Origin of the sequence: Cyanobium gracile PCC 6307, from assembly GCF_000316515.1 — a bacterium.
GTDB classification, from domain to species: domain Bacteria; phylum Cyanobacteriota; class Cyanobacteriia; order PCC-6307; family Cyanobiaceae; genus Cyanobium; species Cyanobium gracile.
The window spans coordinates 3,072,688-3,181,350 of sequence record NC_019675.1 but is presented as its reverse complement, the minus strand read 5'-3'; the positions used below and the strand labels follow the sequence as shown (position 1 = coordinate 3,181,350).

General features: G+C 71.2%; 115 protein-coding genes and 1 tRNA gene (2 of these 116 cut by a window edge). 58 read left to right on the top strand and 58 right to left on the bottom strand.

The features are described 5' to 3' along the window. Together CYAGR_RS15435 and CYAGR_RS15430 are read left to right on the top strand one after the other, a co-directional pair. A protein-coding gene (locus CYAGR_RS15435) for an ABC transporter substrate-binding protein (protein WP_015110776.1) crosses the window boundary here: on the top strand, positions 1–662 show its final stretch. It extends 964 nt beyond the left edge of the window; the window shows 662 of its 1,626 coding nt (coding positions 965–1,626); its start codon lies beyond the left edge, outside the window; its stop codon occupies positions 660–662. Then, positions 659–1,678, top strand: a complete 1,020-nt coding sequence (locus CYAGR_RS15430; RefSeq protein ID WP_015110775.1) for an ABC transporter permease — start codon at positions 659–661, stop codon at positions 1,676–1,678. Before CYAGR_RS15435 ends, CYAGR_RS15430 begins: the two co-directional genes overlap by 4 nt. A gap of 28 nt (positions 1,679–1,706) precedes the next feature. Here the strand turns inward: CYAGR_RS15430 and CYAGR_RS15425 are convergent, their stop codons facing one another. Beyond that, on the bottom strand, positions 1,707–3,287 hold the full coding sequence (locus CYAGR_RS15425; protein ID WP_015110774.1) for an alpha/beta hydrolase: 1,581 nt from the start codon (positions 3,285–3,287) through the stop codon (positions 1,707–1,709). Between CYAGR_RS15425 and CYAGR_RS15420 the strand changes: the two genes are divergently transcribed. After that, positions 3,275–4,498, top strand: a complete 1,224-nt coding sequence (locus CYAGR_RS15420; protein WP_245552548.1) for an MFS transporter — start codon at positions 3,275–3,277, stop codon at positions 4,496–4,498. The genes CYAGR_RS15425 and CYAGR_RS15420 overlap by 13 nt on opposite strands. On the opposite strand, the gene CYAGR_RS15415 is transcribed toward CYAGR_RS15420, so the two are convergent. The 6 genes from CYAGR_RS15415 to ychF all read right to left on the bottom strand — a co-directional run bounded on the left by CYAGR_RS15415 (position 4,472) and on the right by ychF (position 11,351). Beyond that, on the bottom strand, positions 4,472–4,705 hold the full coding sequence (locus CYAGR_RS15415) for a hypothetical protein (protein ID WP_015110772.1): 234 nt from the start codon (positions 4,703–4,705) through the stop codon (positions 4,472–4,474). The two genes, CYAGR_RS15420 and CYAGR_RS15415, sit on opposite strands and share 27 nt — an antisense overlap. A 34-nt stretch (positions 4,706–4,739) precedes the next feature. After that, entirely contained in the window at positions 4,740–5,948 is a 1,209-nt protein-coding gene (locus CYAGR_RS15410; protein WP_015110771.1) for a lipocalin-like domain-containing protein, read from the bottom strand. Beyond that, a complete protein-coding gene (locus CYAGR_RS15405) occupies positions 5,945–8,557 on the bottom strand; it encodes an ABC transporter permease (protein ID WP_245552547.1) in 2,613 nt (870 codons plus the stop codon). Before CYAGR_RS15405 ends, CYAGR_RS15410 begins: the two co-directional genes overlap by 4 nt. Before the next feature lie 20 nt (positions 8,558–8,577). Then, on the bottom strand, positions 8,578–9,297 hold the full coding sequence (locus CYAGR_RS15400) for an ABC transporter ATP-binding protein (protein WP_015110769.1): 720 nt from the start codon (positions 9,295–9,297) through the stop codon (positions 8,578–8,580). 62 nt (positions 9,298–9,359) lie between these two features. Continuing rightward, positions 9,360–10,250 carry an NAD(P)-dependent oxidoreductase gene (locus CYAGR_RS15395; protein WP_015110768.1) on the bottom strand — a complete coding sequence of 297 codons (891 nt, stop codon included), beginning with the start codon at positions 10,248–10,250 and terminating at the stop codon, positions 9,360–9,362. A 9-nt stretch (positions 10,251–10,259) separates the two neighbouring features. Then, a complete protein-coding gene (gene ychF, locus CYAGR_RS15390) occupies positions 10,260–11,351 on the bottom strand; it encodes a redox-regulated ATPase YchF (RefSeq protein WP_043327419.1) in 1,092 nt (363 codons plus the stop codon). A 223-nt stretch (positions 11,352–11,574) separates the two neighbouring features. Between ychF and CYAGR_RS15385 the strand changes: the two genes are divergently transcribed. Next, the gene (locus CYAGR_RS15385) at positions 11,575–12,633 is read left to right on the top strand and encodes an efflux RND transporter periplasmic adaptor subunit (RefSeq protein ID WP_015110766.1); all 1,059 of its coding nucleotides are present in this window, start codon (positions 11,575–11,577) and stop codon (positions 12,631–12,633) included. On the opposite strand, the gene wecB is transcribed toward CYAGR_RS15385, so the two are convergent. Further along, a complete protein-coding gene (wecB, locus tag CYAGR_RS15380; protein WP_015110765.1) occupies positions 12,630–13,793 on the bottom strand; it encodes a non-hydrolyzing UDP-N-acetylglucosamine 2-epimerase in 1,164 nt (387 codons plus the stop codon). The genes CYAGR_RS15385 and wecB overlap by 4 nt on opposite strands. Before the next feature lie 242 nt (positions 13,794–14,035). Between wecB and CYAGR_RS15375 the strand changes: the two genes are divergently transcribed. Continuing rightward, positions 14,036–15,121 carry a type IV pilus twitching motility protein PilT gene (locus tag CYAGR_RS15375; RefSeq protein WP_051017153.1) on the top strand — a complete coding sequence of 362 codons (1,086 nt, stop codon included), beginning with the start codon at positions 14,036–14,038 and terminating at the stop codon, positions 15,119–15,121. Positions 15,122–15,160: 39 nt separating this feature from the next. Here the strand turns inward: CYAGR_RS15375 and CYAGR_RS15370 are convergent, their stop codons facing one another. Continuing rightward, positions 15,161–15,358 (bottom strand): hypothetical protein, encoded by a 198-nt coding sequence (locus CYAGR_RS15370; protein ID WP_015110763.1) that lies wholly within the window; start codon positions 15,356–15,358, stop codon positions 15,161–15,163. Positions 15,359–15,397: 39 nt separating this feature from the next. Then, positions 15,398–16,453 carry a tRNA (adenosine(37)-N6)-threonylcarbamoyltransferase complex transferase subunit TsaD gene (tsaD, locus tag CYAGR_RS15365; RefSeq protein WP_015110762.1) on the bottom strand — a complete coding sequence of 352 codons (1,056 nt, stop codon included), beginning with the start codon at positions 16,451–16,453 and terminating at the stop codon, positions 15,398–15,400. Positions 16,454–16,526: 73 nt separating this feature from the next. Here tsaD and CYAGR_RS15360 point away from each other — a divergent pair, with 73 nt between their 5' ends. Continuing rightward, positions 16,527–17,036: a Photosystem I reaction centre subunit III gene (locus tag CYAGR_RS15360; RefSeq protein WP_015110761.1), complete on the top strand. Its 510-nt coding sequence runs from the start codon at positions 16,527–16,529 to the stop codon at positions 17,034–17,036. An 11-nt stretch (positions 17,037–17,047) separates the two neighbouring features. Continuing rightward, positions 17,048–17,164, top strand: a complete 117-nt coding sequence (gene psaJ, locus CYAGR_RS15355) for a photosystem I reaction center subunit IX (RefSeq protein ID WP_015110760.1) — start codon at positions 17,048–17,050, stop codon at positions 17,162–17,164. A gap of 70 nt (positions 17,165–17,234) precedes the next feature. Here psaJ and gmk read toward each other — a convergent pair whose 3' ends face one another. Continuing rightward, complete coding sequence (gmk, locus tag CYAGR_RS15350; protein WP_015110759.1) at positions 17,235–17,810, bottom strand: guanylate kinase; 576 nt, start codon at positions 17,808–17,810, stop codon at positions 17,235–17,237. Between the two features lie 61 nt (positions 17,811–17,871). On the opposite strand from gmk, the gene CYAGR_RS15345 reads away from it, so the two are divergent. Next, a complete protein-coding gene (locus CYAGR_RS15345) occupies positions 17,872–19,575 on the top strand; it encodes an Rqc2 family fibronectin-binding protein (RefSeq protein ID WP_015110758.1) in 1,704 nt (567 codons plus the stop codon). Next, positions 19,572–20,342, top strand: a complete 771-nt coding sequence (gene tatC, locus CYAGR_RS15340; RefSeq protein ID WP_015110757.1) for a twin-arginine translocase subunit TatC — start codon at positions 19,572–19,574, stop codon at positions 20,340–20,342. The genes CYAGR_RS15345 and tatC overlap by 4 nt, the downstream gene beginning before the upstream one ends. Before the next feature lie 22 nt (positions 20,343–20,364). Here tatC and CYAGR_RS15335 read toward each other — a convergent pair whose 3' ends face one another. After that, entirely contained in the window at positions 20,365–20,694 is a 330-nt protein-coding gene (locus tag CYAGR_RS15335) for a DUF3067 family protein (RefSeq protein ID WP_245552546.1), read from the bottom strand. A 126-nt stretch (positions 20,695–20,820) separates the two neighbouring features. Here CYAGR_RS15335 and petC point away from each other — a divergent pair, with 126 nt between their 5' ends. From petC to CYAGR_RS15300, 7 genes are all read left to right on the top strand, one after another. Further along, on the top strand, positions 20,821–21,381 hold the full coding sequence (gene petC / locus CYAGR_RS15330; RefSeq protein WP_015110755.1) for a cytochrome b6-f complex iron-sulfur subunit: 561 nt from the start codon (positions 20,821–20,823) through the stop codon (positions 21,379–21,381). A 52-nt stretch (positions 21,382–21,433) separates the two neighbouring features. After that, positions 21,434–22,375 (top strand): cytochrome f, encoded by a 942-nt coding sequence (gene petA / locus CYAGR_RS15325; protein WP_015110754.1) that lies wholly within the window; start codon positions 21,434–21,436, stop codon positions 22,373–22,375. After that, the gene (gene lgt / locus CYAGR_RS15320) at positions 22,372–23,232 is read left to right on the top strand and encodes a prolipoprotein diacylglyceryl transferase (RefSeq protein WP_043325983.1); all 861 of its coding nucleotides are present in this window, start codon (positions 22,372–22,374) and stop codon (positions 23,230–23,232) included. The genes petA and lgt overlap by 4 nt, the downstream gene beginning before the upstream one ends. Beyond that, positions 23,229–23,993: a precorrin-4 C(11)-methyltransferase gene (gene cobM / locus CYAGR_RS15315; RefSeq protein WP_015110752.1), complete on the top strand. Its 765-nt coding sequence runs from the start codon at positions 23,229–23,231 to the stop codon at positions 23,991–23,993. Before lgt ends, cobM begins: the two co-directional genes overlap by 4 nt. Then, entirely contained in the window at positions 23,990–24,571 is a 582-nt protein-coding gene (locus CYAGR_RS15310) for an alpha-ketoglutarate-dependent dioxygenase AlkB family protein (protein ID WP_015110751.1), read from the top strand. Before cobM ends, CYAGR_RS15310 begins: the two co-directional genes overlap by 4 nt. An 80-nt stretch (positions 24,572–24,651) precedes the next feature. Continuing rightward, on the top strand, positions 24,652–25,305 hold the full coding sequence (locus CYAGR_RS19440) for a hypothetical protein (protein WP_015110750.1): 654 nt from the start codon (positions 24,652–24,654) through the stop codon (positions 25,303–25,305). A 120-nt stretch (positions 25,306–25,425) separates the two neighbouring features. After that, a tRNA-Val gene (locus tag CYAGR_RS15300) sits at positions 25,426–25,497 on the top strand. Here the strand turns inward: CYAGR_RS15300 and CYAGR_RS19315 are convergent. After that, the gene (locus CYAGR_RS19315; RefSeq protein ID WP_245552545.1) at positions 25,471–25,797 is read right to left on the bottom strand and encodes a hypothetical protein; all 327 of its coding nucleotides are present in this window, start codon (positions 25,795–25,797) and stop codon (positions 25,471–25,473) included. The genes CYAGR_RS15300 and CYAGR_RS19315 overlap by 27 nt on opposite strands. Between CYAGR_RS19315 and CYAGR_RS19655 the strand changes: the two genes are divergently transcribed. Further along, positions 25,678–26,325, top strand: coding sequence for a helix-turn-helix domain-containing protein (locus tag CYAGR_RS19655; RefSeq protein WP_425386799.1), 648 nt, complete (start codon positions 25,678–25,680; stop codon positions 26,323–26,325). The genes CYAGR_RS19315 and CYAGR_RS19655 overlap by 120 nt on opposite strands. Before the next feature lie 66 nt (positions 26,326–26,391). Here CYAGR_RS19655 and CYAGR_RS15290 read toward each other — a convergent pair whose 3' ends face one another. Further along, complete coding sequence (locus CYAGR_RS15290) at positions 26,392–28,059, bottom strand: Ppx/GppA phosphatase family protein (RefSeq protein ID WP_015110749.1); 1,668 nt, start codon at positions 28,057–28,059, stop codon at positions 26,392–26,394. Between the two features lie 130 nt (positions 28,060–28,189). On the opposite strand from CYAGR_RS15290, the gene CYAGR_RS15285 reads away from it, so the two are divergent. Together CYAGR_RS15285 and CYAGR_RS15280 are read left to right on the top strand one after the other, a co-directional pair. Next, a complete protein-coding gene (locus tag CYAGR_RS15285) occupies positions 28,190–29,083 on the top strand; it encodes a 4-hydroxybenzoate polyprenyltransferase (protein WP_015110748.1) in 894 nt (297 codons plus the stop codon). A 6-nt stretch (positions 29,084–29,089) separates the two neighbouring features. Next, a complete protein-coding gene (locus tag CYAGR_RS15280) occupies positions 29,090–30,049 on the top strand; it encodes a S66 peptidase family protein (RefSeq protein ID WP_015110747.1) in 960 nt (319 codons plus the stop codon). Here the strand turns inward: CYAGR_RS15280 and CYAGR_RS15275 are convergent. Both CYAGR_RS15275 and ispD read right to left on the bottom strand, forming a co-directional pair. After that, positions 30,036–31,100 carry a CpcT/CpeT family chromophore lyase gene (locus CYAGR_RS15275; protein WP_015110746.1) on the bottom strand — a complete coding sequence of 355 codons (1,065 nt, stop codon included), beginning with the start codon at positions 31,098–31,100 and terminating at the stop codon, positions 30,036–30,038. The genes CYAGR_RS15280 and CYAGR_RS15275 overlap by 14 nt on opposite strands. 8 nt (positions 31,101–31,108) lie before the next feature. Continuing rightward, positions 31,109–31,816 carry a 2-C-methyl-D-erythritol 4-phosphate cytidylyltransferase gene (ispD, locus tag CYAGR_RS15270; RefSeq protein WP_015110745.1) on the bottom strand — a complete coding sequence of 236 codons (708 nt, stop codon included), beginning with the start codon at positions 31,814–31,816 and terminating at the stop codon, positions 31,109–31,111. A 79-nt stretch (positions 31,817–31,895) separates the two neighbouring features. Between ispD and CYAGR_RS15265 the strand changes: the two genes are divergently transcribed. The 5 genes from CYAGR_RS15265 (at position 31,896) to CYAGR_RS15245 (ending at position 37,509) form a co-directional block, all read left to right on the top strand. Further along, a complete protein-coding gene (locus CYAGR_RS15265) occupies positions 31,896–32,738 on the top strand; it encodes a glycosyltransferase family 9 protein (protein WP_015110744.1) in 843 nt (280 codons plus the stop codon). A 9-nt stretch (positions 32,739–32,747) separates the two neighbouring features. After that, positions 32,748–33,872 carry a potassium channel family protein gene (locus CYAGR_RS15260; RefSeq protein ID WP_015110743.1) on the top strand — a complete coding sequence of 375 codons (1,125 nt, stop codon included), beginning with the start codon at positions 32,748–32,750 and terminating at the stop codon, positions 33,870–33,872. 40 nt (positions 33,873–33,912) lie between these two features. After that, entirely contained in the window at positions 33,913–34,665 is a 753-nt protein-coding gene (gene fabG / locus CYAGR_RS15255; RefSeq protein ID WP_015110742.1) for a 3-oxoacyl-[acyl-carrier-protein] reductase, read from the top strand. A 91-nt stretch (positions 34,666–34,756) separates the two neighbouring features. Then, positions 34,757–35,971 carry a hypothetical protein gene (locus CYAGR_RS15250; RefSeq protein WP_043325979.1) on the top strand — a complete coding sequence of 405 codons (1,215 nt, stop codon included), beginning with the start codon at positions 34,757–34,759 and terminating at the stop codon, positions 35,969–35,971. A 536-nt stretch (positions 35,972–36,507) separates the two neighbouring features. Further along, positions 36,508–37,509 (top strand): NAD-dependent epimerase/dehydratase family protein, encoded by a 1,002-nt coding sequence (locus CYAGR_RS15245; RefSeq protein ID WP_216593354.1) that lies wholly within the window; start codon positions 36,508–36,510, stop codon positions 37,507–37,509. A gap of 122 nt (positions 37,510–37,631) precedes the next feature. Here CYAGR_RS15245 and CYAGR_RS15240 read toward each other — a convergent pair whose 3' ends face one another. Then, a complete protein-coding gene (locus CYAGR_RS15240) occupies positions 37,632–38,276 on the bottom strand; it encodes an IS3 family transposase (protein ID WP_083891361.1) in 645 nt (214 codons plus the stop codon). A gap of 249 nt (positions 38,277–38,525) precedes the next feature. Continuing rightward, complete coding sequence (locus CYAGR_RS15235; protein WP_015109616.1) at positions 38,526–38,855, bottom strand: transposase; 330 nt, start codon at positions 38,853–38,855, stop codon at positions 38,526–38,528. A 25-nt stretch (positions 38,856–38,880) separates the two neighbouring features. On the opposite strand from CYAGR_RS15235, the gene CYAGR_RS15230 reads away from it, so the two are divergent. From CYAGR_RS15230 to CYAGR_RS15215, 4 genes are read left to right on the top strand one after another with little or no spacing between them, the layout of a single operon-like run. Beyond that, a complete protein-coding gene (locus CYAGR_RS15230; RefSeq protein WP_051017152.1) occupies positions 38,881–40,044 on the top strand; it encodes a DegT/DnrJ/EryC1/StrS family aminotransferase in 1,164 nt (387 codons plus the stop codon). 6 nt (positions 40,045–40,050) lie between these two features. Continuing rightward, a complete protein-coding gene (locus CYAGR_RS15225) occupies positions 40,051–41,040 on the top strand; it encodes a glycosyltransferase (RefSeq protein WP_015110737.1) in 990 nt (329 codons plus the stop codon). Beyond that, the gene (locus CYAGR_RS15220; RefSeq protein ID WP_015110736.1) at positions 41,040–41,477 is read left to right on the top strand and encodes a GtrA family protein; all 438 of its coding nucleotides are present in this window, start codon (positions 41,040–41,042) and stop codon (positions 41,475–41,477) included. The genes CYAGR_RS15225 and CYAGR_RS15220 overlap by 1 nt, the downstream gene beginning before the upstream one ends. Positions 41,478–41,489: 12 nt before the next feature. Then, positions 41,490–42,218, top strand: coding sequence for a class I SAM-dependent methyltransferase (locus CYAGR_RS15215; RefSeq protein WP_015110735.1), 729 nt, complete (start codon positions 41,490–41,492; stop codon positions 42,216–42,218). A 56-nt stretch (positions 42,219–42,274) separates the two neighbouring features. On the opposite strand, the gene CYAGR_RS15210 is transcribed toward CYAGR_RS15215, so the two are convergent. After that, positions 42,275–42,523: a hypothetical protein gene (locus tag CYAGR_RS15210; protein WP_043325977.1), complete on the bottom strand. Its 249-nt coding sequence runs from the start codon at positions 42,521–42,523 to the stop codon at positions 42,275–42,277. Positions 42,524–42,661: 138 nt separating this feature from the next. Here CYAGR_RS15210 and groL (CYAGR_RS15205) point away from each other — a divergent pair, with 138 nt between their 5' ends. Next, on the top strand, positions 42,662–44,329 hold the full coding sequence (gene groL / locus CYAGR_RS15205) for a chaperonin GroEL (RefSeq protein ID WP_015110733.1): 1,668 nt from the start codon (positions 42,662–42,664) through the stop codon (positions 44,327–44,329). Positions 44,330–44,365: 36 nt separating this feature from the next. On the opposite strand, the gene CYAGR_RS15200 is transcribed toward groL (CYAGR_RS15205), so the two are convergent. The 7 genes from CYAGR_RS15200 to CYAGR_RS15170 are packed head-to-tail and all read right to left on the bottom strand — an operon-like array spanning position 44,366 to position 50,006. After that, positions 44,366–45,070: an N-acetylmannosamine-6-phosphate 2-epimerase gene (locus tag CYAGR_RS15200; RefSeq protein WP_015110732.1), complete on the bottom strand. Its 705-nt coding sequence runs from the start codon at positions 45,068–45,070 to the stop codon at positions 44,366–44,368. Between the two features lie 11 nt (positions 45,071–45,081). Then, complete coding sequence (locus CYAGR_RS15195; RefSeq protein WP_015110731.1) at positions 45,082–45,615, bottom strand: hypothetical protein; 534 nt, start codon at positions 45,613–45,615, stop codon at positions 45,082–45,084. A gap of 11 nt (positions 45,616–45,626) precedes the next feature. Further along, a complete protein-coding gene (locus CYAGR_RS15190; protein WP_015110730.1) occupies positions 45,627–46,490 on the bottom strand; it encodes an ABC transporter permease in 864 nt (287 codons plus the stop codon). Positions 46,491–46,509: 19 nt separating this feature from the next. Then, positions 46,510–47,532, bottom strand: coding sequence for an ABC transporter ATP-binding protein (locus tag CYAGR_RS15185; RefSeq protein WP_015110729.1), 1,023 nt, complete (start codon positions 47,530–47,532; stop codon positions 46,510–46,512). Between the two features lie 38 nt (positions 47,533–47,570). Continuing rightward, positions 47,571–48,566 (bottom strand): heme o synthase, encoded by a 996-nt coding sequence (locus tag CYAGR_RS15180; RefSeq protein ID WP_015110728.1) that lies wholly within the window; start codon positions 48,564–48,566, stop codon positions 47,571–47,573. Beyond that, positions 48,559–49,524, bottom strand: coding sequence for a COX15/CtaA family protein (locus CYAGR_RS15175; RefSeq protein WP_015110727.1), 966 nt, complete (start codon positions 49,522–49,524; stop codon positions 48,559–48,561). The genes CYAGR_RS15180 and CYAGR_RS15175 overlap by 8 nt, the downstream gene beginning before the upstream one ends. 53 nt (positions 49,525–49,577) lie before the next feature. Then, the gene (locus tag CYAGR_RS15170) at positions 49,578–50,006 is read right to left on the bottom strand and encodes a hypothetical protein (protein ID WP_015110726.1); all 429 of its coding nucleotides are present in this window, start codon (positions 50,004–50,006) and stop codon (positions 49,578–49,580) included. Between the two features lie 527 nt (positions 50,007–50,533). Here CYAGR_RS15170 and CYAGR_RS15165 point away from each other — a divergent pair. From CYAGR_RS15165 to CYAGR_RS15150, 4 genes are all read left to right on the top strand, one after another. Continuing rightward, the gene (locus CYAGR_RS15165) at positions 50,534–51,427 is read left to right on the top strand and encodes a cytochrome c oxidase subunit II (RefSeq protein ID WP_015110725.1); all 894 of its coding nucleotides are present in this window, start codon (positions 50,534–50,536) and stop codon (positions 51,425–51,427) included. Between the two features lie 44 nt (positions 51,428–51,471). After that, a complete protein-coding gene (gene ctaD / locus CYAGR_RS15160) occupies positions 51,472–53,139 on the top strand; it encodes a cytochrome c oxidase subunit I (RefSeq protein WP_015110724.1) in 1,668 nt (555 codons plus the stop codon). 48 nt (positions 53,140–53,187) lie between these two features. After that, positions 53,188–53,802 carry a cytochrome c oxidase subunit 3 gene (locus CYAGR_RS15155; RefSeq protein WP_015110723.1) on the top strand — a complete coding sequence of 205 codons (615 nt, stop codon included), beginning with the start codon at positions 53,188–53,190 and terminating at the stop codon, positions 53,800–53,802. Between the two features lie 121 nt (positions 53,803–53,923). Beyond that, a complete protein-coding gene (locus tag CYAGR_RS15150; protein ID WP_043327406.1) occupies positions 53,924–54,301 on the top strand; it encodes an AbrB family transcriptional regulator in 378 nt (125 codons plus the stop codon). 43 nt (positions 54,302–54,344) lie between these two features. On the opposite strand, the gene CYAGR_RS15145 is transcribed toward CYAGR_RS15150, so the two are convergent. Both CYAGR_RS15145 and CYAGR_RS15140 read right to left on the bottom strand, forming a co-directional pair. Further along, positions 54,345–55,025, bottom strand: a complete 681-nt coding sequence (locus tag CYAGR_RS15145) for an HdeD family acid-resistance protein (protein ID WP_015110721.1) — start codon at positions 55,023–55,025, stop codon at positions 54,345–54,347. Positions 55,026–55,035: 10 nt separating this feature from the next. Next, a complete protein-coding gene (locus CYAGR_RS15140) occupies positions 55,036–55,674 on the bottom strand; it encodes a riboflavin synthase (RefSeq protein ID WP_015110720.1) in 639 nt (212 codons plus the stop codon). Between the two features lie 69 nt (positions 55,675–55,743). Here CYAGR_RS15140 and CYAGR_RS15135 point away from each other — a divergent pair, with 69 nt between their 5' ends. Next, on the top strand, positions 55,744–56,295 hold the full coding sequence (locus CYAGR_RS15135; RefSeq protein WP_015110719.1) for a bifunctional nuclease family protein: 552 nt from the start codon (positions 55,744–55,746) through the stop codon (positions 56,293–56,295). Positions 56,296–56,311: 16 nt separating this feature from the next. Beyond that, the gene (locus CYAGR_RS15130) at positions 56,312–57,460 is read left to right on the top strand and encodes an aldo/keto reductase (protein WP_043327403.1); all 1,149 of its coding nucleotides are present in this window, start codon (positions 56,312–56,314) and stop codon (positions 57,458–57,460) included. Positions 57,461–57,487: 27 nt separating this feature from the next. Here the strand turns inward: CYAGR_RS15130 and CYAGR_RS15125 are convergent, their stop codons facing one another. The 5 genes from CYAGR_RS15125 to topA are packed head-to-tail and all read right to left on the bottom strand — an operon-like array spanning position 57,488 to position 63,642. Continuing rightward, on the bottom strand, positions 57,488–58,510 hold the full coding sequence (locus tag CYAGR_RS15125; RefSeq protein ID WP_015110717.1) for a type 2 periplasmic-binding domain-containing protein: 1,023 nt from the start codon (positions 58,508–58,510) through the stop codon (positions 57,488–57,490). Then, the gene (locus CYAGR_RS15120) at positions 58,511–59,656 is read right to left on the bottom strand and encodes a NaMN--DMB phosphoribosyltransferase (protein ID WP_015110716.1); all 1,146 of its coding nucleotides are present in this window, start codon (positions 59,654–59,656) and stop codon (positions 58,511–58,513) included. Continuing rightward, on the bottom strand, positions 59,653–60,309 hold the full coding sequence (locus CYAGR_RS15115; protein WP_015110715.1) for a DUF2232 domain-containing protein: 657 nt from the start codon (positions 60,307–60,309) through the stop codon (positions 59,653–59,655). Before CYAGR_RS15115 ends, CYAGR_RS15120 begins: the two co-directional genes overlap by 4 nt. A gap of 4 nt (positions 60,310–60,313) precedes the next feature. Then, on the bottom strand, positions 60,314–60,838 hold the full coding sequence (locus CYAGR_RS15110) for a hypothetical protein (protein WP_015110714.1): 525 nt from the start codon (positions 60,836–60,838) through the stop codon (positions 60,314–60,316). After that, positions 60,838–63,642, bottom strand: coding sequence for a type I DNA topoisomerase (gene topA, locus CYAGR_RS15105; RefSeq protein ID WP_015110713.1), 2,805 nt, complete (start codon positions 63,640–63,642; stop codon positions 60,838–60,840). The genes CYAGR_RS15110 and topA overlap by 1 nt, the downstream gene beginning before the upstream one ends. A 196-nt stretch (positions 63,643–63,838) precedes the next feature. Here topA and CYAGR_RS15100 point away from each other — a divergent pair, with 196 nt between their 5' ends. Both CYAGR_RS15100 and CYAGR_RS15095 read left to right on the top strand, forming a co-directional pair. Next, positions 63,839–65,380, top strand: coding sequence for an NAD(P)H-quinone oxidoreductase subunit N (locus CYAGR_RS15100; protein WP_156818651.1), 1,542 nt, complete (start codon positions 63,839–63,841; stop codon positions 65,378–65,380). A gap of 31 nt (positions 65,381–65,411) precedes the next feature. Continuing rightward, a complete protein-coding gene (locus tag CYAGR_RS15095; protein WP_015110711.1) occupies positions 65,412–66,095 on the top strand; it encodes an ABC transporter ATP-binding protein in 684 nt (227 codons plus the stop codon). A 7-nt stretch (positions 66,096–66,102) separates the two neighbouring features. Here the strand turns inward: CYAGR_RS15095 and CYAGR_RS15090 are convergent, their stop codons facing one another. The 6 genes from CYAGR_RS15090 to CYAGR_RS15065 all read right to left on the bottom strand — a co-directional run bounded on the left by CYAGR_RS15090 (position 66,103) and on the right by CYAGR_RS15065 (position 71,773). After that, positions 66,103–67,362, bottom strand: a complete 1,260-nt coding sequence (locus CYAGR_RS15090) for a M23 family metallopeptidase (RefSeq protein ID WP_015110710.1) — start codon at positions 67,360–67,362, stop codon at positions 66,103–66,105. Positions 67,363–67,440: 78 nt separating this feature from the next. Then, a complete protein-coding gene (locus CYAGR_RS15085; protein ID WP_015110709.1) occupies positions 67,441–68,256 on the bottom strand; it encodes a biotin--[acetyl-CoA-carboxylase] ligase in 816 nt (271 codons plus the stop codon). Further along, positions 68,253–69,464 carry an aminotransferase class I/II-fold pyridoxal phosphate-dependent enzyme gene (locus CYAGR_RS15080; RefSeq protein WP_015110708.1) on the bottom strand — a complete coding sequence of 404 codons (1,212 nt, stop codon included), beginning with the start codon at positions 69,462–69,464 and terminating at the stop codon, positions 68,253–68,255. Before CYAGR_RS15080 ends, CYAGR_RS15085 begins: the two co-directional genes overlap by 4 nt. Further along, the gene (locus CYAGR_RS15075; RefSeq protein ID WP_015110707.1) at positions 69,451–69,801 is read right to left on the bottom strand and encodes a thioredoxin family protein; all 351 of its coding nucleotides are present in this window, start codon (positions 69,799–69,801) and stop codon (positions 69,451–69,453) included. The genes CYAGR_RS15080 and CYAGR_RS15075 overlap by 14 nt, the downstream gene beginning before the upstream one ends. Positions 69,802–69,836: 35 nt before the next feature. Then, complete coding sequence (locus CYAGR_RS15070) at positions 69,837–70,610, bottom strand: PspA/IM30 family protein (RefSeq protein WP_015110706.1); 774 nt, start codon at positions 70,608–70,610, stop codon at positions 69,837–69,839. A 101-nt stretch (positions 70,611–70,711) separates the two neighbouring features. After that, positions 70,712–71,773 carry a lipase family protein gene (locus CYAGR_RS15065; protein ID WP_015110705.1) on the bottom strand — a complete coding sequence of 354 codons (1,062 nt, stop codon included), beginning with the start codon at positions 71,771–71,773 and terminating at the stop codon, positions 70,712–70,714. A gap of 129 nt (positions 71,774–71,902) precedes the next feature. On the opposite strand from CYAGR_RS15065, the gene CYAGR_RS15060 reads away from it, so the two are divergent. Next, on the top strand, positions 71,903–72,490 hold the full coding sequence (locus CYAGR_RS15060; RefSeq protein WP_015110704.1) for a DciA family protein: 588 nt from the start codon (positions 71,903–71,905) through the stop codon (positions 72,488–72,490). A gap of 48 nt (positions 72,491–72,538) precedes the next feature. Here the strand turns inward: CYAGR_RS15060 and CYAGR_RS15055 are convergent, their stop codons facing one another. Beyond that, complete coding sequence (locus CYAGR_RS15055) at positions 72,539–73,060, bottom strand: WbuC family cupin fold metalloprotein (protein WP_015110703.1); 522 nt, start codon at positions 73,058–73,060, stop codon at positions 72,539–72,541. Positions 73,061–73,161: 101 nt separating this feature from the next. Between CYAGR_RS15055 and CYAGR_RS15050 the strand changes: the two genes are divergently transcribed. Next, positions 73,162–74,319, top strand: coding sequence for a hypothetical protein (locus CYAGR_RS15050; protein WP_015110702.1), 1,158 nt, complete (start codon positions 73,162–73,164; stop codon positions 74,317–74,319). A 45-nt stretch (positions 74,320–74,364) separates the two neighbouring features. On the opposite strand, the gene CYAGR_RS18585 is transcribed toward CYAGR_RS15050, so the two are convergent. Continuing rightward, positions 74,365–74,478, bottom strand: a complete 114-nt coding sequence (locus tag CYAGR_RS18585; protein ID WP_156818490.1) for a twin-arginine translocation signal domain-containing protein — start codon at positions 74,476–74,478, stop codon at positions 74,365–74,367. A gap of 98 nt (positions 74,479–74,576) precedes the next feature. On the opposite strand from CYAGR_RS18585, the gene CYAGR_RS15045 reads away from it, so the two are divergent. From CYAGR_RS15045 to CYAGR_RS15035, 3 genes are read left to right on the top strand one after another with little or no spacing between them, the layout of a single operon-like run. Continuing rightward, positions 74,577–75,569 carry an SDR family NAD(P)-dependent oxidoreductase gene (locus CYAGR_RS15045; RefSeq protein WP_015110701.1) on the top strand — a complete coding sequence of 331 codons (993 nt, stop codon included), beginning with the start codon at positions 74,577–74,579 and terminating at the stop codon, positions 75,567–75,569. After that, a complete protein-coding gene (locus CYAGR_RS15040; RefSeq protein WP_015110700.1) occupies positions 75,566–76,180 on the top strand; it encodes an alpha/beta fold hydrolase in 615 nt (204 codons plus the stop codon). Before CYAGR_RS15045 ends, CYAGR_RS15040 begins: the two co-directional genes overlap by 4 nt. Continuing rightward, a complete protein-coding gene (locus CYAGR_RS15035; protein ID WP_015110699.1) occupies positions 76,177–76,554 on the top strand; it encodes a cupin domain-containing protein in 378 nt (125 codons plus the stop codon). The genes CYAGR_RS15040 and CYAGR_RS15035 overlap by 4 nt, the downstream gene beginning before the upstream one ends. Here the strand turns inward: CYAGR_RS15035 and CYAGR_RS15030 are convergent. Together CYAGR_RS15030 and CYAGR_RS15025 are read right to left on the bottom strand one after the other, a co-directional pair. Then, positions 76,549–77,154, bottom strand: coding sequence for a pyridoxamine 5'-phosphate oxidase family protein (locus tag CYAGR_RS15030; protein WP_015110698.1), 606 nt, complete (start codon positions 77,152–77,154; stop codon positions 76,549–76,551). The genes CYAGR_RS15035 and CYAGR_RS15030 overlap by 6 nt on opposite strands. A 15-nt stretch (positions 77,155–77,169) precedes the next feature. Then, a complete protein-coding gene (locus CYAGR_RS15025) occupies positions 77,170–77,775 on the bottom strand; it encodes a glutathione S-transferase family protein (RefSeq protein WP_015110697.1) in 606 nt (201 codons plus the stop codon). Between the two features lie 120 nt (positions 77,776–77,895). On the opposite strand from CYAGR_RS15025, the gene CYAGR_RS15020 reads away from it, so the two are divergent. The 11 genes from CYAGR_RS15020 to CYAGR_RS14970 all read left to right on the top strand — a co-directional run bounded on the left by CYAGR_RS15020 (position 77,896) and on the right by CYAGR_RS14970 (position 88,270). Next, the gene (locus CYAGR_RS15020; RefSeq protein ID WP_015110696.1) at positions 77,896–78,510 is read left to right on the top strand and encodes a TetR/AcrR family transcriptional regulator; all 615 of its coding nucleotides are present in this window, start codon (positions 77,896–77,898) and stop codon (positions 78,508–78,510) included. A gap of 52 nt (positions 78,511–78,562) precedes the next feature. Beyond that, a complete protein-coding gene (locus CYAGR_RS15015; protein WP_015110695.1) occupies positions 78,563–78,979 on the top strand; it encodes a hypothetical protein in 417 nt (138 codons plus the stop codon). A gap of 104 nt (positions 78,980–79,083) precedes the next feature. After that, the gene (gene kdpA, locus CYAGR_RS15010; RefSeq protein WP_015110694.1) at positions 79,084–80,754 is read left to right on the top strand and encodes a potassium-transporting ATPase subunit KdpA; all 1,671 of its coding nucleotides are present in this window, start codon (positions 79,084–79,086) and stop codon (positions 80,752–80,754) included. A gap of 11 nt (positions 80,755–80,765) precedes the next feature. Further along, entirely contained in the window at positions 80,766–82,865 is a 2,100-nt protein-coding gene (gene kdpB / locus CYAGR_RS15005; RefSeq protein WP_015110693.1) for a potassium-transporting ATPase subunit KdpB, read from the top strand. 91 nt (positions 82,866–82,956) lie between these two features. Beyond that, the gene (locus CYAGR_RS15000; protein WP_015110692.1) at positions 82,957–83,145 is read left to right on the top strand and encodes a potassium-transporting ATPase subunit F; all 189 of its coding nucleotides are present in this window, start codon (positions 82,957–82,959) and stop codon (positions 83,143–83,145) included. Then, positions 83,145–83,717 carry a K(+)-transporting ATPase subunit C gene (kdpC, locus tag CYAGR_RS14995; protein WP_015110691.1) on the top strand — a complete coding sequence of 191 codons (573 nt, stop codon included), beginning with the start codon at positions 83,145–83,147 and terminating at the stop codon, positions 83,715–83,717. Before CYAGR_RS15000 ends, kdpC begins: the two co-directional genes overlap by 1 nt. After that, on the top strand, positions 83,714–84,808 hold the full coding sequence (locus CYAGR_RS14990; RefSeq protein WP_015110690.1) for an osmosensitive K+ channel His kinase sensor: 1,095 nt from the start codon (positions 83,714–83,716) through the stop codon (positions 84,806–84,808). Before kdpC ends, CYAGR_RS14990 begins: the two co-directional genes overlap by 4 nt. After that, positions 84,805–85,842: a sensor histidine kinase gene (locus CYAGR_RS14985; protein ID WP_015110689.1), complete on the top strand. Its 1,038-nt coding sequence runs from the start codon at positions 84,805–84,807 to the stop codon at positions 85,840–85,842. Before CYAGR_RS14990 ends, CYAGR_RS14985 begins: the two co-directional genes overlap by 4 nt. After that, a complete protein-coding gene (locus tag CYAGR_RS14980) occupies positions 85,842–86,468 on the top strand; it encodes a response regulator transcription factor (protein WP_015110688.1) in 627 nt (208 codons plus the stop codon). The genes CYAGR_RS14985 and CYAGR_RS14980 overlap by 1 nt, the downstream gene beginning before the upstream one ends. A 100-nt stretch (positions 86,469–86,568) precedes the next feature. After that, entirely contained in the window at positions 86,569–87,342 is a 774-nt protein-coding gene (locus CYAGR_RS14975; protein ID WP_015110687.1) for a DUF7544 domain-containing protein, read from the top strand. Positions 87,343–87,541: 199 nt separating this feature from the next. After that, positions 87,542–88,270 carry a class I SAM-dependent methyltransferase gene (locus CYAGR_RS14970; protein WP_015110686.1) on the top strand — a complete coding sequence of 243 codons (729 nt, stop codon included), beginning with the start codon at positions 87,542–87,544 and terminating at the stop codon, positions 88,268–88,270. A 48-nt stretch (positions 88,271–88,318) separates the two neighbouring features. Here the strand turns inward: CYAGR_RS14970 and ald are convergent, their stop codons facing one another. From ald to CYAGR_RS14945, 5 genes are all read right to left on the bottom strand, one after another. Beyond that, entirely contained in the window at positions 88,319–89,467 is a 1,149-nt protein-coding gene (ald, locus tag CYAGR_RS14965; protein ID WP_245552542.1) for an alanine dehydrogenase, read from the bottom strand. 43 nt (positions 89,468–89,510) lie between these two features. After that, a complete protein-coding gene (locus CYAGR_RS14960) occupies positions 89,511–91,223 on the bottom strand; it encodes an NAD+ synthase (RefSeq protein WP_015110684.1) in 1,713 nt (570 codons plus the stop codon). Continuing rightward, the gene (locus CYAGR_RS14955) at positions 91,223–91,819 is read right to left on the bottom strand and encodes a nicotinate-nucleotide adenylyltransferase (RefSeq protein ID WP_015110683.1); all 597 of its coding nucleotides are present in this window, start codon (positions 91,817–91,819) and stop codon (positions 91,223–91,225) included. The genes CYAGR_RS14960 and CYAGR_RS14955 overlap by 1 nt, the downstream gene beginning before the upstream one ends. Further along, entirely contained in the window at positions 91,816–93,066 is a 1,251-nt protein-coding gene (locus CYAGR_RS14950) for a DUF697 domain-containing protein (RefSeq protein ID WP_015110682.1), read from the bottom strand. Before CYAGR_RS14950 ends, CYAGR_RS14955 begins: the two co-directional genes overlap by 4 nt. A gap of 85 nt (positions 93,067–93,151) precedes the next feature. Then, positions 93,152–94,165 carry a CNNM domain-containing protein gene (locus CYAGR_RS14945; RefSeq protein WP_015110681.1) on the bottom strand — a complete coding sequence of 338 codons (1,014 nt, stop codon included), beginning with the start codon at positions 94,163–94,165 and terminating at the stop codon, positions 93,152–93,154. A 103-nt stretch (positions 94,166–94,268) separates the two neighbouring features. On the opposite strand from CYAGR_RS14945, the gene CYAGR_RS14940 reads away from it, so the two are divergent. Beyond that, on the top strand, positions 94,269–95,600 hold the full coding sequence (locus CYAGR_RS14940; RefSeq protein WP_015110680.1) for an aminopeptidase P N-terminal domain-containing protein: 1,332 nt from the start codon (positions 94,269–94,271) through the stop codon (positions 95,598–95,600). Here the strand turns inward: CYAGR_RS14940 and CYAGR_RS14935 are convergent. Next, positions 95,572–96,318 (bottom strand): TIGR01548 family HAD-type hydrolase, encoded by a 747-nt coding sequence (locus CYAGR_RS14935; RefSeq protein ID WP_015110679.1) that lies wholly within the window; start codon positions 96,316–96,318, stop codon positions 95,572–95,574. The genes CYAGR_RS14940 and CYAGR_RS14935 overlap by 29 nt on opposite strands. Positions 96,319–96,417: 99 nt before the next feature. Between CYAGR_RS14935 and CYAGR_RS14930 the strand changes: the two genes are divergently transcribed. Further along, complete coding sequence (locus CYAGR_RS14930) at positions 96,418–96,900, top strand: 30S ribosomal protein PSRP-3 (RefSeq protein WP_015110678.1); 483 nt, start codon at positions 96,418–96,420, stop codon at positions 96,898–96,900. A gap of 44 nt (positions 96,901–96,944) precedes the next feature. Here CYAGR_RS14930 and CYAGR_RS14925 read toward each other — a convergent pair whose 3' ends face one another. The 6 genes from CYAGR_RS14925 to CYAGR_RS14900 are packed head-to-tail and all read right to left on the bottom strand — an operon-like array spanning position 96,945 to position 102,100. Beyond that, complete coding sequence (locus CYAGR_RS14925; RefSeq protein ID WP_015110677.1) at positions 96,945–97,607, bottom strand: transaldolase family protein; 663 nt, start codon at positions 97,605–97,607, stop codon at positions 96,945–96,947. 5 nt (positions 97,608–97,612) lie between these two features. Further along, complete coding sequence (locus tag CYAGR_RS14920; protein ID WP_043325967.1) at positions 97,613–98,989, bottom strand: protein phosphatase 2C domain-containing protein; 1,377 nt, start codon at positions 98,987–98,989, stop codon at positions 97,613–97,615. Next, positions 98,983–99,720 (bottom strand): vWA domain-containing protein, encoded by a 738-nt coding sequence (locus CYAGR_RS14915; RefSeq protein WP_015110675.1) that lies wholly within the window; start codon positions 99,718–99,720, stop codon positions 98,983–98,985. The genes CYAGR_RS14920 and CYAGR_RS14915 overlap by 7 nt, the downstream gene beginning before the upstream one ends. Positions 99,721–99,723: 3 nt before the next feature. Then, positions 99,724–101,079 (bottom strand): protein kinase domain-containing protein, encoded by a 1,356-nt coding sequence (locus CYAGR_RS14910; RefSeq protein ID WP_015110674.1) that lies wholly within the window; start codon positions 101,077–101,079, stop codon positions 99,724–99,726. Then, positions 101,076–101,819, bottom strand: coding sequence for an FHA domain-containing protein (locus tag CYAGR_RS14905; RefSeq protein ID WP_015110673.1), 744 nt, complete (start codon positions 101,817–101,819; stop codon positions 101,076–101,078). Before CYAGR_RS14905 ends, CYAGR_RS14910 begins: the two co-directional genes overlap by 4 nt. Then, on the bottom strand, positions 101,816–102,100 hold the full coding sequence (locus CYAGR_RS14900) for a hypothetical protein (RefSeq protein WP_015110672.1): 285 nt from the start codon (positions 102,098–102,100) through the stop codon (positions 101,816–101,818). Before CYAGR_RS14900 ends, CYAGR_RS14905 begins: the two co-directional genes overlap by 4 nt. A 59-nt stretch (positions 102,101–102,159) precedes the next feature. On the opposite strand from CYAGR_RS14900, the gene CYAGR_RS14895 reads away from it, so the two are divergent. Further along, on the top strand, positions 102,160–104,457 hold the full coding sequence (locus CYAGR_RS14895; RefSeq protein WP_015110671.1) for a transglycosylase domain-containing protein: 2,298 nt from the start codon (positions 102,160–102,162) through the stop codon (positions 104,455–104,457). Positions 104,458–104,475: 18 nt separating this feature from the next. On the opposite strand, the gene CYAGR_RS14890 is transcribed toward CYAGR_RS14895, so the two are convergent. Genes CYAGR_RS14890 through atpD form a run of 3 tightly spaced genes read right to left on the bottom strand, consistent with a single transcriptional unit; the run spans position 104,476 to position 107,492 of the window. Next, positions 104,476–105,573: a rhomboid family intramembrane serine protease gene (locus tag CYAGR_RS14890; protein WP_015110670.1), complete on the bottom strand. Its 1,098-nt coding sequence runs from the start codon at positions 105,571–105,573 to the stop codon at positions 104,476–104,478. Between the two features lie 31 nt (positions 105,574–105,604). Further along, positions 105,605–106,012, bottom strand: coding sequence for an ATP synthase F1 subunit epsilon (gene atpC / locus CYAGR_RS14885; protein ID WP_015110669.1), 408 nt, complete (start codon positions 106,010–106,012; stop codon positions 105,605–105,607). A 13-nt stretch (positions 106,013–106,025) separates the two neighbouring features. After that, positions 106,026–107,492: a F0F1 ATP synthase subunit beta gene (gene atpD / locus CYAGR_RS14880; protein WP_015110668.1), complete on the bottom strand. Its 1,467-nt coding sequence runs from the start codon at positions 107,490–107,492 to the stop codon at positions 106,026–106,028. A gap of 246 nt (positions 107,493–107,738) precedes the next feature. On the opposite strand from atpD, the gene groES reads away from it, so the two are divergent. Both groES and groL (CYAGR_RS14870) read left to right on the top strand, forming a co-directional pair. After that, positions 107,739–108,050 carry a co-chaperone GroES gene (gene groES, locus CYAGR_RS14875; RefSeq protein WP_015110667.1) on the top strand — a complete coding sequence of 104 codons (312 nt, stop codon included), beginning with the start codon at positions 107,739–107,741 and terminating at the stop codon, positions 108,048–108,050. Between the two features lie 53 nt (positions 108,051–108,103). Continuing rightward, positions 108,104–108,663, top strand: partial view of a chaperonin GroEL gene (groL, locus tag CYAGR_RS14870; protein ID WP_015110666.1) — the beginning only. The gene runs 1,078 nt beyond the window's last position; the window shows 560 of its 1,638 coding nt (coding positions 1–560); its start codon is at positions 108,104–108,106; its stop codon lies off the right edge, out of view.

Below are 108,663 nucleotides of genomic sequence, written 5' to 3'. Positions count from 1 at the left end.
CCCCCCAGCGGCAGCTGGTCCCCCCCGACCTGCCGGGCTCCGATCCCACCGCCTGGCCGGCCTACGACCCCGCCGGGGCCCGCGCCCTCTACCGCCAGGCCGGGTACTGCGGGGGCCGGGTGCTGACCCTGCCCTTCACCTACCGCTCCGACATCCCCACCGACCGGCTGTTCGCCCTCACCTGGCAGGCCCAGCTGCGCCGGGACCTGGGCGACTGCGTGACGCTCGAGGTGAGCGGCATGGAGTCGACCACCGCCTACTCCCAGCTCGACAAAGGCGCCCTGACGATGCTCTTCTACGACTGGGTCGGCGATTACCCCGATGCGGAGAACTTCCTGATGCCGCTGCTGTCCTGCAGCAAGGCCGAGGGGGACCGCTGCCTGGAGGGCAACAGCGTCCTGGGAGGCACCTTCTGGACCGCCCCGGGGCTGGAAGCGGAGCTGCAGCGCAGCAGCCAGCTGGACGGCCCCGAGCGGGTCGCCCTGCTGGTGGCCATCCAGCGCCGGGTCGCCGCCGCCAGCCCCTATGTGCCGGTGTGGCTGAGCGCGCCGGTGGCCTGGGGCCGGCCGGACATCAGCCGGCCCCGCTTCGACGGGTCCGGCCGGGTGATGCTGGGCGAGCTGCGCCGTCTCCCCGCCGCCGCCGCGGCCCGGGTGCCATGAGCCGCCGTTCCGACCTGGCGCGCTACCTGGCCTCGCGCCTGGCCCTGGCCCCGGTGATGCTCTGGCTGATCGCTTCGCTGGTGTTCCTGCTGCTGCGGGTGGCCCCCGGTGATCCGATCGACGCCCTGCTCGGCACCCGCGCCCCGGAGGCGGCCCGCGCCGCCCTGCGGGCCCAGCTCGGTCTGGATCTGCCCCTGCCCGAGCAGTACGGCCGGTTCCTCGGCCATCTGCTGCGGGGCGACCTCGGCACGTCGCTCACCAACGGCGAACCGGTGACCGGCATCATCCAGGCGAGCCTGCCCGCCAGCCTGGAACTCGGCGTGGTGGCCCTGCTGCTGGCGGCCGTGGTGGGTCTGGCGGTGGGATTCAGCGGCATCGCCCGCCCGGAGGGACGCATCGATCTGGCCGGCCGGCTCTACGGCATCAGCACCTACGCCCTGCCCCCCTTCTGGGCCGCCATGGTGGTGCAGCTGGTGTTCTCCGTCTGGCTGGGCTGGCTGCCGGTGGGGGGACGCTTCCCCGCCACCCTGATGCCACCGGAAGGCACGGGCTTCTACCTGCTCGACAGCCTCCGCGCCGGCGACTGGGGCCAGCTGGCCGGCAGCCTGCGCCACCTGGTGCTGCCGGCGGCCACCCTGAGCCTGCTGCTCAGCGGCATCTTCACCAACGCCCTGCGGCTCAATCTGCGCCGTGCGCTCGGCTCCGACTACGTGGAGGCGGCCCGCAGCCGGGGCCTGAGCGAGCGGCGGGTGGTGCTGCACCACGCCCTGCCCAACGCCCTGCTGCCCGTGCTGACGATCACGGGCATCACGGTGGCCTCCCTGATCGGTGGCGCCCTGCTCATCGAGGTCACCTACTCCTGGCCCGGGATCGCCTTCCGGCTGCAGGAGGCGATCGCCCAGCGCGACTATCCGGTGGTGCAGGGGATCGTGGTGGTGGTGGCGGCCCTGGTGGTGCTGGTGACCGTGCTGGTGGACGTGCTGGTGGCCCTGCTCGATCCGCGCATCCGCTTCTGAGCTCCGGGCCGGGGCCGCGGTTGGTAGGTCAGGGCTGCAGCCCGGCCTTCCAGCGCCGGGCGGCGGCGGCGTCGAGCACGTCGAGGGTCACCCCCTGCTGCACCCGCCGCTGGGCCGGCAGCAGCAGGGGCTGCTCCAGGGTCTGGAGGTATTCGGTGGTGAGGCGCAACAGCGCCGACTGCACCCGGGCCGGGTCCACCCCCACCAGCTCGTCATCGAGGCGGAAGAGCACCTCATCGGTGGGCATCAGCCGCACGGGGGAGAAGTGGCTGCCCCCCTCCACCATCACCAGCCGGCTGCGGGGATCGCTGCCCTGGAGGAACAGGCGCAGCTGCTCCTCCAGCGGCGGCGTCACCAGGTCGAGGCTGCCGCCGACCATCAGCACCGGCAGCCCCAGGGACGCCAGGCCCCGCCGGGGCCAGAGCAGGCTGCCGAAGCTGTTGAGCAGCACCAGCCCCCGCAGGTCGGCGGGGGGGGAGGGGCGCTTCGGCAATTCGGTGCTGGGCAGCTGGCACTGCAGCAGCCGGGAGGGGTTGGCGATCGGCAGGCGGTCGAGGGCCTTGCGACAGCGCTCGGCGAGGCCCGCTTCCGGCACCACCCCCGCCGCCAGCAGGGCGGAGAGGGCCCCCATCGAATGGCCCAGCAACACCACCCCATGGCCCCGCACCGGCAGCTCGCCCCGGCGCTGGGCCGCCAGCACCGCCTCGACGTCGGCCAGCCGGATGGCCAGGGTCTCCGCGCCCGGCGGCGGCCGCTGGCCGTCGAGGGCGGCCTTGAGGGCGGGGCCGTCACTGCCGGGATGCTGCACCACCACCACCGACCAACCCCGTTCGGCCAGTTCGCTGGCCAGCCAGCCGAACTGGTCGGCATTGCCCCCCAGGCCGGGCATCATCAGCAGCCACGGCCGCCGGGGGGCTGCCGGTGGCGCCGGCCACACCTCCAGCGGCAGGGGCTGCTGGCGGTGGCCCACGGCCAGCCCCAGCCGCCGGGGCCTCAGGGTGCTGCGATCGGCGAAGGCCAGGGGGACGGTGCGGCGCTCCGGCAGGGCCAGGGCCTGGAGGCGCCGCAGCGCCTGCCGCTGCAGGTCGATCTGCTGGCGCCACTGAACGGCCAGCTCGTAGAGCCCGTCGAGCTGGAGGCTCAGCCGCTGCACCGGCAGGGCCCGCAGCAGGCCGATGGTGGAGACGTCCTGACGGGACTCCAGCAGCCGGCGCAGCGTCGTCTGCAGCACCGCCGTGGTGCTGCGGCCGTCGGCCGTGGTCAGCAGGTCCCCGAGGCGGGCCATCATCTGGCTGCCGGCCCAGCTGTCGAGCAGCTGCTGGCCGAAGCTGGTGTCCCGCAGCAGGGGGGCGCGCAGCAGGATCTTCAGGTCCTGGCGGCTGCGGGGGTCGAGCAGATCCAGCCAGACCGCCAGATCCCCGCCGCCGGACCGGCCGGCCGGGGTGCGGGTCCAGCCGTCGAGCTGCTCGAGGTTCACCGGCAGCTCCAGGCCATCGAAGCGCAGCTCCAGCACCTCCGCCGCGGCAACGGGCCCGGCCAGGGCCGGCCCGGCGATCAGCAGACTGGCCAGCAGACCCTTGAACGGACGAAGGCGGAGTGGAACAGGCACAGGGGAGGGCCAGGGCGCGGTCCTGGTTCACCCAGTTTCCAGCAGCCCTGCGCCATCTCGCCCTGATCCGCCTGATCACCATGCTCGGGGCGGGCGGCGTGCTCTATCTGACGCCGATGGTGTTCCACCAGGCCCAGTTCAGCGCCGGCCGCGTCACCGAAGGGCTGGCCCTGGCCGCCCTGGCGGGCACCCTCGGCCGGATCCTCAGCGGTCTCCTGCTGGATCGGGGTCTGAACTGCGTCGTTCCGGTGCTGCTGGCGGCCCTGATGGCCATCGCCGGCGACGCCCGCCTGATGGGCGCCGGCTCCTTCGGCGGCTACCTGCAGGGCCAGGTGCTGCTTGGAATGGCGGTGGGCTTCTACTGGCCGGCGATCGAGCTGGCGGTGCCGCTCTGCTGCGCGCCGGTGCCCTCGGGCCGGGCCTTCGCCCTGATGCGCAGCGCCGATGCCCTGGGCATCGCCGCCGGGGCCCTGCTGGGGTCGGTGCTCGCCTGGCGGGGCTGGCTGCGCGGCATCTACGCCGTGGACATCGGCTGCATGCTGGTGCTGCTGCTGCTGCTGTCGCGCCGGGAGCTACCGGATCCGAGGCCCAGGGAGCGGCTGGCCCACCCCAGCCCCTGGGGCCCCTGGCTGCCTGGCCTGCTGCCGCTGCTGGCCGTGGCCGTGCTGGCTACGGCGATGCCGGCCCTGATGCAAAGCGCCCTGCCCCTGGAGCTGGTGCGGGGCAGCCTGCAGCGGCGCGCCCTGCCGGTGAGCCTCGGTGCCCTCACCATCGGCCTGCAGCTGGCCCTGCTGCTGGGGCTCCAGTGGCCGGTGGGTCAGGCCCTGGCCCGCCGGCCGGTGGCGACGGGCCTCAATCTCAGCCTGGTCAGCTTCGCGGCCGGCAACCTGCTGCTGGCGGGATCCGCCTTCAGCGAACGGGGGCTGGGGTTGCTGCTGCTCGCCCAGCTGCCGCTGGCCCTCGGGATGGCCTGCTTCCTGCCCACCGCCACCGAAGCGGTGGTGGAACGCAGCCCGATCGAGCACCAGGGCCTGGCCCTGGCGCTGCTGTCCCAGTGCTTCGCCATCAGCGGCTTCGCAGCCCCCCTGCTCGCCGGCCGGCTGCTGGACGGCCAGGGCCATGGGGCCGGTCTCTGGCTGCTGATGGGCGTGGCCTGCCTGGGGGGACTGCTGCTGGTGCGAGGCCTAGGCCCCCGCCGGGCGCTCCCCTGACGCGGCAGCCTGCCGCTCCACCCAGGCCTCATGGGGCAGGGGCTCGGTGCCGTACTCCCAGTCGTCGTAATCGGGATCGTTGCGGATGCGGCGGTGGATCTCCTTCTGGACCTCGAAGTTATGGGGATGCTCGGCGGCCGTGCCGGCGGCGTCGCCAGACTCCGCCGAGGGGGGGGATGGGGTCCCGGGATGGTCCGCTGCTGCCATGGCCCTTCGCTCCTGCTGGGGCCATCCTCGCCGATCACCCACCGCGCAGGCCATCGAGGCGGTCGACGTAGCCGGTGAGCTCGCCATAGCCGCGGCCCCGCAGCGGCCGCTCGCCGCCGTGGCCCTCGTAGCGGAGCGCGCCCTCCCAGTAGGTGGCCGAGGCCGTGGTCAGCTCCTGGTCGGCCATCTGCGGCGTGATCGCCAGCTCCAGGTCCAGCCGTGGAATGGTGAGCGTCCAGGCGGCGGGGTAGGTGGCACCGCTGTGGGGGCTCCGCCAGGTGCGCTTCACCGTGAGCACGTAGTCATCGGCGCCAAGCTCGACGTCGTGGTCGCCGTCGATCCAGCGGCCGCCGCTGAAGGGCTCCTTGCCGCCGTCCTCCCGGCGCAGGCCGTAAAGCATCAGGGCGGAGCCGTCCTCGAACTGGGCGGAGAACCAGTCCCAGCCGACGGTGCCGGGGCTGAGGACACTGGTGGAGAACTCATGGTCCTTCCAACTGACGCCGTGGACGGCATGGCGGTGGCCCGCCACCGTCACCGTGCCCTCGGTGGGTTGCTGCACGAGGGAGTAGTAGTGCGAGGCGTTGCCGGCCTCTGGCCCCTTGCGGCTGAGGCCGTCCTGGCCCTGGAGCACCGGGGGGCGGCTCTGGGTGAGGTTCAGATCGATGGCCATGGCGTCGGTGACGGCCTGCAGCCGCACCCGGTCGGGCCCCTCGGCGCTGATGCGCCAGTCGTTGAGCCAGACGGCATAGGGGTCGGCCTCGGCGCCGGCAAGCCCCAGGGCGCCGCGGGCGAAGCGCTCCTCCTGGAGGAAGGCACCGGCGGCAATGTCGCTGACGGTGAAATGGGCGGAGAAGACCTGGGGGGTGCGCCAGCGGGAGCCGGCGCTCATGGCCGTAGCCCCAGGCTCAGCGGGGGCTGCGGGGGCAGCGGCGGCAGGGGCATCTGGGAGGTCGGGGGCCAGGGCCTGGCGGAAGATCGTCAGCTGGTAGCCGAACGGGCGTCCGTCGTCGCCCTCCAGATTGCCCGTGTAGTACCACCACTCGGTCCGGTACTCGGGATGGGGGCCGAAGTCGGCGGGGAACTGCCAGTGACGCGGGCTCAAGGCAGAAACGAATCCCTCGGGCTCCGGTGCCTCCCCCCAGCGGATCCCACTGCTGGCCCCGGCCGGGGCCGCTCCGGCCAGGCCCAGCAGCAGCACGGCCAGCAGGGCCAGCAGGGTGCTCAGAGGATGGGGGCGCTTCATTCCTGCCGCAGGGCCTCGCTGATGTTCATGCGGCCCAGGCGCAGGGCCGGGTAAAGACCCGCCAGCAGTGCCGCCCCCACCGCCACCAGCAGGGACTGGAGGAAGAAGCGGGGCTCCAGGGCGATCTGCAGGGTCCAGCCAAAGGAGCGCACGTTGATCACATGCACCAGCACCCAGGCCAGCCCGTAACCCAGGGGCATCGAGCAGGTTCCCGCCAGCAGGCCCATCAAGCCGGTCTCCAGCAGGGTGAGGCGCCCCAGCTGGAGGGGGGTCATGCCGTCGGCCCGCAGCACAGCGAATTCCCGGCCCCGCTCCAGCTGCAGGCTCATCAGGGTGCTGAAGATGCCGATGAAGGCCACCAGCACCGTGAGCAGCTGCAGGGCTCCGGTGATGGCGAAGGTGCGATCGAAGATCTCCAGCGACCCCTGCCGCAGGGCGCCGTTGGTCTGCACCAGCAGGCTCTGGCGGCTGCGGAAGCCCTCCAGCAGCTCGGCGGCCACCGCCTCGGGCGCCACCCCCGGGGCCAGGAACAGTCCCAGTGAGGCGACGTTGTCGTCGTGCCAGAGCTCCGCCACCTGGGAGCGGTCCATGAGCACGCTGCCGCGGTCGGAGGAGTAGTCGTAGAAGACGGCGACCACCGGGAAGCTCCGCTCGCCGTCAGGGGTTTCGAGCCGGACCCGCTCGGGGATCGCACCTTGGCCATCGCGCAGGTAGACGGCCTCGGAGAGGATCACCCCCTCTCTGGCCGCCAGGGCGGCGAAGGGGTCGTCGACGCCCGGGCGGACCCAGGCATAGGGGCGCCGGCCGGCGGAGACGTCACCACCGGCGGCGATCAGGGTGATGTCCCGGTCCTGGTCGACCAAGTGCACGTCGAAGCTGTTGAAGGTGACCATGGCCCGCAGGTCGGAGCGGCCGGCGATGGCCGAGACAACGGCGGGATCCACCTTGCCCAGCACCCGGTTGGCCGTGGTGCTCGGGGGGGAGACGAACAGGTCGGCCTGGAGGGTCTGGTCGAGCCAGGTGACCACCGTCCCCCGGAAGGAGCCGATCATGATCGAGAGCCCCACGATCACCGACACCGCGACCATCAGGGCCGCCACGGCCACCGCAGTGCGGCTGAGGGAGCGCAGGATGTCGCGGGGGGCGAGGCGGGCCACCACCCCTAGGCCCCGGCTGGACCAGCCCAGAACCTCCATCGCGGCCACCAGCACCGGCGGCATCAGCAGAGCGGCCCCCATCAGCAGGGCGAACAGTCCGGCGAAGGCGGGCACCAGGTCCCGGCTGTCCCAGCGCAGCAGCAGCACCCCCAGGCCACCGCTGAGCAGGGCCGCCAGGAGAAACCAGGGCAGCAGCCGCTGCCAGGCGGCCTCAAGGCTGGAGCGCTGCAGGGTCATCTGCGGCGGTGTGGCCATCGCCTCCCAGGCGGGCAGGGCTGAGGCCAGCAGGGCCGAAGCCACCCCCACGACCATCCCCTTGGCCAGGGTGAACCCCGACAGGCTGATCTGCCGCACCGAGACCACGAAGTAGAAGTCGTTGATCGTCTGGGTGATCAGGCCGACCACGGCGCGCCCCAGCACCACCCCCAGCGCCAGGCCCAGCAGGGAGCCCACCAGGCTGAACAGGGCCGCCTCCCCGAGGATCAGGGTGAACAGCTGGCCCCGGGTCACCCCCAGGCAGCGCAGCACCCCGAACAGGCCGCGGCGCTGCACCACGCTGAAGGTGACCGTGTTGTAGATGAGAAAGATGCCCACCACCATGGCCAGCAGGCTCATGGCGGCGAGGTTGAGCTCGAAGGCGGCCGTCATCTGCTGCACGGCGTTGCCGCGGGCCGCCGCCGTCTCCAGCTTCAGCCCCGCGGGCAGCCAGGAGCGGATGGCCTGCTCCTGGGCGGGGCCCTCGAGGATCAGATCGATGTGGCCCAGGGCAGGGGCCGCCCCGACGCCGGCGGGGGCCAGCAGCTCCTGGGCGGTGGCGATGTCGACCAGCAGCAGGGACTCCAGCCCGCGGCGCTCGAGGGCCGAATCACTGCTGACGCTGCCCACCAGCTGCAGGGCCGATGTCCGCCCGCCCAGATCCAGGTGCAGGGTGCCGGAGGCATCGGCGGCACCGGGGTGGAGGCCGTAGCGCGCGGCGGTGTCGGAAGCGATCACGGCCGTGCCGGGCTCAGTGAGGAAGGGCACGAAGCCCCTGCCGCCTGCTTGGCCGCCGCCCACCTGGCCATCGCCATCACCGCCCAGCAGGCCGCGGAAGGGCGCCTCGCTGAACAGGTCAACCCCCACCAGCCGCAGCAGCTCTCCGTCCAGCTCCTCGGCCCTGCCGTAGGCCTCGATCACTGGCGCGGCGGGAATCTCCGGGAAGCGGCGGCGCAGCGCGACGAAGGTGGCGTCAGGGACGCCACCGGGCCCGATCGCCACCAGGCGGTGGCTGGTGCGGCCGGTGATGGCATCGGTGGAGAGGGAGAAGGCCCGCTGGGCCGAGCCGCTGGCCAGATCGATCGACACCAGCATCGCCACCCCCAGGGCGATGCCCAGGATGCAGAGCAGGTACTGCAGCGGACGCCGACGCCAGCGCCGGGCCGCCAGGCGCCACAGGGGCCCATTGCGGACCACGGGCGGTGCATCCCCCTGGCTCATGCCGGCACCGCAGCCGCCGGGGCGGACGCTTCAAGCAGATGGCCCTCCTGCACCCGCAGCACCCGGTCGGCCCGGGCGGCGATGGCCCCGTTGTGGGTGGCCATGATCAGGGTGCGGCCCTGCTGGCGGGTGAGGTCGATCAGCAGCTCCAGCACCTGCTCGCCGGTGTGTTCGTCGAGGTTGCCGGTGGGCTCGTCGGCCAGGATCAGCAGGGGCTGGTGCAGCAGGGCGCGGGCGATGGCCACGCGCTGCTGCTGGCCGCCGGAGAGGCGGTCGGGCCTGGTGGACGCCCGGTCGGCCAGCCCCACCCGGCCGAGCAGATCACGGGCGGCGGCCTCCAGGGCCGGCCGGGGCCGGCCCGCCAGTTCACCGGGCAGGGTGACGTTCTCCAGCACCGAGAGGGTGGGGATGAGATTGAAGAACTGGAAGATGAAGCCGATGTGGTCGCGGCGGAACAGGGTGCGGTTGCGCTCGTCGAGGCCCGTGAGCTCCACCCCACCGATGGCCACGCTGCCGGAGGAGGGGGTGTCGATGCCGCCGATCAGGTGCAGCAGGGTGCTCTTGCCGCTGCCGCTCTGGCCCAGCAGGACGACGAACTGGCCAGGGGCGATGGTCAGGTCGACGGCCTGCAGCACCGTCCGCTCGCTCTCCCCCTCCTGGAACCGCTTGCTGAGCCCCCGCAGTTCGATCGCGGAGGCCGGTGACGCATCAGGCATTCAGCCAACGGCCTCGCGGCCACCACCACAGGAGCCGCACCAAGGTAGGGAGCCCGCGTCGCTCACCGGGAGCGGGCGTTGAACCAGCGGGCCAGGGCCGACACGTCCTCGTCGCCGTGGCCCGCCGCGATCAGGTCGTCCTCCATCGCCGCCACCAGGTCGGCCACCGGCAGCTCCAGCCCCCCCGCGGTGGCGGCCTCCAGGGCGATCGCCAGATCCTTGCGATGCAGCCGCAGCCGGAACCCGAGCGGGAATTCACCCCGGAGCATGGCGCCGGCGCGGTGCTCCAGGGCCCAGGAGCCGGCGGCCCCACCCACCAGCGCCTGCCGCACCTCCTCCATCGGCAGGCCGAGCCGCTGCCCGAGGGCCATGGCCTCGGCCACCGCCGCGTAGCTGCCCGCGACCAGCACCTGGTTGACGGCCTTCGCCCCCTGGCCCGCCCCCACCGGACCGATCGCCGTGATCGTTCGGCCCACGGCCTCCAGCACCGGCCGGGCCCGCTCCAGGTCGGCGGCCGCTCCCCCCACCAGCACCGCGAGGGTGCCGGCCCGGGCCCCTTCGGTGCCGCCGGTGACCGGCGCATCCAGGTAGGCCACGCCGCGCCCGCCCAGGGCATCGGCCATGGCCCGGGAGGTGCCCGGCGCGATGGTGGAGAAATCGACCACTAGGGCCCCTGGCGCCAGGCCGGCCAGGGCGGCGTCGGCGACGTCGCCCCCCTCCCCCAGCAGCACCGCCGCCACCGCCGCGTCGTCGCTCAGGCAGAGGGCCAGCACATCGGCGCCCTGGGCCGCCGCCGCCGGCGTGGCCGCCCGCCGGGCCCCGGCGGCGGCCAGGGGCATCTCCCGATCACGGCGGCGGTTGTGGACAGTGAGCGGAAAACCCCGCGCCTGCAGGTTGGCGGCCATCGGCGCGCCCAGGGCCCCCAGGCCGATGAAACCGACGGACAGGGACAACGGACGCCCTCAGACGTTGAACAGGAACTCCATCACATCCCCCTCGGCCACCACGTACTCCTTGCCCTCGCTGCGCAGCCAGCCCCGGTTGCGGGCCTCGCCCAGGGTGCCGGCCTCCAGCAGCTGGGCGTAGGCGATGGTCTGGGCCCGGATGAAGCCCCGCTCGAAATCGGTGTGGATCACCCCGGCCGCCTGGGGGGCGGTCATGCCGGCGGTGATCGTCCAGGCGCGGGTCTCCTTCTCGCCGGTGGTGAAGTAGGTGCGCAGACCCAGCAGGCGATAGGTGGCGCGGATCAGGCTTTGCAGGCCCCCTTCGCTCACCCCCAGCCCGGCCAGATAGTCGGCCCGCTCCTCGGCGGCCAGATCCACCAGCTCGGCCTCCACCTGGGCGGAGATGCGCACCGCTTCGGCCCCCTCCCGGGCGGCAAGGTCCTCGACGGCGGCCACCCAGGCATTGCCCTCCGCCAGGTCGTCCTCGCTGACGTTGGTGGCATAGATGATCGGCTTGCCGGTCAGCAGGCCCAGGTTGCGCACCAGGGACTGCTCCTCCTCGGTCAGGGTCACCCGCCGCACGGCACCGCCCTGCTCCAGTTCCGCCTGCAGCCGGGCCAGGGCGCCGTCCTCGGCGGCGGCCTCCTTGCTGGTGCGCATCTGCTTCTTAAGCCGCTCCCGCCGCTTCTCGATCTGGGCCAGATCCGCCAGCCCCAGCTCCAGGTTGATCACCTCGGCGTCCCGCACCGGGTCGACGCTGCCGGAGACGTGGATCACGTCATCGTCCTCGAAGCAGCGCACCACGTGGACGATGGCATCGACTTCGCGGATGTTGGCCAGGAACTTGTTGCCGAGCCCCTCCCCCTGGCTCGCCCCCTGCACCAGCCCGGCGATGTCCACGAACTCCACCCGGGTCGGCACGATCTCCTTGGAACTGGAGAGATCGGAGAGTTTCTGCAGGCGCTCGTCGGGAACCGCCACCACCCCCACGTTGGGCTCGATGGTGCAGAAGGGGAAATTGGCCGCCTGGGCCTGGGCGTTGGCCACCAGGGCGTTGAAGAGGGTCGACTTGCCCACGTTGGGCAGTCCGACGATTCCGGCTTTGAGCATGGGGGAAATGTAGGGGGCGCCCGGACGGGGCCCTTCGGGCACCCGCCATCCACAACCCTCGCGCAGACAGGCGAAACTGTCGGCAGCGATCCGCCGGCCCATTCCCGCCATCACCCCCCTGCCGCCGGCCCCCGCCCCCACCCGGGACGCGCCACTGCCCCCTTCCGCGCCGCCGAAGGGCCGGCGCCGCGGCCGCCGCCGTCGCCTCTGGATCGGCCTGGCGGTGGGTCTGGCCCTGCTTGCCGCGGCCGGCCTCTGGCAGCGCCAACGCCAGCAGGCCGGCCGCGATCTGACCCCCTTCACCGTGGTGGCCCGCGAGGGATCCCTGCCCGGGGTGATCACCGCCAGCGGCGAGCTCGATGCCGTCAAGCGGGTGAATGTCAGCCCCAAGCGTCAGGGGGTGCTGCTGGAGCTGATGGTCGACGAGGGCGACACGGTGCGCCGGGGCCAGCCCCTGGCCCTGATGGATGACGGGGACCTTCGCGACCGGCTGATGGAACTGCAGGCCAATGTGCAGTCGGCGGAGTCGGAGCAGCGCCGCAGCGACAGCGAGCTGCGCCGCAACGAACCCCTGTTCCGCCAGGGGGCCATCAGCCTCGACACCATGAATCGCTTCCGCTCGGAGGCGGAGGTGCGGCGCCTGGCCACCGCCGCCGCCCGCCAACGGCTCCGGCAGCGCATGGTGGAGAAGGACGAACTGATCGTGCGGGCCCCCTTCGATGGGGTGATCAGCCAGCGCTACGCCGAACCGGGCGCCTTCGTCACCCCCACCACCACCGCGTCGGCCACCGCCGGCGCCACCAGCTCCTCGATCGTGGAGCTCTCCGAAGGCCTGGAGGTGGTCGCCAAGGTGCCCGAGAGCGACATCGGCCGGCTGCGGGTGGGCCTGCCCGCCAGCGTGCGCGTCGATGCCTTCCCCGACCGTCGCTTCCAGGCCACGGTGCGCCAGATCGCCCCGAGGGCGGTGAAGACCAACAACGTCACCTCCTTCGAGGTGAAGCTCCAGCTGACCGATCCGGCCCCGGAACTGCGCATCGGCATGACCGCCGACATCGACTTCCAGACCGGCACTCTTCAGGCCCGGACCGTGGTGCCCACCGTCGCCATCGTCACGGAGGACGGCCGGCCGGGGGTGCTGCTGGTGGGCAAGGGCCAGGAACCCACCTTCCAGCCGGTGGAACTGGGGGCCAGCAGCGGCAAGGACAGCCAGATCCTCTCGGGCCTGGAGAGCGGCACCCGGGTGTTCATCGACCTGCCTCCCTGGGCCAAGAAGCGCCCCTAGGCGGCAGCCAGGCCCAGGAAGCGGCGGGCCGCCTCCACGATCCGGCCGCTGGCCGCCCCATCGCCGAAGGGATTGTGGGCGTGGGCCATGGCCTCGTAGGCCTGCGGGTCCTCCAGGAGGCGGCTGGCCTCGCTGAGGATCGCATCGCTGTCGGTGCCGATCAGCTTCGCCGTGCCCGCCGCCACCGCTTCGGGTCGCTCGGTCGTGCGGCGCAGCACCAGCACGGGCTTGCCCAGGGCGGGGGCCTCCTCCTGCAGACCGCCCGAATCGGTGAGCAGCAGCGTGCAGCCGCGCATCGCCGCCACCAGCCGGTCGTAGTCGAGCGGCTCGATCAGGAAGGCGCGGGGATGGGAACCCAGCAGGGCCTGCAGGGGCTCCCGCACCGTGGGGTTGCGGTGCAGCGGCAGCAGCAGGGCGGTGTCGGGGAAGCGTTCGAGCAGGGCCAGGAAGCCCCGGCCGATGTCCTGGAGACGCTCCCCCCAGTTTTCGCGGCGGTGCACGGTGGCCAGCAGCACCCGCTGCTTCTGCCAGTCGAGGCCGGGCAGGTCCCAGTCGGGGGCGGAACGAGCCATGAGCAGCAGGGCATCAATGACCGTGTTACCGGTGGTGAGGATCTCCCCCACCACCCCCGAGGCCCTCAGGTTGGCCGCCGACTGGGCCGTGGGGGCGAAGTGGAGGCGGGCCAGCTGGGAGATCAGGCGGCGGTTGGCTTCCTCGGGGAAGGGGTCGAGCAGGTCGTCGGTACGCAGGCCGGCCTCCACATGGCCGACGGGGATCTGTTCGTAGAAGGCGGCCAGGGCGCTGGCGAAGGCGGTGGTGGTGTCGCCCTGGACCAGCACCAGATCGGGGCGGTGCGCCTCGAACTCCTGCTTCAGCCCCTGCAGGGCGGCGCAGGTGACGTGGGTGAGGGTCTGCTTCGGGGCCATCAGGGCCAGGTCATGGTCGGCGGCCAGGCCGAACAGGTGCATCACCTGGGTGACCATCTCGCGGTGCTGTCCCGTGAGGACCACGCGGGTGCGGAAGTCCGGCGACCGCTGGAAGGCCAGGATCACCGGAGCCAGCTTGATGGCCTCGGGGCGCGTACCCAGAACGATGCTGACCAGAGGCTGTGGGGACACGGGCCGACGCGGATCGGAGGATCCTAGGCAGCCTGGGTTCATCGCTTCCCCCGCCAGGCGGGGCACCGCTCGCCGCCCCGGTCCACAGATCGAAATCCGCCCCTAGGATCCGACCCGGAACGACACAGCCTTCGGCGGATTCGTCCAAACCTTCGGCAGCTTCGCCCAACGGATTCCACCAGCGGGATCGCCCCGCGCTCCAGCCGCGTCCCTCGATGTCCCACCCGCCACCGCCGCCGCCCCCCGTGGGTGTTCAGACAAGGGCCTCCCTTTTCGCTGAAGCGATGCCGATGTCGGCGGAGGGTGGATCCCCGCCGACCCTGGAGCAGATCGTTCGGGTGGCCTACGAGCGCAACTTCTCCGACATCCACCTCGGCGTCGGGGAGGAGCCACGGTTCCGCAGCCGCGGCGACATGATCCTGGCCGGTCTGGGCGTGACCGACGGCAACACCTTCCGCGACTGGCTGCGGGAGATCCTGGAGCCGGCCCAGATCGATCGTTTCTTCCAGCAGAAGGAATACGACGGCTCCTTCGCCTTCGGTTTCGTTCGGGTGCGCATCAACCTGCTCGAATCCCTGCAGGGTCCGGCCATGGTCCTGCGGTTGATTCCCCAGGCCATCTCCACCATCGACGAACTCAATCTGCCGCCGGTGCTCAAGGATCTGGCCCAGCGTCCCAAGGGCATGCTGCTGGTCACCGGCCCGACGGGATCAGGCAAGAGCACCACCCTGGCCGCGGTGATCGACCACATCAACCGCACGATGAAGCGCCACATCCTCACCATCGAGGATCCGGTCGAATTCGTGCATCAGAGCCGCCAGTCCCTGATCCGCCAGAGGGAGCTGGGCAGCCACACCCGCCACTTCAAGACCGCCCTCCGTGCTGCCCTGCGGGAGGATCCCGACGTGATCCTGGTGGGGGAGATCCGTGACCAGGACACCCTCACCACCGCAATCGAAGCCTCCCAGACCGGACACCTGCTGCTGGGAACCCTGCACACCAACTCGGCGGTGCGCTCCGTCGAGCGGATGCTGGGCATGTATCCCCCCGACGAACAGGAGATCGTCCGGCGTTCGGTGGCCGATTCGCTCCTGGGGGTGATCTCCCAGGGCCTGGTCAAGACGGTGGATGGCAAAAGGGCCTCGTACCACGACGTCTTCATCAACACGGATGCGTGCAAGGACTACATCCTGCGGGCCAATCTTGATGAGATCGAAGCGATCATGGCCCGCAGCGGGTTCGACGGCATGATCACGTCCAACCAGTACCTGGCGAATCTGGTGTCCGCCGGCAGGGTTCACGCAGAGGAGGCCCTCGCCGCCAGCCTCAGACCTGGCGAACTTGCCCAGACGCTGCGAGGTCGAACCTGAAGCCGGGGAAACGCGACCGCAGCGGGCGCGTGTCTTAACTCAGCCTCCGACCAGCCGCACCAGGAGCAGGACACCCAGACCCACGGAAAGCCCGAGCATGGCCAGACGGCCATTCCAGATCTCGGCCTGGGGCGTGAAGCCCCGCCGCCAGGCGTTGAGCTCCTGCTGGGACACGGGTTCCGCGTCGCTGAGGGAGGATTCGACCTGCTCGAGGGGCAGGGGATTCGCGGGGGCCATGGGGCCAGAGGTTAAAGCGATCCACACACCTTAAGGGCATCAAAAGGGGGGCTGTGGTGCATAGAGCCCACCGGCCTGCTCCAGGGGGAGCCGGGCCGCCACCCCCAGGCTGATCCTGCTGCTCCCCCCCGCCTCGAGCCGCTCGACCGCCGCCAGGCCCACCATGGCGGCGTTGTCGGTGCAGTAGGCCAGGGGCGCGACGCGCCAGGACAGGCCGCGGGCGGCGGTGGCCTCCGCCATCAGGCGGCGCAGGCGCCGGTTGGCGGCCACGCCCCCCACCAGCACCACCGTCTCCAGGCCCGCCTCGACGGCGCAGCGGCAGCTGCGCTCCACCAGCACCTCGGCCACCCCCTGCTCGAAGCTCGCCGCCAGGTCGGTCACGGGCAGCGGAGCGCCCTCGCCAGCGAGCCGCTGCACCTGGCGCAGCACCGCCGTCTTGAGGCCGCTGAAGCTGAGGTCATAGGGATGGAAGCCCCCCTCGGCAAGGGAGACCCTCCCCTTGGGAAAGCGGAAGCGGCCAGGGTCGCCACCGGCCGCCGCCGCCTCGATCGCCGGTCCGCCCGGATAGCCCAGCCCGAGCAGCCGGGCCACCTTGTCGAAGCATTCACCGGCCGCATCGTCGCGGCTGCGGCCCAGGCGGGTGTAGGCACCGGGGCCATCGACGCGGATCAGCTCGGTGTGGCCGCCGCTGACCAGCAGCACCAGGTACGGACCTTCCGGCAGGGGATCGCCCAGGTGCACCGAGCAGAGATGCCCCTCCAGGTGATGCACCCCCAGGAAGGGCTTGCGGTGCAGCCGCGCCAGGGTACGGGCCGTGACCGACCCCACCAGCAGGGCCCCGGCCAGGCCGGGGGCGACCGTGGCGGCGACGGCATCAAGGTCGGCCATGGCCACGCCGCTCTCCTCCAGCACCCGGGCGATCAGGGCCGGCAGCGCCTCCACATGGCGGCGCGAGGCGATCTCCGGCACCACCCCGCCCCAGCGGGCGTGCTCCTCCATCTGGGAGGCCACGGCCCCCGCCAGGACCCGCCGACCGGCCACGATCGCCGCCGCCGACTCGTCACAACTTGTTTCGAGGGCCAGAACCGTGCGCATGCTCCCGGAAGAGCTCCCCTACTGTCCGCACGAGCCATCCTGCCCCGCGGCAGTTCCCCCGCGGCCCCTCTCCATGCGCCGTCTTCTCTCCAGTCGTTCCTTCGCCATCCGGGCCTTCGCCCTGGTGACGTCCGTGTTCCTGCTGTTCGGCTTCGCCCCCTCGGCCCGGGCCGACATCGGCGGACTCACCCCCTGCAGCGAGACCCCCCGCTTCCAGCAGCGTGCCGCCGCTGCCAGCACGGATCAGGCCAAGGCCCGATTCGCGTACTACGGGCAGGCCCTCTGTGGCACCGATGGCCTGCCCCACCTGATCACCGACGGCCGCTGGAGCCACGCCGGTGACTTCACGATCCCGGGCCTGCTGTTCCTCTACATCGCCGGCACGATCGGCTGGGCCGGCCGCGGCTACCTGATGGCCATCCGCGGCAGCAAGGACGCCACCATGCGCGAGATCCAGATCGATCTGCCCCTGGCCTTCAAGACCACCCTGGCAGCGGCCGTCTGGCCCCTGGCGGCCCTCAAGGAGTTCACCAGCGGAGCTCTGGTGGAATCCGACTCCAAAGTCACCGTTTCCCCCCGCTGATTCCAACAGCCATGAAGAAATTCCTCACCACCGCTCCCGTCGTGGCCGCCGTCTGGTTCACCCTGACCGCAGGCATCACGATTGAAGTCTTCCGCTTCTTCCCTGACTTGATCATTCACCCCCTCTGACGACCGCATCCGGCCGGATCAATCGCCGCCAGCGGCCCTCGCACGGGCCGCTTTTTTCATGGCTGGAGGTTCAGACGGCGTCGCCCAGTCCCAGCAGCCGCTCCAGCTCCTGCAGGGCCTCGCCGAGGTCGGCGTTCACCAGGACGGCATCGAACTCCGCTTCGGCCGTGAGTTCCTCGCGGGCCCGCGCCAGCCGCCGCGTGATCGCCTCGTCGCTGTCGGTGCCACGGCCGCGGATGCGGCGTTCCAGCTCCTCGAAGCTGGGCGGCTTGATCAGCACCTGGAAGGCCGCGGGGAAGGTGCGACGCACCTGGCGGGCTCCTTCCAGCTCGATCTCCAGCAGCACCGGCCGCCCCTGGGCGAGGTGGGCCTCCACCGGGCCCCGGGGGGTGCCGTAGAGGTGGCCCGCGAACTCGGCCCACTCCAGGAAGCCTCCGCCGGCCACCTGGGCTTCGAAGTCGGGGCGCGTCAGGAAGAAGTAGTGCTGACCGTCGCTCTCTCCGGGCCGGGGCGAACGGGTGGTGGCCGAGACGGACAGCCACAGGGCGGGGTGCCGCTGCAGCAGCCGGGACACGAGGGTCCCCTTACCCACCCCGCTGGGGCCGGTGATCACCGTGAGCCGGCCACTGGAGGGGGGGGAGTCCATGGATCGCTGGCGCTGGGGCGCACAGTAGGGGTGGACTGCATCTGAGGCGAGAGAGGAGGCGATGGCCCCATCCCCGTCCATCCAGGCCATGGATGTGACCAGCCTGCGCGCCGTGCTGGCCGAGATGCGCCGCGGCCTGCTGCCCAGCCGTTTCGAGAAGGCCCAGCAGCCTGACGCCCACCGCCTGCAGCTGGGCCTGCGCAGCCTGCGGGGCACCCTCTGGCTGGAGCTCAGCTGGCTGGCGGAGGCCCCGCGCCTGCTGGTGGTCGAGCCGCCCCTGAAGCAGGGGGAGGGCAGCACCCTGGCCCAGCAGCTGCAGCACGGCCTGCGGGGCCTGGCCCTGGTGAGCCTGGAGCAGCAGGGCTGGGAGCGGGTGGTGACCCTGGGCTTCGCCCCCAGGCCCGGCGAGCCGATCCGGAGGCAGCTGGTGCTGGAGCTGATGGGGCGCCACAGCAACCTGTTCCTGCTGGACGAAGACCAGCGGGTGATCGCCCTGGCCCGCCAGGTGCGCCAGGACCGGTCGCGTCTGCGGCCGATCGGCACCGGCGATCCCTACCAGCCGCCACCGCCCATGGCCGGCGAGCCGCCCCGGCTGGAGGAGGATGCCGCCTCCTGGCGGCGGCGCCTGGGCCTGCTGCCCCAGACGGTCGGTGAGGCCCTGATGGGCGCCTATCAGGGGATCGGCCCGGCTCTGGCCCGCCAGCTGGCGCAGGACGGGCTGGCTCGGCCGGTGCAGGTCCTGGAGGCGGAGGCCTGGCAGCGGCTCTGGAAACGCTGGCGGCTCTGGCTGGAGACGGTGGCCGAGGAACGCTTCCAGCTGGGCTGGGGCGGCCCCAGCGACTACCGCTGCTGGGACCCCGAAGGGCCGCCAACCGCTGACGACGACTGGGCGATCAACCGGGGGCTGGCGGGTTACTACGCCGATCGCCTGGGGCGCCGGGAGCTGGAGCAGCGGCGGGCGAGCCTGCGGCAGCGGCTGCTGAACGCCGCGGCCCGGGAGCGCCGCAACGCCGACCAGCAGCAGAGCCTGCTGGAGGCCGTGCCCGGCAGTGACGCGATGCAGCGCCAGGCGGACGGCCTGCTCAGCCTGCCGTCGCCGTCGCGGGAGCAGATCGACGAAGCCCAGCGGCTGTACCGCCGGGCCCGCAAGCTGCGGCGTTCCGTCGCCGCGATCACCCCGCGGTTGGAGCTGCACCAGCAGCGACTGGCCGCCATTGAAGCCAGCCTCACCTTCCTGGAACAGGCGGAGAACGGGGCCCAGCTCGCCGCCGTGGAGGAGGACCTCCCCGTCCTGCTGCCCGCCCGGGAGGGCCAGGGGCCGGGGCCGTCCCGGCGGGTGCGGCGGGGGGCGGCCGGGAGCGCGCCGGCCCCGCTGGAGCTGCGCAGCAGCGGTGGCCTGCGGCTGCAAGTGGGTCGCAACCATCACCAGAACGAATGGATCAGCCTGCAGCAGGCCCGGCGCGGCGACCTCTGGTTCCATGCCCAGGAGTGTCCGGGCAGCCACGTGGTGCTCAAAGGCTCGGAGGGCACCCCCGGCGAGGCGGACCTGCGGGAGGCGGCCGACCTGGCGGCCCACTTCAGCCGCGGCCGGGCCAACGGCCGGGTGCCAGTGGTGATGGTGCCGACCACGGATCTGCAGCGCATCGCCGGCGCCGGCCCCGGCACGGTGCGCCACCGGGGGGGCGAGGTGCTGTGGGCGGTGCCCGAGCGGGCCGCTGGCCTCCTGGCCGCGCCCCCTAGGCTGCCGGAGACGGAACGGACATGAGCGACCCCATCCCCGAGGACACTTTCCCCGGCGAGTTCCCCGGCGAGGTGCACATGAGCCTGGTGGAGCACCTCGAGGAGCTCCGCCGGCGGGTGCTTCGCAGCCTGCTGGCGGTGGTGGTCGGCGCCGCCGCCTGTCTGGTGGCGGTGCGGCCCCTGGTGCGGCTGCTGGAGGTGCCGGCCGAGGGGATCCGCTTCCTGCAGCTGGCCCCGGGCGAATTCCTGTTCGTGTCGCTGAAGGTGGCCGGCTATGCGGGGCTCACCCTGGCCCTGCCCTACGTGATCTTCGAGATCCTGGCCTTCGTGCTGCCGGGGCTGACCCGGCGGGAGCGGCGGCTGGTGGCCCCCGCCGTCGCCGGCTCCACGGTGCTGTTCGCGGCCGGTCTGGCCTTCGCCTGGTGGGCCCTTGTCCCGGCGGCCCTGCGCTTCCTGGTGTCCTACGGGGCCGATGTGGTGGAGCCGATCTGGTCGATCGAGCGCTATCTCGACTTCGTGCTGCTGCTGATGGTGGCCACGGCCCTGGCCTTCCAGCTGCCGGTGCTGCAGCTGCTGCTGGGCGCCCTGGGCCTGATCGACTGGCGCACCATGCTGGGCGCCTGGCGCTGGGTGGTGCTGGTGGCGGCCCTGGCCGGGGCGGTGCTGACCCCCTCCACCGACCCGATCACGATGCTGCTGCTCACCGGCGCGATCACGGCGCTCTATCTGCTGGGGGTGGCCCTGGTGGCCCTGGCCGAGGGGCTGCGGCCCTCCCCGTCCCCCTCCGCCTGAACCGCCGGCTCCCCGGCGAGGCTCAGAGCATGAACTCGCTGGCGCGCCCTGACGGCAGCTCCAGGGGCAGGGAGAGGGCCTTGCCCAGCCGTGGCTTGTCGGTGGTGGTCCGCAGCCACTGGCGCACCTGGGACGCCACCCCGAGGCCGTTGAGGGAGCCCACCAGCTCCTCGAGGTGCGCCTCGTAGGCCTCGGGGGTGAGCGGGAAGGACTGCTGCTCGAGATAGCCCCACATCACATGAAGATAGAGGCGGCCGCGACGCTGCACCAGCTGCAGGTCATAGGAGGCCTGCCAGCGGCTCCGCAGCAGTTCCAGCAGTTCCTCCCGCCGCAGCGGTTCCGGTGAGGTCATGGCGGACGGCACACTCCACAACAGCATGTTGCAGCCGGCCTCGGCCGGGTGCGGCTCGGACCCGGGGCGGGAAGGGCAAGGTTCATAATGGGCGCCACGTCAATCGGTCACACCGCGCCGTTCCCTATGACCCAGATCCCTGCGGCCTCCTCGAACGGCGGTGCCTCTGGTGATGTGCCCGGCATGGGCCGCCGCCAGTTCATGAACCTGCTGACCTTCGGCTCCGTCACGGGGGTGGCCCTGGGTGCCCTCTACCCGGTCGTCAACTACTTCATCCCCCCCAAGGCCGCGGGCAGCGGTGGCGGCGTGACCGCCAAGGACGAGCTGGGCAACAGCGTCACCGCCACCGGCTGGCTGGCCAGCCACAAGGAGGGTGACCGCAGCCTGGTGCAGGGCCTCAAGGGTGACCCCACCTACCTGCTGGTGGAGGGTGGCGAGGCCATCGGCGACTACGGCATCAACGCCATCTGCACCCACCTGGGCTGTGTGGTGCCCTGGAACAGCGGCGCCAACCGCTTCATCTGCCCCTGCCACGGCAGCCAGTACGACGCCACCGGCAAGGTGGTGCGCGGCCCGGCCCCCCTCTCCCTGGCCCTGGCCCACGTCAGCGTCGAGAATGACAACGTGTTCCTCAGCCAGTGGACCGAAACCGATTTCCGCACGGGCGAAAAGGCCTGGTGGGCCTGATCGGCGCCTGAATCCTCCCCCCGTTTCCCCGACGCCCGCCACTTCCACCCCCATGCGCCGCTTCCTCTCCCCCCTGTTCGGCACCCTGCTCACCGTCAGCCTCTCGCTGGGCGTGGTGCTTCTGGGGGCCAGCCCCAGCTGGGCCTATCCCTTCTGGGCCCAGCAGAACTACGCCAATCCGCGTGAGGCCACGGGCAAGATCGTCTGCGCCAACTGCCACCTGGCCAAGAAACCCACCAGGGTGGAGGTGCCCCAGGCGGTGTTCCCCGACACGGTGTTCAAGGCGGTGGTCGAGATCCCCTACGACACCTCCGTGCAGCAGGTCTCCGGCAACGGCAGCCCCGCCGGCCTGAACGTGGGTGCGGTGGTGATGCTCCCCGACGGCTTCACCCTTGCCCCCCAGGACCGCCTCAGCGATGAGCTCAAGGAGGAGACCGCCGGCGTCTACTACACCCAGTACAGCGACGACCAGCCCAATATCCTCCTGGTGGGCCCCCTCCCCGGTGACCAGCACCAGGAGATCGTCTTCCCGATCCTCTCCCCCGACCCGGCCACCGACAGCGCCATCCACTTCGGCAAGTACCAGGTGCACGTCGGGGCCAACCGGGGCCGCGGCCAGGTGACCCCCGAGGGTGAAAAGACCAACAACACCGTCTACACCGCCCCGGCGGCCGGTACGGTCAGCGCCATCAGCACCGATGCCAACGGCGCCACCGTGGTGGAGATCACCGGTGACAGTGGCGCCGTCACCGAGACGGTTCCCGCCGGACCCACCCTCACCGTCGCCGTCGGTGACGCCGTCGAGGCCGGTGCCCCGATCACCAACGACCCCAACGTCGGTGGCTTCGGCCAGATCGACGCCGAGGTGGTGCTTCAGAACCCCGTGCGCATCTACGGGCTGCTGGCCTTCTTCGCCGCCGTGGCCCTGGCCCAGATCATGCTGGTGCTCAAGAAGCGCCAGGTGGAGAAGGTCCAGGCGGCGGAGGGCTTCTGAGCCTTCCTCTCGGCCTCTTCACGTCCCCGGGACCGCTGATCTTTCAGCTGGGTCCCGTTTCCGTTCGCTGGTACGGCCTGCTCATCGCCCTGGCGGTGCTGCTGGGCCTGCTGCTGGCCACCCGGCTGGGCCGCCAGCGGGGCATCGACCCGGCCCTGATCGCCGACCTGCTGCCCCTGATGGTCCTGGGGGCCGTCGTCGGCGCCCGCTTTTACTACGTGGCCCTGGAATGGCGCCAGTACCGCAACGACTGGGTCGATGCCTTCGCCATTTGGCGCGGCGGCATCGCCATCCACGGCGCCCTGATCGGCGGAGCACTGGTGACGGTCCTCTTCTGCCGCTGGCGCCGGCAGGCCTTCTGGCCCCTGCTGGATGTCCTGGTGCCCGCTGTGGCCCTGGGCCAGGCGATCGGCCGCTGGGGCAATTTCTTCAACTCCGAGGCCTTCGGCCTGCCCACCAACCTCCCCTGGGCCCTGACCATTCCCATGGCCAACCGGCCGCCTGAGTTCCTGGAGCAGGCCTCCTTCCACCCCACCTTCCTGTACGAGTCGCTCTGGAATCTCGGGGTCTGCGCCCTGCTGCTGATCCTGTTCCGCCTGGGCGGCAGCGGCCGCCTGCGGCTGCCGCCCGGTGCTCTGAGCTGCATCTATCTGATGGCCTACAGCAGCGGCCGCGTCTGGATCGAAGGGCTGCGGCTCGATCCCCTCTGCCTGTTCTCCCAGCCCCCCTTCTGCAGCGGCGGCCTGCGCATGGCCCAGCTGATGAGCCTGCTGCTGATCCTGCTGGGGGGGGCGGGACTGCTCTGGCTCTACCGCTTCCGGCGTCCCCTCCCCGACCCCTCCGGCCTGACCGCATGACCGCCACTGTCCAGATCGTGGGAGCCGGCCCCGGCGCCCCGGACCTGCTCACCCTCCGGGCCGCCCGGGCGATCGAGGCGGCCCAGGTGCTGGTCTGGACCGATTCCCTGGTGAATCCCCAGATCGCCGCCCTGGCGCCGCCGGACTGCGAGAGCGTCCGCACCAGCACCCTCACCCTCGAGGAGGTGATGGCCGTGGTGCTGGAGCGGGCCAGGGCGGGACAGCGGGTGGTGCGCCTCCATGACGGCGATCCCTGCCTGTACGGCGCCCTCCAGGAGCAGATCTGCCGCCTGGCCGATGCCGGCCTCGCCGTGGAGGTGGTGCCGGGCCTGAGCGCCTACCAGGCCACCGCCGCCGCCCTCGGGGCCGAGCTCACCATTCCCGGCCGGGTGCAGACGATCGTGCTGAGCCGGGCGGGCGGGCGCACCGGCGTGCCGGAGCGGGAATCCCTGGCCCGGCTCGCCGCCCTGCAGGCCTCCCTGTGCCTCTATCTCAGCGCCCGCCATGTGGAGGAGGTGCAGGGGGAACTGCTGCAGCACTACCCGGCCGACACCCCCGTGGCCATCGGCTACCGGGTCAGCTGGCCCGACCAGTGGCTCACGGTGGTGCCCCTGGACACGATGGCCCGGGTCAGCCGCGAGCGGAACCTGATCCGCACCACCCTCTACGTGGTCAGCCCGGCCCTGCGTGCCGCCGATGAGGCCCGCTCCTTGCTCTATTCCGCCAGCCACAACCACCTGTTCCGCGGCGGAGCGGAGTGACGCCCGCGGTCCCCTGCCTGCGCCACTGGCGGGGCTGGGTGGGCACCGCCGAGGCCGATGGCTGGCTCCGGACCCTGCTGGAGGAGGTGCCCTGGAAGCAGGAGTCCGTCAGCGTCTACGGCCGCCGCCACCCCATGCCCCGCCTCACCTGCTGGATGGCGGATCCGGGCTGCGGCTACCGCTACGCGGGCCTGAAGAACGCCATCGAGCCCTGGACCCCCCTGACCGCCGCCATCCGCCGCCGTGTGGCGGCAGTTGCGGACCGGCCGTTCCATTCCCTGCTGCTGAATCTCTACCGCGACGGCCGCGATGCCATGGGCTGGCACGCCGATGACGAGGCCGAGCTCGATCCCCACGCCCCGATCGCTTCCCTCAGCCTGGGGGCCAGCCGCACCCTGCGCTTCCGCCCCTGCCGGCGCGGCACGGCCCCGACCCTGGCGGTGGACCTGGGCCACGGGGACCTGCTGCTGATGGACCCGCCCACCCAGAGGCACTGGCAGCACCAGCTGCCGCGGCGGCTCAAGGTGGACGCCCCACGGGTCAACCTCACCTTCCGGGCGATGCGGGTGCCGCCGTAGGGGGCGGCTGGCTCGGGCATCGGAGCGTCGGGGCGGTGGCGACAATGGGGTCGGTGTCCGCGAGGGGCGTTTCGAGGGCGATGGCCAGTTCCCATGGAAGCCGATGCCGGTCGCTGCTGCCGGTGCTGCTGGGCCTGACCCTGCTGGGCGGCGGCTGCCAGGTAGGCGGGGTGAGTGAGGCCGGCCGGGAGCGCTGCCGCCGGCTCAGCGCCGCCGCCGGCAATCCGCTCAGCGCGGCCCTGATCTACGTCCGCTGCCTGCCCGACACCGATCGCAGCCTGGCGAAGGAGCGGGCGGTGATGGAGAAGGCGGCCGCCTCCCGGCGCGCGGCCCTCGAGGCCTGCCGCCGGCGCCAGCGAACCATCACCACCCTGATGGAGTCCCTGCGCCGCACCGAAGAGGAGCTGGCGGCGGCCCACAACAGCCCCTTCCGCCCCAGCGTGGCGCCCCCCCAGCCCCTGGATGCCGGCCGCGAATCCCGCTACCGCCCGGAGGACCAGCGGCTCGACCGCGAACGCTACGAGGAGGCCCTCGGCGCCTGGGAGCAGCAGGTGGCCGCCGAGCGGGCGCGCTGGCGCCAGCGGCGTGAGGCCCGCATCGACGCCGCCCAGGACCGCCTCAACCGAGAGGCCCGGGCCCTGAGGGACCTGCAGCCGGATCTGTTCACCGGGCCGGCGAGCATCGAATTCGACCCGGTGGCGGTCGGACGGGTGACTGCCGGCTGCGGCGGCTGACCGGCATTTGACAGTGAGTTCGGCGACCGTGTAGGAGGGTTCTGGCCAGATGGCCGGGTCGGAACCCTCAGCCGCCGAAAGAACCACTTTCAGCGTCGCAGGGGTGTCGGCCGCAACGACGGGCGATTAGCACAGCGGTAGCGCACTTCCTTCACACGGAAGGGGTCACTGGTTCGAATCCAGTATCGCCCATGTCTTTCCTCCTGCCTTCCCCACCGGTAGGGTCCCCAGCAGCGGGTTCTGGTCGTCACCAGGACCGCTCGTCATACTGCTGGCTACGCAGCGCATCAGGAGACCCTGCCCTTGCCCGAATCTCCTGCCGCGACCATGGCCGCAGAGGACTGGAGCACTCCGATCCCGGAACTTGTCGAGCTGGGCGAACGGCTTGCCGCGGCCCGTCGTGAGCAGGGCCTGAGCCTGGAGGATCTGGCCGACCGGCTGCGGCTCGGCACCGAGCAGCTGACGGCCCTTGAAACCGGCGACCACCGTCACCTGCCGGAGGCGGTGTTCGTGGTGGCCCAGGCCAAGCGGGTGGCGGGCGCCCTGGGGATCGACGTGAGCCAGCAGATCAGCGACCTGCAGACCAGCCGTCTGATGCGGGTGGGGCGCAGCCCCGTCGCCAGGCCCCCCCTGCAGCGGAAGGTTCGGACCCCGACGGCCCCCGCCCGCCGCAGCGGCCCCCCGGCTGGTTGTGGGCGGCCCTGGTTCTCCTGGGCGGCGGTGCCGTGGCGGTGGCGGGCCTGCAGGGCAGGGTCCCCTCCCCCCAGGCCGCCGGGGTCCCGTCACCGGCCGCGTCCCCCGGCCAGGCCACGGCGTCCGGCCCGCCCGCCGCACCGGCCCCTGCCCCGGCGGCACCAGGGCCGGCGCCGGATCAGCTGTTGCTGGAGAGCCGCCAGCCCAGCTGGCTGGAGGTGCGCACGGCCGCCGGCGAGACCCTGTTCCGCGGCACCTTCACCGGCGAGAAACGCTTCCCCCTGGGCGGCGGCCTGCGGGTCCTGGCCGGCCGGCCCGACCTGGTGACGGCCAGCGCCGGAACCCTGGCGCCCCAGACCCTCGGCAGGATCGATCAGGTGGTGTGGCGCACCTTCAAGGCGACGCCTGCTTCACCGTGAGCCGCAGGCCCGTGGCCTCCAGCACGAGGTCCGTGCAGGAACGGAGGCTCCACTCCTCCAGGCTGAGATCCAGGGGAGGTTCCCCGGTGGCCGGCGCCCCGGCCTGCAGGCCGATCGTGAAGCCACGGGACTGATGGGCCCGGTCGGTGTCCGCAGACACGGTGATCGCCGCGATCCCGGAGGCGGGCCTGCGGTCGAGGGCGGCGGCCAGCCGCAGCAGCAGGGCCATCGTGAACACGGTGTGCCGGTGCTGGCCGGCTTCGATCAGCTGCCACGACTCGTGGCGTTTCTTGGGCAGGCTGCGCCGGTGGTACCGGGCGATCGCCGCCACCATCAGGTGCTCGGCTTCGGAATAGCCCAGCAGCTCCCCGTGGCGGATCAGGTACCAGGTGTGCTTGTGGTAGGCGGCGATGTTGACGTGCTTGCCGCAGGCATGAAGCTGGGCCGCCGCCCACAGCAGGGCCCGGCCGTCGCCGTCGTCATCGTGCAGCAGGCCCCGGGTCTGGTCGTAGAGGCTCAGGGCATGGCTGGCCACCCGGTCGGCCCGGCCCGTGTCCACCCCGTAGGTGCGGGCCAGGTGCAGCACGGTGCGGCGCCGGATCGTGCTCTGGAAGGTGAAGCGGTCGACCAGCAGGCCGTTGCGCAGCATCCAGTCGACGATCAGGCCTTCCCGCAGGGCCCGCTCGCACACCACCAGTTCACGGACCTGGAGGATCTCCATGGTGGTCTGGAGGATCAGGGCACCGGGGACGATGATCTCGGCCCGGCGCTCGTTGATGGCGGTGAGGGCCCGGCGCTGGTCCGGAGTCATCGCCACCAGCCGCTCGACGATCTCATCCAGGCGGGCCCGGCCGAGGCGGTAGCCGTCGAGCTTCAGGGGCGGATTGGGGTCCTGGGCGGAGGCCAGGGCCGCCATCGCCATGGCGGTGCCGCTGGTGGCCACCAGGACGGGCTTCTCCCCCGGACGCAGCTCCCGCTTCACCTCGGCGACGGCCGGATCCATCGCCCCCTGGATGTAGGCCTCGAGGAAGCCCCGGCGGGCCGGCGTCAGGGGATCCTCCCGGCAGAACTCCCGCTGGAGACGCACCGCGCCGATGCGGGTGCTGGTGAGCGCGCGGGCATCGCGGCCGTCGGCGAGCACCAGCTCGGTGGAGCCACCGCCGATGTCAAGAATGAAGTAAGGCTGATCGCCGAAGGACAGGCCCGAGAGCACCCCCAGGTAGATCAGGCGGGCCTCCTCTGGCCCGCTGACCAGATCCACCGCCAGTCCCAGCTGGTCCTGGAGGCCCTGCAGGAAGGAACGGCCGTTCGGGGCCTCGCGCACCGCGCTGGTGGCGGCGGTGACGATCTGCTCCACCCCGTGGCTGGTGGCCAGGTCGCGGCAGTGGCGCAGGGTCAGGAAGGCGCGCTCGATCGCCTCGGGGGTGAGGTCCCCCGTCTCCGGATCCCTCTCCCCCAGGCGGGTGGTGGACTTCTCCGCCACCACCACCGAGAAGCTGCCCAGGAGCGGATCGATCGCCGCCACCAGCAGGTGGATGGAATTGGTGCCGATGTCGATGGCCGCCACCCGCCTCTCCCCACCGCTGGTGGGGACGGGGACCGGAGCCAACGCGGCGGACGCCGGATCGGGAATCGGGGGCATGGGGGTCGGCCCGGGCGGCGGCGGCGCCACTTTGCCACCGGGCGACGCTCCGGATCCGGCCGCGGGAACGCTGCCCTGGGGAGTTGGATAGGGTGCCGCCAACCGACCGTTGTCCGCGGTGAACGTCCCGATGGCCCCCGGCCGCGCTCCGGCCTGGCTTGAGCTGCTGCGCTGGCACAAGCCCAGCGGCCGGCTGATCCTGCTGATTCCCGCCGGCTGGGCCCTCTGGCTGGGCCCGGCCGTGCCGCCCCCGGCCCCGCTGGTGGCCTGGATCGTGCTGGGGGGCCTGGCGGTGAGCGGTGCCGGCTGCGTGGCCAACGACCTCTGGGACCGGCGCATCGATCCCCTGGTGGAGCGCACCCGCCACCGGCCCCTGGCCGATGGCCGCCTCGGGGTGGGCACCGCCACCGTGCTGCTGCTGCTCTGCCTGGGGGTGGCACTGGCGGCCCTGCTGGCCCTGCCCGCCGCCAGCCGGGTGCTGTGTGTGGGCCTGGCCCTGGCGACCCTGCCCCTGGTGCTGCTCTATCCCTCCGCCAAGCGCTGGTTCGCCTACCCCCAGCTGGTGCTGGCCCTCTGCTGGGGCTTCGCCGTGCTGCTGCCCTGGGCGGCGGCCCAGGGCAGCCTGCAGGGCAGCGCCGGGGGCTGGCCCCTGGCGCTCACCTGGCTGGCGGCGGTGAGTTGGACCTTCGGCTTCGACACCGTGTATGCCATGAGTGACCGGGACGACGACCGGCGCCTGGGGGTGCGCAGCAGCGCCCTGAGCCTGGGGGCCCGGGCCCCCCTGGCGGTGGCGCTCTGCTACGGCCTCACCTGCGCCGCCCTCGCCCTGGCGGTGCTGCTGCAGGGGCGGGCGGGGCTGTCGTTCTGGCTGCCCTGGGCGGCGGCCGCCCTGGCCATGCAGCAGCAGGCGGCCCGGCTGCGCAGCCCCGACCTGCCCCGCAGCGCCTATGGGCGCCACTTCGCCGTCCAGGTGTGGCTCGGGGGACTGCTGTTGCTGGCCGTGATCCTCTCCACCAGCGCCTGATTCGCCATGGCCGCCGGACTGCCGCCCCAGCCGCCGCCCCACCAGCCACCGGCCCTGCGTCCGGGCGACCGGGTGCGGCTGGTGGCGGCCAGCTCCGCCCTGGCCGATCTGGAGCGGCTGCAGGCGGGGCTGGCGGTGCTGGCCGGCTGGGGCCTGGCGCTGGATGACGATCCCGCCCGGCTGCCGCCGCGCCGCTGGGGCTATCTGGCGGGCCGCGACGCCGAGCGGGCCGGCGATCTGGACCCGGAGGCCGCTCCGGGGAAGCCGGCGCACCTGCTGGCCTGCGTGCGGGGGGGCTGGGGATCGGCGCGGCTGCTGGAGCGCCCGCTGGAAGCGGCCGGGGGCTGGCTGCTGGGCTTCTCCGATGTCACGTCCCTGCTGTGGCACCGGCTGGCGACGGGCCAGGGGGGCGCCATCCACGGCCCCCTGCTCACCACCCTGGCCGCCGAACCGGCCTGGAGCCGGGAGCGGCTGCGGGCCCTGCTGTTCGGCGAGCCCCTGGCCGACCTCGAGGGGGAGCCCTGGGTGGGCGGCCAGGTGGAGGGTCCGCTGCTGGCCGCCAACCTCACCGTGGCAACCCACCTGCTGGGCACGCCGCACCTGCCGGACCTGGACGGGGCGATCCTGATCCTCGAGGACGTGGGGGAGGCGCCCTACCGCGTCGACCGGATGCTCACCCACTGGCGCCTCTGTGGCGCCCTGCAGCGGCTGGGGGGCATCGGCTTCGGCAGCTTCGAGGGCTGCGGCGATCCCACCGACCCCGAAGGCGACGGCTCGCGTTTCAGCCTGGAGCAGGTGCTCAGGGAGCGCACGGCCGATCTGGGGATCCCGGTGCTGGCCGGCCTGCCGGTGGGCCACGGCGACGTCAATGCCGCCCTGCCCCTGGGGGTGCGGGCCCGCCTCGACGCTGACAGGGGCCGGCTGAGCCTCATCGATCGCGCCGGAGGGCCCATCAGTCGCCCGTGAGCCTCTCCTCGTCGATGGCGGTGCGCCCCACCAGCCGCCCCTCCTTCAGCATCTGGGCCACCCGCCAGCGGCGGCGGCCATCGGGGCTGCAGCTGATGATCTCGTGGACCTCGGGGTCGGCGGGGTCGTGGGGGTGCATCACCAGCACGCTGCCGGCGGCCGGCTGCTCCCCCGGCAGGTCCATCGCCCAGCCCCGGTAGCGCTCGCTGGCGAACCACACCCGGCCGGAGTGGATCTCACCGCGGGCCTCGATGCGCCGCAGCGGAGCGTCCTCGGGGCCCAGGAGGTTGCTCTGGTGGTAAAGCCAGTGGCCAGCCTCCTGGACTACCCGGATGGTGACCCTGCTGGTGACGGTCTCGAGCAGGCCGCCGCCGGCGTCGTAGCGACGGAAGCTGCCGCGCCACACCCCCTGCTGCCCCACCAGAGCCGGCAGCTCGGCCGCTCCCGCCGCCCGGTCGAACAGCAGCCAGCTGAAGCCGTCGACCTCGCCCCGCACCGACCCGTCGGCCAGGCGCAGGCTGCGGTCCCGGTACCAGAGCTGGTCGGGATGGAGCAGCATCTCGAACTCGGCGCAGACCTCCCCGTCCTGGGGATGCCGATAGCGGCAGGCGCCTGGATCCATGCGGGCGCGGAAGCGGTCGAGGGCCGGCTCCGCCTCGAAAAAGAGGTCGCAGCCTGGATGGCGGTCGAAGGCCTCCGGGCCCAGCTCCTGCACCAGGGAGGCCGCCAGGGGCGGACGGTCGTAGGTGGGGCCGCCGCTGAAGAACAGCTGCTCGGCCCGGACGGCGCCGCGGTCCGGATCCTGACGCAGCGCCACCACCCGCTGGCGGTGGGCCAGCTGGGGGGCACTGGCCCGGAATTCCTGGAAATAGAGCACCACCTCCCCCAGTTGGGGCGCCTGCAGCCGCTCCACCTCCAGGGTGCGCAGCTCCCGGGTGAGCTCGGGCGCCGCCGGACCGCCCCTGGCCACGTTTGCGGCCACCTGGCGCCGGTTATGGAAGGACCCCTGCCAGCGGGTGGCGATCGTTTCGAGCTGGGTGGGGCTGTCCATCGGCGAACTCAGGCAGCGCGGGCCGCCAGCACGGCGCTGGCGATGGTGAGATCGAAACGGGTGGTGAGCTTGATGTTGGAAGGGGGCGCCTCCAGCACCCGCACCGGCAGCCCCAGGCGCTCGTAGAGGGCGGCGTCGTCGGTGACGCTCCAGCCCTCGCGCTCGGCCCGCCCGTGGGCCTCCCGCAGCTGGGCCACCCCGAAGCCCTGGGGCGTCTGGGCCGCCCACAGGCCGCTGCGTTCGGGGGTGGCGGTGATCACGCCGCGGCCATCCACCTGCTTGATGGTGTCGGTGACGGGGGTGGCGGCGATGATGCCGGCCCCCTCGGCCATCGCCTCCTTCAGGGCCGTGGCGCAACGCTCCAGCAGCTCCGGTTCCGCCAGGCAACGGGCACCGTCGTGGATCAGCACCGCCTCGGCATCCGCCGGCAGGGCTGCCAGGCCCAGCCGCACCGACTCCTGGCGGGTGTCGCCGCCGACGATCCAGGCCACCGGCTGGGCCAGGGACCGCCGGGGCTCGGCCGCGGCCAGGATGGCGCCGATCGCCGCCTCGTCCTCCGGACGGCCCATCACCCCGATCCAGCGGATGGCCCCGCAGGCCAGGGCGGCGTCCAGCGTCCAGGCCAGAACTGGGCGTCCGGCCAGGGGCAGCAGCAGCTTGTTGGTGGCAGCGCCCATGCGGCGCCCGCTGCCGGCGGCGGCGATCAGCAAATGCACAAGCGATGGGCCGCCCGGGCGGAACACTGGAGTCCTCTCCATACAATCAGGCCGCGAGGCCCGCCTGACCGAACGCCCGATGCGCGCACTGTTTCTGATCCCGGGCGACGGCGCCAGCCAGCTGCAGGCGCTTCCAGCCGTGGCGGCCACCGCCGAACAGCTCCGGTTCCAGATCCAGATGGTCTGCCACCCGACGCTGGCCGGCCTCTGGAAGCTGCTGCCGGCGGTGGAGAAGGTGATCCCCTTCAACTTCGGCGACGCCACCCTGGCCGACTGGGCCAACCTGCTGGGTTCGGTGCGGGAGCCCGATTTCCAGGCCTGCATCAATCTGGCGGCCGGCCGCCAGGTCGACCTGATGCTCTCGATGAGCCACATCCCCAACCGGATGGCGGCCGGGGGCTTCTCCGCCACCGAGAAGGTGCAGGTGTCCCAGGGTCTCTGGCCGGCCCAGGCCCTTGAGGCCTACCTGCGGCCGATCGGGGTGCGGCTGGAGGCCGCCGCTTTCCGCCTGGCCCTGCCCCGAACCGCCCTCGACGAGGCCATGGCCGCGCTGCCGGCCGGCGACGGGCCCATGCTGCTGCTGGCCCCCTCCGGCCGCCCCGGCGACTGGCCCGAGACGGCCTGGCAGGAGCTCCCGGGCCGCATCGCCGCCAGCCTCCCCGGCCTGCGCAGCCAGCAGCTGCCGCCAGCCACGGCGGCCGAGATCCCCGGCCGGGCCGCCCTGGTGGCCGCCAGCGACGTGGTCCTGGCCAGCGATCCGGTGACGATCGAACTGGCCCTGCTCAGCGGCACGCCGGTGGTGGCCCTGGGTCGCAGCAGCGACAGCCTGCCGGTGCGCGACGGAGTACAAGGACTGGGTTCCGATGGCCACCTGCGTGACCTCCCCAGCAACGACGTGCTCAGGGCCCTCGGCCTGGGCTGAGCCACGCCGATGAGTCGCCTGTGGTTCGCCCGCAGGAAGCGCCCCCCCTCCGCCCGGGCGCGCCGCCCCTGGATCACCCCCCTGATCGCCCTGGTCGTGGTGGTCAACGCCAGCGCCATCGGCTATCGGATCACCGAGGGCTGGGACTGGGGTGATTGCTACTGGATGGTGGCGATCACCATCCCCACCATCGGCTACGGGGAGGTGGAGCCCCTGTCCACCGCCGGCCGGCTCGTCACCGTGTTCTCCCTCGCCGGAGGGCTCGTGGTGGTGCAGCTGACGATCCAGAACCTGGTGGGCCTCTCCGAAACCGGCTACTTCCGGCGCCTGCGGGAGCGCCGATTCCGCACCTGGGTCCAAAGCATGAACAACCACGTGATTCTCTGCGGCTACGGCCGCATCGGCCAGGAGATCGCCGATCAGCTGATCCGGGAGAAGGTGCCCCTGCTGGTGGTGGAGATGGACGCCGGCTGCCGGGATGCGGCGGAGGAGCGGGGGCTGCCGGTGCTGTTCGCCGACGCCACCCTCGACGAAACCCTGCTGGAGGCGGGCATCCACCACTGCCGCAGCCTGGTGGCAGCACTGCCGAGCAACGCGGCCAACCTCTACGTGGTGCTCAGCGCCCGGGGACTGGCCCCCCGCTGCCGGCTGATCGCCCGCTCCGACAGCGCCGAGGCGGGCCGCAAACTGCGCCTGGCCGGGGCCGATCAGGTGGTGAGTCCCTACGTGGCCGGAGGCCGGGTGATGGCCGCCACCGCCCTGCGGCCCCTCGCCGTCGACTTCATGGAGCTCCTGGCCGGTTCCGACTGCGAGGTGGAGGAGTTCCAGCTCAGCGACGACCCCTCCCGGCTCCGGGAGCTCCAGGGCCGCAGCCTGGCGGAGATGCAGTTCGGCCGCCGCAGCGGCGCCCAGGTGCTGGCCATCCGCACCCCGGCGCCGGCGGTGGTCAATCCCTACTCCTACCGGGGCACCACCTACGGCACGCCGGAGGCCACGCTGGTCACCAACCCCGGCGGCGACATCCGCCTGGAGGCCGGCCAGCTGCTGGTGGTGATGGGCAGCAAGGAGCAGCTGCAGCGCTTCGCCGATGTGCTCGGCCCGGCCCTCGAGAGTGCCGACCAGATGGCCGACTGAGCCGACAGGCATACGATCGCCTCACCCTGCTCCCGCCGCCATGTCCAGCGCCGCTCCCCTCTCCGGTCAGGTCGCCCTGGTGACCGGTGCCAGCCGGGGGATCGGCCGGGCCATCGCCGAGTCCCTGGCTCAGGCGGGAGCCACGGTGGTGGTGAACTACGCCCGCTCGCCCGAGGCGGCCGAGGAGGTGGTGGGGGCGATCAGCGCGGCCGGGGGCCGGGCCTGGAGCCATCAGGCGGATGTGGCCGACGAGGCGGGCGTCGAGGCGATGGTCAAGGCGGTGCTGGACACCGAAGGGCGCCTCGACGTGCTGGTCAACAACGCCGGCATCACCCGCGACGGCCTGCTGATGCGGATGAAGACCGCCGACTGGCAGAGCGTGATCGACCTCAACCTGACCGGGGTGTTCCTGTGCACCCGCGCCGTCAGCCGCAGCATGCTCAAGGCCCGTCGCGGCCGCATCATCAACATCACCTCGGTGGTGGGCCTGATGGGCAACCCCGGGCAGGCCAACTACAGCGCCGCCAAGGCCGGCGTGATCGGCCTGACCCGCAGCACCGCCGCCGAATTCGCCAGCCGCGGCATCACGGTGAACGCCGTCGCCCCGGGCTTCATCGACAGCGACATGACCCGGAACCTCGACAAGGAGCCGATTCTCGCCTCCATCCCGCTGGGCCGCATGGGCCAGCCCGCCGAAGTGGCGGGGGCGGTGTGCTTCCTGGCAGCCGATCCTGCCGCGGCCTACATCACCGGCCAGGTGCTGCAGGTGGATGGCGGCATGGTGATGCGCTGAATCCGCTGAACTCCTGCTGGGAGCGAGGGCTACACTGAGACACTTCGTGAGATAGACATTGAACGCGACAAGGAAGTCAATACTGCGACCGATGTTCAAGGAAGCGCAGGATCGATATCTCTTTGTCCTACTACTCTTGTCGCTGCTGGCCAGCTTTGCCCTCATCCTCAGGGAGAGCGGGACCGTTCCAGCATGGCCCATGGATCAGCACTTCGTTTCAACCGCCGACCTGAGACTCGGCCGATCGGAGGGCAACTGGGTCTTTCACTACCCCATTCTTGGCCATGCCGGCGGCATCACACCATCGCTGATCGCAGGTGCTTACAAGCTTCTCATCCCAACGTCCCCGCAGACCCTCAACTGGCACATCAGAGCACTGTCGGCCGCGCTGTATCTGGTGTCCGCCTATCTGCTCTGCAAGACAATCATCAAGGCACCTTCCTGGCGCCCCATCACCCTGCTTGTCATCGCAACCTCCGGTAGCCAACTTCTTCAGCCCTCCAGTGAAGTGATCGCAGGCGGACTACTGGGCCTGTTCATCGTCTGTGCCATGAACAGATGCCATCCACTTCTCTCCGCCGGTTTTCTGGTGGCCTTCGGCCTGTGCAAGATCGAATTACTTCTCAGCATCCCAGCCCTGACCCTGGTCTGGTATCTGTATCAACGACGGATATCAACGAGACGCGCAACGATCATCCCCATCGCCGTCCTTGCATGGTTCGCCCTGCTTGTACTCCCCGGCCTGGTCGTGCATGGCCCGGAGCTGCTCGGCGTCGGCAGGAGCTTTCTGACATTCAGCATCACATACAACTGGATGTTTGCCCCCCATCAGTTCTCCGGATATGTTGAGCCAGCAAACATGGATTGGACAAGCTTTGCGGCCGCTCAGTTTCCAGGCGCCAACTCCGTGCTTGACGTGATCCAGCGGTTTCCAAGAAAATATCTCCACTTCTTCAGCATCTGTTTCTTTGAAAGCCTCCTCACTTTCATTGAGACGTTTCGCTTCATGTTGATTCCCATGGCCCTCCTCATCGTTTCGCGATGCTGGATCCCACGGCTTCGGTTTCCCATCCTGTGTATCCTGGCTCTTGTGATCTTCACACTGCTGCCCGCTTCCCTTCTCACCTGGATTCACGTGAGATATCTTGCCAGATATGTTCCCCTGGTGCTTTGCGTTGTTGCGGCTGGCTGCTCCGAGATCCAACTCAGATACGCCAAGCCCACGTTCATGGCCTGTGGGTGGCTGACGATCGTGCTTCAACTGATCAATCTCGATAAGCTCAGCCAAGGCTCACACTTCTACTAAGAGCAGGTCACATTTCTTCGCAGAGATCGAGTTTTTCGCGTTCCACTGTCTGGACGTCTACCAAGCCCTACAAGCGCAGATAAAGGATCACAGACCGGACAGAGAACCATACTTCCGTATCGATTCATTGCAAGCTCAACAGAACTTATTAGAGCCAGATCGATCGCGGCCACGATCTCACAGGGGAGCTGCGTGCCCTATCCCAAGGCTGTCGCCATCCGGTTGTAGGGCAAGGGCGCATCGGCGATGCCAGGAGCGGCACCCGCTGGATCATCGTGTTCGTACGGCAAAAGGTGTGCGACCGCTGAACGATGGCGCACGTCCTGTCTGCTTCAGGATTCGACCCATGGCCATGACGGCCCAGTGCTGCAACCCATGGCTGGCTGCTCGGAAAGACGCTGCTACCCGTCCGTCCTTCAGCTACCATTCAGGTGGTTGTAGAAATTCGATCTCGAAACTGTCTAGGCCGAGTGCAGCCTGTTCAGGTGCCATGCTCACAATCAGTCACGCCTCTCATTCCAACAAGCTCTCCACAGGTGACGCCCTTGGACACTGCAGCTGAGTCCTGGCAGGGTAAGAACATCCTCATCACGGGTGGGGCCGGATTCATTGGGTCCACTCTCGCTCTTCGCCTGGTTGGCCTGGGGGGGCGGGTAACGGTCATCGACAGCCTGGTTCCGGAGTATGGCGGTAATCTTTTCAACCTGCAGGAATGCGAAGGGCAGATTCGCATCAACTATTCCGACATTCGCGACACTTTCTCCCTGAAACCTCTGCTGACGGGCGTCGACTATCTCTTCAATCTTGCTGGCCAGACCAGTCATATGGACTCGATGTCCGATCCGCATACGGATCTGAACATCAACTGCGCTGCGCAATTAAATCTTCTTGAGACCTGTCGCCGGATCAACCCCACCATCCGCATCGTGTTTGCCAGCACAAGACAGATCTATGGCCGTCCACACTATCTACCGGTCGACGAGAATCATCCGATTTCCCCAGTGGACATCAATGGTATCCACAAATACGCCGCAGAACAATATTATCGCCTGTATCATGATCTTTACGGGATCAGGTCCTGCATTCTCCGACTCACCAATACCATCGGGCCCCGAATGCGCATCAAGGACGCCCGTCAGACCTTCGTGGGAATCTGGATCAAGCGTCTGCTGGAGGGCGATCCGATCGAAGTCTGGGGTGGCGAACAGCTGAGGGACTTCAATGATGTTGAAGACGTCATCAACGCCCTGCTCACCGCAGCCTGGGACGAGCGAACCTATGGCCATGTCTTCAACCTGGGCAGTGAGAAGAGAATCAGCCTGCGGGAACTGGCGGAGTCGATGATCAGCCTCCATGGAACCGGCGACTTGGTGATCAAGGACTATCCGGAGGATCGTCGCAAGATCGACATCGGTGACTACTACTCAAGCCATGATAAATTCACAGGGATGACGGGATGGAGTCCCCGGATCCCTCTCGACCAGACACTGGAGCGCACCATCGCCTTCTACGCGTTGAATCAGCGCCACTACGTCTGATGTTGTCTCCTCGACTCCCCCGTCCATGAACTCAGTTGCAACCATGACACTGCGGGAACGCTGCAATTTCCCGCTGATGGACAGCCATCACTATGGGGTTCCCCCGATTTCGTGGACAGCGATCAGGGGGTCACAAAGGTGAGTGTAGATGCAGCGATGAACCGCTGCTCGTAGTCGATCGGGCTCAGGTAACCGACCGTTGAATGGCGGCGCTCGCGGTTGTAGTAGCCCTCGATCCAGAAGGCCAGATCGCGCTGCAGCTGCTGCGGTGAAATTAGGACTGCCCGATCGTCATCGAGGTCCAGTTCCAATTTGAGGGTGGAGAAGAAGCTCTCCACCACCGCGTTGTCCCAGCAGCATCCCTTGGCGGACATGCTGCAGAGGATCCCGTGTTTGGCCAGCCGGTCGCGGTAGTCGCTGGCCCGGTACTGGCTGCCCTGATCCGTGTGGATCAGCAGCTGCTCCGGCTCCACCTGCCGGTGGCCGAGGGCCCGGTTGAGGGCCTCGATCACCAGGGCGGCATCCATGCGTTGATTCAGCGTCCAACCCACCACACGGCGACTGAACAGATCGATCCACACCGCCAGGTATCGCCAGCCGGCGCTGGTGCGGATGTAGGTGATGTCGCCGGCCCAGCAGCGGTTCGGGGCCGGGGGCTGGAAGTCCTGCTGCAGCAGGTTCTCCGCCACCCCAGCGGCTCCGCTGCTGGCCCTGCTGCAGGGCCGGAACGCCTTTCGGGTCCTGGCCCGCAGATCGGCACGACGCATGAGCCGAGCGACACGGGTGGCGTCCCCCCGGGTGGGCGGCTGCGCGCAGTTCCTGGTGGATCCGAGGCGAGCCGTAGAAGCCCCGGTGCTCGCCGAACACCGCCTGGATCTCAGCGGTGAGTCGGGCGTTTTCAGCCGCTCGCTTTCCCGGCGCCTCGTGCCGCTGCCGCCAGGCGTAGAACCCACTGCGGGCCACGCCCAGTTGCCGGCACAGCCAGGAGATGGAATGCTGATCAGCGAGCTGGTCGATCAGGCGAAACCTCTCGGCGGCAGCTGCTCCTTGGCAAAGTGCGCTGCCGCCAGCCTGAAAAAATCCTTCTCCCTCCTGAGCTCGCGGTTCTCCTTGCGGAGCCGGCTGAGTTCAGCGCGCTCCTCACTGCTGAGCAGGCCCTGGTCCCTGGGTCCGGCCTGGCCGCGATCCATGCGGGCCTGCCTCACCCAGCGAGCGAGGCTGCTGGAGGGAAGGCCAAGCCGCTGGGCCACGGCATTGCAGGAGAGGCCCTCCTGCAGGCAGAGCTCCACGGCCTCCACCTTCTGCTGCGCCGTGAATCGGCGCCGAGTCTTGGTTGGGTTGGTCATCGATGGACAGTCTGGTGGTCATGGCGTGACCCTTGTCGACTTGTCCTCAGAATCGGGGGAAGCCCACTATCGTCAGGTCGTGGCTGCGGCTGTTGAACGGGTCGTGGGTTCAGGGCAGACCATCCTCGCGGAGGGTGTGCGTGGCTTTGAGCAAGGCTTTGCCGCCTGGCTCGGCAGAGGTCTCTCGGCCGACCACTGCCTGGGAGTGGCCAACGGCACCGAGGCTCTGGAACTGGCCATGCGCTGCGCCGGCGTGCAACCCGGTGACGGTGTGATCGTTCCCTCCTTCACCGCCTATGCCACGGTGGCGGCAATCCTGCGGATCGGTGCCAATCCCCTTTTCGTCGACGTTGAACCTGACCGTCCAGTGCTCTGCCCACGGGAGGTGGAACGTCTCCTGGCCGATTCTGGAAACTCCGCAAGAATCCGCGCCGTGATCGCGGTGCATCTTTACGGAGAAGCCTGCGATCTTCGAGCCCTCAGGGAACTCTGTGACCGCAACGCCCTTGCCCTGATCGAGGATTGTGCTCAGGCTACGGGCACACTCTACGAAAGCGATCCGATCGGCACATGGGGGGATTTCGCCGCTTTCAGCTTCTACCCCACGAAGAACCTGGCCGCCCTGGGCGATGGGGGCATGCTCGTTCTCGGCAGGCGGGCGGACCCATCCCTCCTGGCCATAGCCCGACGCATGCGGCTGTATGGCTGGGACCAGCAAAGGGAGGCTGTGCAGTTCGGGATCAACAGCCGTCTCGATGAAGTCCAGGCATGGATTCTCAGTGGAAAACTCTCGGATCTGGACGAAAGAATCCAAGCCAGAAGACGCATCGCCAACCACTATCGTGAGCTTCTCGGTTCATGGGCCAGCCGTATGGGGATCCATCTGCCGAAGGACGGTGTCAACTGGTCGCATAGCTATCACCTCTTCGTCATCAAGGTGGACCCGGCAAAGCGGCAGGACATTCTGTCCAGGGGAGCCGCTGATGGCATTCCCTACGCCGTTCATTATCCGTTGGCCTGTCACCAGCACGCGTACATCGCCAAACGACCGGAGGCTCCGCAGTATCACCTCCCTCGCACTGAGAATCTGGCGGCAAGTGTTGTATCCCTTCCCTTGAACCCCTACCTCAAGGAAGAGGATGTGATGTTGATCAGCGCCCATTTACGTTCCATCCTGGGCGACACATAACTTGCGATGTCGACATCTCCTTGTATAGCCTTCAGCCTCATCATACCGATCTACAGGAGCGAGAGCACCATTGAGACGCTCGTTTCCCGTCTGGAGTCTCTCGATTATCCCCAGCCATGGCAGGTCATCTTCGTGGATGATGGCAGCCCGGATGACAGCTATTCGGTCCTTCGGCGAAGGCTAAGCCATTCACCATTAGCTGCTTTGGTGGTGCGTCATACCCGCAACTATGGCGAACATCAGGCCGTGCTCACCGGCTACCGCCATGCACAGGGAGAGTATTTCATCAACCTCGATGATGATCTACAGAATCCTCCCGAGGAAGCCCTGCGCATGCTTGAACATGCCCGCTTGCAGGAACTGGATGTGGTCTACGGAAACTACATTGTCAAGAAGCACAATCTGTTCCGGAATGCCGGCAGTGGCTTCGCCAATCTCACCGCCAGGCTCCTCCTCGATCTGCCGGATTCCTACTACCTGTCCAGTTTCCGCTGCGTGAGCCGACTCATCGGCGAGCACATTGCCGTGAACAGTAGCCCCTATGTCTACATCGATGGTCTGCTTTCCCAGTCCACCAATCGAATCGGCAGTCTGGATGTGCGGCATGATCCGCGAGAGGCCGGGAGTAGTGGCTACAACCTCCGCCGTCTAATCCGGCTTTGGCTCGTGATCCTTACCAGCTTTTCGTTGATGCCCCTCCGCTTCGCCACCCTCGTGGGCCTGGGGGCAGCAGCACTGGGTGGGCTGAGCCTCCTCTACATTCTGATCACCGCCATCTTCGGCACGGTGGAAGTGGTGGGCTGGGCCTCGGTCATCTCCTCGATCCTCTTCTTCGGCGGCATCCAGTGTCTGCTGCTTGGTGTCATGGGAGAATACGTCGGACGGGTCTATCTCACGGTTTACGGTAAACCACAGGCCCATATTCGCTCGATCGAGTGGTGTGGATGCATCCAACCACCTCAGGACCGGCAGCAAGACTGGGTAGCAAGAACGTGATGAAATGCTTCTCCCGGCTGCGTCGGTTCCCGTTTCTTCGCATCACTCTGGTGCGCTTCGGCATCGTGGGGTTGCTGGGTGAAGCCCTCTATTTTCTGCTGTATGGCTTGTTCATCAGTCTCACGGGCAGCACCTCCTCCAGCCTTGCCCTGGCGGGAGGAATCTGCATCCTGGTCAATGCCTACTCCCATTCACGCATCACCTTTCGTGTGAGGTTCAGCGGCAGACTTCTGCTTGGCTATGTACAGATTCAGATCCTCGGGTTCGGCCTTGCATTCCTGAGCGGCTTGGCACTGGAGCACGCCGGGGCAGGCAAGTGGCTGATCGCCCTGATCACCTACCTGCTTTGGAGCGTTGCCTCGTTTCTTCTCACTCGCCTGTTGTACTCCGACCAGGGTGCTCGAGCCAAACTCGATCGCGTTAATCCGCTTCCATAAGCCTCCAATCCGATGCAACTCGATGAGTACAGGAAGCTTGCCGAAACGGAGGATCGGATGTGGTATTTCCATGCTCTCCATCAGAGAGTGTTACTTCCCCTGCGGCCGTGGAGAGGCAAGCCAGCCTCCGTTCTCGATGCCGGCTGCGGAACGGGCGGTCTGATCCGCTGCCTCTCCAGCCAGGAACCCCTCTGGACACTGACCGGACTTGACTTCTCGCCCATCGCGTGCTCCCTGGCCCGTGAGCGCACATCAGCGAGAATCGTTGAAGGCTCCATCACGGAAATGCCCTTTCCCCCCTGCAGTTTTGACATCGTTATCTGTGCTGATGTGCTCTCCCAGATCAAGGGCGGATCGCTGGCCCTGCACGAAATCGCTCGCGTCCTGCGTCCCGGCGGTGTGATGGTGATCAACGTGGCGGCTTACCGCTGGATGTGGTCATACCATGACGAGCAGGTGGAAACGAAACACCGCTATCGCAGGAGCGAACTGACGCGCATGGCCAGATCCTGCGGTCTGCGCCCTCTCGAGGCCAGCTACGTCAACACGATCATCTTCCCGCTCATCATCGCCCGCCGTAAGATTTTACCGCCAAAAGCTGCAACCAGCGACGTGATGGTCTACTCACCACTGGTGGAGACCACTTTTGCTTTCATGGCGAAAATAGAACATACATGGCTTCGTCTCGGTTTGTCCTTTCCAACCGGGTGCTCGGTTTTCCTTGCTGCCTCCAAGTCCTGAACAGCGTGTCGCCAGGGCGAAGCAACGGACCTGCACAGATCCAAGGATCGTCACAGCTAAAGGTTGCCTGATTCCGGGATCTTGGTGCTGAGGTCCTCCCTCAGTTTTCGGATCCGCTGCAGCAACCGCAGGCGACGGCTGCGGGCCGTGAGGGTGAGGAACAGCCGTATCGGCACGTAGACCAGGGCCATCAGCAGGCCCAGGGCGGCAATCAGCAGGAACACCATGCCATCGGCCCCACTGCTAGGCACAAGGCCGGATTCGGTGCCAGCGCTGTCCAGGGTCTGCTGCAGCAGGTCTTCCATGGGCCCAACGTACCTCCCGTCGAGAGGAGGCGCAGCCTTCCCGGTCTGGGGCATTCGGCTTTCCCCACCGAGGAGCGGATGCCGGTGGCGGGGTCCCTGTGGGACGCTGCCATGGTCGCATTTATTGTCTCCCCACTGATGGCCAAACTGATCCAGTTCGCCGATGCCTCCCGCGATTCCCTCGAGCGGGGCGTCAATGCCCTGGTCGATGCGGTGAAGGTCACCATCGGACCGAAGGGTCGCAACGTGGTGCTGGAGAAGAAGTACGGCGCCCCCGACATCATCAATGACGGCGTCACCATCGCCAAGGAGATCGAACTCGAGGATCCCTTCGAGAACCTGGGCGCCAAGCTGATGCAGCAGGTGGCCTCGAAAACGAAAGACACCGCCGGCGACGGCACCACCACAGCGGCCGTCCTGGCCCAGTCGCTGGTGCATGAGGGCCTGCGCAACGTGGCCGCCGGCGCCAGCCCGGTCGCGCTGCGGCGCGGCATGGAGCAGGCCACGGCCGTGGTGGTGGCGGGCATCGCCGAGCGCTCCCGCGCCGTGGCGGGGGATGCGATCCGCCAGGTGGCCACGGTGAGCGCCGGCAACGACGAGGAGATCGGCCGCATGATCGCCGAAGCGGTCGAGAAGGTGAGCGCCGATGGGGTGATCACCGTGGAGGAATCCAAGTCCCTGGCCACCGAGCTGGAGGTGACCGAAGGCATGGCCTTCGATCGCGGCTACGCCTCCCCCTACTTCGTCACCGACCAGGACCGGCGCGAATGCGCCTTCGACAATCCCCTGCTGCTGATCACCGATCGCAAGATCAGCACCGTGGTCGACCTGGTGCCGGTCCTGGAGGCCGTCTCCAAGAGCGGCCGGCCCCTGGTGATCCTGGCCGAGGAGGTGGAGGGCGAGGCCCTGGCCACCCTGGTGGTCAACAAGACCCGCGGCGTCCTCCAGGTGGCCGCCGTGCGGGCGCCGGGCTTCGGTGACCGCCGCAAGGCCATGCTCGAGGACATCGCCATCCTCACGGGCGCCACGGTGATCAGCGAGGACCGGGCCATGACCCTCGACAAGGCCACCCTGGCCGACCTGGGCCATGCCCACCGCATCACCATCAGCAAGGACACGACCACGATCGTGGCCGCCGATAACCAGCGCGCCGCCGTGGCCGATCGGGTGGCCGCCATCAAGCGGGAGCTGGAGGCCACCGACTCCGAGTACGACCGCGAGAAGCTCAACGAGCGGATCGCCAAGCTCGCCGGCGGCGTGGCGGTGATCAAGGTGGGGGCCCCCACCGAAACCGAACTTCGCAACCGCAAGCTGCGCATCGAGGACGCCCTCAACGCCACCCGGGCCGCCATCGATGAGGGCATCGTCGGCGGCGGTGGCAGCACCCTGGTGCAGCTCACCGAAAAACTCGGTGAGCTGGCCAGCCGCTGCGAGGGCGACGTCCGCACCGGGGTGGAGATCGTGCAGCGGGCCCTGGCGGCCCCGGCCCGCCAGATCGCCATCAACGCCGGCGCCAACGGTGACGTGGTGGTGCAGCAGATGCTGAGCCAGGGCAAGGGCTACAACGCCCTCACCGACAGCTACGACGATCTGCTCGCCGCCGGCATCCTGGATGCGGCCAAGGTGGTGCGGCTGGCCCTTCAGGATGCGGTCTCGATCGCCTCGCTGCTGATCACCACCGAGGCTGTGATCGCCGACAAGCCGGAACCCCCCGCTCCCCCTGCCGGCGACGGCGGCATGGGAGGAATGGGTGGCATGGGAGGAATGGGTGGCATGGGCGGCATGGGCATGCCCGGGATGATGTGAGCCCCGGGGGCCGCCGCGGGCCGGTGGAGCCGAAGCTCAGCCGGCCATCGCCTTCACATAGGCGGCCACCTGCAGGTCCACGCCAGTGATCGCCGTTCCCACCACCACGGCATCGGCCCCACAGGCCAGGGCACGGGTCGCCTCCTGTTTGGAGGCAATGCCCCCCTCGCAGATCAGGGCCACCGCGTCGGGCAGCTCGCGGCGCAGGGGTCCCAGCAGGTCCCAGGCCGGCGGCGGCAGCGAGGCGGTGGCTTCGGTGTAGCCGTAGAGGGTGGTGCCCACCCACTGGCAGCCCAGGGCCGCCGCCCGCAGCCCGTTCGCCACGCTGTCCACATCCGCCATCAGCGGAGCGCCCAGCTCCTGACTGGCCCGCGCGATCAGGGCCTCCAGGTCCTGGCCATCGGGCCTGGGGCGCTCGGTGGCATCGATGGCCACCACATCGGCTCCGGCCGCCCAGACGGCACGGATCTCCTCCCAGCCGGGGGTGATGTACACCGTGCTGCCGGGGAAGGTGCGCTTCCAGAGACCGACGATCAGGGCGTCAGGGCAGCGGCGGCGCACCGCGCCGATGTGCTCCGGACTCTCGAGCCTCACGCCGGCGGCCCCCTGGAGCAGGCTGGCCTCCGCCATCGCCGCGATCACGGCCGGATCGCGCAGGGGGGATCCCTCTGGGGCCTGCACCGAGACGATCAGGCGACCGCCGAGGGCGGCCCGTTCAGGCAGGGGACGGGAGGACGCCATGGGGTAGGGGATCAGCTGGCGCGGCGATGCTGCGGAGCCGCGGAGAGCCAGGAGCGCAGGTCGGCCAGGGTGGGGGGGGCCGGGGCCGGCGAGGCGCTCGGGGTCAGGGGGTGCAGGGCGATGACATCCGACAGACCAGCCGCTCCTTCGGCCTCCGCCGAGGGGGCGGGGACTCTCGCCTCGATGGCGTCCGTGACGGCGTCGGTCGCCTCGGGGACGACCGTGATGGGCGTGACTGGGCCGGGGACAGCCGAGATCGGAGTGGGCGGCGGGGGGCCGGCAAAGGAATCTTCCAGGGCCGCGAAGGCCTCGGCCATGGTCACGCTGGCGGGGGCCATCGCCGCGTCCATGTGCTGCAGCAGCCAGTCGCCGGCCTCCCAGCCCGCCTCGGCGACGACGCTGCCGGTGCGGAAGCTCTCCAGGGAGGTCACCCCATGGCGGTGGGCCCACTGGCCGGTGAGGCGGGCGACGGTGGCGGCATCCCTGCGGCGGATGGCGTCGAGGAGCAGATGGGAGAGCTCTGGACGGGGGGACGGCAGGGACACGGGGCGGGGCGTCAGGTGAGCTTGCGATCCAGCATCGGGCGGATCAGCAGGAACAGACCGGCGGCCAGCCCCGCCAGGATGGCCAGGCAGGTGAGCGCTGTGAGGGATCCGTAGGGAGCCACCAGCACCACATCGGTGAGGTGGAAGGACCCCGCGTAGGCGGCGCGGATCGGTTCAATCGCGAAGGTAAGGGGATTCAGGGCCGCCAGCCAGCCCAGCCAGGGGGGCATGAAGGAAATCGGCGCCAGGGCGGTGCTCGCGAACAGAAGCGGCAGGTTGGCCACGAAGATCACCGCGATCAGCTCGATGTGGCCCGGCAGGGCGAACGCCAGCCCGAGGCTGAGGGCGGTGACGGCAAAGACCAGCAGCAGCAGGGTGACCAGCACCAGCAGCAGCCCCGCCCCACCGGGCCAGCCATAGCCCAGCAGGGCGGCGGTGCCCATGATGGCCAGGCTCTGCACCAGGCTGAGGCTGGTGATGTAGAGCACCGAAGCGAAAACGATTGAACTGCGGGAGCGCAGGGGCGCCACCAGCAGCCGGTTGAGGAAGCCGAACTCGCGGTCGAACATCACCGGCAGACCGGCATTGAGGGCGGCGCTGAAGGCCGTGAACACGATCACCCCGGCCCCCAGGAAGCGGCCGTAACTGATGCCGCCGGGGAGCAGACCCTCCGGGGCGTTGGCGAACAGGGCCCCGAACAGCACCAGCCAGATCAGGGGCTGGAGCACTCCCGCCACCAGGGTGGAGGGTCGCCGGGCCAGCTGGACGAACAGGCGGCGGGTGAGAGCAAACGTCTCCTGGGTGATCTCGGCCAGGGCCGAGGGTTCACCGCTGGCGGCGGGCAGGGGGGTGAGGGAGGGGCTGGCGCTGGTCATGGGGAAGGGGGGGTGCGGGTCATCGCATCGACTGCTTGCGTTCCTCCTTGAGGTCGCGGCGACCGGCCACGGAGAGTTCCGCATCGCTCAGGGTGCGGCCGGTGGCCTGAAGGTAGACGTCATCCAGACTGGGGCGGCTCTGGGCCAGGGCGAACACCGGCAGCTGGGCCTCGGCCAGCTGCTGCCGCAGGGTCTCCACCACGCCGCTGTCCTCCACCACCAGGTTGAGGGAGTAGCCCTGGGCCCGGTTGACCACCACCTGGCGGACACCGCGGCAGGCCTGGAGCAGATCGCGCACCCGGCTCGCCTCCTGCTCGTCGCTGAACTCCCGCACCCGCAGCGTTACCCGGTCGCCGCCGAGGGCGCCCTTGAGGGCGGCGGGGGTGCCTTCGGCGATCACCCGGCCCCCGTCGATGATGGCCAGGCGGTCGGCCAGGGCATCCACCTCCTCAAGGTAGTGGCTGCTGAGCAACACCGTGGTGCCCTGGTCCCGCAGCTGACGCAGCACCTGCCAGATGGTGGCGCGGCTCTCGATGTCGAGGCCCACCGTGGGCTCATCCAGCACCAGCACCCTGGGGCGGTGCAGCAGCCCGGCCGCCAGGTCGAGTCGCCGGCGCATGCCGCCGGAGTAGCCGCCGCAGCGGCGATCGATCCACTCGCCCATGGCCAGCAGCTCGATCAGTTCGGCGGTGCGCTGCAGGCGGTCGGCAACCCCCATGTGGTGCAGGGCGGCCTGGAGGTGGAGCAGCTCCCGGCCGGTGAGGATCTTGTCGATGGCCACCTCCTGGGCCACATAGCCGAGCAGGCGCCGGACGGCGCGGGGCTCGGCCAGGGCGTCCACCCCCGCCACCCGGACCTGGCCGGCGTCGGGGGCCAGCAGGGTGCAGAGGATGCGGAGGGCCGTTGTCTTGCCGGCGCCGTTGGGCCCCAGCAGACCGTAGAGGGAACCCGCCGGCACGCTGAGGGAGAGGTCGTCGAGGGCCTGCACGGGGGTGACCTTGCGGCCACCGAAACGCTTGCTGAGGTGCTCGAGCTCGATCAAGCCGGGATCAATCGCGAAGGGCTGGAAGCCCGGCCAATCTAGGCAGCCGCAGCAGGAGCCAGATGGAGGGCGGCGGCCAGCATGGCGGCCGGGTGGACGGCGCTGGCCAGGGGCGTGCGCGCCAGCACCAGCAGCAGGCAGATGCCGAAGAGATAGAAGATCGACCAGCGGAACAGGCTGCGGGCCCGGCGGGGATCGCCAGGGTCCTCGGCGAGGCTGGCGCTGAGCTGCAGCAGCCGGGCGTTGAAGGGGAGCACCAGCAGGCCGTAGAGCCAGCCGCCGCTGGGGAGGGCAACCACCCCGCCCAGGCTCAGGGCCACCGTGGCCCAGCTGTAGCGGCCGATGGCCTGGGCCGTGACCGTCAGACCCTTCACCACCGGCAGCATCGGAATGCCCACGGAGCGGTAGTCCTCGTGCAGGAGCAAGGCCAGGGCCCAGAAATGGGCCGGGGTCCAGACCATCACCAGGCTGAACAGCCACCAGCTGCTCCAGCCCAGGTGACCGGTGGCGGCCGCCGCGCCCACCAGGGGCGGGATCGCCCCGGCCATGCCGCCGATGACGATGTTCTGGGTGGTGCGGGGCTTGAGCAGGGCCGTGTAGAGCAGCACATAGCTGCACAGACCCAGCAGCGCCAGGGAGGCGGCCAGGGCGTTGACCCCCAGGACGAGCACCAGCACCGAGCCGATGGTGAGGGCCACCGCGAGGCCGAAGGCCTGGCGCTGGGCGAGGCGGCCCGAGGGCAGGGCGCGGCGGCTGGTGCGCTGCATGCGCCCGTCGAGTTCCTGCTCCCAGAGACAGTTGAGGACCCCGGCGGCGGCCGAGGCCATCGAACCGCCCACCAGGGTGCAGAGCAAGCGCAGGGGGTCGAGCGGCCAGGCGGCAGTCAGGGCCATGCCGCCCACGGTGGTGGCGAGCAGCAGGGGGATCAGACGGGGCTTGGCCACCTCCAGCCAGGCCGGCAGCTTGACCGACGGCCGGATCGCCACCGGCGCGGAGGGTGCGGCGATGGCCGCCACGGCGCTGACACTAACCATGGGCCACCTCGAGACGGGCAGAAACAGAAGGGGACGGGAACGAGAGTCCCCAGAGCCCACCCAGCACACCGACGAGCAGAGCGGCGGTGAGCTGGTGGGCGATCGTGACGGCCGGGACGGCCAGCTGGAGCCGCAGGGTGAACACCCCGAGCACCACCTGGAGCACCACCAGGCCAGCGGCGGCGAAGGCCAGCCCCCTGCTCCGGCCCTGGCCGGCGGGGAGGGCCAGGGAGGCGGCGGCCAGCAGCAGCACCGCCACCGCCGCCGGATAGGCCCCCTGCCGGTGCAGCAGAAGCCAGCGGCAGCCCTCGCCGGCCTGCAGGCACAGCGGGGCGGCCCAGCGGCTGGCCATGGCAGCCCCCAGCAGGCACTGGCCGCCCACGAGCAGGGCGGCCAGGACGGGGAGGGGGGACCACCAGGGCGGCAGCTCGCCCTCCGCTGGAGCGGCCGAAAAGGCCGGGCGGCGCTCCAGCCCCTGGTGCATGGCGCTCAGCAGCAGCACCAGGCTGAGGGCCGTGGCCAGATGCAGGGTGACGGTGGGGGCGGCCAGCTGGCTGAGCACGGTGAGGGCCCCGAGGCCGCCCTGCACGGCCACCAGGCCGAGCGCCAGACCGGCGCTCCAGGGCAGCCAGAGCGGGAAGCGCGAGCGGAACCGCAGGCTGAGGGCGAACAGGAGCAGCAGGGCCACGCCCACCAGGAAGGCATCGAGGCGATGGAACCACTCCAGGAACACCTGCAGGTTCCACTGGCGGCCCGGCCAGAGCACGCCGTAGCAGAGCGGCCAGTCCGGACAGGCCAGACCGGCCTGCATCACCCGGGTGGCGCCGCCGATGGCCACCAGGGCCACGAGGGCGACGACGAGGTGGGCGGTGAGCACGGGCACCAGGCGCACGGGCCAGCTCTCCCCGGTGGCGGACCGGAGCGGGGGCAGGGGTTGCGCGGACGGCGCCACGACCATGAAAGAATGCTCTTCCGGGTGCCCAAGTTAGCGGGCATTCAAAGATGTGCGATTCAGCACATCGCCTGAAGTGAATGTGAAATTTCTCCGAAATTGCTTCTCTGGCTACAACGAAACCACGCCCCCCGAACGGGCCAGCCCCCTGCCGCGGTGATGACCGCCACGGGAGCAGCGGCTCGCAGGCGGATGGCCCCCCGATGGGATCGGGACGGCGGCAAGACCGGTCCTCCGCCGGGGATGCCGTCCAGCAGATAGCCGGAGGTGGCCCCCATCACCACGGCCAGCGTCACGAAGGGCTCGCGGACCAGGGTCTTCACCTTGCGGATCAGCGCCACCAGAAAGAACAGCAGCCAGGCGATCCCATGGGGCACCGTGTCCAGGCGCGCCAGCGGTGGATCGAAGGCCAGGGCCAGATGCCCCACCCCCTCGAGGGCGAGCGCCAGGCCCCCGAGCCCGTTCAGCAGAGGCCGGGTGCCGATCAAGGAGGGGGGGGGGGGGGTAGCGCATCAGCGTGGTGATCAACACCACCGCCATGCCGATCAGCAGCAGCGGGAGCAGCCAGGCGTGTGACTGGCAGAACGGCAGCCGCAGGATCAGCGGCACCTCGGTGGCGAGGGTGGAGATGTAGCCGCGATGGCGGTGGCGGAGCTTCTGGATCTGCTCGTGGGTGGAGGGCATCGCAGCTCCGCTCAAGGTCGGCCAGGGTGCGCCCTCCGGAATGTCGGCAATCCGGCGGCCGATCGCACCGCAGCCGGGCGCGGGTGCGATCCATGGTCACAGTGGCCGTCCGCCCGGGCCCGGGCGGGAGCCCTGACGGCCCGGGAAGTTGGAGGCGCTGAAAGATGTGCAAATCAGCACATCGCCCGCTGTGAATGTGAAATTTCTCCGAAATCGCTTCTCTGGTTACAACGAACGCGCGGCGCGCGAACGGCCGTCCATAAGCTGTTGGACCGAGGGAGGTCGGCCTCAGGGCTCCCACCCTTCCGAAACGCCGTCCCCCGCCGTCGCCGTGCCGATTCCCTCCTCCCTGGTCACCCTGCTGGTGGGCATGGCGCTTGTGCTCACCGGTCTGTGGGTGGGGACCAACGTCAACCTTCTGCCCCTCGACGCCAGCGCCAACGCACCCATCTACGACTCCCTGTTCCGGGTGCTGTTCAGCATCGGCACAATCCTGTTCCTGGGGATCGTCGGCCTGGTGGTGTTCAGCCTTGTGCGCTTCCGCCGCCGGAGCGGCGACCACACCGACGGCCTGGCGATCGAGGGCAATCTGCTGCTCGAGCTCGTCTGGACCGCCATCCCCGCGGTCGTGGTGCTGTTCGTTGGCATCTACAGCTACGACATCTACGAGCGCATGGGGGGCATGAGCAGCCTCAACGACCACTCCGCCATGCATCGGATGCCGGCCATGGGAACCATGGAGGCGTCCGTGAGCTCGGCGGATCCCCCCCTCGCTGCCACGGGTCCTCTGAAGGCCCCCCGGGTCTGGGGCGGCATCGGCACGGCAGCCGGCGAAGCCAATGTCCTGCCGGTGGAGGTGACGGCCATGCAGTTCGCCTTCATCTTCCACTACCCCGAAAGTGACATCACCAGCGGAGAGCTGCATGTGCCCAACGGCCGGCCGGTGGAGCTGCGCATGAAGGCCAACGACGTGATCCACGCCTTCTGGGTGCCCCAGTTCCGGCTCAAGCAGGACGTGATCCCAGGCCAGCCCACCGTGCTCACCTTCACCCCCACCAAGGCAGGCAGCTACCCGATCATCTGCGCCGAGCTCTGCGGGCCGTACCACGGCGGCATGCGCTCGACCGTGGTGGTGCACGAACCGGATGCCTACGACGCCTGGCGGCAGAAGAACAGTCCCGTGGCCGCCACGGTGGCCAGTGCCGCCGGCACCCCCACCGCCTGACGCCCCGCTCCCCGATCCCGACTCCGTCCGCACGCACCCGCCCGATGACCGTCGCCTCCCCCAACGACTTCCAGGAGAGCCTCCAGCCCCAGGGCTGGCTGCGTTACTTCAGTTTCAGCCTGGATCACAAGGTGATCGGGCTGCAGTACCTGGTGACCGGATTCCTCTTCTATTTCATCGGCGGAGCCCTGGCCGGCGTGATCCGCGCCGAGTTGGCCAGCCCGATCTCGGATTTCGTCAGCCGCGAAACCTACAACGAAGTGCTCACCCTCCACGGGACCGTGATGATCTTCCTGTGGATCGTGCCGGTGGTGAACGGTGGCTTCGGCAACTACCTGATTCCCTTCTATGTGGGGGCCAGGGACATGGCCTTCCCTAGGCTCAATGCCGTGGCCTTCTGGATGATTCCGCCGGCTGGGATCCTGCTGATCGGCAGTTACTTCATCACCGGGGCGGCCCAGTCCGGCTGGACGGCCTACCCACCCCTGAGCATCACCACCCCCGCCCTGGGCCAGGTCGTGTGGATCGTCAGCGTGCTGCTCCTGGGGGGCAGCTCGATCTTCGGCGGCATCAACTTCATCGCCACCGTGCTGAAGCTGCGTCGGCCCGGCCTGAAACTCATGCAGCTGCCCATGTACTGCTGGGCGATGCTCGGCACCAGCATCCTGGTGGTGCTCTCCACCCCCGTCCTGGCCGGCACCCTGCTGCTGCTGAGCTTCGACATCGTCGCCCACACGGGCTTCTTCAACCCGGCCCTGGGCGGAAACGTGGTGGTCTACCAGCATCTCTTCTGGTTCTATTCCCACCCGGCCGTCTACATCATGGTCCTGCCGGCCTTCGGCCTGGTGAGTGAGATCCTCCCCATCCACTCCCGCAAACCCCTCTTCGGCTACACCACCATGGTGTATTCGATCCTGGCGATCGTGGTGCTGGGTCTTGTGGTCTGGGCCCACCACATGTTCACCAGCGGCACCCCCCCCTGGATGCGGCTGTTCTTCACGATCGCCACCTCCTTCATCGCCGTACCCACGGGCATCAAGTTCTTCAACTGGCTGGCCACCCTCTGGGGCGGCAAGCTGGCCCTCAACAGCGCCATGCTCTTCTCCTGCGCCTTCATCGTCAATTTCGTCTTCGGTGGTATCACCGGTGTCGCCCTGGCCCAGGTGCCCTTCGACATCCACGTCCACGACACCTACTTCGTTGTCGGCCACTTCCACTACATCGTCTACGGCGGCACGGTGTTCGTGATCTTCGCCTCGGTCTACCACTGGTATCCGAAGTTCACCGGGAGGATGCTCGATGAGGATCTGGGTCGGTTGCACTTCCTGCTGACCTTCGTGGGCTTCAACCTCTGTTTCGCCCCCCAGCATTGGCTGGGCCTCAACGGCATGCCCAGGCGGGTGGCGGAGTACGACCCCAGCTTCACCACCCTCAACCAGATCAGCAGTGTGGGCGCCCTGCTGATGGCGGTCAGCAGCCTGCCCTTCCTCTACAACGTGATCGTGAGTGCCTTCCGCGGCCGGGAAGCCGGCGACAACCCCTGGAATGCCCTCACCCCTGAATGGCTCACATCCTCACCGCCGCCGGTGGAGAACTGGGTCGGTGAAGCGCCGCTGGTGCAGCACCCCTACGGTTACGGCGTCGACGAGGACATCCTGAGCCTGGAGGCCGCCACCGGCCGCGACCTGTGGACGGGCGCCGGCCGCCGCTGACCGTCTCCCCCCGCCGTCCCCACGTCCCATTCCCCCGTCGGCCCGCCCATGACCAGCCTCGCCACCAGCAGCAGCGCCACCGCCACCGCCACCGAAGCGGCCGCCGCCGAGGCCCACGGCGGCCATGCCGACCTGCGGCTCTTCGGCCTGGCCACCTTCCTGGTGGCCGACGGCATGACCTTCGCCGGCTTCTTCGCCGCCTATCTCACCTTCCGGGCGGTCAATCCCCTGCCGGCGGGCTCCACCTACGAACTGGAACTGCTGCTGCCATCGATCAACACCATGCTGCTGCTGGTGAGCAGCTACACGTTCCATCGCTCCGGCCGCAATCTCCTGCTGGGGCGGATGGGGCCCTGCCGGAACTGGCTGCTGCTCACGGCGGCCCTGGGGGCGGCGTTTCTGGCGGGCCAGATGGTGGAGTACTTCACCCTTCCCTTCGGCCTCACCGACAACCTCTTCGCCAGCACCTTCTATGCCCTGACGGGCTTCCACGGCCTCCACGTCACCCTGGGGGTGATCTGCATCCTCCTGGTCTGGGTGCAGACCCGCAACGGCGGCCGCGTCACCAGCACCGCCCCCTTCGGCCTGGAGGCCGCGGAGCTCTACTGGCATTTCGTCGACGGCATCTGGGTGGTGCTTTACGGGATTCTTTACCTGCTCTGATTCGCTGACTGTTGCCCGTTCAGCACAATCATCGGCACAATCAATCAAGAAGTCTCCGTCTGACCGGCTGATGGGTGCCCAGAAAGGACCAGCCAACGAGGACCGTTCCGCCGGCACCGTCATGCTGGAGGGCCAGGCCCTGCTGGAGCGGGCCCGTTCCCTCAGCAACCGGCCGGAAGATCAGATCGCCCGAGCCTGCGGCTACGTGGGTCCGAGCGGTCGGGTGCTCCGGAAGAACTTCTATCGCGCCCTGGTGGCCGCCAAGGGCTACCCCGTGCCGTCGAGCACCGGCGGCGGCGGCTCCGCCGGGGTGAGCAAGGGGCGCCAGGCCGAGTTCCGCACCCGGGTCCACGGCAACGGCAACCTGCTGATCGGCCAGGCCTACACCCGGCGCATGGGGCTGGAGCCCGGCCAGGAGTTTCGCATCGAGATCCACAAGGAGACCGGTTCGATCTGGCTGCTTCCCCTTGATGGCGCCAGCGCCGACGGCCCGTCCTGAGCGCCGCCGCCAGCCTCCGGCGCCCCCAGTCCTGTTCCGGCCCTCAGTCCTGCTCGGGATGGAAGCTGGCGCTGAAGCGCAGCAGATCGATGCCGCTGAACAGAAAGCTGATGCCCACCAGGGTGCCCACCACCCAGAGCAGGCTCCAGAACTTCATGGTGAGGATCAGCAGCCCCAGGGCGAGGGTGACCAGGCCGTTCAGCAGTCCCCAGCGCCAGCCGGGGATGTGACGGTGGGAGGTCGCGACCAGGACTTCCACCATCCCCTCCACCAGGAACACCACGCCGATAGCCAGGGCCAGACCCGCCATCGGGATCGCCGCCGCCGCCGGACCGGACGCCATCTGCTGGATCATCCACACCCCCAGCACCAGGAACAGGGTGGAGGTCACCAGGCGCCAGAACGTGATCACCCGGCTCAGGCCGGGGGAGCGCAGCAGGGAACTGATCCAGCCCACCAGCCCCCCCACCAGGAAGGCGATGGCCACCACGGCGGTGACCCACTTGGAGGCCAGCACGGGAAAGACCAGGGCCAGCACCCCCAGCACGATCAGCATCACCCCTTCGGCCAGGGTGAAGGCGCGCAGGGCCGTCCCCATGGCCTGACGGGAAGAGGGGGCATCGGGGGTAAACATCGGCGCCGTGCGGACTGTGGCCAGCGTGACGGTGACGCCCTCCACTGACAACGAGACGTGATCTGTCGCAGCATCCGCCGCGACGGCCATCTCGGCGGGCCTAGCCCCAGCCGTGCTCCGCCAGCCAGGCGGAGGAGAGCGTGGCCTGGGGCGGCGCCGCCGCCGGGCGCAGCAGCCGTTCGGTGTACTTGGCCAGCAGGTCGGCCTCCAGATTGACCCGGTCCCCCACCCGACGCTCCGCCAGGGTGGTGCCGCTCCAGGTGGTGGGAATCACGGCGATCCAGAAGCGGCTGCCGTCGGGCTCGCAGCCCGCCACCGTCAGACTGATGCCATCGAGGGCCACGCTCGCCTTCTCGCATACGTAGCGGCCGTAGGCCGGATCCTGCCAGGCCACCTCCAGCCGCCACGACCCGGGCTGTCGCTCGATGGCGGTGATCTCGCCAAGGCCATCGACGTGACCGCTGACCAGATGGCCCCCGAGCCGGTCGGCCAGGCGCAGGGCCGGCTCCAGGTTCACCCGGCCACCGCTGGCGGCCCGCTCGGCCAGGGTGCTGCGATCCAGGGTCTCCTCGCTGACATCGGCCCGGAAGCCATCGGCCAGGCGTTCGGCCACCGTCAGACAGACCCCGTCAACGGCGACGCTGTCCCCCAGGGCCAGGGGGCCGAGGTCGGTGCGCACCCGCACACCGGCCGGACTCCGCTCCAGCCTGCCGATGGCCTGCACCAGTCCGGTGAACATCCCCTGAGGCGGCGGCACTGGCCATAATCGTTTCACGGGGACCAACACGCGCGAGGGACGGGCCCGACCATGGTTGAAATGCGTGTCGCCGGGATCGCACTGGATGCGGCCAGCCGCAGCCCCATCGTGCTGCTGCGGGACCCGTCCGGCCGCCGGCAGGTACCGATCTGGATCGACCAGGCCCAGGCCCAGAACATCCTCTCGGGTCTCAACCGGGAGCGGCCGCCCAGGCCCCTCAGCCACGACCTGATGGCCAGCCTGCTGGAGGCCGGTGGCCTGCGGCTGGAGCGGGTGATCATTCACACGATCGAGGACAACACGTTCCGCGCCGTGCTCAAGCTCAACAACGGCAGCGACGCGCCCCTCGAGCTTGACGCCCGGCCCAGCGATGCCATCGCCCTGGCCCTGCGCACCGACAGCGGCATCTGGATGTTGGAGGAGGTGGTCGCCGACGCCTCGATTCCCGTGGATGCGGAGGCCGATGCCGAGGACCAGGAGGATTTCCGCCGCTTCCTGGACCGCACCACCCCGGCCGACCTGATCCGCCACATCGGCCGCACCGTCGCCGAGGCCGATCCGGGCCCGGAGGACGGCCCCGAAGGCGGCCGCCCTGGCCTCTGAGCCGCCGGTGACGCCGCTGGCTGCGGCACGGCGGCCCTTCGGACGGGGGCGGCCGGTGTCGGCCTTCACCCTCGGCACGATGCGGGCCCTCGACTCCCCGGCGGTGATGGAGGCGGTGCTGGATGCGGCCCTGGCGGCGGGCATCAACCACATCGAGACGGCCCCCGCCTACGGCCCGGCCGAGGCGTTTCTCGGTCGGGCCCTCGCTCGGTTGGGGGAACGGGACCCCGCAGCCCGTGCCTCCCTGGTGCTGACGAGCAAGCTGCTGCCGGGGCCGGAGCCGGACGACGGCCGGGCCCAGCTGCGGGCCTGCCTGCGGCGGCTGGGGGTCGAGCGGCTCGACAACCTGGCGGTGCACGGCCTCAACCGGCCGGAGCATCTGGCCTGGGCCCTGTCAGGGCCGGGGGCCGAGCTGCTGACCTGGGCCACGGGCGAGGGGCTGGTGGGGCAGGTGGGCTTCAGCAGCCACGGCGACACCGCCCTGATCGACGCGGCCCTGGCAAGCGGCCGCTTCGGCTTCTGCAGCCTGCATGTGCATCTGTTCGACCAGGAGCGGCTGCCCCTGGCCCGGGCCGCCCTGGCCGCGGGGATCGGCGTGATGGCCATCTCCCCGGCTGACAAGGGCGGCCGTCTCCATGACCCACCCCCCGAGCTGGTCGCCGACTGCGCCCCCTTCGCGCCGCTGGAGCTGGCCTACCGCTTCCTGCTGGCCGAGGGGATCAGCAGCCTCACCCTGGGGGCCGCCGTGCCGGAGGACCTGGCGTGGGCGGTGCGGCTGGCCGACGCCGGCAGCGCCGCCCACGCCACAGAAGGGCGGGACCTGGCGGCGGCGCTGGCCCGCCTGGAGGCCGCCGGCATCGAGCGGCTCGGGGCCGACCGTTGCGGCCAGTGCCGCCAGTGCCTGCCCTGCCCCAACGCCGTGCCGATCCCGGCCCTCCTGCGGCTTCGCAACCTGGCGGTCGGCCATGGCATGGAGCCCTTCGCCACGGAGCGCTACAACCTGATCGGCCGGGCCGGCCACTGGTGGGAGGCGGTGGATGCCTCCGCCTGCGGCCGCTGCGGCGCCTGCCTGCCCCGCTGCCCGCTGCAGCTGCCCATCCCCGACCTGCTGGCGGACACCCACCGCCGGCTGGCGGCCGCCCCGCGACGGCGCCTGTGGGGCTGAGCCCGCTCAGATAGCTGCTCGAGCGGATCAGGCGGCGGGAACCGGGGCGGCCCCATCCCAGAGCCGCTGCAACGCGGTCCGCTCATCGGCGGGGAGGGGGGCCAGGCTGAAGCAGCGCTCCAGCACCGGCTGGGGGGGCAGCAGCAGGGCGGCGACGGCCGCCGGGAAGTCGGCCAGGGCCCGCTGCAGCTGCTCCCTGGGCAGGGGCGGCACCCAGCCGCCCGCCAGCAGGGCCGGCAGCAGGGGGGGCTCCAGGGCCTCCCCCAGCCACTCCAGGGGCGGCTCCGGATGGGGGCCGGCTGGCCGCAGCAGCAGGTTCCAGCTGAGGGGGGAGCCGCTCTCGGGCAGCAGCACCTGGAGCCGGGGATCCCGGCGCAGCAGGCCCACCACCCGCTGGCGGGGCAACACGGCGGCTTCGGCCTCGCCGGTGAGCAGCAGGCTGAGCCCATCCCGCTCGTCGTAGGCCAGGGCGGCGCGCCGCAGCCGTCGCAGCCGCTCCGGGTCCTCCCCGGCCAGGGCGATCGTCACCCGGGGGGAGGAGGGCTGCACCAGCCGGCCGGCCAGGCTGGGGTCGAGCAGCAGATCCCAGCCCTCGTCCCGGCGCCGGGCCAGGTCGGGGCGGCTGCGCAGCACCAGGACCCAGGGGCCGTAGGACCAGGGGAAAGCCAGGGGGCCGGCGCCGGGTGGGCCATGGAGGCGGGCCAGCGGGGCCGCCATGGGCGTTAGCCGGTCGATCAGGGCCGGGGTGCCGATGGGTTGCAGGTCGGCGGGCTTCAGCTCGGCCGCCCAGCCGTCACTGAGCTGCAGCAGACCCGTCTGGGGAGCGGCCGCCCGGGCCAGCACCTGGGCAGGATCCTCCAGGAGCTGGCTGCGCCAGGGCTTCGGCAGGCGCCGGGCCCAGGCGGCAGGGAGGTCGCCGCGGCTGGCCAGCAGCAGCGTCTCCTGGCGGTCGCAGCCGGCCAGCAGGGTGAGGGCGGAGGCGGCACCGAGACGCAGCAGGGTGCGGCGGCTGAGGGCCGGAGTCGGTGGTGGGGAGAACGGGGCACCCATTCAGCGGACCGTAGGCGGCGGCGGCCCCAGCAGGGTGGCGCAGTCCTGGTCGCAGAGGCGGGCGAGGGCCGGGGCGGAGCGGCCGCTGAGCTGCCAGAGCAGGGCCAGGCCCCCCGCCCCCACGCCCTCCTTGACGTAACCCCGCTCGTAGGCCGCCAGGGCCGGGTGGCAGGGATCGGGAAAGCGCAGGTCGGCCGCGAAGGCCAGGGGCTCCACCCCCCAGCGCTCGCCGATGCGCCGCAGCAGCAGGGCCAGGTCGCTGCCCGCCTCCTGGGCCACCCAGGCGGTCGTACCCACGGCCGCGGCGGCGGCGACCGCGGGGCGCAGGGAGGGGGGAGCCAGGGCCAGGGCCAGGGCCAGCACCGCCGCCATCTGGCTCCCCCCCGCCAGCAGCACCGGCCGGCCGGCGGCGGCGGCCAGCACCATGGCGGCGGCCAGGGGCTGCATCGGATCCCCCACGGCGGCGGCCACCCGGGCGGCGCCGCCTTCGCCGCCCTCCAGGCCGGCCGCCGCCAGCCCCCGTGCCACCAGGGCCGCCTTGCGGCCGTGGTCGGGGTGGCGCAGGCTGCCGCTCACCAGCCCATCGGCCGCCACCCCCAGGCCCGTGAGCACCGCCAGGGCGGTGCTGGTGCCCCCGGGCACGCATTCCGCCAGCAGCAGGGGACGTCCCGGCGGCAGGCGTTCTCCCCAGCGCCGGCCCAGGGCCAGCAGGGCCTCCAGCCGCCCCGGATCGAGCGCCGCCCCGCTGCTCAGGCAGCGGGCCGGGCCGGCCCCCGCCGGCCCCGGCAGCCGGAGGTGGGCCACCGCCGGGGCCACGGGGCAGCCCAGGTCGACCAGCAGGGGGGCCAGGCCCAGCTCCCGGAGCACCACATGGCTGATCAGGGCGGGGGACACCCCGGCGGGAAGGGGCGGCAGGGCGTGGGGGCGCTCGCCGGCGGGGCCCAGCACCAGCAGCTCGGCATCGGCCGCCGCCGTGCGGCGGCGGGAGGCGGGGGTGGCGCCGGCGGCGGAGATACCGGGCACGGCGGCCGTGGCCGTGCCCGCCAGCAGGACCAGCACCTCCGCCTGGGGCCACGCCTGCCGCCAGCACCGGCCCCAGGCCTCGGCGGCGGCCGCGGAGCCGGCGATCCGCCCCGTCAGGCTCAAAGGGGGTCGAGGGCCACCAGGCCGCGCAGGGCCGGCGGCGGCTCGCTGATGGGCTGGTCGAGCCGGGGGAAGATCCAGTAGGCGACGGCGTGGAGCGCCAGCACCACGATCAGGTTCTGGAGCAGCACCAGCAGCAGGGCAGCGACCTGCACCTGGTCGAGATCGAAACCGCCCGCCAGACCCACCACCCCCGCCAGCCGGTCCAGCAGGTTGGCCGCGGCCGTGGTGATCACCACCCAGAGGTTCTCGCCCACCAGCACCGAGAGCACGGCCACCCGCACCAGGAAGCCGGCGGCGCCGATCAGGCCCCCCACCCCCAGGGTCAGCCACCAGCTGCTGCGACGACGCCAGCCCCAGCCCAGCCAGAGGGAGAGCAGGCCATAGGGGAACAGCACCAGGGGCCCGCGGATCGGGCCCATCAGGGCCACCAGCAGCAGGGTCGTCACCACCACGCCCTCCAGGGCGCAGCGCCAGCCATGGCGCAGCTGCAGCAGGGCCATGGGCAGGGGCAGGGCGAGGCGGAACAGGGGGCTGCCCACCGGCAGGTAGTAGAGCGCCACCCAGAGCAGGGCGGTGGCGGCCGCCAGGTAGGCGGTGTCCATCAGCTGGCGCGCCTGGCGATGGCTCAGCTGGCGCCGCAGGGGAGGGGTCATTGGGTCAGCGCGGCGCCGGCGCCGGTCGGGAGGTGGCGGGGGCGCTGCCGTTGGCGGCGCCCGCGGGGGCCGCAGGAGTCTCGGCGGCCCCGGAGCCGGCCGCGGGCATGCGCTCGATCGTCTCCACCTCGAACGGCACGCCGGCGGCCCGCAATGCCTTGGTGACCACCTCGGCCGGGGCGGAGGGATCCGCCTGGGGCAGGCGGATGGTGACGCGGTAGGGAGCCGGGCGGACGGCGGGGGCCACGGGAGCCATCGGGGTGGCACCGGCCGCCGGGCGGGCTGGAGGGGTGGCTCCTGCCGCCGGAGGCTCCTTGCCGGCCGCCGGGGGCGGGGCTGCCGCGGTGGGCGCCGGCGTGGCCGGGGCGGTGGTCCGGGCCACGGGGGCCGGGGCGGCGGGGGCCGCCGGGGCGCCCGAGAAACTGCGGGAGAGGGCGTCGCCGAAGGGCGTGCCGCCACAGGCGGAGAGCAGCAGGGGCAGGCTCAGCAGGGGTCCCGCCAGCGCAAGGGGGGGGCGGGGGTGGGCCATCAGCTGGCCGCGGGCTTGATCACCCGCACGGCGCTGGCCCGCAGGCGACCGGACTTGGTGGTGGCGGGGGGCTTCTTGGCGGCGGCGGTGGTCGCGCCGGCGGCTTTGGCGGCCGCGCTCCTGGTGGAGGGGGCCTTGGCGGCTCCCGTCTTGGTGGTCCCAGCCTTGGTGGTTCCCGTCTTGGCGGCGGATGTCCTGGCGGCGGGCTTGGCGGCGGCCTTGGTCCCGGCCCGGGACCGGGACGCCCCCTTGCCGCTGGCGGCCTTGGCGGCCAGCAGCTCCACCGCCTGCTCCAGGCTGATGGTCTCGGCGGTGGTGCCCTCCGGCAGGGAGGCGTTCACCTTGCCCTGCTTGACGTAGAGGCCGTAGGGACCATCGAACAGCTGGATGGCCTCCTCGGAACCCTCCGGCACGCCGAGATCCTTGAGGGCGGTACGGCCGCCGCGGCCCTTCTTGGGCATGGCCAGCAGCTCCAGGGCCCGGCTCAGCCCCACGGCCAGCACGTCGTCCTCGGCCTTGAGGGAGCGGTAGTCCTTCTCGCCCTTGCCCTTGTCGTGGACCACGTAGGGACCGAAGCGCCCCAGCCCGGCCTGCACCTTGCCGCCGTCGGGGTGCTCGCCCAGGTGGCGGGGCAGCCGCAGCAGCCCCAGGGCGTCCTCCAGACTGAGGTCCTCGGGCTTGACGCCCTTGGGCAGGGAAGCCCGCTTGGGCTTGGGCACCTCCTCGCTCACCTGGCCGCGCTGCACGTAGGGCCCGTACTGGCCGAACAGCAGATACACCTGCTCGCCGGTCTCGGGGTCCTCCCCGAGCGATTCGGGCCCCTCGGCCTTCTGGCGCAGCAGCAGCTCGGCCTTCTCGGCGTCGAGGTCGGCCGGGGTGATCTCCTGGGGCAGCGTGGCCTTGAGCAGCTCCTCGCTGCCGTCGTCGGCCACCCGCTTGGTCTCCAGGTAGGCGCCGAAACGGCCGATGCGCACGACGCAGGGCAGCCCCTCCAGCACCACCGTGCGGGAGATGCCGGGGTCGATGTCGCCCTCCCGCTGCTGCACCTGGGTCTCCAGGCCTTTCTCCCCCTTGTAGAAGGTCTCCAGGTAGGGCAGCCAGGACACCTTGCCCGTGGAGATCTCGTCGAGGGTGTGCTCCATCTTCGAGGTGAACGCCGTGTCCACCAGGTCGGGGAAGTGCTCCTCCAGCAGGGCCGTCACGGCGAAGGCCGTGAAGCTGGGGGTGAGGGAGTTGTTCTGCAGGGTGGCGTAACCCCGGTCGACGATGGTGCCGATGATGCTGGCGTAGGTGGAGGGGCGGCCGATGCCCTCCTTCTCCAGGGTCTTGACCAGGGCCGCCTCGCTGTAGCGGGCGGGGGGCTGGGTCTGGTGGCCGAGGGCCTCGACGCCCCGGCAGAGCGGGCTGTCGCCGACGGCGAGCGAGGGCAGCAGCACCTCCTGGCCCTCCAGGGCCGCATCGGGATCGTCGCTGCCCTCCACATAGGCGCGGAAGAAGCCGGCGAAGTCGATGCGCTTGCCGCTGGCCCGGAAGGTGGCGCCCGCCGCCTCGATGTCGACGGCCAGCAGGGTGAGCCGGGCATCGGCCATCTGGCTGGCGACGGTCCGCTTCCAGATCAGCTCGTAGAGCGCCAGGTCGCGGCCGTCGAGGCCGGTGTCCTTCGGGGTGCGGAAGCTCTCGCCGGCGGGCCGGATCGCCTCGTGGGCTTCCTGGGCGTTGCGGGCCTTGGTGCTGAACTGGCGCGGCGCCGGGCTGAGGAACTCCTTGCCGTACATGGCACCGACACAGTTGCGGGCCGCCGTCAGGGCCTGGTCGGAGAGGTGCACCGAGTCGGTGCGCATGTAGGTGATGAAGCCCCGCTCGTAGAGGGCCTGGGCCGTGCGCATGGTGTCGCGGGCCGAGAGCCGCAGCTTGCGGTTGGCCTCCTGCTGCAGGGTGCTGGTGGTGAAGGGGGGCACGGGCTTGCGCACCGTGGGCTTCTCCTCCACCGCCGCCACCCGCCAGGGGGCGGTTTCCACGGCGGCCTTGAGCGCCGCCGCCTCAGCCTCGCTGAGCAGCTTCACCTTGCTGCCGCTCTTGAGGCCGCCGGTGGTCTCGTCGAAGTCGGAGCCGCCGGCGATGCGCTCGGCCCCCACGTGGGTGAGCTTGGCCTCGAAGGGCAAGGCCGTCTGCTCCAGGCGGGCCTTGAGATCCCAGTAGCTGCCGCTGCGGAACGCCCGCCGGGCCCGTTCACGCTGCACCAGCAGCCGCACCGCCACCGACTGGACGCGGCCGGCGGAGAGGCCCCAGGCCACCTTCTTCCAGAGCAGGGGCGAGAGGGTGTAGCCCACCAGACGATCGAGGATGCGCCGGGTCTCCTGGGCATGGACCAGCTCCATGTCCAGGTCACGGGTCTGGTCGAGGGCGCGGCCGATCGCCTCCTTGGTGATCTCGTGGAACACCATCCGCTTCACTGGCACCTTCGGCCCGAGCAGCTGGAGCAGGTGCCAGCTGATGCTCTCGCCTTCGCGGTCCTCATCCGTGGCCAGCAGCAGCTGGTCGGCGTCCTTGAGGGCGTCCTTGAGCTCCTTCACCACCTTTTTCTTATCCTTCGGCACCACGTAGAGGGGTTCGAAGCCGTTGGCGGTGTTGACGCCGAGGTTGGCCCATTTCTCGCCCTTGTGGGCGGCGGGAATCTCGCTGGCGTTGTTGGGAAGATCGCGCACGTGGCCCATCGACGCCTCCACCCGGAAGGTCTTGGGCAGGAACGCCCGGATGGTGCGGGCCTTGGTGGGGCTCTCGACGATGACCAGGGTGTGGGCCACGGGAAGGCGCGATACCGCTTCCTTCTTTATCGCATCGACGGGCCCTGCGGGTATCCGGGCACCAGACCGCCCCTCCGGATGGCGGCTACAGTCCGCCACATCGCGCGCCTACCCGAACCCTGTGGCCGACCTGTTTCTGGCAGCAGCGAGCTCCGTCACCCCTGCCGCCACCACCGCCGCTTCCGCCGCCGATGCCATCGCTTCGGGTCTGGGCACCGGCGCTTTGGCCCTGCAGCTAAACGCCGGGGCGATCGCTCCGGAAGCGGCCGTGCTGCTGACCCTGGTCGTGTGTCTGGTCGTCGACCTGGCCGGCGAGAAGGCCGCCAGCCGCTGGGTGCCGCCCATCTGCTACGGCGGTCTGGGCGCCTCCCTGGTGCTGCTGGCCCTGCAGTGGAACAGTCCGCTGGAGCCCTCCTTCCTCGGCTCCTTCCTGGCCGACAACCTGGCCATTGCCTTCCGGGCGGTGGTGGCCGCCTCCACCTTGATCTCCCTGCTGCTGAGCTGGCGCTATGTGGAGCGCAGCGGCACACCGATGGGCGAATACGCCGCCATCCTGCTGGCCGCCACCCTTGGGGCCATGTTCCTGTGCGGCTCCACCGATCTGGTGAGCATCTTCATCTCCCTGGAAACCCTCTCGGTCGCCAGTTACCTGCTGGCGGGCTACATGAAGCGGGATGCCCGCAGTTCCGAGGCGGCCCTGAAGTATCTGCTCGTGGGATCGGCTGCCGCGGCGGTGTTCCTCTACGGCGCCTCCCTGCTCTACGGCCTCAGCGGCGGTGCCACCAGCCTGGCCACCATCGGCTTGGCCCTGCAGACCAGCGCCTCGCCGATCACCGCCCTGGCCCTGGTGTTCGTGCTGGCCACCGTGGCCTTCAAGATCGCCGCCGTGCCTTTCCACCAGTGGACACCCGATGTCTATGAGGGCTCCCCCACCCCGGTGGTGGCCTTCCTGTCGGTGGGCTCGAAGGCGGCCGGCTTCGCCCTGGCGGTGCGACTGCTGGTGGGCTGCTTCGAGAGCTTCGATGCCCAGTGGAAGTTCCTGTTCACCGTGCTGGCGGTGCTGAGCATGGTGCTCGGCAACGTCGTTGCCCTCGCCCAGACCTCCATGAAGCGGATGCTGGCCTACAGCTCCATCGGCCAGGCCGGCTTCGTGATGATCGGCCTGGTGTGCGGCACCGAGGACGGGTTCTCGGCGATGGTCCTCTACATGGCCGCCTATCTGTTCATGAACCTGGGCGCTTTCGCCTGCATCATCCTCTTCTCGCTCCGCACCGGCAGCGACCGCATCGCCGACTATGCCGGGCTCTATCAGAAGGATCCTCTGATCACTCTGGGGCTGAGTCTCTGTCTGCTCTCCCTCGGCGGCATCCCGCCGATGCTGGGCTTTTTCGGCAAGATCTACCTCTTTTTCGCCGGCTGGGCCGACCACCAGTACCTGCTCGTCGTGGTGGGTCTGGTCACCTCGGTGGTGTCGATCTACTACTACATCTCGGTGATCAAGATGATGGTGGTGAAGGAACCTCAGGAGGCCTCCGACGTGGTCAAGGCCTACCCGGCCATCACCTGGAACCTGGCCGGCATGCAGCCCCTGCGGGCCGCCCTGGTGGGCTGCGTGGTGATCACCGCCGTGGGCGGGGTGCTTTCCAGCCCCCTGTTCGACTGGGCCAGCTCCACCGTCGCCGGCACGCCGATCCTGCAGCAGGCCATCGCCGCCACGGCCATCGCCCCGCTGGGCTGAGTCGGGATCAGATTTCCCTAGCCTGGCGGCCATGGAGTCCCTCCCCCCACCGGTGGCCGAACTGGTCCACGTGTCGAAGATCTACGGCAGCGGCGACACCGAGGTGCGCGCCCTCGACGACCTGTCGCTGACCGTCCAGAAGGGCGACTATCTGGCGGTGATGGGGGCCAGCGGCTCCGGCAAGAGCACGGCGATGAACATCCTTGGCTGCCTGGACCGCCCCAGCTCCGGGAGCTACCGGCTCAACGGCACCGATGTGGACAGCCTCGATGACGACGAGCTGGCCGACCTGCGCAATCAGCAGCTGGGCTTCGTCTTCCAGCAGTTCCACCTGCTGCCCCAGCTGAGCGCGATCGACAACGTGATGCTGCCGATGATCTATGCCCGCGTGCCCAAGGAGGAGCGGCGGCGGCGGGCCCTGGCGGCCCTCGACCGGGTGGGCCTCTCCCACCGCCTGGAGAACAAGCCCAACCAGCTCTCCGGGGGCCAGCAGCAGCGGGTGGCCCTGGCCCGGGCGATCATCAACGATCCGGCCATGCTGCTGGCCGACGAGCCCACCGGTGCCCTCGACTCCCACACCACCGAGGAGGTGCTGAGTCTGTTCGGCGATCTCAATGCCCAGGGGATCACCATCCTGCTGGTGACCCATGAAACCGAAGTCGGCGCAAGGGCCGACCGGGTGGTGCACTTTCGCGACGGCCGCGTCAGCGCCTGAGCGGCCCTCAGCCCGGCGCCGGACGGGCGGCGGGGGGCACGCTCAACCTCTCCCCGGGCAGGGGCAGGGGGGAGCGGGGACGCTCGAGGGTGGCGATCAGCTGACCCATCAGCAGGGCGACCGCGTCGGTGGGGCCGCTGCCGTCGGCTCCGGCCAGGCCGGCGAACAGGCCGCCGCCCGGATCGAGATCGCCGGGATCGGTGGCCACCCAGCCGCCGTCCTGGGGCAGGCGCAGCTCAAAATGCAGGTGGGGACCGGTGCTCAGGCCCGTGCTGCCGACCCGGCCGATCACCTCGCCCTGACGCACCATCTCGCCGTCCTTGACGTAGAGCTCGGAGAGGTGGCCGTAGAGGGTGCGGCGTCTGGGTCGGTCGTGCTCGATTTCCACCGCCAGGCCGTAGCCGCCGGCCAGGCCGCTGCTGACGACACGCCCGGAGAGGGCGGCCACCACCGGTGTGCCCTCGGGCGCCGCCAGATCACGGCCGGCGTGCATCAGCCAGCTGCCCAGAACCGGATGCAGGCGATAGCCGAAGCCGCTGGTGGTGACGGCCGAGCCGATCAGGGGGAAGAGCAGCCGCTGGTTGCCGTTGCCGAGGATCGGGGCGGGCCGGGGAGTGACGCGGAACACGTCGGTGAGGCGGAAGCTGCCGCCGGCGCCGGTGAGCAGGGCGCTGACGGGCACGGTGATCGGCGGCAGGGGGGAGGCGCCGAAGCCGAAGCCGCCGAAACCGGCACCGCGGCCGCCGGCCACCAGATCCCCCTCGCCCAGTCCGTCGCTGAGGCCATCCTTGCGGCCGCGGCCGATGATGATCACGCCGCTGCTGCACTCCTGGGCCGAGAGGGCGCCGGCCTTGCAGGCCCTACTGCGGGTGGCGGCCTCCTGGGGCGACAGCAGCGAGCCGCGCACCCGCACCCGCTCGGCGGGGGTGACGACCCCCTCCCGCACCAGGGCATCGAGGGAGGCGTCGAAGCGGCGGGGAGGCTCCGGCCGGCGCTCCGCCGCTCCGGGCCGCAGGGTGGCCGGGGGGGCTTCCCCGGTGACCGGGGGCGGGGGGGCCAGGGGCTGGACCGGCGCCTGGAACTCGGGGCGGGTCACCGGCGCCGCGATCCGCACCGAGGGACGCTGCACCGACGTCGGTGCCGGGGCCGGCTGGTCCGTCGGCTCGAGGGCGGGAACGGCCTGGGCCAGCACCAGCGGCATGGCCAGCCAGGAGGCCGTGGCGCCGGCACCGAGCGCCGTCAGGACGGTGAGGGGCTGGGAAGCCATGTCAGGAAGGGACACCGGTGGGCGTGCAGGGGGACGACCCGGCGCCGGGATTGCCGAAGGACAGTGTACGGGGGGTGTTCATCCGGCGCCAAAGCCGCGGTGCAGCACCCGCTCGGCGGAGCCATGCACCAGGCGCAGGCCGCCGTCGGCCGCCAGCCCGGCGATCCGCCAGTCGATGCTATCGAGGTGGATCGGGCCATCGGGCCGATGCAGGCGCCGCTCCGCCTGCCGGCAGACCTCCTGGGGCCGCCCGGCCCAGGCCATGGCCCACTCCAGGGCCGCCAGCACCTCCCCGCACCAGAGCAGGGGATCGGCGAGGCCGGCTCCCAGCAGCTCCGCCAGGGCCACGGCACCCTCGGGCGCCCGGTTGGCGACGTTGAGCCCCACGCCCATCCGGGCCCAGCGGCAGGTGCCCCCCCGCAGCCGCAGGCGGGGCAGCAGGCCCGCCAGCTTCCGGGGCCGGCCACCAGTCACACCGGGCAGCAGCAGATCGTTGGGCCACTTGAGCCGCACCGGCAGCCCCCGGGCCTCCAGCCGCAGGCAGAGCCCGACCGCCACGGCCAGGCCGGGGGCCGCGGCCGTCGCCGCCGCCGCCGGCCAGGGCAGGGCCGCACTCAGCCAGACCCCCCCGGCCGGGGAGCACCAGGGCCGGCCCTGCTGGCCGCGGCCGAAGCGCTGCCGGCGGGCGATCACGGCCCGGGGGGCCGGCAGCGGCACGTCGCCGGCCAGTCGCGGATCCTGGGCCAGCCAGCGGTCCAGTTCCGTTTCGGTGCTGGCGCACACCGGCAGCCACCGGAGCCGCCAGGGGGCCAGCTCCAGTGGGGCATGCTCCAGAGGGGCCTCCGTGGCCGCCGGGGGGTGCTGGCGCCGCCGGGCCCCGATCGCGCCGATCAAAACCGCCGGAGCCAGTCGCCGATGCGGGCCGCACCGGCCTCCAGCTCGCCGGCCGGGTGCACCAGGGCCAGCCGCTGCCAGCCCTCGCCGCCGGGGCCGAAGCCGTTGCCGGGGGTGAGGCAGACGCCGGTGCCCTCCAGCAGGGCGGCGCAGAACCGTTCCGAATCCAGACCCCGCTCCCGCGCCACAGCGGGGATCTGCAGCCACAGGTAGAGCGCCATCGACGGCAGGCGCACCGGCCAGCCCTGGGCCTCGAGGGCGGCGGCCATGCGGTCGCGGCGCTCGCGGTAAACGCCGCGCAGCTGCTCGGGCCACTCGGGGGCCTGCTCCAGGGCGGCGATCGCACCGGCCTGCAGGGCCAGGGACTGGTTGAAATCCACCACCCCCTTGAGCTGACGCAGGGCGGTGATCAGATCCTCAGCACCGATGGCGAAGGCGAGCCGGTAGCCGCCGAGGCACCAGCTCTTGGAGAAGGAGAAGAACTCGATGCCGCAGCGGCGCCAGTCGGGATGGCGCAGCAGCGCGGGGGCCTCCCCCTCCAGGGCCAGATCCACGTAGGGGTTGTCGTGGGCCAGGACCACGTCGTGGCGCAGGGCCCGCTCCACCGCCCCATCCAGCCAGGCCTGGGTACCGGTGGTGGCCGTGGGGTTGTGGGGGAACCCCAGCACCATCAGCGAGAGGTCCTGCCACTGGCTGGGGGACAGGCGGTCGAAATCGGGCCGCCAGCCGGCGTCGGCGTCGAGGGGCAGCAGCACCGGTTCGGCGCTGGCCAGGTGCAGTCCCCCCATGTGGGAGGGGTAGTAGGGGTCGAGCAGCAGGGCCCGATCGCCGGGGTTGAGCACCGCCAGCGGCAGATGGGCCGTGCCCTCCTGGGAGCCCACCAGCAGCAGCACCTCCTTCTGGGGATCCACCGCCACGTCGAAACGGCGCCACGCCCAGGCCGCCACCGCCTCCCGGAAGGGCAGGGTGGCGGCATGGAGGCAGTAGGAGGCGCTCTCGGGCCGGCTCAGGCCGGCGGCGATGGCCTCGAGGGCCACGGCCGGCGGCTGCAGGTCGGTGGAGCCGAGGGACAGATCCAGCAGCGGCGGGAGGAGAGAAGCGTCCGGGCCGTGACCGGCGGCGGCCCGGGCGCTGTAGGCGGCCTTGCGCTGGTCGTTGCGGGCGAAGACGCCGTTGCCGAGCCGCGACAGGCGCTCAGAGATGGGCATCCAGGAAAGCCTTCAGCTGGGACTGGGCCATGGCACCTTCGTGGCGGGCCAGTTCCTGGCCGCCGCGGAACAGGACCAGGGTGGGCAGGCCCTGCACCTTGAGGCTGTCGCGGCTGATGGGGTTGGGGTCGGCCTCCAGCTTGCCGACGGTGAGAGCACCGCCGGGGGCGTCGGCATAGGCCGTGGCGGCCCAGGTCATCAGGGGGGCCATCAGCCGGCAGGGGCCGCACCAGGGGGCCCAGACATCCACCAGCACCGGTCCCGGAACCTCGAGGACCGAGGCCTGGAAGTTGGCATCGGTGAGGTCGAGGACGGGGGAGTCGACGTCGGCGGGCACGGCGTTGGGGGGAGCGGTGACCCGATTGTATGAATTCAGAGCTTGTCGATGGACTGGCGCAGTTCCTCGAGCTCGGCATTCACCTCGGCCACCTTCACCGGCTCCAGCTGGGGGGCGGGGCCTCCCTCCATGGGCAGGGCGATGGGGGTCTTGCCGCCTTCGAGACGGTTCTTGAGGGCCGCCAGTTCCTCGTCCACGTTGCTGCCCTCCAGGGCCGCGAACTGGCTTTCCAGGTCGGCACCGGCCAGCTCGGCGGCGGCCTGGCTGCGGGCCTCCATGTTGAGCACCTTCTCCTCCATCTGGTCGAAGGCCGCCATGGAGCTGTTGGTGCTCAGGTTGCCCACGGCGTTCTGGAGCTGCTCCTGGGCCTGGGCCGCCTGGGCGCGGGCCTTGAGCATGTCCTTCTTGGTCTTGGCCTCGGCAATCTTGCCCTCGAGGGCGGTGAGGCTGCGCTTGAGGGTCTCGACCTGGGACGCCTGGCCGTTGATCTGGGCGTTGAGGGCGGTGGCGGTGTCGGTGTAGGTCTTGCGGCGGGAGAGGGACTCGCGGGCCAGATCCTCCTCCCCCTTCTTCAGAGCCAGCTCGGCGCGCTCGTACCAGGTGCGGGCCTGGGCCTCGGCCTGCTCGGCCTGGTTCTGCAGCCGCTTCTGGCTGGCAATGGCCGTGGCCACGGCCTGGCGCAGCTTGACCAGGTCAGCCTGCATGTCGGCCACGGACTGGTCGAGGATCTTGGCCGGATCCTCCGCCTTGCTCACCAGGTCGTTGAGGTTGGCGCGCAGAAGACGGCTCAGCCGATCGAAGAAACCCATGGAGGCGGGGCCAGTGCAGGAATTGAGAGTAGCCAGAACCTGCCATCCGGTCTTCCCCGCCGATCAGCGGATTGCCGCACCCACACCCGGGCCTGCGGCGCTCAGGTTTTGCGGCGCCGGGCGTGGGCCTGCAGCTTGAGGGCGTAGTCGCCCATGGAATGGTCGGCGACCACCGCCTTGCCCCTGGTGAGGAGGAACCGACGCACCACGACGCAGAAGCGCCAGAACGCCTCCGGGCTCATCACCACCTTCAGATCCCGGAAGGGGATCTGCTGATCGTCCGGGATGTTGGCGGCGTCGGAGAGGAACACGATGCTGCCGGCATGGGTGTAGCCGAAGAAGTTCCGGCGCAGGAACTCGGCGATCCGGAAGGTGCCGTTGATCGGAATCAGCCGGATCAGACTCAGCAGGATCAGCAGGCTGTAGCCGAAGGGGATGCGCGTCACCCCGTCGGCGGCGTTCACGATCCGGTAGATGGGTGTCCGGATCGGGGCGAAGAAATCGTCGTCGCCGGCCCGGGGGGAGCCGAAGGTGTAGGTGGCACCGGTGCTGTCGGAGCCGAGGTAGCGGGTGGCCACCAGGGCCAGGGCGCCGCCGAGGGAATGGCCGGTGATGTAAAGGGGAACCCCCGGATGGCGGGCCAGGGCGGCCTCCAGGGGGGCGCGCACCTTGTCGAAGGCGGCAAGAAAACCTGCGTGGGCCCGGCCGCCGCCGGGGGCCGCCACCAGGTGGGCCCGCAGATCGGCACTGATGTCATGGATGCTGGAAACCTGGGTGCCGCTGAAGGCCAGCACCAGCATGGCGTCGGGTCCCCGACCGGAGGGGAGGCTGAGGCGGACCAGGATCGCTTCGCTTCCCTGCACGGCGATGCCCTCGAGCAGTTCGAAGCCGGCCGTCTCCAGCGCCGACACCACCACCCCGTCCACCGTCTGGCCGTTCTCGATGGCAGCCGCCACCAGGGCCCGCACCACCGCCTCTCCCCGCTGGCTGCGGGCCGATTCGAGGATCCGGTGCACCAGCGCGTCGACCCTGATCTCGGCGGGCAGCTTCTCGTAGACCAGCCGGGCGATCTCCGCCAGCAGCCAGGCGGTGCGGTCGGAGTAGGCGGCGCGCAGGACCGGGACCTGGCGGATCAGGGTGGGGTCGTCGAAGTAGCCGGCCATGGCGCTGCCCCGGGGATGAAGGTTCTCCGGTCCTCAGCCTTGCCCAGCTGCCCGCCCCGTCAACCCGCCAACCCGTCAACCCGCCAACCGGTTGCGATCACCAGCCGATGCACCGCTTACCGTGGGTTCATGGAGCCTTCCGGGTCCCGCCAGCGCCGCTCCACCGACCGCAGCGGTTCGCGCGGCGGCTCTCGCCGCCAGCGCGTCGAGGCGGTGCAGACGCGGCAGGTGGGCAACGTCGCGCTGCTGATGGCACCCGCCCGGCCACCGGCCAGTGCCCTGGCCAGCTGCCTGGACAGCCTCCAGCAGGACTGGCGCCGCGAGGGCCATCTGGCCGCCCTGTGGCGGGACTGGCCGCGGATCGCCGGGCCCCAGCTGGCCCCCCACTGCCGTCCCCTGCAGCTGCAGGGGGGGCTGCTCACGGTGGGCGCGGCGCCGGGGCCCTGGCTGCAGGCCCTCCAGTACAACCGCCACCAGTTGCTGGGCTCGCTGCGCGGCGCCGGCTTCAGCGTCCGGGACGTGCGGGTGCAGCAGCACCACCCCGGCGCCCCCGCCACGCCGGGGAGCCTCAGCGAGGCGGAGGTGTGGGCCGTCCATCCCAGCCGCTGCGACGTGCACGGCCTGGCCGACTGCCCCGCCTGCGGCCGGCCGGCGCCGGCCGGCGAGATGGCCCGCTGGGGCCACTGCAGCTTCTGCCGCCGCGCCGATCTGGCCTGATCCCCCCGCCCCGGACTCCGGCGTGATTCACGGCGAGGGGCCGGGCGCTCAGGGTAGGGGGTGGTCGTCGCCGGCCCCGAACAGGGTCCGCCAGGCCGCCTCCTGCTCCGCTGCGGCCTCGCTTCCCTCAAGGGGGAATCCAGCCAGGAAGTCCTTGTCGGCGGCGGGCTCGTAGGGCCCCTGCTTGATCTCCATCATCACGGCATCGGGCGAGAGGGCCACCAGGGTGTGGATGACGCCCTCGGCCAGCTCGATGCCGCGCAGGGGGCCTGCGGCGCTGATCCGCTCCCGCTGCAGCACCCGCCCCTTGGCATCGAGCAGCAGCAGCCCCACCGCCCCCTGCAGCACGAGGAAGCACTCGAAACCCTCGCCGGGCTGCGCACGCCGGTGGCGATGGGGCCGCACGTAGGTGCCGGGCTGCAGCACATTGAGAAACCGCTGCACCCGGTCGGTGGGGGCGTGGAAGTTGTGGTTGCGGCGCCGGCGGGGGGAGTCGGCGGCGGCGGCGGCCACCGCATCGAAGAGGTCCTGGTCGATGCGCTGGAGAGGGGACGGGGCGGGGGAGTCCATCGCAGGGTCGGCGGGCGCCCCGCTGTCTACCTGTCCGGGGCGGCGGCCCATAGATTGTGCGTCCCTCCAACGGCATGGACGTCATGGGTGCTGGTCCGCGGATGTCCTGGCAGGCGGCCGCACCGCTCGTTCTTCTGCTCGGCACCGACCAGGTCCTGCCGTCCCTGGCGGCGGCTGCCCAACCGGGGGCCAGGCCGGCGACGCCGATCGCCACCTACACGATCGAGGCCACCACCACGGCCGGGATGGGGGCGATGGGCGGTGCCGGCATGCTGCAGATGATGCTGGGGGGCCGGCCGGCGATAGGCGCCACCAGTCGCCAGCTGGAGCTGCGGCTGCAGTCCCCGCAGACCGCCGCCAACCCCACGGCGGAGCACCGTATCCCGGCGGCCATGGCGATGGGGACGGCCCTGCCGCTGAAGAGCGGCACCGATAGCCCTGGACAGCCCGGCCGGGAGTGGAAGGAGGAGGACATCCCCGAGGCCAAGGGCCGGCTGCTGATCTTCCGCGGCTGCGCCGAGAGCGCCGGCGCCGGCCAGCCCGAGATCATCACCATGCAGGGACTGTCCAAGGAGCAGCGACGCCAGGCGCTGTCGGGCCTGAAGCGGCTGGGAACCGCCGCCGGGCCCGCGGGCACGACAGGCCGCTGGCCGGCGGGCGAGGAGGCGCCGGCCGTGCCGCAACAGGCCTCCCTGGTGGGGACCCATGTGGTGGCCGGCAACTACGCCCCGGAGATCCGCTTCCAGGTGGGCAGCGGCCACGACTTCCTGGCCCCGGTGAAGCTGACGAGCACCCCGGCCGGCAGCGCCCAGCGGCTGAGCTGGCCGGCCATCCCCACCGCCCTCGGCTACCAGGCGACGGCCACGGGCATGGGTCGCCAGGAGGGCGACATCGTGATGTGGACCTCCAGCGAGCTGCCCATGGCCGACAGCGGCGTGCCGGATGCCTTGCGGGCCCCGGAAGCGGTCCGGCTGGTGCAGCGCGGCGTGCTGCTGGCCCCGGAGCGGACCACCTGCGCGGTGAGCGCCCAGGCCATGGCGGCCATGGGGGCGGCGATGGTGACCTTCACCGCCTACGGCGACACGCTGCTGCTGAGCAGCCCCCAGGGCAGCCCCGCCTGGCGGCTCAGCCTGGAGCGCCGCTCCACCGCCACCCGGCTGCTGGGGGACGGCATGGAGCGCCTTGATCCGGGCTCCGGCGCAGGCCAGGAGGAGCCTGCCCCCAAAGGTGGGGGCTTCAACCTGTTCAAGCTGTTCTGATCAGTGGCACCCGTGTCGGCCGGATCGCCGGCCAGGACGCTGCCGTCACCAGCCCCGTCGCTGCTGGCGGAGCTGGTTCACACCCCCGGCGCCGATGGCCGCCGCCAGGCCCGCGGCCGTCGCCAGCGCCAGGAAGACCCGTCGGGGGGGTCGGACCACAGGGGTCACTCTGGTAGGGCCGCAGCCGCCGGCCGAGGGCCAAGGGTCCGTAGCCTTTCCCCGCTCGGCACCCTTCCGGCACCCCCAGGAGTCCGCCCTTGGCTGCAGCGCGCCACATCCTCCTCACCGGCGGTAACTCGGGCATCGGCTTCGAGGCGGCGGTGATCCTCTGCCGGGCCGGCCACCGGCTCACCCTGCCATGCCGGGACCGGGCCAGCGCCGAGGCGGCCGGTCGCCGGGTGCTGGAGCGGGCCGGCGCCGGCACACCCCCCGCCACCGCGGTGTGCGACCTGGCGGATCTGGAGAGCGTGCGGGCCTGCGGCGCCGCCCTGCGGGCCCGGGGGACCCCCATCGACACCCTGGTGCTCAATGCCGGCCTGCAGTACGCCGGCGCCGCCGAGCCGCGCCGCACCGCCCAGGGCCATGAGCTCAGCTTCGGGGTGAACCATCTGGGCCATGTCCTGCTGGCCCACCAGCTCTGGCCCTTGCTCGCGGCAGGTCGATCCCCCCGGCTGGTGGTCACCGCCAGCGAGGTGCACGACCCGGCCACCGCGGGGGGCAAGGTGGGGGCCCCGGCGGGGCTCGGTGAGCTGGCGGGCCTGGTGCCGGGCCAGCGCACCACGATGGTGAACGGTGACCGCTTCAACGCCGACAAGGCCTACAAGGACAGCAAGCTCTGCAACGTCCTGTTCGCCCGGGAGTTTGCCCGGCGGCTGGAGGCCCAGGGAACGCCCGCTCCGGTGATCGCCTGGAGCCCGGGGCTGGTGATCCCGCCCACCAGCACGGGCGGCTTCTGGCGCTACAGCCGCCAGTCCAACGAGCTGGGGCAGCGGCTGTTCGCCCTCCTGGCGCGCTCGCTGCTGCGCCTCACCGAAAGCGTCGAGAACGCCGGTGTCCTGCTGGCCGCCCTGGCCGTCGATGACGCCTACGCCACCGGCGGCTTCACCCACCTCCGCAACCGCGTCACGGCTCCAGGACGGCATGTGTTTGAGGCCACCGCCACCAGCCCCGAAGGCCAGGACCCTGATCTGGCCCGGCGACTCTGGGAGGCGAGTGCGGCCCTGGTGGGCGTGGAGGCCGATCAGCCTTGAGGGGACTGCCCGAGCGGCTGCTGTTCCTCCCCGGCGCCTCGGGCGACACGGCCTTCTGGCGTCCCCTGGAGCAGCGGCTGGCCTGCGCCGCCGAGCGGCGGCACCTGGGCTGGCCGGGCTTCGGCGACACCCCGCCCCGGCCGGGGGTCCAGGGATTCGAGGATCTGCTGGCCCTGGTGCTGGAGCCGCTGGATCGCCCCTGCGCCCTGATCGCCCAGTCGATGGGCGGGGTCCTGGCCCTGCAGGCCGCCCTGGCCCGGCCCCGGTGGGTGACGCACCTGGTGCTCTGCGCCACCTCCGGCGGCCTGCCGATGGCCGAGCTGGGGGCCGCCGACTGGCGGGGGGGCTTCCGCACCAGCCTGTCCCACCTCCCCGACTGGTTCGCCACGGAAACGACGGACCTCTCCGGGCGCCTCGCGGAAGTCACGGCACCCACGCTGCTGCTGTGGGGCGATGCCGACCCGTTCAGCCCGGTGGCCGCCGGGGAGCGTCTAGCCATGTTGTTGCCCGATGCCCGTCTGCACGTGATCAACGGCGGCGACCATGATCTCGGCCGGCATCACGCCGGGCGGCTGGCGCCCCTGGTCGACGCCCACCTCACCCCACCATGAGCAAGACCACCTGCACCTACTGGAATCCGCTGGTGCCGGAGCAGGCCCATCGCTGGCGCTGGCTGGAGGGGCTGGAGGGCCAGGTGCAGGAACTGGTGCTCAGCGAGGATCCGGCCACCGGGGAGATCACCCGTCTCACCCGCTTCCTGCCCGGTGCCGACACCGCCGCCTTCGGGGGCAAGGCCCACCCCTTCCCCGAGGAGATCTTCATCGTCAGCGGGCGCCTGTTCGATGGGGCCTTTGGGCTGTGGCTGGAGACGGGGCACTACGCCAGCCGGCCGCCGGGGGAGGTGCATGGCCCTTTTCGCAGCGACGAGGGCTGCCTGGTGCTGGATGTGTCCTTTCCCCAGCGCGGCGGAGAAGGGGCGTCATGAGCGAAGTCGGCGCTGCCCATGGAGCTCTTCCTCCAGCTCAGCGATCCGCTCATGCAGCGGCCGCAGCCGGGCTTCCAGCTCCGCTGCAGTGAACCGCGGCGTGATGAACTGCGGACAGTTCCAGTCGAAGGCCTCGACCCGGATGCGGAACAGACGCTCCACTTCCCCTGCCGCCTGCGGTCCCAGCTGCTCCGCCAGCTGAGGAGCATCAGCGAGGGGCACCACCTCCGCTTCCCCGTCGATCTTGAGGCGGCGACGGGCTGGGTAATCCATCAGGAACAGCGCCACCCGCGGATCGCGGCGCAGATGGCCCGCGGTGAGCAACTGGCGATTGCCGCCGTAATCGGCGAACCCCAGGGTGCGCTCGTCGAGCACCCGCAGGAAGCCCACCGGCCCGCCCCGGTGCTGCAGGTAGGGGGCACCCGCTTCGGTGAGGCTGGCCAGATAGAAGCTGTCGCGGGCGCTGATGAAGGCGATCTCCCTGGCACTGAGGCGATCGGACGCCGCGGCCGGGGGCACGCCCTGGCTCTGGCCATAGGCCTGGAGCTGGGCCTCGCCCACGGCGGGGGTGAGATGGCGATGCAGGTAGTGCTGGCTCATGGGGGATGGCTCCGCTCAGGCCTCCAGGCCCTTCATGGGCACGTAGCCCGGCAGCGCCTTGATCCGCCCGATCCAGTCCCGCACCCGGGGGTAGGGGGCCAGATCGATGCCGCCGTCCGGGGCGAGGGCTACGTAGGGGAAGACGGCGATGTCGGCGATGGTGGGGCGCTCGAACTCCAGCCACAGCCGCGGGGTCAGGTGCCGCTCCAGCTGGTCGAGGAGGAAGCCGGCCTTCTCGGTGGCCCGCTCGATCGGAATCGCCTTGACGCCGAACAGATGGTGCAGCCGGGCGCTTTCCGGCCCCTGGCGCACCTCACCGGCCGCGGTGGAGAGCCAGCGCACCACCCGGGCCTGGCCCAGGGGATCGGCGGGCAGCCACCGTCCGTCCCCCTGGCGGGCCGCCAGAAAGAAGAGGATCGCCTGGGCGTCGGAGAGCGTGATGCCGTCCTCCTGAAGCACGGGCACCTGGCCGAAGGGATTGATGGCGAGGAACGCCTCCCCCTTGTGCTCGCCGGCCATCAGATCGACGCGGACCCAGTCGTAGTCGAGCCCGAGCAGTTCCAGGAGCAGGCGCACCTTGTAGCTGTTGCCGGAGAGTTCGTGGCCGTGGAGCTTGAGCATCGGGGCGAGGGGGTGGGGGCCGGGGATGCGAGCGGCCTGAGTAGACAGACCGGTCTGCGCATCTAAAGGTAGCAGACCTTTCTGTCTACTCACTAGATTGGTCGGACTGCAGCGGACTCCATGCCAGCGAGCGGCGCCACCACCAGGTCCTCCGCCAAGCGGGACGCGCTGCTGGACACGGCCGAAGGGCTCTTCGCCCGCCAGGGCTACCGGGCCGTGGGCATCGACACGGTGCTGGCTGAGGCCGGCGTGGCCAAGATGACCCTCTACAAGCACTTCCGATCCAAGGAGGAGCTGATCGCCGCCGTGCTGGAACGCCGCGGCAACGCCATCGCCGCAGGGCTCGCCGAGCGAATCGCCGCGGCGCCGGAGGACCCCGGGACGCGCCTGCTGGCGGTGTTCGACTGGCTCGAGCAGGCGGTGCGCTCGCCGCAGTTCCATGGCTGCCTGTTCATCAAGGCCGCCAGCGAGTACCCCGCTGCGGAGGATCTGCCCCGGCAGGCGGCCGAGGCCTTCAAGGGGGAGTGCCGCGGCCTGCTGGAAGGGCTCTGCCGCGACCTCGCCGTCGCCGACCCCGATGGTCTGGCCCGCCAGCTGCAGCTGCTGTTCGAAGGCGCCCTGGTGGTGGCCTTCCTGCAGCGGACTCCCCTGGCCGGCGCCGATGCCCGGCGGGCCGCCGAAGCCCTGCTGGCTTCCGCCCTGCGAATGGGCCGGGCCGGCGGGGGCCACCGCTGACAGGCCGCGGCGGGCGCCCTACAACCGGGGGACCGCCAGGACCGTTGCGCTGATGGCCAGGAACTGCCGCCGCTGGCCGGCCCTGCTGGCGGCCGCCTTGTTGCTGCCGGTCACCCCCGCCCCCGCCGCGCCCCTGCCCCGCCGCCTCGGCGAGTGCCGTCCGACCTTCATCCGGGAGATCCACTACCGGCTGAGTGCCGCTGACGCCAACGGCGTGCAGATCCCCATCGCCGGCTCCGGCTCCGCCGTCAGCTACACCAACGGGGGCTACCAGGTCTCCTACGACATGGTGCCGGCGATCCACGGCAGCCGGGCAGGGGATCCGGTGGAACTCTGTCTGACCTTCGTGCCGGATTGCAGCGGGGCTCCCCGCGGCGACGGGCGCGGCCGCGTCTATCGGGCCCGCAATCTACGCACCGGCGGCACCTGGACCCTGCCGGACAGCCAGCACCGCTGCGGCGGCGCCTGAAGCGGCCGCAGTTGCTCCAGCTGGGCCCCCACCCCTGCCTTTCGTCAGTTGCGGCGGCCGCCCCGCTGGCGGGAGGGTGGTCGCCACCACAGGACAGCCCTTCGATGCTCCCCTGGTTTCTGGCCGCCCTCACCCTGACGGTGGCGGTGCTGACGGCCTTCCCCCTGGGCCGCCACCTCTGGCAGGTCTTTGATGACCGCCCCCAGCCCGGCTGGGACCCCTGGCTGCTGCCGCTGGAGACGGCCCTGCTGCGCTGGATCGGGGACCGGGGCCAGCCGGCGGCCACCGCCTGGGCCTACCTGCAGCCCTTCCTGGTCGCCAACGCCTGCTTCGGCGGCCTGGCCTTCCTGCTGCTGGCCTTCCAGCCCGCCTGGCTCAACCCCCTGGGCTGGCCGGGCCTGCGCTGGGACCTGGCCCTGCACACCAGCCTCTCCTTCCTCACCAACACCGACCAGCAGCACGTCGTGCCTGAGCAGACCCTGGGCACCTTCGCCCAGCTGGGGGTGATCCAGTTCCTGATGTTCGTCTCGGCGGCCAGCGGCCTGGCGGTGGGCTTTGCGGTGGTGCGCGGCCTGTGCGGCCTGCCCCTGGGCAACTTCCATCGCCAGCTGGTGCGCTCCCTCACCCGGGTGCTGATCCCCGGCAGCCTGCTGCTCGCCGTGCCGCTGCTGTTCTGCGGCGTACCGATGACCCTGGCCGATCCCCTGCGGATCACCACCCTGGAGGGGGGCAGCCAGCTGCTGATCCGCGGCCCGGTGGCCCTGTTCGAGGCCATCAAGCAGCTGGGTGAGAACGGCGGCGGCTTCTACGGGGCCAACTCCGCCCACCCCTTCGAGAACCCCGACGGCTTCACCAACCTGCTGAGTTGCTGGGCGATGCTGGCCATCCCGGCCGCCAGCATCGACGCCTTCGGGCGCTTTCTGGGCAATCGCCGCCAGAGCACACTGCTGCTGCTGCTGGTCACGGCGCTGCTGGCCATCGGGTCCGCCTTGGCGATGGCCGCCGAGCAGGGGGGCAACCCGGCACTGGCGGCCTGGATCAGCGGAGCGAACCTGGAGGGCAAGGAGCTGCGCTTCGGCGCCGGGCTGACGGCGTTCTGGGCCGTCCTCACCACCGGCTCGATGACGGGGGCGGTCAACGGCGCCATGGATTCGCTGCTGCCGCTCTCCAACCTGGTGGCCCTGTTCAACCTGTTCCTGCAGGTGGTCTTCGGCGGCCAGGGCACCGGCATCGCCTACCTGTTGGTGTTCATGGTGCTGGCGGTGTTCCTCACCGGCCTGATGGTGGGCCGCACCCCGGAATTCCTGGGCCGCAAGGTGGAGAAGGCGGAGGTGGTGTGGAGCAGCCTGATCCTGCTGATCCACCCGGTGTTCGTGCTGCTGCCCGCGGCCCTGACCATGGCCGGAGCGACGGAGCTGGCGGGGATCAGCAACCCCGGGCCCCACGGCATCAGCCAGGTGGTCTACGAGTACGCCTCGGCGGCGGCCAACAACGGCAGCGGCATGGAGGGCCTGGGGGACGGCAGCGTCTGGTGGAACCTCAGCACCAGCCTCAGCCTGCTGGGGGGCCGCTACCTGCCGATCGCCGCCCTGGTGCTGCTCGCCGACGGCTACGCCCGTAAGCCTGCGCTGCCGCCGGGTCCGGGCACCCTCGCCACCGACACCAGCCTGTTCACGGTGGTGCTGGCGGTGGTGCTGCTGATCCTCGGTGCCCTGACTTTCTTCCCCGTGCTCGCCCTCGGGCCGATCGCCGACGCCCTGCTCCTCGCCACCTGATTCGACCCGCCATGACCTCCCTCCCCACACGCACGCTCTTTCCCCGCATGCCGCGGGGCCGCCGCGACCAGCGGCGCTACACACCACGGCCCCGCCAGAAGGGCCTGGTGCGCCGCGCCGCCCTGCAGGCGTTCGTCAAGCTCGACCCCCGAACCGCCGCGGCCAACCCGGTGATGTTCGTGGTCTGGTGCGGCACGGTCGTCTGCCTGCTGGCCACCGTGAGCCCGGGTCTCTTCGGCGACGGGAAGGAGGCCTCCGGCCGGCTGTTCAACGCCCTGGTGAGCCTCACCTTGCTGGCCACGCTGCTGTTCGCCAACTTCGCCGAGGCCCTGGCGGAGGGCCGCGGCAAGGCCCAGGCCGACGCCCTGCGCCGCACCCAGGCCCGCACCCAGGCCCGGCTGCTCGATCCGGCCGGCGGTGAACGGCTGGTGGATTCCTCCAGCCTGCGCAAGGGCGACGTGGTGCGGGTGGCGGCCGGCGACACGATCCCGGCCGATGGCGAGGTGATCGAGGGGGTGGCCTCGGTGGATGAATCGGCGATCACCGGCGAATCGGCGGCGGTGCTCAAGGAGGCCGGCTCCGACGTGGCCAGCTCGGTGACGGGCGGCACCCGGATCCTCTCCGACCAGCTCACCATCCGCATCAGCGCCGATCCGGGCAAGGGCTTCATCGACCGGATGATCGCCCTCGTGGAGGGGGCCGAGCGCACCAAGACGCCCAACGAGATCGCCCTGACGGTGCTGCTGGCGGTGCTCACCCAGGTGTTCCTGATCGCCGTGGCCACCCTGCCGCCCCTGGCCGCCTACCTCCAGGAACCCACCCCGGTGGTGACCCTGGTGGCGCTGCTGGTGGCCCTGATCCCCACCACCATCGGCGGCCTGCTGTCGGCGATCGGCATCGCCGGCATGGACCGGGTGGCCCAGTTCAACGTGATCGCCACCTCCGGCCGGGCCGTGGAAGCCTGCGGCGACATCAACACCCTGGTGCTCGACAAGACGGGCACCATCACCCTCGGCAACCGGCTGGCGGAGGAGTTCCTGCCAGTGGGCGGCCACCGGGAGGCGGAACTGGCGGAGGTGGCCCTGGCGGCCAGCTGCTTCGACCAGACCCCCGAAGGGCGATCGATCGTGCGCCTGGCGGAACAGCGCGGCGCCGTTCTGCCCTTCACGGCGGAGCGGGCCACGGGCCTGGAGTTCTCGGCCCGCACCCGCATGAGCGGCAGCGACGATCCCGCCGGGATCGAATTCCGCAAGGGGGCCGTCGACGCCATCAAGGGGTTCGTGCGCTCCCGCGGCGGCACCGTCCCAGACGACCTCGACGGGGCCTACGAGCAGGTGTCACGGCTCGGCGGCACCCCCCTGGCGGCCTGCCGCGGCAACACCATCCTCGGCGTCATCTACCTCAAGGACATCATCAAGCCGGGGATCCGCGAGCGCTTCGACCAGCTGCGCCGCATGGGCATCCGCACCGTGATGCTCACCGGCGACAACCCGATCACCGCCGGTGTCATCGCCCGGGAGGCGGGTGTCGACGACTTCATCGCCAAGGCGACCCCCGAGGACAAGATCGCCGTGATCGACCGGGAGCAGAAGCTCGGCAAGCTCGTGGCCATGACCGGCGACGGCTCCAACGATGCCCCGGCCCTGGCCCAGGCCAACGTGGGCGTGGCCATGAACTCCGGCACCCAGGCCGCCAAGGAGGCGGCGAACATGGTGGATCTCGACAGCGATCCCACCAAGCTCATCGACATCGTGACGATCGGCAAGCAGCTGCTGATCACCCGCGGCGCCCTGACCACCTTCTCCCTGGCCAACGACGTGGCCAAGTACTTCGCGATCCTGCCGGCCCTGTTCGCCGGGGTGGGGCTGGGGCCGCTCAACCTGATGGGCCTGGCCAGTCCCCAATCGGCGATCCTCTCGGCGATGGTGTTCAACGCCCTGATCATCCCGGCCCTGGTGCCCCTGGCCCTGAAGGGGGTGGAGTTCCGGCCCCTCAGCGCCGACCAGCTGCTGCGGCGCAACCTTTTTCTTTACGGCCTCGGGGGCGTGGTCACCCCCTTCGTGGGCATCAAGGTGATCGATCTGGCGATCGGCGCCCTGCGGCTCCTCTGAGCCGGCCGGGACCGCGCCCTCCCGCCATCGGCGTCTCTGCTTTCCGACTTCCGCTTCCCTTCCTCCCCTCCACCGCTGCGCTCCCTTCCCGATGGTTCTGCTCAAGCGACCGCTGTTCTGGCTGCCCCTGCTGCTCGCCACCGGCACCGTGCTGCTCGCCCCCCTGCAGCGGGGCCGCCTGGACAGCCTCCAGAGCCATGCCCTGGCCCTGCTGATCAGCGTCACCCTGGCCCTCTCGGCCTATCTGTTCACCGCCATGGTCCGCCCGGAGAAATTCTGATGAACGCCCTTTCCCGCCTCGGCCAGGGCCTGCGCCTCACCCTGGTGCTCTGGCTGCTCACCGTCGTGGTGATTACCCTGCCGATGCTCGGACTGGCCCGCATCGCCGCCCCCCGGCAGGCCGAGGGGAGCCTGGTGCGCGTCGATGGGCGCGTGGTGGGCTCGGCCCTGATCGGCCAGGCCTTCACCGGTGATCGCTACCTGCAGGGCCGGCCCAGCGCCGTGGCCTACGGCGGTGGCGATCCCCCCAGCTCAGGCCCCAGCAACCTGGCCCCCGGCAACCCCGCCCTGGCCCAGCGGGTCGCGGCGGAGGCCGCCGCCTGGGGTGGCCGGGGCGTGGCCAGGCCGGCCGCCGATCTGCTCACCAGTTCCGGGTCGGGGCTCGACCCCGACATCAGCCTGGAGGCGGCCCGGCAGCAGCTGCCGCGGATCGCCGCCGCCCGCCGGCTGCCACCCGACCGGCTGGAGGCCCTGCTGGAGCGCCAGAGCCACCGGCCGCTGCTCGGCCTGGCCCGGCCGCCGCTGGTGAACGTGCTGGCCTTCAACCTCGCCCTCGACCAGCTGGTGCCTTGATCCGTTCCAGCCGCGGCCGGGGCCGCCACAAGGTGTTCATCGGCATGGCGCCGGGCGTGGGCAAGACCTGCCGCATGCTCCAGGAAGGCCGGGAGCTGCTCAAGGAGGGCACCGACGTGGTGATCGGCCTGCTGGAGACCCACGGCCGCCAGGAGACCATCCGCCAGGCCGAGGGCCTGGAGCAGGTGCCGCGCAAGCAACTGCTCTACCAGGGGGTGACCCTGGAGGAGCTGGACGTGGCCGCCGTGCTGGAGCGCCGGCCCCAGCTGGTGCTGGTGGACGAGCTGGCCCACACCAACATCCCCGGCAGCGAACGCAAGAAGCGCTGGCAGGACGTGGAGGCGCTGTTGCTGTCCGGTCTGGATGTGTACTCCACCCTCAACATCCAGCACCTGGAGAGCCTCAACGATCTGGTGGCCGAGCTCACCGGGGTGGTGGTGCGCGAGCGGATCCCCAACCGGGTGCTGGAGCAGGCCGACGAGGTGGTCCTGGTGGACGTCACCCCCGAGACCCTCCAGGAGCGGCTGAAGGAGGGCAAGGTGTACGCCCCGGAGAAGGTCCCCCAGGCGCTGGCCAACTTCTTCCAGCGCCGCCACCTGGTGGCCCTGCGGGAGCTGTCGCTGCGGGAGGTGGCCGACCGGGTGGAGGAGGAGGAGCCCACGGCGGCGGGCCTGCGGGAGCGGGTGATGGTGTGCGTGTCGGCCTATCCGAGCGCGACGCGGCTGCTGCGCCGCGCCGCCCGCCTGGCCAGCACCATGGACGCGCCGCTGCTGGCCCTCACCATCCAGGATCCCGGCCGCTTCCTCAGCCGGCAGGAGACCCTGCGGCTCGAAGCCTGCGCCACCCTGTGCCAGGACGTGGGCGGCACCTTCCTGCGCATCGAGAGCAGCGACGTGCTCGGCACCATCGCCCGGGTGGCACGGGAGCGGCGCATCACGCAGATCGTGCTGGGGCAGACGCTGCGCTCCCGCTGGCAGGTGCTGCTGCGTCGGCCGATCTCGGAGCGGCTGCAGCAGCTGCTGCGGGGGCTCAGCATCGATCTGCACCTGATCTCCGACACCACGGCGCCCGGCGCCGACGCGGAGCCGTGAGCCGGGTGGTCCGATTCCCCGGGGCGCTCTGGGCCCTCACCGGCCTGATCCTGCTGGTGGAGCTGGCCACGCCGCCCCACATCGTCTTCGGCTATCTGTACGTGATCCCGCTGGTGATCGGGGCGCCCCAGCGCGGCCGCCGCGACGCCCTCACCTTCCTGGCGCTCTGCTGCGGGCTGACCCTTGCGAATCTGGCGGTGCCGGAGCCGGATCCCGAGTGGAGGGCGGTGCTTGTGGATCGCCTGCTCGTCTGCCTGGCCCTGACGGTGACCACCTTCCTGTGCCTGCACAACCGCCACCTGGTGCGCCAGCAGGTGGATCTGGAGGTGCGGCTGGCCCAGGCGGATCTGCGCCGGGACATGATCGCCACCCTCGCCCACGACCTCAAGACCCCCGTGCTGGGGACGATCGCCACCGCCCGGATGATGGAGCTTGAGGCGCGTCCGAGCCCGGGGGGCCTGCTCGAGCGCGGCATCGACGCCATTCTCGCCAGCCAGGAGCGAAGCCTGCGGCTGATCGAGGACCTGCTGCGGCTGTTCCGCGCCGACCAGGAGGGCCTCTGCCTGCAGCCGGAGACCTGCGACCTGGGGCGCCTCGCCGCCGAGGCGATCGAGGCCGTGGGTCCGATCGCCCGCGAGCGGTCCGTGGCCCTGATCCAGCTCCAACCCTCCGGGCCGCGCCCCCTCACCCTGCCGGGGGATCCCGGAGGCCTCCGCCGCCTGCTGGAGAACCTGCTGCTCAATGCCGTCAACCACAGCCTGCGGGGCGAACGCGTCTGGCTCGACCTGCAGAGGCAGCAGGGCCAGGCGGTGGTCACCGTCAGCGACCGGGGCCGGGGTTTCTCCGACGCGAGCCTGCCGCACCTGTTCGAGCGCTTCTACCAGAGCGATCCGGAGCTGCGGGGCAGCGGACTCGGGCTCTACCTGTCGCGGCAGATCACCGAAGCCCACGGCGGCAGCATCCGGGCCAGCAACCTGCCTGCCGGCGGGGCCAGCATCGAGGTGCGACTGCCGCTGGAGACACCGCCAGGCTGATGCGGGTGCTGCTGATCGAGGACGACGAAGCGTTCCGGGTGGGGATCGAGGCGTACCTGCTGCGCCTGCCGGCGGTCACCGTCGTGCGGGCGGTCAGCGATGGCGAGCAGGGCCTGGAGGCCCTGGCGGCGGCCCCGGCCGATGTGGTGGTGCTCGACATCGGCCTGCCCGGGCTGGGGGGGCTGGAGACCTGCCGGCGGATCAGCGCCGCCCACGACCTGCCGGTTCTGGTCCTGACCAGCCAGGACGACGGTCGCTGGGTGCAGCGGCTGTGGGACGCCGGCGCCAGCGGCTATCTCCACAAGGCCGAAGCCCTGGAGCAGCTGGCAACCGCCCTGACCAGCGTCGCGCAGGGGGCCAGCTGGTGGGACCGCTCCGCCACCCGGGCCCTGCGCAGCCGAGACACCACTGACGCCGCCGGCGATCCGGAGGGATCCCTGGCGTTGCTGACGCCACGGGAGCGGGAGGTGCTGGCGGCCATGGCCGGCGGTCTCACCAACCGCCAGATCGCGGACAGTCTCGGCCTGGGCACCGGGACGGTGAGGGTGTACCTGCACACCATCTTCCAGAAGCTGCAGGTGAGCAATCGCACACAGGCGGTGCTGAAGTTCCTGGATCCGGACTGATCGCGGATCCACCGCGCCCGCAGCCCATGCAACGCTTCGCACCGATGGGGTGGCCGCCCGTCAGGCGCTGCCTAGTGTCCCGGCAACTCCACCCCGAGCCATGGCCGTGTCTCTGATGCAGGATCCCAGTGGCGGATCCTCCCTGAAGGTGATCGAGGCCGTGAAGGAAGGCTGGGGGGCCTTCGCCCGGGCCCCCTGGGTGTTCATCGGCTTCACCCTGCTGGCCGGAGTGCTGAGCAGCGTCTGCTCGTTGATCCAGGGCCAGGTGGACCCCGACGAAGCCGCCGTGATCACGACGGTGCAGGCGATCCGCCTGGTGGTGGGCTCGATCCTGAGCGTGCTGGTGAGCCTGTGGAGCACCACGGGCCTGGTCCGCGGCGCCTGGAGCGCCCTCTCGGGCGGCAAGCCGGCCCTGGGCACCTTCACCCGCTGGGACGGGCAGGCCAGCTGGCGGCTGTTCCGCAACGGCCTGGCCCTGGGGATCCTGATGATCGCGATCCTGATGGTGGCGGCCCTGGTGGGGGTCGCCGCCGCCCAGCTCAACCAGATCCTGGCCGTGCTGCCCTTCCTGGCGGCCTTCACGGTGCTGATCTACCTGGCGGTGAACCAGAAGTTCCTGGCCCAGATCGCCCTGCTGGAGGGCCGCGGACCGATCGACTCCATCACCCGGGGCCGCACCCTGCTCGATCCCCAGTGGGGCTCGGTGCTGCTGCTGGCCCTGGTGGAATTCGCCATCGTGCTGGTGGGCCTGCTGGCCTGCTTCGTGGGGCTGCTGGTGGCGGTGCCCGTGGTCCTGTGCACCAGCACGGCCGCCTATCGCCAGGTGTTCGGCAGCGAGGATCTCACCGGCCTGCTGGCGGAGCCGATGGCCTGAGACCGGCATCTGGAGGGCCGATGCCGAGAGCCGGATGGGCGGCTCGAGGACAACGGCTTGCGGCCGGATCTCGGCTGACTACGCTTTCACAACCATGGAGGGCGGGGGCCGCCGTCCATGGCTCAGCGGATCGCGCCCGTCCTTTCCACTGGCGCCGACCTGTCTGCCCGTCCGTTCCGCTTCTCCACCGACCGCGCCCATGCTCCTTCCCATCGACGCCGGCGATGACGCGGCCACCCTTACGGAACCGTCGCTGTCGTTGATGGAAGAGCAGATCCTGGCGTCCTGGGTCGTCAACGCCTCCACCTGGACCCGGGCCGTGCGCCGCGGCGAGATCCTCAGCCGCGTGCGGGTGACCAATGGGGCGATCGTGGAGGCCATCGCCGACTGTGCGCCGGCCACCCTGCTGGATCTCGGCTGCGGCGAGGGCTGGCTGTCCCACCACTGCGCCCGCCAGGGCATCGCCGTGCTCGGCACCGACGCGGTGGCCGAGCTCACCACCATCGCCGCTGACACCGCGCCGGACGGCGCCCGCTTCCGGACGCTCTCCCACCAGCAGATCGGCGCCGGCGTCCTGAAGGAACGCTTCGACGTGGTGGTGGCCAACTTCTCCCTGCTCGGGGATGGCAGCCTCGACGAGCTGTTCGCGGCGCTGCCGGCCCTGCTGGCGCCCAACGGCAGCGTCCTCGTCCAGACGCTGCATCCGATGCTGATCTGCCCCGACCATCCCTACGAGGACGGCTGGCGGGAGGGGTCCTGGGCCGGCTTCTCCCCCGCCTTCCGCACACCGGCGCCCTGGTTCTTCCGGACCCTGGAATCCTGGGTGCGGCTGTTCCGACACCATGGCCTGGTCGTCCGGGAGCTGCGCGAACCGATCGATCCCCTCAGCGGCCAGCCCGCCTCGGTGATCTTCCGCGCCACCATTTGAGCCGCGCCACCGTCTGAACCGACGCCCGACTCGCCGCCGCCCGCCGGCTCAGCGCAGACAGGCCATCGGATGGCGCGGCGCCACCCCCAGGGCCTTGGCCACCCCCGGGTGGCAGACGGCCCCGTCGACCGTGTTCAGGCCACTGAGCAGTTCGGGCCGATCGGTGACCGCCTCCAGCAACCCCCGCCCCGCCATCACCAGGATGTAGGGGAGGGTGACGCTCACCAGCGCCTCGGTGGAGGTGAAGGGCACGGCGCCGGGCATGTTGCCCACGGCGTAGTGCTGCACCCCATGGATGGTCACCACCGGATCGGTGTGGGTGGTCTCGCGGCTGGTGGCGATGCAGCCGCCCTGGTCGATGGCCACATCGACGATCACCGACCCGGGCCGCATCCGCTGCACCAGGTCCTCGCTCACCAGGGTGGGGGCGCGGCCACCGGGAAGGAGCACGGCCCCGATCAGCAGGTCGGTCCCGGGCACCAGCCGCTCGATCAGACTGCGGCTGCTCACCAGGCTGGTCATCCGGCCGCGCCGGTCGGACTCCAGGCCCCGCAGGCGGTGGGGCGAACGATCCAGCAGGAACACCTCCGCATCCATGGCCGCGGCGATGCGGGCGGCGTTCCAGCCCACGGTGCCGGCCCCCAGCACCATCACCCGCGCCGGCCGCACGCCGGTGCAGCCCCCCATCAGCACACCCCGTCCCCCGTGGGGCTTCTCCAGCAGGTGGGCCCCCACCTGGGCCGCCAGCCGTCCGGCCACCTCGCTCATCGGGGCCAGCAGGGGCAGGCTGCCGTCCTCGAGCTGCACCGTCTCGTAGGCCACCGCCGTGGTGCCCGCCTCCAGCAGGGCCTTGCCCACCTCGGGATAGGCCGCCAGGTGCAGGTAGGTGAACAGCACCAGGTCGCTGCGCAGGAAGCCGAACTCCTGCGGCTGCGGTTCCTTCACCTTCACCACCAGGTGGGCCGCCCAGGCCTCCTCGCAGCTGACGATGCGGGCCCCGGAGGCGCGGTAGTCGTCGTCGCTGATGCCGGCCCCCAGGCCCGCCCCCTCCTGGACGCGCACCTCCATGCCCTGGGACACCAGCTCATGGACGCCGTCGGGCGTGAGGGCCACCCGCTGTTCGTCGCGCTTGATCTCCGTGGGCACACCGATGCTCGCCATCGGAGAGGCCAGGGGTGCCGGGCCGGGAGCTGGCATGGGGCAGGAAGGATTGCCGCCCGGAGGCGTTCGTCGCTGAACCCTAGGCCGAGGCGATGGGCATCCGCCAGCCGGCGCCGAAGGCCCGATCGCTCACCTTGAGCACCGGTGCCGCCTGGCGCCGCTTGAACTCGGCCCGCCGCAGCAGGGCGGTCACCCGGGCCACCAGTTCCGGATCGGCCCCTCCGGCCACCAGTTGCTCCGGGGTGCGCAGCTCCTCGATCGAAGCCTTCAGCAGGGGGTCAAGCACCCCGTAATCGGGCAGAGAATCGCTGTCGCGCTGGTCGGGACGCAGCTCGGCGCTGGGGGGCTTGGTGCGGATCGCCGCGCCGATCAGCTCCCCCTCGGACGGCAGGCCGAGGGCCGCCCGGCAGGGGCCGGAGGCCGCGCCGTCCAGCCACTCACAGAGGCCGAAGACGGTGGTCTTGTAGAGATCGCCGATCACCGACAGTCCGCCGTTCATGTCGCCGTAGAGGGTGCAGTAGCCCACCGCCAGCTCCGACTTGTTGCCGGTGGAGAGCAGCAGGCCCCCCTTCTGGTTGGCCACCGCCATCAACAACGTGCCGCGGATGCGGGACTGCAGATTCTCCTCGGTGACCCCGGCCGGGGGCGCCCCCAGGGCGGGGGGAAGGGCGGCGGCGAAGGCCTCCATCAGCGGCGCGATCGGCAGGGTGGCGGTGGCCAGCCCGAGCCGCCGGGCCAGGCCCTCGGCATCGTCGAGGGAACCGGCCGAGCTGAAGGGGGAGGGCATGCGCAGCACCTCCACCCGGGCGGGGCCGAGGGCCGCGGCGGCGATCACTGCCACCAGGGCCGAATCGATGCCGCCACTCAGCCCCAGCAGGGCCCGCTGGAAGCCGCACTTGGCGGCGTAGTCGCGCACCCCCAGCACCAGCACCCGCAGCAGCTGCTCCCAGGGGTCCGGCGGCGCCGCGGCCGGGACGGGCTCCGCGTCTCCGCCGCCGGGCGAGACGGGGGCCGGGGCCAGCGGCCAGAGGGCGAGGTCCTCGGCGGCACAGGCCAGCCGCAGCAGGGGCCGGCCGGTCCGGTCCACCACGAAGCTGGCGCCATCGAAGACCAGCTCGTCGTTGCCGCCCACCTGGTTGAGGTAGACCACCGGCACCCCCAGCCGGGCCGCCGCCCGGGCCGCCAGCCCCTGGCGCACCTCCCCCTTGCCGCGGCCGAAGGGGGAGGCCGAGAGGTTGAGCAGCAGGTCGATCCGCCGGGGCGCCAGATCGGCGATCGGATCGACCGCGTCCGGCCAGCGGCTGCGCAGGTTCTCCTCCACCCAGAGGTCCTCGCAGATCGTCAGCCCCAGGCGCCAGGGATGGCCTCCCGCTTCCAGCTCCAGCACCGCGGGGGCGTCGCCGGGCAGGAAGTAGCGGCGTTCGTCGAAGACGTCGTAGCTGGGCAGCAGGCGCTTGCGGCAGACGATCCGCCAGCCGCCCCGCTCCACCAGGGCCAGGGCGTTATGCAGCCCCGGCTGGCGCCGGCCGGCCACCGGCTCGGCCACCCCCACCAGCAGGGCCAGTCCGTCTGGGCAGGCCGCCGCCAGGGACGCCAGGACCCGCTCCTGGCGCTGGATCAGGGCGGGCCGCAGCAGCAGATCCCGGGGCGGATAGCCCCACAGCGACAGCTCGGGGGTGAGCAGCAGGTCGGCGCCGCCGGCGCGGGCCCGCTCGGCGGCCGCCAGGATCCGCCGGCCGTTGCCCTCCAGGTCGCCCACCAGGGGATTGAGCTGGGCCAGGGCGAGGCGCATCAGGGCTCGGAGAGGCCGTAGAGATTGTGCTGCAGCAGCACCGGCCAGAGTTCGGACGGTACCTGGGCCGGATCGGGCTGCTCCCGGATGCGGGAACTGGCGCTGGGGGGGATCGCCAGGGGCAGCAGGTCGAGGGTGGCCCCCAGCCCCCGCAGCCGCTCCAGATCCGCCGCCTCCAGGGGCCAGCCCTGGCGGCGGGCGATGCCGAGCCGGCAGCCGCGCAGCAGCTCCTCGGCCCGCCTCCAGCGGTGGATCTGGCCGGCCAGGTCGCTGCCCACCACGAACACCAGCTCCCTCTCGGGCCAGCGGGCCCGGGCCCGCTCCAGGGTCTCCACCGCCCAGGGGCTGCTGAGGTCCTGCTCCAGGCTGAGCCGCGGGTCGTCGATGGCGGCCACCAGGGCAGCCAGCAGGGCCGAGCGCACCTCCAGGGGGGCGCCGTGGTGCTTGAGCGGGTTGTCGCTGGCCCAGGTGAGCACCTGGGGGAACAGGCCCAGCAGCCCCTCCAACAGGGCCCGGTGGCCGCGGGTGGGGGGATCGGCGCTGGTGCCGAACAGGGCAAGACGGCTCAACGGGGCGTCACCGCTGGCGGCCGTCATGGCTGCAGGCCGCCGCCGGCGCTGCCCTGGCCCCCCTGCTGCTGCCATTCGCTCAGCCAACGCCGGGTCTCGGGATCCTGCCGCACCAGCCGGCGCAGCAGGGCCCCCGGCTGGCCCGCGGCGGTGGCAGCGCGCAGCAGCTCGGCGGCGGCGAGCCGGCCCGTGCGGCGGGTGGTGTGCACCGCCAGGGCCGCCTGGGCCAGGGCCACCGGCGCCGCCGGCGCCAGGCTCAGGCCGCCGCTCAGGGGCGCCGCCAGCAGCAGCAGCTGGCGCAGGCCACCCAGCAGCAACTGCAGGCCCAGCTGGGCGCCCCCCAGCAGGGCGTTGTGGCCACCCAGACGGGCCAGCAGGGCGCGGGCACCGCTGCGGGTCATCGGCAGGCCATAGAGCTGGCAGAGCTGCACCACCAGGGCGCTGTCACAGGCCAGACCACCGGCCAGGTCGAGCAGCAGCAGGGGGTTGGCCGCCACCCCCGTGGCCTTGAGGGCCGCGAAGCGGCCGATCAGGCCCTGGGCCTGGCGGCGACCGTGGCGCAGCCGGCAGCGGTGCAGGGCCTGGCTGAAGCGGTCGGCGGCCCGCAGGGCGTTGAGGGCCAGCAGCAACTCCCCGTGGCGTTCCAGCAGGCCGGTGAGCTCCCGGCGCAGGGGCTCCACCCGCGGGGGAGCCGCTTCGCTGCGGACCCGACCATCGGGGCGCAGGCGGGCCGCCCGGGGGGCGGCCGCCACCGGCAGGGGCCGCAGCTGGCGGGCCCCCGGCGGCAGGCGCCGGTCAATGCTGGCGAGCAGGGCGTCCCGTTCGGCCTCCGGCCAGCAGTCGCTGCGGTTCAGCACCAGCAGCAGCGGCTTGCCGGAGGCCAGCAGGTCGTCGAGGGCCTGGGCGTCCATCACCGTGAGGTCGCTGTCGATCACCAGCAGCACCAGGTCGGCGCCCACCGCCACCCGGGCCGCCAGGCGCGAGCGAGCGGCGGCGGCGATCTCATCGATGCCGGGGGTGTCCACCAGGTCGACCCCCTCCAGGCCGGCCACGGGCTGGCCCCAGGCCCGCTGCTCCTGGCGGCGGGTGCAGCCGTGGGCCACATCGGTGGCGAAGTGCTCCTCGCCGAGAAGGGCATTGAGCAGGCTCGACTTGCCCACCCCCACCCGGCCGAACACCGCCACACGCGGCCGGCGGCGGCGCAGGCGCTCCAGCTGGCGGTCGAGGCTGGCCAGCTCCGGCGCCAGGGCCGCCTGCTCCCGGCCGCTGAGCACCAGCTCCGCGCGCCAGCGGGCCAGCAGCTGGCGGCAGCGCTCGGCGGCGGGGGGGCGGCGGTCGCCGGAGCCGGGGCCGACGCCGTCACGGGGGACTCTCCGCGGCGGAGGCGGGCCGGCGCCACCAGCCCGCCAGCACCGCCAGCACCGCCTCAGGCCCGATCACCCCCACGAAACCGCCGAACTCATCGACCACCACCCGCACCCCGGAACCGTTGCGGCGGAAGCTGGTGAGCAGGCGGTCGGCCCGGATCATCTCCGGCACGAACTCCACCGGTTCGCAGAGGTCGGCGGCCTGGCTGGCCCCCCGCCCCTCCACCAGGGCGGTGAGGAGCTGCTCGCGGCTGGCCACCCCCAGCACCTCGTCCACCTCCTCCCCCAGCACCACCCACCAGGCGGTGGTGTGGCGCAGCAGGGTGGAGCGCTGCTCATCGAGGCTCTGATGGCCCGCCAGGGTGGGGGCCGACACCCGGGGCAGCATCAGGTCGCGGGCGGTGAGGTCGTTGAGCTGGAACACCTTGGCGATCATGGCGGCCTCATCGGCCTCGATCTGCCCCTTCTGGGAACCGAGCCTGGCCAGCAGGCGGATCTCCTCTTCGTCGGTGCTGATCTCGTTCTCGGCCGTGATCGCCGGCAGGATGCGCTCCAGCAGCAGCACCAGAGGCAGCATCAGCCGGGTGAACACCCCCAGGGCAGGGGCCGTGGCGAGGGCCACCGGCAGGGCCAGCTTGCTGCCGATGGCCTTGGGCAGGATCTCCCCCAGCAGGATCACCAGCACGGTGAGGGCCACCGAGAACAGGGGCAGGGCAGGGCCGCTGACGCCGAGGCGGGAGAAGACGACACTGGCGAAGCCGCCCACCATCAGGCTGCCGAAGATGTTGAAGATGTTGTTGGCGATCACCAGCACCGCCAGGGTGCGGCCGAGGCGCTGACGCAGGCTCTCCAGCCGCCGGGCCCCCGCCACCGGCCGGGGGCGGCTCGCCAGTTCATGCACCTTCACCGGGTTGACGGTGAGCAGGGCCGCCTCCACCCCCGAGCACAGAAAGGACCCCATCAGCATCCCGACCACCGCCAGCACCAGGAGCAGGAGATCGTTCATCCGCGGCTGATCGAAACAGACAGGATCGGCACGTGCAGGTTCGGGGGGATCACGTGTATTAAATCGGCTGTGCCATCTTCTCGCTGTCCATCCCTTCGCTTCGATGCCCCCGACCCCCCCGATCGACCCCGCCCTGCTGGCCCGCCGTCGCCAGCGGTTTCTGCAGCAGCTGGGCGGCGCGGCCGCGGTGATCCCGGGGGCGGCGCTGGTGACCCACCACGCCGATGTGGAACACAGCTTCCGCCAGAACAGCGATTTCTGGTACCTCACCGGCTTCGACGAGCCCGGTGCCGTGGCCCTGTTCCTGCCCCACCGGCCCGAGACCCCCTTCGTGCTGTTCGTGGAGGCGAAGGATCCGGGGGCCGAGGTGTGGAACGGCTTCCGCTGGGGTTGCGAAGGGGCCGTCACAACCTTTGCCGCAGATCTGGCCCATCCGCGCAGCGAGCTGGCCGAGCGGCTGCCGGAGTACCTCGACGGTGCCGAAGGGATCGCCTTCCGGGTGGGCCGCCATCCCCAGGTGGAGCCCTTGGTGCTCGCCGCCTGGGGACGCCAGCTGGACCGGGCCCCCCGCAGTGGCAAGGCCGCCCTGGGGCTGGTGGCCCCCTGCCCCCTGCTGCACGAGCTGCGGCTGCGCAAGGAGCCGGAGGAACTGGCCCGCCTGCGGGAGGCCGCCCGCATCTCCGCCGAGGCCCATGAACTGGCCCGGCAGGTGGCGCGTCCCGGCCTCAGCGAGCGGCAGGTGCAGGCCGTGATCGAGCAGCACTTTCTTGAGCAGGGAGCGCGCGGGCCTGCCTATGGATCCATCGTGGCCGGTGGCGACAACGCCTGCGTCCTGCACTACACCGCCAACGCCGACCGGCTGCGGGACGGCGACCTGCTGCTGATTGACGCGGGCTGCAGCCTCAGCGATTACTACAACGGCGACATCACCCGCACCTTCCCCGTCAACGGTCGCTTCAGCGGCGAGCAGCGGGCCCTTTACGAGCTGGTGCTGGCCGCCCAGGAGGCGGCGGTGGCGGCGGTGGCCCCGGGCCAGACTGCCGAAGGGGTCCACGACACCGCTGTGCGGGTGCTGGTGGAGGGGCTGGTGGAGCTGGGCCTGCTGAGCGGCGCGGTGGACGGGCTGATCGAGCAGGGGGCTTACCGCCATCTCTACATGCACCGCACCGGCCACTGGCTGGGGCTTGACGTCCATGACGTGGGCGCCTACCGGCTGGGCGAGCACCACGTCGCCCTCGAGTCGGGCATGGTGCTGACGGTGGAACCCGGCCTTTATGTGAGCGACCGGCTGGCGGTGCCCGAGGGCCAGCCCGCCATCGCGGAGCGCTGGAAGGGGATCGGCATCCGCATCGAGGATGACGTGGCTGTGACCGACCGCGGCCACGAGGTGCTCACGGCCGCCGCCCTCAAGGCGCCGGCGGCGATGGAGCGCTGAACAGCTCCAGCACCTGACAGGTGGAACCCAGAAGGCGGTCGGCTCCGGCCCGGCGCAGCTGGGCCTCGTAGCGCTGACGATCGGCCTCCCGGCCCGCCTGCTGCAGGTGGGGGGGGGCCACGGCGAGGGCCTCGAAGCGCTGGCCGGGCGCCTCGGAGCGGGCCCGGTGCACGGTCTCCACGTCGGCCACCGTGTCGCCCAGGTAGGCCACCGCCGGGGCCCCGGGGCCCAGGGGCACGCGGGCCAGGGTGGCCGCCAGGGCCAGCAGGCCGGTGGGGTCGGGCTTGTCGGGGGCCTGGCCCATGGCCACCAGGGGCGGCGCCACCAGCTGCAGCCGCTGCTCCAGCACGAAGCGGGCGGAAGGGGGCTCGGCGCCGCTGACGAAGCCCCAGGCGATCCCCAGGTCGCTGAGGGCCGCGAAAAAGGAGGTGTCCACCAGCAGGGGCTCGCTGCCGATGAAGCCCCGCCAGAGGGCGGGGTCCCCCTCCGGATCGCCGCCGAAGTAGTGATCGCTGAACACCGCCACCAGATGGTCCCAGGCGGGCAGGGGGTCGGTGCCGTGGCGGCGCAGCAGCTCCATCGAGGCCTGCCAGTCGTTGTTCCAGCAGCCCTCCCCCTTGAGGGCGTCGATCACGGCGCTCTCCGGGGCCCAGCCACTGAAATGGCGCACGGTTTCGACGATGGCGCGCCGGTAGCTGCCCGCCACATCCCTGATCACGCCGTCGATGTCGAAGAGCAGGACGGCGCGGGGGGCGGCGGAGGCGGCCAGTGGGGTTGCTGCGAATCGGCTGGTAGGTTAGGCAATTGCCGTTTCTCCTTGAGCGCCGAAACCGTGACTGCCCCTGAGAGTGCCGAGGCCGCTGCCCTGAGCGCCATCCCGGCGGCCATCGCAGCCGACACCACCGAAGGGCGTCCGGTGCTGCGCGGCGGCAGTGCCGCCCTGGCCACCGCCACCATCGACGAGGACGGGGTCCCTTCGGGCTACACCCCCAAGGCCGACGAGGGCCGCTTTCTTGTGAAGATCCTCTGGCTGCCCGACAACGTCGCCCTGGCGGTGGATCAGATCGTCGGCGGCGGGCCCAGCCCCCTCACCGCCTACTTCTTCTGGCCCCGGGAAGACGCCTGGGAAACCCTCAAAGGTGAGCTCGAAGCCAAGAGCTGGATCACCGACAACGAGCGGGTCGAGATCCTCAACAAGGCCACCGAGGTGATCAACTACTGGCAGGAGGAAGGGCGCGGCAAGTCCCTCGATGAAGCCAAGCTCAAGTTCCCCGACGTCACCTTCTGCGGGACCGCCTGATCCCCACGGCGTTCTGATCCGCCTGCCCTGGCGAGCCCCCGGGCTCAGTTCTCTGCGGCGTCCGCTTCGAAGCGTTCCGCGGCCGCGGCCGTGTCCGGGCTGCCGAAGAGGCCAGCGGCGATCGCCGGGCTGATCGTGTGGTGGGCCAGGCCGGCGGCGGCCAGACGGGCCAGATCCTGCGGCTGGCGCAGGCTGGCCACCAGCAGCCGCGTGCCCGACCCCACCCCCTCCAGGGCGCGCTGCATGGCGATCAACTCGCCGTGTCCATCCCGGCCCAGATCGCTGATCCGCCCCAGGTAGGCGGCGATGCCATCGGCCCCGAGGGCGGCGGCCACCAGCACCTGGGCCACCTCGTAGCAGGCCGTGAAGGTGACCGGAACAGCTTCGGCGATCAGGTCCCGCGCCACCGCCGCCCCCTGGCGGGTGATCGGCACCTTCACGAACACCCGCTGGGGATCGATGGCGGCGAGGGCCCGGCCGTTGGCCAGCTGCTGCTCAGCATCGGCGCCCCAGGTCTGCAGATGGATCTCCCGGCAGCCGAGGGCCGCGGCGCGCTCGCTCAGCTGCGCCAGGTGGTCGAGGTTGCAGGGCTGGCCGGCCCGCCGCAGCAGGGTCGGGTTGGTGGTGACGCCCTGGAACAGGCCGCTGGGCAGCCAGCGCTCCCACTCCAGGGGATCGGCGCAGTCGAGCAGCAGACGCAGGGCCATGGGGTTCAAGGAGAGGGGGCGGCCGGGGTGACGGCCCACTGCCGGTCGAGGGCCTCCAGCAGGGCGGGGCAGGCCCCGAGGGCCCGCAGGGGACGGCGGGGCTCGGGATTGGGGGCAGGCACCGGCCCCCGCATCGTCCCAGGCGGCACCGCCGGGAGATCGGCGGCGATCAGGGCGGCGAGGGGATCGGCGGCGGCCGCGGCCTTCAGCGGGGCGGGATCCCGCCGGCCCTGGCTCAGGGCGACGAACAGCTCACGGCGGCGGCGCAGCTCCAGGGGAATGGCGGCCGGCTGGCCGCAGAGGCGTTCCACTTCGCTGAGGGCGGCCCGCAGCCCCGGGGAGCCGGGCGCCGCCGGCAGGGCTGTCGGGGTGCGGGGCCAGTTCCAGGCCAGCCAGCTCCCTACGGCGCCGGCCAGGGCCAGGCCGATGGCCACCGCCCGGCCGATCGCCGGGCGCCGCCGCCGGGGAAGGGGCTCCTGGGCGGGCTCCGTTGCAGGGGGCGCCGGAGGAGCCAATGAAGCCGGTGCGACGGGCGGCGGAGGCAGGGGTGGTGGCGGCCCGCCGCCGGGGCTCCAGGCACGACCAATCGCCACGGTCACGTCGTCGCCGCTGCCCTCGCGGCTGATCCGGTCCAGCGCCGCCGCCAGGGTGCCGGCCGCCTCGGGGTCCGCTTCGCCGTCGCCGCGGGCCAGCCAGGCCGCCAGGGTGAGGAAGTCGCCGTCGGTGGCACAGGACTTGCGGATGCCGTCGGTGCAGAGCACCAGGGCGAAGTCGGCGGCCCCGCCATCGAGCGGATGCAGGCCCGCCCGGCGGGCGAACAGGGAGGCGGCCCGGGGCTGGCAGAGGCTGCAGGTGGCCTCCCCGAGGGCGGTGGGCTCGTCCTCCTCCTCCAGCAGCCGGGCCTGGCCGTCCGCCTCCACCCGCACCAGATCCCAGTCGCCCAGGCCGGTGTGGCCCCACCAGCGGGGGGTCATCACCACCAGGCCCAGGGTGCTCCCATAGAGCAGGGCCTCGAAGCCGCCCCCCCCCGGATCGCTCTGCCAGTGGGCCGCCACCGCCTCCAGCCAGCCGCGCTGGATCGCCTCGGGCAGGTCCCGCTCCAACCAGCGGCTCCAGCCCTCCTCCCCCCCGTCCAGGGACCTGGCGGCCAGGCCACCCTGCACCGCGGCCAGGGCCGTTTCGCAGGCCAGGCGACTGCCCACCTCGCTGCGCCGGTAGCGGCGCCCGCCATGGCCATCGGCCACCGCCATCACCATCACCGGCTGCCCCTCCAGGCCCCGCAGCTCGCGGCAGAGCACGGCGTCCTGGCAGGGGCGGCCGGCGCGGCGGTGGGCGGCCCCGGTCCGGCTGGCACCGATCGGCGCCACCCAGCGGTTCACCACACCACGGGACCGACGTCGTCGGTGGGATCGAGCACGGTGGGGGGTAGATCCGGCAGGGGGATGTTGCCCGCCGCAGGCTCCAGGGGCGTCTCGCTCACCCGGCTGGCCGGCATCGAGGCGGCCCCCACCACCGCCGTGGAGGCCCACTGGATGTACTGGGCCAGGGAGGTGGCGTTGCTCGCCTGCAGCGGACGGCGGGGGGATCGGCCGGGCGTCGCCGGCTCGGTGCCGATGAACCGCTGCAGCACCTCCAGGTCGGCGTCATGGCCCAGGGCGATGGCCAGGCGCACCGCCTTCTGGGCCCAGGGCACCCGCCGCAGGGCCTCAAGGCCGGCGGCGAAGTCGTCGGTGGGCTGGCCATCGGAGATCAGCACCAGCACCGGCGGCAGGGCGCGCACCTCCATCGGCGGGGTCTGGAGCGCCGCCGCCACGAGCTGCAGGGCGGCCCCCATCGCCGTGATGCCGCCCGCCTGCAGATCCCGCCACTCCAGCTGCTCCACCGGCGTAGGGGTCGCGATGTGCCAGGCGGCACGGTCGGCGAAACTCACGGCCCGCACCAGCACCCGGGCCTCCGGGTTGTCCCGGGCGACCGCCGCCATGCCCGGCAGCGACTGGCGGATGGCCTGGTTGAGGGCCTGCATCTTGCCCGAGGCGGCCATGGAGCCGGAGCAGTCGCACAGGTAGAGGAAATGGAGCGGCCGGTTGGCCAGCTTGACGTCGGGAAACGGCATCTCTCAGGCGGCGGGGGCTGGCGGGATGGGGCGCTGCACGGCGATCGGACCCGCCGGGGTGAGGATTCGGGACAGTGCCGCGAGGCTACAGCTCTCGCCAGGGCCCACCGGCCAGCTGCGGCCATCGGCGGCCTCGGCGCTCCAGGCGGCGGACGAGAGATTGCACAGTCCCAGGCGTCGGGGCTCCTGGGGATGGGCCACCACCCGGGCGAACGGCCTGCGCAGATCCTCCCCGACCAGGGCATCGAAGTGGTGGGGGTAGATCTCGTTGTCCGGGGCGGCCAGCACCGAGCCCCGGGGCAGGGACAGGGTGATCGGCTGCGGCAGGGGGCTGCCGCAGCTCCAGCACAGCGCCGGCGCGCCTGCGGCCTGGAAGTTCTCCTGGCCGCAGGCGGGGCAGAGGGTGCGTTGATCAAGGGTGCGGGCCAGCTCCTGCTTCCACTGGCCGGTGAGGGTCCGGCGGGAGGGCTGCGTCATGCCGCGGCAGAAGGTCTGCTCGAACAGGGCCTTTAGGCGGCGGGGGTAGATGGGCCAGGTGATCAGGGCTGCGGCGTGCTCGATCGGGTCGGGCCGGTTGCGGACGTCCACCGGATCGAAGATGAACACCGGGTCCTCGCCGTAGAGGCGACGGCGGGCCGGCTCGTCGAGGCAGCGGATCGCCAGCTCCATCTGGCCCTTGAGGGGGTCGTGGCGGGTGAGCAGCCGGAACAGCAGTACCGCCAGGGAGAAGAGGTCGCTGTCGGCCCCGGGCCGGGCCTGCCCCAGCAGAACTTCCGGGGCCATGAAACCCGGGGTGCCCAGCACCGCGCCCTGGTCGGCCCCGTCCACGGCGACGTTGTCGTTGTCGCAGATGAGGATGCCGCCGCCGCCGGGCTCCAGGAAGAGGTTGCCCAGGGAGACGTCCTTGTAGCAGAGGCCCGCCAGGTGCAGGGCGTGGAAGGCGTCGGCCAGACCGAAGCAGGCCCGCAGCACCTGGCGCAGGCCGATCGCCAGCCGGCCGGCGGCATGCTCGCTGGCGCCCACATAGGCGGCGGGCCGCAGGGGCATCAGGTAGCCGAAGCTCTCCTCGCGGATGCGGATCAGGGACCGACTGGCGGGGCTGGCCCGCAGCAGGGCGATCGGCCAGAGAAAGGCGTCGTTGGGCGCGGCCGAGCGGATGCTGGCCGCCAGGCGCCGCTCCAGGCCGGCGTCGCGGGCGATGCAGGCCGGTAGATACCACTTCAGGGCCAGCCGCTCGCCCTCCAGCTCAACCTCGTACACCTGGCCCTGGGTGCCGCCCCCGAGGCCGCGGACGATCCGCAGCGGGGCCGCCAGCCCCTCAAAGCCGAGGCTGGCCCCCTCCGGCAGGATCCAGTTCATGGCCGCCTCCCGGCCTGCGCCGCCGCCGCCATCGCTCGGCGGATGCCGTTGCGGTGGGCCAGGGCCGTCGCCAGGCTGTCGAAGCGGTGCCGGTAGGCCAGGCCGTCCTGGAGCGTCACCTCCAGCAGATGCTCCCAGCGGGAGCCCAGCAGGATCCAGCCCGCCAGCGCCCCCGCCTGCAGCGGCCAGAACAGCCAGGGGAAGGGGAGCAGCAGCAGCCCGCCCAGGCAGAGCAGCAGGCACCAGCTGAAGGCCTGGGGATGGCGCCGGCGGCTGCGCACGTAGGCCGAGCGGATCCGATCAAGGGGCAGGGAGCGGCCGGCGAAATCCAGCTGGCCGGCCACCGCCGTCGGCACCGGCACCGGCGCCGATCGCCCGCGGGTGGCTTTGGCAGAGGACGCCGGCGGGGCGCTGGCGGGCGGGCTGCCGCCGGCGCGGAACTGGAGCACCGGCCCGTTCAGGCCCAGGCGGATCTCGTCGCCGTCGGAGAGGGGGCGGCAGTCCTTGAGTCGGGCCCCCTCGAGATAGGTGCCGTTGGCGCTGCCGGTGTCGCAGAGCAGCCACTGGCCCGGCCGGGTGCGCGACACCCGCACCAGGGCATGGTGGCGGGAGACGCCCCGGGCCTCGGCCAGGCAGAGGCCGCTGGCCGAATCCCGGCCGATGGAGAGGGGCGTGCGGGGATCGAGCGGCACGCTCCGGCCGGGATCGTCGCGCAGCAACAGGCGGGGCAGGGCGCTCATGGCGGATCGTCCACCGCTCCGCCGCGGCGGCCGAGACGGCGATCGGCCAGGAACCGGCCCCACCAGCCCACCGGTTCCCCCTCCCGCCAGGGGACGACCCGCCCGGGGAAGAGCAGCGCCCAGCTGGCCAGCAGCAGCGCCACCAGCAGCAGGAGCAGCAGCACCCAGCCGGGGATCGCCCCCACCCAGGTGGCGGCAAAGGTGGCCCGAACCGCGTACACCCCGATGGTCAGGGCGGTCCAGATGCGGAAGGGTGCCCATGGATCCCGGCGTTGCTCCACCTGGCCGGCCGCTCCGATCGCTGCGGGTAGCGTATGGGAGCAAGGCGGACGGGCCGGGGATGGTGGGGACGACGGAGCAGGCGTCGCCTGGCGACATCACCCCCCCTGGCAGCCCCCCTGGCACCGAAACGCCCACCGCACCCGAACCCGCCGCGGGTTGGCGGAGCGTCTGGCAGGCCCTTCGCAGCCCGGCTGCAGATGGGGGCCGTCGCCGGGCCGTGACCACGGCCCTGGTGGGGCTAAGGCACCACGACGCCTGGCTGGAACTCTGGATCGGCGGCCAGTGCCGCCGGCGGCTGGCGCTGGAGGGGGGCCGCTATCGCGTCGGCCGGGATCCCCTCTGCGAGCTGCAGGCCGACGCCACCGGCGTCAGCCGGGTGCACGGCATCGTCGAGCAGGAGAGGCCCGGTGACCGGGACTACGTGGGCGAGGACTTCGGCTCCGCCAACGGCCTGTTCCACCGGGATCGCCGCATCCGCGCCATCCGCCTGCGGGACGGGGACCGGCTCCAGCTCGGCTCCCCGCTCAAGGGGGAGGCGCCCACCCTGGTGTACCGCCATCCCCGCAGCCCCCTGGGGCAGCTGGTGCACTGGGGGGCCATCGGCGCCCTCCTCGGTTCGGGCGTGGCCCTGGGGGGCCTGCTGCTGGCCACCACGGTTGCCGGCGGCTCCTCGATCCGCTCGGTGAGCGGTCCGGTGAAGGTGTTCTCCACCGACGGCCGCCAGATCGATGCGGCCGAGGGCTCCTCCACGGCCCTGCCGACCCTGGCCGACTACCCCCTGCACCTGCGCCAGGCCCTGATCGCCTCGGAGGATTCGCGCTTCGGCTGGAACAGCGGCATCGACCTGTTCGGCACCCTGCGCTCCCTGGTGCAGGGCACCGGCGGCGGCAGCGGCCTGGCCCAGCAGGTGGCCCGCATGGTCTATCCGGCCGTGGGCACCGACGTGTCGGTGGCCCGCAAGCTGCGGGAGCTGTGGGTGGCCTGGCAGCTGGAGGCGGGCTTCAGCAAGAACCGCATCCTCAAGATGTACCTCGACCGGGCCTACCTGGGCCTGGGGGCGGAGGGCTTCGAGCAGGCGGCCCAGCTCTACTTCCGCAAGTCGGCCAGTGCCCTGGACGTGGCGGAATCGGCGTTCCTGGTGGGCCTGCTGCCGAGCCCCAACAGCTACAGCCCCTGCAACCGGGGAAACCCCACCTGGGGCAGGGAGCGCCGCGACCTGGTGCTGGGGCGGATGCACGCCGAGGGGTATCTCTCCGACCAGGCCCTGATCGACGCCCGCCGCCGGCCGCTGAACATCGACCCCTCCGCCTGCCGCGAATCAACCTATTCCAGCTACCCCTTCTTCAGCGACTACGTGATCGGCGAGCTGGAGGGACGCCGCTTCGCCCTCGACCTCAGCAGTCCGGAGGCCCGGGGCAACTACGCGGTGATCAGCAGCATCGATCCGCGCCTGCAGGCCATCGCCCAGAAAGAGCTGAAGGGGTTCCTCGAGGGGCCGGGGGGCCGGGCCGGGCTCACCCAGGGCGCCCTGATCTCGATCGACTACGCCACCGGCGCGATCCTGGCCTACGTCGGCGGCGGCGACTACAGCCGTTCGAGCTTCGATCGGGTGCAGGCCCTGCGTCAGCCCGGATCCACCTTCAAGCTGTTCGCCTTCCTGGCGGCCCTGGAGGCGGGGGCGAAACCCGGCGATGCCGTCTCCTGCGCCCCCCTGGCCTACGTGGCCGGCTGCCGGGGCGGCGGTGGCAGCACCAGCGTGGCGGCGGGCTTCGCCAGCTCCGAGAACGTGGTGGCCCTGCGGCTGGCCCAGCAAGCCGGCCTGAACAAGGTGGTGGCCAAGGCCCGCCAGCTGGGCATCAGCACGCCGATGGAGGAGAGCTTCTCGATGGTGCTGGGCGGCAAGGAGACCTTCCTCTACGAACTGGCCCGGGCCTATGCCGTGGTGGCCAACGGCGGCCGCTCGGTGCCCCTGCATGGCGTGACGCGCATCTACGACCTGGGCATCTGCGGCTCGGTGCGCTCCCTGGCCACCTGTCCGGCCACCGGCGTCACCACACCGATCGGCGAGAAGCCCCAGCAGCTGATCGACCCGGCGGTGGCCGCCGAGATGGATGCCCTGCTGCAGGGGGTGGTGAGCGGCGGCACCGGCCGCACCGCCGGGGTGGTGGCCGATGCCCGCGGCAAGACCGGCACCACCGACAACGGCGTCGATGTGCTGTTCGTGGGCTACTCCCCCTCCAGCCGCATCCTCACCGGCATCTGGATGGGCAACGATGACAACCGCCCCGCCGAGGCCGCCTCCGGCGCCCTCGTGGCCGAGCTCTGGGGACGGTACATGCGGGCCCTGGCGGGCTGAAGCGGCCAGGCGAGCCCCTCAGCCCAGCCAGCCCAGGCCCCTGCCCAGCTCCTGAGCCCGGGTCACCAGGGCCCAGGCGATGCCGGCCAGGGTCCCCCAGCACCAGGGGCTGCTCAGGAGCCGGGCGAGGGGGGTGCTGGTGTCCTGGGGATCGCGGCGGGGCAGCTGCCAGCCCAGCTGCAGCGCCCCGTACACCACCAGCAGCACCCAGGCCGGAAAGTCGACCTCACCGACCACGAAGGGATGCACCTTCCAGTGCAGCAGGCTGAGGCTGCAGGCCAGGGCGATGAGGGCGGCGATGGGCCCGGACGCGCCGTCCCATTGCCGCAGCACCCGGGCCCGGCGGGCCACCAGCACCGCCGGCGCCGTGGTGGCCAGGGCGACGAGCGCGTAGCGCAGCAGCAGGGAGGAGAGCGGCAGCGGCGTGCCGCCCAGCACGATCACCAGGATCCCCAGGTTGAGCAGGGCCTCGCCGTTGGCGGCATGGATCCAGGGGGCCGTGATCCAGCACCAGGCGCGGTGGGGGTCACCGCTGGCCTCGAGGCTCAGGGGCCAGCGGCGGCGCAGGTCCTTGAGGGGGCCCAGGGCCAGGGCCTGAATCAGGGCCAGGGCCACCACCAGCACCGGGCCGCTGCCCCAGCCCCAGGGATCGAAGAACCACTGGTCCAGCTCGCCGCCGGCCCAGAACAGCACCGGGGCCGAGGCGGCGGCCAGGGCCAGCCCGGGGCCGAGGGGGCGCAGGGCCTCCAGCCGGCCCAGGGGAAGGGCGGCGGCCGGGGAACCGGTGCCAGCCGCGGCGGAGCCGGGCCTGGAGGTGGCCACGCCGGAGCAGGCCTCAAGCAGGTCGAGCAGTTCGGCCAGCACGGCCGGGGCGTAGATCCCGGCCAGATGGCTGCTGAGGGCGGCGACGGCACTGCGCTGGGGACCCCCCTGGAGCTGCAGCACCCTCTGCAGCAGGGGCTGGGTGGCCAGGTCCCGCACGGGACCGCGCAAGGTATCCTCCGCCCCGAGGGCGTCGATCAGGCGGTTGGCGAGGGCCTGGGGGTTGTCCAGGCTGACGGCACCGGTGGCGATCCACTCCCGCAGCTGCAGACCCAGCTCCCGACCCTTGCCCATGGCCGCGGCATCCCGCTCCGCAGGGGCGCGATCAGGCGCCCTTGCTGGCCTGGAGACGGGCGCGGGCGCGGGCCAGAGCCTGCTGGGCCTTCACCTTCTCGGGGCTGGGGTCGGAGCCTTCCAGCGCCGCCGCGGCCTGCTGGGCCGCTTCGAAATCGCTCTGAGCGGCGGCGGCATTGATGCTGCTGCCCAGTTCGGCGCCGTTGACGAGCACGGTGACCTCATTGGCGACCACCTCGGCGAAGCCCCCCATCAGGGCGATCGACTGCCAGTTAGCGCCTTCCCGCACCCGCAGCACGCCGCTCTCGAGGGCGGTGAGCATGGAGACGTGGCCGGTGAGGATGCCGAGCTGGCCGGTGGTGCCGGGCAGGATGACTTCGTCGGCGGTGCCGTCGAAGACGCTCTGATCGGGGGCGAGGACGCGCAGGGTGAGGGTCATGGGGTTTCCCGGATCAGGACTTGGCGTCGGCGAGGATCTTGGCGGCCTTGGCCTTCACCTGATCGATGTTGCCCACCAGGTAGAAGGCGGCTTCGGGCAGGTCGTCGAGTTCACCGGCGAGGATCATGTTGAAGCCCTTGATGGTGTCTTCGAGCTTCACGTACTCACCGGACTGGCCGGTGAAGATCTCGGCGACGAAGAACGGCTGGGAGAGGAACTTCTCGATCTTGCGGGCCCGGTCCACCGTGCGGCGGTCGTCTTCGGAGAGTTCGTCCAGACCCAGGATCGCGATGATGTCCTGCAGTTCCTTGTAGCGCTGCAGGGTGGACTGGACGGCTCGGGCGGTGCGGTAGTGCTCGTCGCCGACGACGGCGGGCTGGAGCATGGTGCTGGTGGAATCGAGGGGATCCACCGCCGGGTAGATGCCCTTGGAGGCCAGACCGCGGCTCAGCACGGTGGTGGCGTCAAGGTGGGCGAAGGTGGTGGCGGGGGCCGGATCGGTGAGGTCGTCGGCAGGGACGTAGACGGCCTGGATCGAGGTGATCGAACCCTCCAGGGTGGAGGTGATGCGCTCCTGCAGCTCACCCACGTCGGTGCCGAGGGTGGGCTGGTAGCCCACGGCCGAAGGCATGCGGCCCAGCAGGGCGCTCACTTCCGAGCCGGCCTGAACGAAGCGGAAGATGTTGTCGATGAACAGCAGCACGTCCTGCTTGTTCACGTCACGGAAGTGCTCGGCCATGGTGAGCGCCGACAGGCCCACGCGCATGCGGGCGCCGGGGGGCTCGTTCATCTGGCCGTAGCAGAGGGCCACCTTCGACTTGGAGAGGTCGTCGGCGTTGATCACGCCGGACTCCTTGAATTCCTCGTACAGGTCGTTGCCCTCACGGGTGCGCTCGCCCACGCCGCCGAACACCGAGACGCCGCCGTGCTCCTTGGCGATGTTGTTGATCAGCTCCTGGATCAGAACGGTCTTGCCGACACCGGCGCCACCGAACAGGCCCACCTTGCCGCCCTGGCGGTAGGGGGCCAGCAGGTCGATCACCTTGATACCGGTCTCGAAGACGCGGGGCTTGGTCTCCAGCTCGGTGAGCTTGGGGGCCTGGCGGTGGATCGGGGCCGTCATGGTGCTGCTGACGGGGCCCTGCTCGTCGACGGGCTCACCCAGCACGTTGAAGATGCGGCCCAGGGTGGCCTCACCCACGGGGACGGAGATGGGGGCGCCGGTGTCGAGGGCGCTCATGCCGCGCACCAGGCCGTCAGTGCTGCTCATGGCCACGGCGCGGACCCGGTGGTCGCCCAGCAGCTGCTGCACCTCGGCGGTAAGGGCGACCTGCTGGCCGGCGGAGTTGGTGCCCTCAATGCGAAGGGCGTTGAAGATCTTGGGCAGCTTGCCCGCAGGAAATTCCACGTCGAGCACGGGGCCGATCACCTGGCGCACGGTGCCTTTGGTACCAGGGACGGCGGGAGCGGCAGCAGCCATAGGTAAGGAAGGAAGGGGGGGTGCCAGCGGGATCCTGCACCCGTCTGAAGCGGCGCAACCTTACCACCGAGGGGGCCTGACAGCCTGCGGTTCGGTCACCCGCACAGCCCGGGGATGGCGGCACAGCGGAGGCGCCACCTAGGTTGGCAGTCGAAGGGCGCGAGTGCCAACTCGCCCCATCCCAGCGACGCGCCGGCCCCGGCCGTCATCCGTCGCTGCCTTCGCGTCCATCCATCGCGTCAATTCATGGCTGCCGTTTCTCTCAGCGTCTCCACGGTCAAACCCCTCGGAGATCGCGTCTTCATCAAGGTGTCCGAATCGGAGGAGAAAACCGCCGGTGGCATCCTCCTGCCCGACACCGCCAAGGAAAAGCCCCAGGTGGGCGAAGTGGTCCAGATCGGTCCCGGCAAGCGCAACGACGACGGCTCCCGTCAGGCCCCTGAAGTGGGCGTCGGCGACAAGGTGCTTTACAGCAAGTACGCCGGCACCGACATCAAGCTCGGCACCGACGAGTACGTGCTCCTGTCCGAAAAGGACATCCTGGCCGTCGTCAACTGATCTGACGGCGTTTCCGTCGGCATCACCTTCCACCAAGCAATCTTTTTTCTTCCATGGCCAAACGCATCATCTATAACGAGCAAGCCCGCCGGGCGCTCGAACGGGGCATCGACATCCTTGCCGAAGCCGTTGCCGTCACCCTGGGTCCCAAGGGCCGCAACGTGGTGCTGGAGAAGAAATTCGGCGCTCCCCAGATCATCAACGACGGCGTCACGATCGCCAAGGAGATCGAACTGGAGGATCACATCGAGAACACCGGTGTGGCCCTGATCCGTCAGGCCGCCTCCAAGACCAACGACGCCGCCGGTGACGGCACCACGACCGCCACCGTCCTGGCCCACGCCATGGTCAAGGCGGGTCTGCGCAACGTGGCCGCCGGCGCCAACGCCATCACCCTGAAGAAGGGCATCGACAAGGCCACCGAATTCCTCGTCGGCAAGATCGAGGAGCACGCCAAGCCGATCTCCGACTCCAACGCCATCGCCCAGGTGGGCACCATCTCCGCCGGCAACGACGAAGAAGTGGGCCGCATGATCGCGGATGCCATGGACAAGGTGGGCAAGGAGGGCGTCATCTCCCTCGAGGAAGGCAAGTCGATGACCACCGAACTGGA

What these genes read in the sequence shown, in the direction of transcription:
- CYAGR_RS15240 (WP_083891361.1), bottom strand. Translation starts at nt 38,276, where the DNA reads ATGCGTCGTGCCGATCTGCGGGCCAGGACCCGAAAGGCGTTCCGGCCC.
- CYAGR_RS14940 (WP_015110680.1), top strand. Translation starts at nt 94,269, where the DNA reads ATGCCCCCGACCCCCCCGATCGACCCCGCCCTGCTGGCCCGCCGTCGC.
- CYAGR_RS14895 (WP_015110671.1), top strand. Translation starts at nt 102,160, where the DNA reads ATGGTGGGGACGACGGAGCAGGCGTCGCCTGGCGACATCACCCCCCCT.
- petA (WP_015110754.1), top strand. Translation starts at nt 21,434, where the DNA reads ATGCGCCGCTTCCTCTCCCCCCTGTTCGGCACCCTGCTCACCGTCAGC.
- atpD (WP_015110668.1), bottom strand. Translation starts at nt 107,492, where the DNA reads ATGGCTGCTGCCGCTCCCGCCGTCCCTGGTACCAAAGGCACCGTGCGC.
- CYAGR_RS14905 (WP_015110673.1), bottom strand. Translation starts at nt 101,819, where the DNA reads ATGAGCGCCCTGCCCCGCCTGTTGCTGCGCGACGATCCCGGCCGGAGC.
- ychF (WP_043327419.1), bottom strand. Translation starts at nt 11,351, where the DNA reads ATGCTCAAAGCCGGAATCGTCGGACTGCCCAACGTGGGCAAGTCGACC.
- CYAGR_RS14910 (WP_015110674.1), bottom strand. Translation starts at nt 101,079, where the DNA reads ATGAACTGGATCCTGCCGGAGGGGGCCAGCCTCGGCTTTGAGGGGCTG.
- CYAGR_RS15415 (WP_015110772.1), bottom strand. Translation starts at nt 4,705, where the DNA reads ATGGCAGCAGCGGACCATCCCGGGACCCCATCCCCCCCCTCGGCGGAG.
- CYAGR_RS19440 (WP_015110750.1), top strand. Translation starts at nt 24,652, where the DNA reads ATGGCCAGTTCCCATGGAAGCCGATGCCGGTCGCTGCTGCCGGTGCTG.
- CYAGR_RS15135 (WP_015110719.1), top strand. Translation starts at nt 55,744, where the DNA reads ATGGTTGAAATGCGTGTCGCCGGGATCGCACTGGATGCGGCCAGCCGC.
- CYAGR_RS15275 (WP_015110746.1), bottom strand. Translation starts at nt 31,100, where the DNA reads ATGGACAGCCCCACCCAGCTCGAAACGATCGCCACCCGCTGGCAGGGG.
- kdpA (WP_015110694.1), top strand. Translation starts at nt 79,084, where the DNA reads ATGCTCCCCTGGTTTCTGGCCGCCCTCACCCTGACGGTGGCGGTGCTG.
- CYAGR_RS15125 (WP_015110717.1), bottom strand. Translation starts at nt 58,510, where the DNA reads ATGGGTGCCCCGTTCTCCCCACCACCGACTCCGGCCCTCAGCCGCCGC.
- CYAGR_RS15265 (WP_015110744.1), top strand. Translation starts at nt 31,896, where the DNA reads ATGCGCGCACTGTTTCTGATCCCGGGCGACGGCGCCAGCCAGCTGCAG.
- CYAGR_RS15285 (WP_015110748.1), top strand. Translation starts at nt 28,190, where the DNA reads ATGGCCCCCGGCCGCGCTCCGGCCTGGCTTGAGCTGCTGCGCTGGCAC.
- CYAGR_RS15225 (WP_015110737.1), top strand. Translation starts at nt 40,051, where the DNA reads ATGTCGACATCTCCTTGTATAGCCTTCAGCCTCATCATACCGATCTAC.
- CYAGR_RS15400 (WP_015110769.1), bottom strand. Translation starts at nt 9,297, where the DNA reads ATGCCTGATGCGTCACCGGCCTCCGCGATCGAACTGCGGGGGCTCAGC.
- kdpC (WP_015110691.1), top strand. Translation starts at nt 83,145, where the DNA reads ATGAACGCCCTTTCCCGCCTCGGCCAGGGCCTGCGCCTCACCCTGGTG.
- CYAGR_RS15095 (WP_015110711.1), top strand. Translation starts at nt 65,412, where the DNA reads ATGGAGTCCCTCCCCCCACCGGTGGCCGAACTGGTCCACGTGTCGAAG.
- atpC (WP_015110669.1), bottom strand. Translation starts at nt 106,012, where the DNA reads ATGACCCTCACCCTGCGCGTCCTCGCCCCCGATCAGAGCGTCTTCGAC.
- CYAGR_RS15060 (WP_015110704.1), top strand. Translation starts at nt 71,903, where the DNA reads ATGGAGCCTTCCGGGTCCCGCCAGCGCCGCTCCACCGACCGCAGCGGT.
- CYAGR_RS15110 (WP_015110714.1), bottom strand. Translation starts at nt 60,838, where the DNA reads ATGGCCCACCCCCGCCCCCCCCTTGCGCTGGCGGGACCCCTGCTGAGC.
- CYAGR_RS14955 (WP_015110683.1), bottom strand. Translation starts at nt 91,819, where the DNA reads ATGACGGCCGCCAGCGGTGACGCCCCGTTGAGCCGTCTTGCCCTGTTC.
- CYAGR_RS15410 (WP_015110771.1), bottom strand. Translation starts at nt 5,948, where the DNA reads ATGAAGCGCCCCCATCCTCTGAGCACCCTGCTGGCCCTGCTGGCCGTG.
- fabG (WP_015110742.1), top strand. Translation starts at nt 33,913, where the DNA reads ATGTCCAGCGCCGCTCCCCTCTCCGGTCAGGTCGCCCTGGTGACCGGT.
- CYAGR_RS15080 (WP_015110708.1), bottom strand. Translation starts at nt 69,464, where the DNA reads ATGCCCATCTCTGAGCGCCTGTCGCGGCTCGGCAACGGCGTCTTCGCC.
- CYAGR_RS15155 (WP_015110723.1), top strand. Translation starts at nt 53,188, where the DNA reads ATGACCAGCCTCGCCACCAGCAGCAGCGCCACCGCCACCGCCACCGAA.
- kdpB (WP_015110693.1), top strand. Translation starts at nt 80,766, where the DNA reads ATGACCTCCCTCCCCACACGCACGCTCTTTCCCCGCATGCCGCGGGGC.
- CYAGR_RS14960 (WP_015110684.1), bottom strand. Translation starts at nt 91,223, where the DNA reads ATGCGCCTCGCCCTGGCCCAGCTCAATCCCCTGGTGGGCGACCTGGAG.
- groL (WP_015110733.1), top strand. Translation starts at nt 42,662, where the DNA reads ATGGCCAAACTGATCCAGTTCGCCGATGCCTCCCGCGATTCCCTCGAG.
- CYAGR_RS15030 (WP_015110698.1), bottom strand. Translation starts at nt 77,154, where the DNA reads ATGAGCCAGCACTACCTGCATCGCCATCTCACCCCCGCCGTGGGCGAG.
- CYAGR_RS15145 (WP_015110721.1), bottom strand. Translation starts at nt 55,025, where the DNA reads ATGGCCGTCGCGGCGGATGCTGCGACAGATCACGTCTCGTTGTCAGTG.
- CYAGR_RS15335 (WP_245552546.1), bottom strand. Translation starts at nt 20,694, where the DNA reads ATGACCTCACCGGAACCGCTGCGGCGGGAGGAACTGCTGGAACTGCTG.
- tatC (WP_015110757.1), top strand. Translation starts at nt 19,572, where the DNA reads ATGAGCGACCCCATCCCCGAGGACACTTTCCCCGGCGAGTTCCCCGGC.
- CYAGR_RS14975 (WP_015110687.1), top strand. Translation starts at nt 86,569, where the DNA reads ATGGCCGTGTCTCTGATGCAGGATCCCAGTGGCGGATCCTCCCTGAAG.
- CYAGR_RS14915 (WP_015110675.1), bottom strand. Translation starts at nt 99,720, where the DNA reads ATGCCGTTTCCCGACGTCAAGCTGGCCAACCGGCCGCTCCATTTCCTC.
- CYAGR_RS15260 (WP_015110743.1), top strand. Translation starts at nt 32,748, where the DNA reads ATGAGTCGCCTGTGGTTCGCCCGCAGGAAGCGCCCCCCCTCCGCCCGG.
- CYAGR_RS14925 (WP_015110677.1), bottom strand. Translation starts at nt 97,607, where the DNA reads ATGGCCCTGCGTCTGCTGCTCGACTGCGCCGATCCCCTGGAGTGGGAG.
- CYAGR_RS15020 (WP_015110696.1), top strand. Translation starts at nt 77,896, where the DNA reads ATGCCAGCGAGCGGCGCCACCACCAGGTCCTCCGCCAAGCGGGACGCG.
- CYAGR_RS15025 (WP_015110697.1), bottom strand. Translation starts at nt 77,775, where the DNA reads ATGCTCAAGCTCCACGGCCACGAACTCTCCGGCAACAGCTACAAGGTG.
- CYAGR_RS15210 (WP_043325977.1), bottom strand. Translation starts at nt 42,523, where the DNA reads ATGGAAGACCTGCTGCAGCAGACCCTGGACAGCGCTGGCACCGAATCC.
- CYAGR_RS14890 (WP_015110670.1), bottom strand. Translation starts at nt 105,573, where the DNA reads ATGGGCAAGGGTCGGGAGCTGGGTCTGCAGCTGCGGGAGTGGATCGCC.
- groES (WP_015110667.1), top strand. Translation starts at nt 107,739, where the DNA reads ATGGCTGCCGTTTCTCTCAGCGTCTCCACGGTCAAACCCCTCGGAGAT.
- CYAGR_RS15000 (WP_015110692.1), top strand. Translation starts at nt 82,957, where the DNA reads ATGGTTCTGCTCAAGCGACCGCTGTTCTGGCTGCCCCTGCTGCTCGCC.
- CYAGR_RS15370 (WP_015110763.1), bottom strand. Translation starts at nt 15,358, where the DNA reads ATGGCCCCCGCGAATCCCCTGCCCCTCGAGCAGGTCGAATCCTCCCTC.
- CYAGR_RS15115 (WP_015110715.1), bottom strand. Translation starts at nt 60,309, where the DNA reads ATGACCCCTCCCCTGCGGCGCCAGCTGAGCCATCGCCAGGCGCGCCAG.
- CYAGR_RS15250 (WP_043325979.1), top strand. Translation starts at nt 34,757, where the DNA reads ATGTTCAAGGAAGCGCAGGATCGATATCTCTTTGTCCTACTACTCTTG.
- CYAGR_RS14970 (WP_015110686.1), top strand. Translation starts at nt 87,542, where the DNA reads ATGCTCCTTCCCATCGACGCCGGCGATGACGCGGCCACCCTTACGGAA.
- cobM (WP_015110752.1), top strand. Translation starts at nt 23,229, where the DNA reads ATGACCGCCACTGTCCAGATCGTGGGAGCCGGCCCCGGCGCCCCGGAC.
- CYAGR_RS14945 (WP_015110681.1), bottom strand. Translation starts at nt 94,165, where the DNA reads ATGAACGATCTCCTGCTCCTGGTGCTGGCGGTGGTCGGGATGCTGATG.
- CYAGR_RS15190 (WP_015110730.1), bottom strand. Translation starts at nt 46,490, where the DNA reads ATGACCAGCGCCAGCCCCTCCCTCACCCCCCTGCCCGCCGCCAGCGGT.
- gmk (WP_015110759.1), bottom strand. Translation starts at nt 17,810, where the DNA reads ATGGACTCCCCCCCCTCCAGTGGCCGGCTCACGGTGATCACCGGCCCC.
- CYAGR_RS15180 (WP_015110728.1), bottom strand. Translation starts at nt 48,566, where the DNA reads ATGGTTAGTGTCAGCGCCGTGGCGGCCATCGCCGCACCCTCCGCGCCG.
- CYAGR_RS15035 (WP_015110699.1), top strand. Translation starts at nt 76,177, where the DNA reads ATGAGCAAGACCACCTGCACCTACTGGAATCCGCTGGTGCCGGAGCAG.
- CYAGR_RS15150 (WP_043327406.1), top strand. Translation starts at nt 53,924, where the DNA reads ATGCTGGAGGGCCAGGCCCTGCTGGAGCGGGCCCGTTCCCTCAGCAAC.
- CYAGR_RS15345 (WP_015110758.1), top strand. Translation starts at nt 17,872, where the DNA reads ATGGCCCCATCCCCGTCCATCCAGGCCATGGATGTGACCAGCCTGCGC.
- CYAGR_RS15235 (WP_015109616.1), bottom strand. Translation starts at nt 38,855, where the DNA reads ATGACCAACCCAACCAAGACTCGGCGCCGATTCACGGCGCAGCAGAAG.
- CYAGR_RS15015 (WP_015110695.1), top strand. Translation starts at nt 78,563, where the DNA reads ATGGCCAGGAACTGCCGCCGCTGGCCGGCCCTGCTGGCGGCCGCCTTG.
- CYAGR_RS15280 (WP_015110747.1), top strand. Translation starts at nt 29,090, where the DNA reads ATGGCCGCCGGACTGCCGCCCCAGCCGCCGCCCCACCAGCCACCGGCC.
- CYAGR_RS15290 (WP_015110749.1), bottom strand. Translation starts at nt 28,059, where the DNA reads ATGCCCCCGATTCCCGATCCGGCGTCCGCCGCGTTGGCTCCGGTCCCC.
- CYAGR_RS15070 (WP_015110706.1), bottom strand. Translation starts at nt 70,610, where the DNA reads ATGGGTTTCTTCGATCGGCTGAGCCGTCTTCTGCGCGCCAACCTCAAC.
- CYAGR_RS15140 (WP_015110720.1), bottom strand. Translation starts at nt 55,674, where the DNA reads ATGTTCACCGGACTGGTGCAGGCCATCGGCAGGCTGGAGCGGAGTCCG.
- CYAGR_RS15215 (WP_015110735.1), top strand. Translation starts at nt 41,490, where the DNA reads ATGCAACTCGATGAGTACAGGAAGCTTGCCGAAACGGAGGATCGGATG.
- CYAGR_RS15175 (WP_015110727.1), bottom strand. Translation starts at nt 49,524, where the DNA reads ATGGTCGTGGCGCCGTCCGCGCAACCCCTGCCCCCGCTCCGGTCCGCC.
- CYAGR_RS15360 (WP_015110761.1), top strand. Translation starts at nt 16,527, where the DNA reads ATGCGCCGTCTTCTCTCCAGTCGTTCCTTCGCCATCCGGGCCTTCGCC.
- ald (WP_245552542.1), bottom strand. Translation starts at nt 89,467, where the DNA reads ATGCCAGCTCCCGGCCCGGCACCCCTGGCCTCTCCGATGGCGAGCATC.
- CYAGR_RS15090 (WP_015110710.1), bottom strand. Translation starts at nt 67,362, where the DNA reads ATGGCTTCCCAGCCCCTCACCGTCCTGACGGCGCTCGGTGCCGGCGCC.
- tsaD (WP_015110762.1), bottom strand. Translation starts at nt 16,453, where the DNA reads ATGCGCACGGTTCTGGCCCTCGAAACAAGTTGTGACGAGTCGGCGGCG.
- CYAGR_RS15200 (WP_015110732.1), bottom strand. Translation starts at nt 45,070, where the DNA reads ATGGCGTCCTCCCGTCCCCTGCCTGAACGGGCCGCCCTCGGCGGTCGC.
- CYAGR_RS15375 (WP_051017153.1), top strand. Translation starts at nt 14,036, where the DNA reads ATGCCGATGTCGGCGGAGGGTGGATCCCCGCCGACCCTGGAGCAGATC.
- ctaD (WP_015110724.1), top strand. Translation starts at nt 51,472, where the DNA reads ATGACCGTCGCCTCCCCCAACGACTTCCAGGAGAGCCTCCAGCCCCAG.
- wecB (WP_015110765.1), bottom strand. Translation starts at nt 13,793, where the DNA reads ATGAACCCAGGCTGCCTAGGATCCTCCGATCCGCGTCGGCCCGTGTCC.
- CYAGR_RS15220 (WP_015110736.1), top strand. Translation starts at nt 41,040, where the DNA reads ATGAAATGCTTCTCCCGGCTGCGTCGGTTCCCGTTTCTTCGCATCACT.
- CYAGR_RS14980 (WP_015110688.1), top strand. Translation starts at nt 85,842, where the DNA reads ATGCGGGTGCTGCTGATCGAGGACGACGAAGCGTTCCGGGTGGGGATC.
- petC (WP_015110755.1), top strand. Translation starts at nt 20,821, where the DNA reads ATGACCCAGATCCCTGCGGCCTCCTCGAACGGCGGTGCCTCTGGTGAT.
- CYAGR_RS15065 (WP_015110705.1), bottom strand. Translation starts at nt 71,773, where the DNA reads ATGGCCGGCTACTTCGACGACCCCACCCTGATCCGCCAGGTCCCGGTC.
- CYAGR_RS15430 (WP_015110775.1), top strand. Translation starts at nt 659, where the DNA reads ATGAGCCGCCGTTCCGACCTGGCGCGCTACCTGGCCTCGCGCCTGGCC.
- CYAGR_RS15050 (WP_015110702.1), top strand. Translation starts at nt 73,162, where the DNA reads ATGTCCTGGCAGGCGGCCGCACCGCTCGTTCTTCTGCTCGGCACCGAC.
- psaJ (WP_015110760.1), top strand. Translation starts at nt 17,048, where the DNA reads ATGAAGAAATTCCTCACCACCGCTCCCGTCGTGGCCGCCGTCTGGTTC.
- CYAGR_RS15055 (WP_015110703.1), bottom strand. Translation starts at nt 73,060, where the DNA reads ATGGACTCCCCCGCCCCGTCCCCTCTCCAGCGCATCGACCAGGACCTC.